This is a genomic window from Streptomyces sp. NPDC111628 (assembly GCF_055635195.1).
The window spans coordinates 59160-174502 of sequence record NZ_JBVKBZ010000006.1; the positions used below are offsets into that span (position 1 = coordinate 59160).

96 protein-coding genes, 5 pseudogenes and 1 riboswitch are annotated in these 115343 nt (G+C 71.5%); of the genes and pseudogenes, 70 read left to right on the forward strand and 31 right to left on the reverse strand.

The annotated features are described in order from the left end of the window. Positions 1 to 495 precede the first annotated feature (495 nt). Positions 496 to 2034, forward strand: a complete 1539-nt coding sequence (locus tag ACZ7MF_RS29765) for a M1 family metallopeptidase (RefSeq protein ID WP_471481315.1) — start codon at positions 496 to 498, stop codon at positions 2032 to 2034. A 145-nt stretch (positions 2035 to 2179) separates the two neighbouring features. Next, positions 2180 to 3673 (forward strand): GTPase HflX, encoded by a 1494-nt coding sequence (gene hflX / locus ACZ7MF_RS29770; protein WP_471481317.1) that lies wholly within the window; start codon positions 2180 to 2182, stop codon positions 3671 to 3673. 99 nt (positions 3674 to 3772) lie between these two features. Here hflX and ACZ7MF_RS29775 read toward each other — a convergent pair whose 3' ends face one another. After that, positions 3773 to 4990 (reverse strand): trypsin-like serine peptidase, encoded by a 1218-nt coding sequence (locus ACZ7MF_RS29775; RefSeq protein ID WP_471481318.1) that lies wholly within the window; start codon positions 4988 to 4990, stop codon positions 3773 to 3775. Between the two features lie 105 nt (positions 4991 to 5095). Then, positions 5096 to 6325, reverse strand: a complete 1230-nt coding sequence (locus ACZ7MF_RS29780) for a trypsin-like serine peptidase (protein ID WP_471481320.1) — start codon at positions 6323 to 6325, stop codon at positions 5096 to 5098. 442 nt (positions 6326 to 6767) lie between these two features. On the opposite strand from ACZ7MF_RS29780, the gene ACZ7MF_RS29785 reads away from it, so the two are divergent. The 4 genes from ACZ7MF_RS29785 (at position 6768) to ACZ7MF_RS29800 (ending at position 12970) form a co-directional block, all read left to right on the forward strand. Then, positions 6768 to 8084 (forward strand): aminotransferase class III-fold pyridoxal phosphate-dependent enzyme, encoded by a 1317-nt coding sequence (locus ACZ7MF_RS29785; RefSeq protein WP_471481322.1) that lies wholly within the window; start codon positions 6768 to 6770, stop codon positions 8082 to 8084. 34 nt (positions 8085 to 8118) lie between these two features. Beyond that, complete coding sequence (locus ACZ7MF_RS29790) at positions 8119 to 10002, forward strand: IucA/IucC family protein (RefSeq protein WP_471481324.1); 1884 nt, start codon at positions 8119 to 8121, stop codon at positions 10000 to 10002. A gap of 29 nt (positions 10003 to 10031) precedes the next feature. Further along, positions 10032 to 10745 carry a GNAT family N-acetyltransferase gene (locus ACZ7MF_RS29795; protein WP_471481326.1) on the forward strand — a complete coding sequence of 238 codons (714 nt, stop codon included), beginning with the start codon at positions 10032 to 10034 and terminating at the stop codon, positions 10743 to 10745. A 230-nt stretch (positions 10746 to 10975) separates the two neighbouring features. Continuing rightward, positions 10976 to 12970 carry an ATP-dependent DNA helicase gene (locus tag ACZ7MF_RS29800; RefSeq protein WP_471481328.1) on the forward strand — a complete coding sequence of 665 codons (1995 nt, stop codon included), beginning with the start codon at positions 10976 to 10978 and terminating at the stop codon, positions 12968 to 12970. 141 nt (positions 12971 to 13111) lie between these two features. On the opposite strand, the gene lexA is transcribed toward ACZ7MF_RS29800, so the two are convergent. Then, positions 13112 to 13891, reverse strand: coding sequence for a transcriptional repressor LexA (lexA, locus tag ACZ7MF_RS29805; protein WP_003973219.1), 780 nt, complete (start codon positions 13889 to 13891; stop codon positions 13112 to 13114). Positions 13892 to 14474: 583 nt separating this feature from the next. On the opposite strand from lexA, the gene nrdR reads away from it, so the two are divergent. Further along, positions 14475 to 15023 carry a transcriptional regulator NrdR gene (gene nrdR / locus ACZ7MF_RS29810; RefSeq protein ID WP_471481330.1) on the forward strand — a complete coding sequence of 183 codons (549 nt, stop codon included), beginning with the start codon at positions 14475 to 14477 and terminating at the stop codon, positions 15021 to 15023. A gap of 168 nt (positions 15024 to 15191) precedes the next feature. After that, on the forward strand, positions 15192 to 18092 hold the full coding sequence (locus ACZ7MF_RS29815; RefSeq protein ID WP_471481332.1) for a vitamin B12-dependent ribonucleotide reductase: 2901 nt from the start codon (positions 15192 to 15194) through the stop codon (positions 18090 to 18092). Positions 18093 to 18168: 76 nt separating this feature from the next. Here ACZ7MF_RS29815 and ACZ7MF_RS29820 read toward each other — a convergent pair whose 3' ends face one another. After that, entirely contained in the window at positions 18169 to 18699 is a 531-nt protein-coding gene (locus ACZ7MF_RS29820; protein WP_471481333.1) for a TerD family protein, read from the reverse strand. Positions 18700 to 18857: 158 nt separating this feature from the next. On the opposite strand from ACZ7MF_RS29820, the gene ACZ7MF_RS29825 reads away from it, so the two are divergent. The 3 genes from ACZ7MF_RS29825 to ACZ7MF_RS29835 all read left to right on the forward strand — a co-directional run bounded on the left by ACZ7MF_RS29825 (position 18858) and on the right by ACZ7MF_RS29835 (position 21162). Then, positions 18858 to 19472: a YdbC family protein gene (locus ACZ7MF_RS29825; protein ID WP_471481335.1), complete on the forward strand. Its 615-nt coding sequence runs from the start codon at positions 18858 to 18860 to the stop codon at positions 19470 to 19472. Between the two features lie 112 nt (positions 19473 to 19584). Beyond that, the gene (locus ACZ7MF_RS29830) at positions 19585 to 20244 is read left to right on the forward strand and encodes a histidine phosphatase family protein (protein WP_361007040.1); all 660 of its coding nucleotides are present in this window, start codon (positions 19585 to 19587) and stop codon (positions 20242 to 20244) included. A 12-nt stretch (positions 20245 to 20256) separates the two neighbouring features. After that, positions 20257 to 21162: an ADP-ribosylglycohydrolase family protein gene (locus ACZ7MF_RS29835; RefSeq protein WP_471481337.1), complete on the forward strand. Its 906-nt coding sequence runs from the start codon at positions 20257 to 20259 to the stop codon at positions 21160 to 21162. Between the two features lie 232 nt (positions 21163 to 21394). Here ACZ7MF_RS29835 and ACZ7MF_RS29840 read toward each other — a convergent pair whose 3' ends face one another. Continuing rightward, positions 21395 to 22942 (reverse strand): MFS transporter, encoded by a 1548-nt coding sequence (locus ACZ7MF_RS29840; protein WP_471481339.1) that lies wholly within the window; start codon positions 22940 to 22942, stop codon positions 21395 to 21397. Positions 22943 to 23129: 187 nt separating this feature from the next. On the opposite strand from ACZ7MF_RS29840, the gene ACZ7MF_RS29845 reads away from it, so the two are divergent. The 3 genes from ACZ7MF_RS29845 (at position 23130) to ACZ7MF_RS29855 (ending at position 25247) form a co-directional block, all read left to right on the forward strand. Then, entirely contained in the window at positions 23130 to 23750 is a 621-nt protein-coding gene (locus ACZ7MF_RS29845; protein ID WP_471481341.1) for a TetR/AcrR family transcriptional regulator, read from the forward strand. An 82-nt stretch (positions 23751 to 23832) separates the two neighbouring features. Beyond that, positions 23833 to 24534 carry a ribonuclease HII gene (locus ACZ7MF_RS29850; protein WP_471481343.1) on the forward strand — a complete coding sequence of 234 codons (702 nt, stop codon included), beginning with the start codon at positions 23833 to 23835 and terminating at the stop codon, positions 24532 to 24534. Between the two features lie 68 nt (positions 24535 to 24602). After that, positions 24603 to 25247, forward strand: a complete 645-nt coding sequence (locus ACZ7MF_RS29855; protein WP_471481345.1) for a hypothetical protein — start codon at positions 24603 to 24605, stop codon at positions 25245 to 25247. Positions 25248 to 25582: 335 nt separating this feature from the next. Here ACZ7MF_RS29855 and ACZ7MF_RS29860 read toward each other — a convergent pair whose 3' ends face one another. Beyond that, on the reverse strand, positions 25583 to 26197 hold the full coding sequence (locus ACZ7MF_RS29860) for a hypothetical protein (protein ID WP_361007028.1): 615 nt from the start codon (positions 26195 to 26197) through the stop codon (positions 25583 to 25585). A gap of 287 nt (positions 26198 to 26484) precedes the next feature. Here ACZ7MF_RS29860 and ACZ7MF_RS29865 point away from each other — a divergent pair, with 287 nt between their 5' ends. The 7 genes from ACZ7MF_RS29865 to ACZ7MF_RS29895 all read left to right on the forward strand — a co-directional run bounded on the left by ACZ7MF_RS29865 (position 26485) and on the right by ACZ7MF_RS29895 (position 37457). Further along, a complete protein-coding gene (locus tag ACZ7MF_RS29865) occupies positions 26485 to 28644 on the forward strand; it encodes a DEAD/DEAH box helicase (RefSeq protein ID WP_471481346.1) in 2160 nt (719 codons plus the stop codon). A gap of 187 nt (positions 28645 to 28831) precedes the next feature. Then, positions 28832 to 30418, forward strand: a complete 1587-nt coding sequence (locus tag ACZ7MF_RS29870; RefSeq protein WP_471481348.1) for a DUF4192 domain-containing protein — start codon at positions 28832 to 28834, stop codon at positions 30416 to 30418. Between the two features lie 132 nt (positions 30419 to 30550). After that, complete coding sequence (locus tag ACZ7MF_RS29875; RefSeq protein ID WP_356862392.1) at positions 30551 to 31309, forward strand: NUDIX hydrolase; 759 nt, start codon at positions 30551 to 30553, stop codon at positions 31307 to 31309. Between the two features lie 55 nt (positions 31310 to 31364). Next, positions 31365 to 33431, forward strand: coding sequence for an ABC transporter ATP-binding protein (locus ACZ7MF_RS29880; protein ID WP_471481350.1), 2067 nt, complete (start codon positions 31365 to 31367; stop codon positions 33429 to 33431). A 164-nt stretch (positions 33432 to 33595) separates the two neighbouring features. After that, a complete protein-coding gene (gene whiH / locus ACZ7MF_RS29885) occupies positions 33596 to 34483 on the forward strand; it encodes a sporulation transcriptional regulator WhiH (protein WP_385360158.1) in 888 nt (295 codons plus the stop codon). A 427-nt stretch (positions 34484 to 34910) separates the two neighbouring features. Then, positions 34911 to 36446, forward strand: a complete 1536-nt coding sequence (locus ACZ7MF_RS29890; protein WP_471481352.1) for an RNA polymerase sigma factor — start codon at positions 34911 to 34913, stop codon at positions 36444 to 36446. 153 nt (positions 36447 to 36599) lie between these two features. After that, on the forward strand, positions 36600 to 37457 hold the full coding sequence (locus tag ACZ7MF_RS29895; protein WP_471481354.1) for a S1 family peptidase: 858 nt from the start codon (positions 36600 to 36602) through the stop codon (positions 37455 to 37457). A gap of 111 nt (positions 37458 to 37568) precedes the next feature. On the opposite strand, the gene ACZ7MF_RS29900 is transcribed toward ACZ7MF_RS29895, so the two are convergent. Beyond that, positions 37569 to 37799, reverse strand: a complete 231-nt coding sequence (locus ACZ7MF_RS29900; protein ID WP_030184453.1) for a DUF7455 domain-containing protein — start codon at positions 37797 to 37799, stop codon at positions 37569 to 37571. 440 nt (positions 37800 to 38239) lie between these two features. Between ACZ7MF_RS29900 and ACZ7MF_RS29905 the strand changes: the two genes are divergently transcribed. The 6 genes from ACZ7MF_RS29905 to ACZ7MF_RS29930 all read left to right on the forward strand — a co-directional run bounded on the left by ACZ7MF_RS29905 (position 38240) and on the right by ACZ7MF_RS29930 (position 45182). Further along, positions 38240 to 40363 carry a DNA gyrase/topoisomerase IV subunit B gene (locus ACZ7MF_RS29905; RefSeq protein ID WP_471481357.1) on the forward strand — a complete coding sequence of 708 codons (2124 nt, stop codon included), beginning with the start codon at positions 38240 to 38242 and terminating at the stop codon, positions 40361 to 40363. 220 nt (positions 40364 to 40583) lie between these two features. Next, positions 40584 to 41108, forward strand: a complete 525-nt coding sequence (locus tag ACZ7MF_RS29910) for a DUF1453 domain-containing protein (protein ID WP_471481359.1) — start codon at positions 40584 to 40586, stop codon at positions 41106 to 41108. Then, complete coding sequence (locus tag ACZ7MF_RS29915) at positions 41105 to 42259, forward strand: sensor histidine kinase (protein ID WP_471481361.1); 1155 nt, start codon at positions 41105 to 41107, stop codon at positions 42257 to 42259. The genes ACZ7MF_RS29910 and ACZ7MF_RS29915 overlap by 4 nt, the downstream gene beginning before the upstream one ends. Beyond that, positions 42256 to 42945, forward strand: coding sequence for a response regulator transcription factor (locus tag ACZ7MF_RS29920; protein ID WP_471481363.1), 690 nt, complete (start codon positions 42256 to 42258; stop codon positions 42943 to 42945). Before ACZ7MF_RS29915 ends, ACZ7MF_RS29920 begins: the two co-directional genes overlap by 4 nt. A gap of 69 nt (positions 42946 to 43014) precedes the next feature. Continuing rightward, positions 43015 to 43593, forward strand: a complete 579-nt coding sequence (locus ACZ7MF_RS29925) for a DUF485 domain-containing protein (RefSeq protein WP_471481365.1) — start codon at positions 43015 to 43017, stop codon at positions 43591 to 43593. Next, positions 43590 to 45182, forward strand: coding sequence for a solute symporter family protein (locus ACZ7MF_RS29930; protein WP_471481366.1), 1593 nt, complete (start codon positions 43590 to 43592; stop codon positions 45180 to 45182). The genes ACZ7MF_RS29925 and ACZ7MF_RS29930 overlap by 4 nt, the downstream gene beginning before the upstream one ends. Positions 45183 to 45219: 37 nt before the next feature. Here ACZ7MF_RS29930 and ACZ7MF_RS29935 read toward each other — a convergent pair whose 3' ends face one another. From ACZ7MF_RS29935 to ACZ7MF_RS29950, 4 genes are all read right to left on the reverse strand, one after another. Beyond that, positions 45220 to 45900 (reverse strand): response regulator, encoded by a 681-nt coding sequence (locus ACZ7MF_RS29935; protein ID WP_471481368.1) that lies wholly within the window; start codon positions 45898 to 45900, stop codon positions 45220 to 45222. Then, complete coding sequence (locus tag ACZ7MF_RS29940) at positions 45897 to 47567, reverse strand: ATP-binding protein (protein ID WP_471481370.1); 1671 nt, start codon at positions 47565 to 47567, stop codon at positions 45897 to 45899. Before ACZ7MF_RS29940 ends, ACZ7MF_RS29935 begins: the two co-directional genes overlap by 4 nt. Positions 47568 to 47652: 85 nt before the next feature. Beyond that, positions 47653 to 48597 carry a sucrase ferredoxin gene (locus ACZ7MF_RS29945; protein WP_471481371.1) on the reverse strand — a complete coding sequence of 315 codons (945 nt, stop codon included), beginning with the start codon at positions 48595 to 48597 and terminating at the stop codon, positions 47653 to 47655. A 54-nt stretch (positions 48598 to 48651) separates the two neighbouring features. Continuing rightward, positions 48652 to 49917, reverse strand: a complete 1266-nt coding sequence (locus tag ACZ7MF_RS29950; protein WP_471481373.1) for a citrate synthase — start codon at positions 49915 to 49917, stop codon at positions 48652 to 48654. 124 nt (positions 49918 to 50041) lie between these two features. On the opposite strand from ACZ7MF_RS29950, the gene ACZ7MF_RS29955 reads away from it, so the two are divergent. Continuing rightward, a complete protein-coding gene (locus ACZ7MF_RS29955) occupies positions 50042 to 51214 on the forward strand; it encodes a citrate synthase/methylcitrate synthase (protein WP_471481375.1) in 1173 nt (390 codons plus the stop codon). Positions 51215 to 51357: 143 nt separating this feature from the next. Here the strand turns inward: ACZ7MF_RS29955 and ACZ7MF_RS29960 are convergent, their stop codons facing one another. After that, complete coding sequence (locus ACZ7MF_RS29960; protein ID WP_383279794.1) at positions 51358 to 51594, reverse strand: hypothetical protein; 237 nt, start codon at positions 51592 to 51594, stop codon at positions 51358 to 51360. A 100-nt stretch (positions 51595 to 51694) separates the two neighbouring features. Beyond that, positions 51695 to 52273 (reverse strand): DUF6082 family protein, encoded by a 579-nt coding sequence (locus ACZ7MF_RS29965; protein ID WP_471481377.1) that lies wholly within the window; start codon positions 52271 to 52273, stop codon positions 51695 to 51697. A gap of 285 nt (positions 52274 to 52558) precedes the next feature. Between ACZ7MF_RS29965 and ACZ7MF_RS29970 the strand changes: the two genes are divergently transcribed. Then, positions 52559 to 53626: a CobW family GTP-binding protein gene (locus ACZ7MF_RS29970; protein WP_471481378.1), complete on the forward strand. Its 1068-nt coding sequence runs from the start codon at positions 52559 to 52561 to the stop codon at positions 53624 to 53626. A 31-nt stretch (positions 53627 to 53657) separates the two neighbouring features. Here ACZ7MF_RS29970 and ACZ7MF_RS29975 read toward each other — a convergent pair whose 3' ends face one another. Beyond that, the gene (locus tag ACZ7MF_RS29975) at positions 53658 to 53906 is read right to left on the reverse strand and encodes a hypothetical protein (RefSeq protein ID WP_471481380.1); all 249 of its coding nucleotides are present in this window, start codon (positions 53904 to 53906) and stop codon (positions 53658 to 53660) included. A 73-nt stretch (positions 53907 to 53979) separates the two neighbouring features. Continuing rightward, on the reverse strand, positions 53980 to 56436 hold the full coding sequence (locus ACZ7MF_RS29980) for a DNA gyrase/topoisomerase IV subunit A (RefSeq protein WP_471481382.1): 2457 nt from the start codon (positions 56434 to 56436) through the stop codon (positions 53980 to 53982). 336 nt (positions 56437 to 56772) lie between these two features. On the opposite strand from ACZ7MF_RS29980, the gene ACZ7MF_RS29985 reads away from it, so the two are divergent. The 4 genes from ACZ7MF_RS29985 to ACZ7MF_RS30000 all read left to right on the forward strand — a co-directional run bounded on the left by ACZ7MF_RS29985 (position 56773) and on the right by ACZ7MF_RS30000 (position 61495). Further along, complete coding sequence (locus tag ACZ7MF_RS29985; protein WP_471481384.1) at positions 56773 to 58161, forward strand: M16 family metallopeptidase; 1389 nt, start codon at positions 56773 to 56775, stop codon at positions 58159 to 58161. Next, positions 58158 to 59546, forward strand: coding sequence for a M16 family metallopeptidase (locus ACZ7MF_RS29990; RefSeq protein WP_471481386.1), 1389 nt, complete (start codon positions 58158 to 58160; stop codon positions 59544 to 59546). The genes ACZ7MF_RS29985 and ACZ7MF_RS29990 overlap by 4 nt, the downstream gene beginning before the upstream one ends. A 191-nt stretch (positions 59547 to 59737) precedes the next feature. Continuing rightward, a riboswitch (cyclic di-AMP (ydaO/yuaA leader) is annotated at positions 59738 to 59902 on the forward strand. A 12-nt stretch (positions 59903 to 59914) separates the two neighbouring features. Then, the gene (locus tag ACZ7MF_RS29995; protein WP_471481388.1) at positions 59915 to 60679 is read left to right on the forward strand and encodes a M23 family metallopeptidase; all 765 of its coding nucleotides are present in this window, start codon (positions 59915 to 59917) and stop codon (positions 60677 to 60679) included. Positions 60680 to 60799: 120 nt separating this feature from the next. After that, on the forward strand, positions 60800 to 61495 hold the full coding sequence (locus tag ACZ7MF_RS30000; protein ID WP_471481389.1) for a GntR family transcriptional regulator: 696 nt from the start codon (positions 60800 to 60802) through the stop codon (positions 61493 to 61495). Positions 61496 to 61632: 137 nt separating this feature from the next. Here ACZ7MF_RS30000 and ACZ7MF_RS30005 read toward each other — a convergent pair whose 3' ends face one another. After that, on the reverse strand, positions 61633 to 61914 hold the full coding sequence (locus ACZ7MF_RS30005) for an HPr family phosphocarrier protein (RefSeq protein ID WP_007445064.1): 282 nt from the start codon (positions 61912 to 61914) through the stop codon (positions 61633 to 61635). A gap of 202 nt (positions 61915 to 62116) precedes the next feature. On the opposite strand from ACZ7MF_RS30005, the gene ACZ7MF_RS30010 reads away from it, so the two are divergent. The 4 genes from ACZ7MF_RS30010 to ACZ7MF_RS30025 all read left to right on the forward strand — a co-directional run bounded on the left by ACZ7MF_RS30010 (position 62117) and on the right by ACZ7MF_RS30025 (position 67710). Beyond that, positions 62117 to 65164 (forward strand): bifunctional acetate--CoA ligase family protein/GNAT family N-acetyltransferase, encoded by a 3048-nt coding sequence (locus ACZ7MF_RS30010; protein WP_471481391.1) that lies wholly within the window; start codon positions 62117 to 62119, stop codon positions 65162 to 65164. Between the two features lie 62 nt (positions 65165 to 65226). Further along, complete coding sequence (locus ACZ7MF_RS30015; RefSeq protein WP_003973177.1) at positions 65227 to 65823, forward strand: DUF5998 family protein; 597 nt, start codon at positions 65227 to 65229, stop codon at positions 65821 to 65823. Then, positions 65823 to 67016: an alkaline phosphatase family protein gene (locus tag ACZ7MF_RS30020; protein WP_471481393.1), complete on the forward strand. Its 1194-nt coding sequence runs from the start codon at positions 65823 to 65825 to the stop codon at positions 67014 to 67016. Before ACZ7MF_RS30015 ends, ACZ7MF_RS30020 begins: the two co-directional genes overlap by 1 nt. Positions 67017 to 67059: 43 nt before the next feature. Beyond that, complete coding sequence (locus ACZ7MF_RS30025; RefSeq protein WP_356862447.1) at positions 67060 to 67710, forward strand: thymidine kinase; 651 nt, start codon at positions 67060 to 67062, stop codon at positions 67708 to 67710. A gap of 29 nt (positions 67711 to 67739) precedes the next feature. Here the strand turns inward: ACZ7MF_RS30025 and ACZ7MF_RS30030 are convergent, their stop codons facing one another. Further along, a complete protein-coding gene (locus ACZ7MF_RS30030) occupies positions 67740 to 69809 on the reverse strand; it encodes a glycoside hydrolase family 36 protein (protein ID WP_471481395.1) in 2070 nt (689 codons plus the stop codon). 244 nt (positions 69810 to 70053) lie between these two features. Here ACZ7MF_RS30030 and ACZ7MF_RS30035 point away from each other — a divergent pair, with 244 nt between their 5' ends. The 6 genes from ACZ7MF_RS30035 (at position 70054) to ACZ7MF_RS30060 (ending at position 76441) form a co-directional block, all read left to right on the forward strand. Continuing rightward, positions 70054 to 70842 carry a GntR family transcriptional regulator gene (locus tag ACZ7MF_RS30035; protein ID WP_471481396.1) on the forward strand — a complete coding sequence of 263 codons (789 nt, stop codon included), beginning with the start codon at positions 70054 to 70056 and terminating at the stop codon, positions 70840 to 70842. Positions 70843 to 71047: 205 nt separating this feature from the next. Beyond that, positions 71048 to 72397 carry a D-tagatose-bisphosphate aldolase, class II, non-catalytic subunit gene (locus ACZ7MF_RS30040; protein ID WP_471481398.1) on the forward strand — a complete coding sequence of 450 codons (1350 nt, stop codon included), beginning with the start codon at positions 71048 to 71050 and terminating at the stop codon, positions 72395 to 72397. Next, positions 72394 to 73563 carry an SIS domain-containing protein gene (locus ACZ7MF_RS30045; RefSeq protein ID WP_471481400.1) on the forward strand — a complete coding sequence of 390 codons (1170 nt, stop codon included), beginning with the start codon at positions 72394 to 72396 and terminating at the stop codon, positions 73561 to 73563. Before ACZ7MF_RS30040 ends, ACZ7MF_RS30045 begins: the two co-directional genes overlap by 4 nt. A gap of 49 nt (positions 73564 to 73612) precedes the next feature. Further along, positions 73613 to 74605 carry a BadF/BadG/BcrA/BcrD ATPase family protein gene (locus ACZ7MF_RS30050; protein ID WP_471481402.1) on the forward strand — a complete coding sequence of 331 codons (993 nt, stop codon included), beginning with the start codon at positions 73613 to 73615 and terminating at the stop codon, positions 74603 to 74605. Further along, positions 74602 to 75540, forward strand: a complete 939-nt coding sequence (locus tag ACZ7MF_RS30055; RefSeq protein ID WP_471481404.1) for a DMT family transporter — start codon at positions 74602 to 74604, stop codon at positions 75538 to 75540. Before ACZ7MF_RS30050 ends, ACZ7MF_RS30055 begins: the two co-directional genes overlap by 4 nt. 52 nt (positions 75541 to 75592) lie before the next feature. Then, a complete protein-coding gene (locus tag ACZ7MF_RS30060) occupies positions 75593 to 76441 on the forward strand; it encodes a class II fructose-bisphosphate aldolase (protein WP_471481406.1) in 849 nt (282 codons plus the stop codon). A 53-nt stretch (positions 76442 to 76494) separates the two neighbouring features. Here ACZ7MF_RS30060 and ACZ7MF_RS30065 read toward each other — a convergent pair whose 3' ends face one another. Beyond that, positions 76495 to 77298 carry a VOC family protein gene (locus ACZ7MF_RS30065; protein WP_471481408.1) on the reverse strand — a complete coding sequence of 268 codons (804 nt, stop codon included), beginning with the start codon at positions 77296 to 77298 and terminating at the stop codon, positions 76495 to 76497. A 235-nt stretch (positions 77299 to 77533) separates the two neighbouring features. On the opposite strand from ACZ7MF_RS30065, the gene ACZ7MF_RS30070 reads away from it, so the two are divergent. Beyond that, positions 77534 to 78385 (forward strand): sulfurtransferase, encoded by an 852-nt coding sequence (locus ACZ7MF_RS30070; protein ID WP_471481409.1) that lies wholly within the window; start codon positions 77534 to 77536, stop codon positions 78383 to 78385. 269 nt (positions 78386 to 78654) lie between these two features. Here ACZ7MF_RS30070 and sepH read toward each other — a convergent pair whose 3' ends face one another. After that, entirely contained in the window at positions 78655 to 79716 is a 1062-nt protein-coding gene (gene sepH, locus ACZ7MF_RS30075; RefSeq protein ID WP_471481411.1) for a septation protein SepH, read from the reverse strand. 472 nt (positions 79717 to 80188) lie between these two features. Between sepH and ACZ7MF_RS30080 the strand changes: the two genes are divergently transcribed. Beyond that, positions 80189 to 81085 (forward strand): hypothetical protein, encoded by an 897-nt coding sequence (locus tag ACZ7MF_RS30080; protein WP_471481413.1) that lies wholly within the window; start codon positions 80189 to 80191, stop codon positions 81083 to 81085. Here the strand turns inward: ACZ7MF_RS30080 and ACZ7MF_RS30085 are convergent. Both ACZ7MF_RS30085 and ACZ7MF_RS30090 read right to left on the reverse strand, forming a co-directional pair. Beyond that, entirely contained in the window at positions 81009 to 82346 is a 1338-nt protein-coding gene (locus ACZ7MF_RS30085; protein WP_471481415.1) for a D-arabinono-1,4-lactone oxidase, read from the reverse strand. The two genes, ACZ7MF_RS30080 and ACZ7MF_RS30085, sit on opposite strands and share 77 nt — an antisense overlap. Then, on the reverse strand, positions 82288 to 83544 hold the full coding sequence (locus tag ACZ7MF_RS30090) for an MFS transporter (protein WP_471481851.1): 1257 nt from the start codon (positions 83542 to 83544) through the stop codon (positions 82288 to 82290). The genes ACZ7MF_RS30085 and ACZ7MF_RS30090 overlap by 59 nt, the downstream gene beginning before the upstream one ends. 163 nt (positions 83545 to 83707) lie before the next feature. Between ACZ7MF_RS30090 and ACZ7MF_RS30095 the strand changes: the two genes are divergently transcribed. Both ACZ7MF_RS30095 and ACZ7MF_RS30100 read left to right on the forward strand, forming a co-directional pair. After that, on the forward strand, positions 83708 to 84835 hold the full coding sequence (locus tag ACZ7MF_RS30095) for a ferrochelatase (protein WP_471481417.1): 1128 nt from the start codon (positions 83708 to 83710) through the stop codon (positions 84833 to 84835). Between the two features lie 8 nt (positions 84836 to 84843). After that, complete coding sequence (locus tag ACZ7MF_RS30100) at positions 84844 to 85662, forward strand: inositol monophosphatase family protein (protein ID WP_471481419.1); 819 nt, start codon at positions 84844 to 84846, stop codon at positions 85660 to 85662. Positions 85663 to 86261: 599 nt separating this feature from the next. Here ACZ7MF_RS30100 and ACZ7MF_RS30105 read toward each other — a convergent pair. Continuing rightward, a complete protein-coding gene (locus ACZ7MF_RS30105; protein ID WP_007387792.1) occupies positions 86262 to 86435 on the reverse strand; it encodes a hypothetical protein in 174 nt (57 codons plus the stop codon). Between the two features lie 426 nt (positions 86436 to 86861). Between ACZ7MF_RS30105 and ACZ7MF_RS30110 the strand changes: the two genes are divergently transcribed. The 4 genes from ACZ7MF_RS30110 to ACZ7MF_RS30125 all read left to right on the forward strand — a co-directional run bounded on the left by ACZ7MF_RS30110 (position 86862) and on the right by ACZ7MF_RS30125 (position 90435). Beyond that, the gene (locus ACZ7MF_RS30110; protein WP_003993508.1) at positions 86862 to 87515 is read left to right on the forward strand and encodes a response regulator transcription factor; all 654 of its coding nucleotides are present in this window, start codon (positions 86862 to 86864) and stop codon (positions 87513 to 87515) included. A gap of 6 nt (positions 87516 to 87521) precedes the next feature. Continuing rightward, the gene (locus ACZ7MF_RS30115) at positions 87522 to 88766 is read left to right on the forward strand and encodes a sensor histidine kinase (RefSeq protein ID WP_471481421.1); all 1245 of its coding nucleotides are present in this window, start codon (positions 87522 to 87524) and stop codon (positions 88764 to 88766) included. Positions 88767 to 89171: 405 nt separating this feature from the next. Beyond that, positions 89172 to 89468, forward strand: a complete 297-nt coding sequence (locus tag ACZ7MF_RS30120) for a DUF4193 domain-containing protein (protein ID WP_003993510.1) — start codon at positions 89172 to 89174, stop codon at positions 89466 to 89468. Between the two features lie 13 nt (positions 89469 to 89481). Beyond that, a complete protein-coding gene (locus tag ACZ7MF_RS30125; RefSeq protein WP_471481423.1) occupies positions 89482 to 90435 on the forward strand; it encodes a hypothetical protein in 954 nt (317 codons plus the stop codon). Positions 90436 to 90448: 13 nt separating this feature from the next. Here ACZ7MF_RS30125 and ACZ7MF_RS30130 read toward each other — a convergent pair whose 3' ends face one another. Beyond that, entirely contained in the window at positions 90449 to 90913 is a 465-nt protein-coding gene (locus tag ACZ7MF_RS30130; RefSeq protein WP_356862485.1) for a DUF3093 domain-containing protein, read from the reverse strand. 57 nt (positions 90914 to 90970) lie between these two features. On the opposite strand from ACZ7MF_RS30130, the gene ACZ7MF_RS30135 reads away from it, so the two are divergent. The 8 genes from ACZ7MF_RS30135 (at position 90971) to ACZ7MF_RS30170 (ending at position 98546) form a co-directional block, all read left to right on the forward strand. Beyond that, a complete protein-coding gene (locus ACZ7MF_RS30135) occupies positions 90971 to 91555 on the forward strand; it encodes a PaaI family thioesterase (protein WP_093457139.1) in 585 nt (194 codons plus the stop codon). Then, positions 91552 to 92103, forward strand: coding sequence for a dUTP diphosphatase (gene dut, locus ACZ7MF_RS30140; protein ID WP_356862489.1), 552 nt, complete (start codon positions 91552 to 91554; stop codon positions 92101 to 92103). The genes ACZ7MF_RS30135 and dut overlap by 4 nt, the downstream gene beginning before the upstream one ends. A 1-nt stretch (position 92104) precedes the next feature. After that, positions 92105 to 92857, forward strand: a complete 753-nt coding sequence (locus ACZ7MF_RS30145) for a DUF3710 domain-containing protein (RefSeq protein ID WP_471481425.1) — start codon at positions 92105 to 92107, stop codon at positions 92855 to 92857. 374 nt (positions 92858 to 93231) lie between these two features. Further along, entirely contained in the window at positions 93232 to 93924 is a 693-nt protein-coding gene (locus ACZ7MF_RS30150) for an ABC transporter ATP-binding protein (protein ID WP_471481427.1), read from the forward strand. A 121-nt stretch (positions 93925 to 94045) separates the two neighbouring features. Next, positions 94046 to 96592, forward strand: coding sequence for a sensor histidine kinase (locus tag ACZ7MF_RS30155; protein ID WP_471481429.1), 2547 nt, complete (start codon positions 94046 to 94048; stop codon positions 96590 to 96592). After that, positions 96589 to 97272: a response regulator gene (locus ACZ7MF_RS30160; protein WP_365618914.1), complete on the forward strand. Its 684-nt coding sequence runs from the start codon at positions 96589 to 96591 to the stop codon at positions 97270 to 97272. Before ACZ7MF_RS30155 ends, ACZ7MF_RS30160 begins: the two co-directional genes overlap by 4 nt. Positions 97273 to 97334: 62 nt before the next feature. After that, the gene (locus ACZ7MF_RS30165) at positions 97335 to 97733 is read left to right on the forward strand and encodes an OB-fold nucleic acid binding domain-containing protein (RefSeq protein ID WP_076976707.1); all 399 of its coding nucleotides are present in this window, start codon (positions 97335 to 97337) and stop codon (positions 97731 to 97733) included. A gap of 3 nt (positions 97734 to 97736) precedes the next feature. Then, the gene (locus ACZ7MF_RS30170) at positions 97737 to 98546 is read left to right on the forward strand and encodes a DUF3159 domain-containing protein (protein WP_471481431.1); all 810 of its coding nucleotides are present in this window, start codon (positions 97737 to 97739) and stop codon (positions 98544 to 98546) included. Positions 98547 to 98626: 80 nt separating this feature from the next. On the opposite strand, the gene ACZ7MF_RS30175 is transcribed toward ACZ7MF_RS30170, so the two are convergent. Both ACZ7MF_RS30175 and ACZ7MF_RS30180 read right to left on the reverse strand, forming a co-directional pair. Continuing rightward, the gene (locus ACZ7MF_RS30175; protein ID WP_087806775.1) at positions 98627 to 99307 is read right to left on the reverse strand and encodes a potassium channel family protein; all 681 of its coding nucleotides are present in this window, start codon (positions 99305 to 99307) and stop codon (positions 98627 to 98629) included. Then, positions 99307 to 99978 carry a potassium channel family protein gene (locus tag ACZ7MF_RS30180; protein WP_061442112.1) on the reverse strand — a complete coding sequence of 224 codons (672 nt, stop codon included), beginning with the start codon at positions 99976 to 99978 and terminating at the stop codon, positions 99307 to 99309. The genes ACZ7MF_RS30175 and ACZ7MF_RS30180 overlap by 1 nt, the downstream gene beginning before the upstream one ends. Before the next feature lie 549 nt (positions 99979 to 100527). On the opposite strand from ACZ7MF_RS30180, the gene ACZ7MF_RS30185 reads away from it, so the two are divergent. The 9 genes and pseudogenes from ACZ7MF_RS30185 (at position 100528) to ACZ7MF_RS30225 (ending at position 107803) form a co-directional block, all read left to right on the forward strand. Next, positions 100528 to 102600, forward strand: coding sequence for an APC family permease (locus tag ACZ7MF_RS30185; protein ID WP_471481434.1), 2073 nt, complete (start codon positions 100528 to 100530; stop codon positions 102598 to 102600). A 60-nt stretch (positions 102601 to 102660) separates the two neighbouring features. After that, positions 102661 to 104025, forward strand: a complete 1365-nt coding sequence (locus tag ACZ7MF_RS30190) for a class I SAM-dependent RNA methyltransferase (RefSeq protein ID WP_356862501.1) — start codon at positions 102661 to 102663, stop codon at positions 104023 to 104025. Between the two features lie 158 nt (positions 104026 to 104183). Then, positions 104184 to 104522: pseudogene (locus ACZ7MF_RS30195) on the forward strand (transposase); the annotation flags it as partial. A 40-nt stretch (positions 104523 to 104562) separates the two neighbouring features. Beyond that, positions 104563 to 104889, forward strand: a pseudogene (locus ACZ7MF_RS30200) (RHS repeat-associated core domain-containing protein); the annotation flags it as partial. Then, on the forward strand, positions 104838 to 105734 hold the full coding sequence (locus ACZ7MF_RS30205) for a hypothetical protein (RefSeq protein ID WP_471481436.1): 897 nt from the start codon (positions 104838 to 104840) through the stop codon (positions 105732 to 105734). The pseudogene ACZ7MF_RS30200 and the gene ACZ7MF_RS30205, both read left to right, overlap by 52 nt. A 14-nt stretch (positions 105735 to 105748) precedes the next feature. After that, positions 105749 to 106234: a hypothetical protein gene (locus ACZ7MF_RS30210; protein ID WP_385931227.1), complete on the forward strand. Its 486-nt coding sequence runs from the start codon at positions 105749 to 105751 to the stop codon at positions 106232 to 106234. After that, positions 106231 to 106695, forward strand: coding sequence for a DUF1877 family protein (locus tag ACZ7MF_RS30215; protein ID WP_471481438.1), 465 nt, complete (start codon positions 106231 to 106233; stop codon positions 106693 to 106695). Before ACZ7MF_RS30210 ends, ACZ7MF_RS30215 begins: the two co-directional genes overlap by 4 nt. Positions 106696 to 107272: 577 nt before the next feature. Further along, a pseudogene (locus ACZ7MF_RS30220) lies at positions 107273 to 107452 on the forward strand (ribbon-helix-helix protein, CopG family); the annotation flags it as partial. Then, positions 107426 to 107803 (forward strand): type II toxin-antitoxin system death-on-curing family toxin, encoded by a 378-nt coding sequence (locus tag ACZ7MF_RS30225; protein WP_471481852.1) that lies wholly within the window; start codon positions 107426 to 107428, stop codon positions 107801 to 107803. The pseudogene ACZ7MF_RS30220 and the gene ACZ7MF_RS30225, both read left to right, overlap by 27 nt. A gap of 160 nt (positions 107804 to 107963) precedes the next feature. On the opposite strand, the gene ACZ7MF_RS30230 is transcribed toward ACZ7MF_RS30225, so the two are convergent. From ACZ7MF_RS30230 to ACZ7MF_RS30245, 4 genes are read right to left on the reverse strand one after another with little or no spacing between them, the layout of a single operon-like run. Beyond that, positions 107964 to 109028, reverse strand: coding sequence for a hypothetical protein (locus tag ACZ7MF_RS30230; protein ID WP_471481440.1), 1065 nt, complete (start codon positions 109026 to 109028; stop codon positions 107964 to 107966). Continuing rightward, positions 109025 to 111013: a hypothetical protein gene (locus tag ACZ7MF_RS30235; protein ID WP_471481442.1), complete on the reverse strand. Its 1989-nt coding sequence runs from the start codon at positions 111011 to 111013 to the stop codon at positions 109025 to 109027. The genes ACZ7MF_RS30230 and ACZ7MF_RS30235 overlap by 4 nt, the downstream gene beginning before the upstream one ends. Beyond that, entirely contained in the window at positions 111010 to 111762 is a 753-nt protein-coding gene (locus ACZ7MF_RS30240; protein ID WP_471481444.1) for a toll/interleukin-1 receptor domain-containing protein, read from the reverse strand. Before ACZ7MF_RS30240 ends, ACZ7MF_RS30235 begins: the two co-directional genes overlap by 4 nt. Then, positions 111759 to 113075, reverse strand: a complete 1317-nt coding sequence (locus ACZ7MF_RS30245; protein ID WP_471481446.1) for a helix-turn-helix domain-containing protein — start codon at positions 113073 to 113075, stop codon at positions 111759 to 111761. The genes ACZ7MF_RS30240 and ACZ7MF_RS30245 overlap by 4 nt, the downstream gene beginning before the upstream one ends. A 276-nt stretch (positions 113076 to 113351) precedes the next feature. Between ACZ7MF_RS30245 and ACZ7MF_RS30250 the strand changes: the two genes are divergently transcribed. Next, complete coding sequence (locus tag ACZ7MF_RS30250; protein WP_471481447.1) at positions 113352 to 113843, forward strand: DUF2975 domain-containing protein; 492 nt, start codon at positions 113352 to 113354, stop codon at positions 113841 to 113843. After that, complete coding sequence (locus ACZ7MF_RS30255) at positions 113843 to 114064, forward strand: helix-turn-helix domain-containing protein (RefSeq protein ID WP_471481449.1); 222 nt, start codon at positions 113843 to 113845, stop codon at positions 114062 to 114064. The genes ACZ7MF_RS30250 and ACZ7MF_RS30255 overlap by 1 nt, the downstream gene beginning before the upstream one ends. A 31-nt stretch (positions 114065 to 114095) precedes the next feature. Here ACZ7MF_RS30255 and ACZ7MF_RS30260 read toward each other — a convergent pair. Both ACZ7MF_RS30260 and ACZ7MF_RS30265 read right to left on the reverse strand, forming a co-directional pair. Further along, a pseudogene (locus tag ACZ7MF_RS30260) lies at positions 114096 to 114896 on the reverse strand (glycosyltransferase); the annotation flags it as partial. A 31-nt stretch (positions 114897 to 114927) separates the two neighbouring features. After that, positions 114928 to 115331: pseudogene (locus ACZ7MF_RS30265) on the reverse strand (SDR family NAD(P)-dependent oxidoreductase); the annotation flags it as partial. Between the last annotated feature and the right edge of the window lie 12 nt (positions 115332 to 115343).

Below are 115343 nucleotides of genomic sequence, written 5' to 3' on the forward strand. Positions count from 1 at the left end.
GGCCGCACCGAACCTGCCGGGCCCACCCGCGGCTGACCGGCGGCGCGCGATCCGGCACACGGCGCTGTAGGCGTCCGGTCCGGCACGGCGTACCCGCGCCTGTTCCGGCACGGCGCCCCGCACCCGTCTGATCCGGTGCGCCGCGCCGAACCTGCCGGGCGTACCCGCGGCTGACCGGCGGCGCGCGATCCGGCACACGGGGGGCGCTGTACGCGGCCGGTCCGGCACGGGGTACCCCCGCCTGTTCCGGCACGGCGTCCCGCACCTGTCCGGTCCGGCAGGCCGCACCGAACCTGCCGGGCCCACCCGCGGCTGACCGGCGGCGCGCGATCCGGCACACGGCGCTGTAGGCGTCCGGTCCGGCACGGCGTACCCCCGCCTGTTCCGGCACGGCGCCCCGCACCCGTCTGATCCGGTGCGCCGCGCCGAACCCGTTCGGGTGCCCCGGGTGCGCGTCGTCGCCGCCGGACACGCGCGCGCTGATAGCCGTGGGGGATGCTGCACACCCCTCACCCCGCGACTCCGCGACTCCGCTCACGCTCCCGGCGCCGGCTCAGGGCCGCGGCGCTGCTCGCCTCCGCCGTCTCCGTCTGCCTGGTCGCCGCGAGCGCCCCGCCGACCCCGCTGGGCGTCGGCGACCGCCTCTTCCCGCAGCTGGGCAACCCCGGGTACGACGTGGCGGCGTACGACCTTTCCTTCACCTACTCCGGCAGCAACAGCGAGCCGCTGAAGGCCGTCACCACCATCGAGGCCCGGACGACCGCCGACCTGGACCGGATCAACCTCGACTTCGCCCACGGGAAGGTCGACTCCGTCGAGGTCGACGGAGAGCCCGCCGGGTTCGCCACCGCGGGCGAGGACCTCGTAGTGACGCCCGAGGACGCACTGGACGAGGGCGACTGGACGCGGATCACCGTGCGGCACAGCAGCGACCCGGTGTATCCCGAGGACCGCCAGGGCGGCTGGGTGCGCACCGCCGACGGTCTCGCCATGGCCAACCAGGCGGACGTCGCCCACCTGGTGTTCCCCTGCAACGACCATCCCTCCGACAAGGCGCGGTTCACCTTCCACATCACCGCCCCCGACGGGCTCACGGCCGTCGCGAACGGACTGCCGACCCGTGTGGACCGCACCGGCGGATCGACCACCTGGACCTACCGGAGCCCGCACCCCATGGCCACCGAGCTGGCCCAGGTGTCCATCGGCCGCTCCACGGTGCTGCACCGCGCCGGGCCGCACGGGCTGCCCATCCGGGACGTGGTGCCGACCGAGCACCGCGCGGCGCTCGAACCGTGGCTGGACAAGACCCCCGGCCAGATCACATGGATGGAGCAGAAGGTCGGGCGCTACCCCTTCGAGACGTACGGCCTGCTCATGGCCGACGCCACCACCGGCTTCGAACTCGAGACCCAGACGCTCACGCTCTTCGAGCGGGAGCTGTTCACCGAGCCGGCCTACCCGAAGTGGTACGTCGAGTCGATCATGGTGCACGAGCTGGCCCACTCGTGGTTCGGCAACAGCGTCAGCCCGGCCACCTGGTCCGACCTGTGGCTCAACGAGGGACACGCCACCTGGTACGAGGCGCTGTACGCGGAGGAGACCGCGGACAAGCCCATGGCGGCCCGTATGAAGGCCGCCTACGGGGCCTCCGACCGCTGGCGTACGGCGGGCGGACCCCCCGCCGCCCCCAAGCCGCCGAAGAACGGCAGCAAGACCGGGATCTTCCGCGCCAACGTCTACGACGGCGCCGCGCTCGTGCTCTACGCCCTGCGCCAGGAGATCGGCCGCCCCGCATTCGAACGCGTCGAGCGCGCGTGGGTCGCAAGGAACCAGGACGGCACGGCGACGACCGCCGACTTCGTCCGGCTCGCCTCCGAGACCTCCGGCCGAGACCTGGGCGGCTTCTTCCAGGCCTGGCTGTACGGCGAGAAGACCCCGCCGATGCCCGGCCACCCGGAATGGAAGCAGAACCCCGTCGAGAAGGCCGCCGGGAAGCAGCCCGCCAAGGCGTCCCATAAGGCACACGGGGAATAAGCCGGTGACGAGACGGCCCGTGCCGTGCGACCATCTTCGGGACGGCGCGGTACGGGCCCCGGGAATCTCCCCGGCGGTTCGCACGTTGTACACCGTGTCGCGGCCCGTGCGCCGCGCCGACCCTTCCCAGCTACGTAAGGATCCAATGACCTCCTCTTCTTCCCCCTCCCAGGACACCAAGCGTCTCGCGCAGACCTATCCCGAGGGCCTCCGGGCCGATGCCCTGATGGAAGAGGACGTCGCCTGGAGCCACGGAAACGACTCGCGGTGGGACGGCGAGCAGTTCGACCGCTCCGACCGCGCGGCCCTGCGCCGCGTAGCGGGCCTCTCCACCGAGCTCGAGGACGTCACCGAGGTCGAGTACCGCCAGCTCCGTCTGGAGCGGGTCGTCCTCGTCGGCGTCTGGACCTCGGGCACCGTGCAGGACGCGGAGAACTCACTGGCCGAGCTGGCCGCCCTCGCCGAGACGGCGGGTGCGCTCGTGCTCGACGGCGTCGTCCAGCGCCGCGACAAGCCCGACGCCGCCACCTACATCGGCTCCGGCAAGGCCGAGGAGCTGCGCGACGTCGTGCTCGACACGGGCGCGGACACCGTCATCTGCGACGGTGAGCTGAGCCCGGGGCAGCTGATCCACCTCGAGGACGTCGTCAAGGTCAAGGTCATCGACCGCACCGCCCTGATCCTGGACATCTTCGCCCAGCACGCCAAGTCCCGAGAGGGCAAGGCGCAGGTCGCGCTCGCGCAGATGCAGTACATGCTGCCGCGGCTGCGCGGCTGGGGCCAGTCGCTGTCCCGGCAGATGGGCGGCGGCAAGGGCGGCGGCCTCGCCACCCGTGGTCCCGGTGAGACCAAGATCGAGACGGACCGGCGCCGGATCCGCGAGAAGATGGCGAAGATGCGCCGGGAGATCGCGGAGATGAAGACCGGCCGAGAGATCAAGCGCCAGGAGCGCAAGCGCCACAAGGTGCCCTCCGTCGCCATCGCGGGCTACACCAACGCCGGCAAGTCCTCGCTGCTCAACCGCCTCACGGGCGCGGGCGTACTGGTCGAGAACGCCCTGTTCGCGACCCTCGACCCGACCGTGCGCCGGGCCGAGACCCCCAGCGGGCGGCTGTACACCCTGGCCGACACCGTCGGCTTCGTCCGGCACCTGCCGCACCACCTGGTCGAGGCGTTCCGCTCCACGATGGAGGAGGTCGGCGACTCCGACCTGATCGTCCACGTGGTCGACGGTTCGCACCCCGTCCCGGAGGAGCAGCTGGCCGCCGTGCGCGAGGTGATCAGGGACGTCGGCGCCACCGACGTACCCGAGATCGTCGTGATCAACAAGGCCGACATGGCCGACCCGCTGGTGCTCCAGCGACTGCTGCGGGTCGAGAAGCGGGCCATCGCCGTCTCGGCGCGCACCGGTCAGAACATCGACCAGCTGCTCGCCCTGATCGACAACGAGCTGCCGCGTCCCTCGGTCGAGATCGAGGCGCTCGTGCCGTACACCCACGGCAAGCTGGTGGCCCGTGCCCACGACGAGGGCGAGGTGATCTCCGAGGAGCACACCCCGGAGGGCACCCTGCTCAAGGTGCGGGTGCACGAGGAGCTGGCGGCGGAGTTCGCGCCGTACGTTCCGGCGCCGCTCGCCTGAGACCGCGCGGCCGGGCGGCAGCCCGACCGACCGACCGAGGGCCCGTCCCCTGCCTCGGCAGGGGACGGGCCCTCGGTCATGCACGGATCCACGTACGGATCACTGACCGCCGTACGTCTTGCTCATGTTCTGGTACATCGCCTCGGCCGACGGGCCGAGCTGCGGGCCCGCCAGCCAGGTGTTCTCCAGCGGGCCGATCGAGGTGTTCGAGACCAGCCTGGTCTCGCCGTCCACCACCCGGAACCAGCCGCCGCCGGACGAGCCGCCGGTCATGGTGCAGCCGATGCGGTACATCGTCGGCAGCGACGGGCTCAGCGACAGCCGGCCCGGCCGGTCGACGCACTTGAACATCTCCAGGCCGTTGTACGGCGCGGCCGCCGGGTAGCCCCAGGCCCCCATGCTGGACACCTCCGTCGCCGACGGGGCGGAGAAGTCCACCTCCAGCGCGGCGCCGACCGTCTCCTCCAGCGACTTGCCGCCCTGCTCCGGCTTCACGTGCAGCACCGAGTAGTCGTACGCGGCCCCGTCGCCGCCGCTCTCCGAACCGCCCTTGATCCACTGGTCCGAGGTCGCCGCCCAGTCGGCCCACCACGTGCCGTACGGGGCCATCTCGGTGGCCGTCGCGTTCGCCAGCTCCGCCTCGGACTTGCCGTAGTCGTTGTACGACGGGACGAAGGCGATGTTGCGGTACCAGCCGCCGCTGCCGCCGGCGTGCACGCAGTGGCCCGCCGTCCAGACCAGGTTGGACTTCCCGGGGTGGTTCACGTCCTTGATCACCGTGCCGGAGCAGACCATCGAGCCCTCGGGGGAGTCGAAGAAGACCTTCCCGACCGGAGCGGCGTTCTCGTGGTACGGCTTCTTCTCGGCCACGGCCTCGACGGGCGCCGGTTCCGGGTCGGTGGCACCCTGGTCGGCGGCCGCGTCCTTGGTGGTGACGGTCTTGTCGGCCTCCTTCGCGGACTTCATCCGGTCCGGCTCCCACAGCCCCTCGATCACCGGGTTGACGAAGTCCTTGGCCTCACTGAGCCACTTGTCCTCGTCCCAGTCCTTCCAGCCGCCGTCCTTCCACTGGTCGACGTCGATGCCGTGCTCCTTGAGCCGGTTCGCGAGGCCGGCCGCCAGCCCGCCCTCGCCGCCACCGGTGTCGCCCGCGTCGGCGGTCTGGGAGGTGCCGCCGCCGGGCTCGGCGTCGGCCTCGTCCTGCTCCGATCCGCCGCAGGCGGTCGCGGTGAGCGTGAGCGCGGCGACCAGACCGGCAGCGGCGAGTGCGGTGCGCCGCCCGCGCCGTGGCGCGGCGGACACAGGTGTGGAACGCATGGTGCGACAACCCCCGTTGAAACGTGTGAATGCGTGAACGCGTGAATGTCTGTCATGAAACGGGCGGCGGGGTGCCGGCCTCGGGCCCGACGCACCCCACCGTCCTCACTGGTCGGCGAACTTGCCGCTCACCGCGTCGAACACGCCCTTGGCCTCGTCGCCCAGGCGCGGACCGGCCAGCCAGCCGGCGGTCACCGGGCCGATGGAGGTGTTGGAGACCAGCGCGGGCTTGCCGTCGGAACCGGCGGCGACCCAGCCACCGCCGGACGAGCCGCCGGTCATGGTGCAGCCGATGCGGTACATCGTCGGGTCGGAGGCGTTGATCGACAGCCGCCCGGGCTTGTCCTGGCACTGGTACAGCTTCTGGCCGTCGTACGGCGGCGCGGCCGGGTAGCCGATCGCCTTCATGCTCTCGATCTCCGGCACGGCGGGCGCGTCGAAGTCGACCGGCAGCGCGTCGCCGACCGTCTCCTCCAGCGACTTGCCGCCGCTGCCCTTCTCCGGCGTCACATGGATCACGGCGAAGTCGTACGAGGCGCCGTCACCGCCGGTCGCCCCGCCCTGCTCGATCCACTGGTCCGAGGTCTGCGCCCAGTCGCCCCACCAGACACCGTAGGGAGCGAGCTCCTCCTTGGTGGCGTTCTGCAGCTCCTCCACCGACTTGTCCGCGTCGTTGTACGAGGGGACGAAGGCGATGTTGCGGTACCAGCCGCCGCTCTTGCCCGCGTGCACGCAGTGACCGGCCGTCCACACCATGTTGGACTTGCCGGGATGGGCCGGGTCCTTCACGACCGTCGCCGAGCACACCATCGAACCCTTGGGGGAGTCGAAGAGGAGCTTGCCGGCCGTGGCGGCGTTGTCGTGGTACTTGGCCGGTACGGCCGCCGCCTCGACGGGCGCGGGCTCCGGGTCGGTGACGCCCTGGTCGCCGGAGATGTCGTTCTCGTCGACCTCCTGGTCCGGCTCCTCGGCGTCCCGCATCCGGTCCGGGTCCCACAGGCCCTCGATGATCGGGTTGACGAAGTCCTGCGCCTCGCGCAGCCAGTCGTCCTTGTTCCAGTTCTTCCAGGCGCCGTTCTTCCAGTCGTCGACGTCGATCCCGTGTTCCTTGAGCTTGTCCTTGATGTCGTCCGGGATCCGGATGCCGCCGTTGCCGTCGTCCGCGGCCGACGCGGAGGCCGAGGCGTCGGCGCCCGCCTCGGGGTCGCCGTCCTCGCACGCGGTGGCGGTGAGCGCGAGCGCCGAGACGAGCGCCACGGCGGCGGCCGCGGAGGAGGTTCCGCGCCGTCCGCGCCTGTTTCCGCGCGTGCTGAACGACGGCCGTATGGATCGCATGGTGTTGACTCCCCCTGCTGTGAACGAACGTGGTGCCGCGGTCGAACCGTCGAACGACGGTGACCGGGAACGGCACCACACACTATGCGGTGGCTGTGGGGGAGTTCCGACGGAACGGCAACGGTTCGGATACAGCGGCCTGACCTGGCACGCGTTGCCCAGTCCCGGAAACGATCTGCAGGCGGGCCGTAACCCGGTGAACGGTCCTCGGTTGGTAGCGGTGGGGGGGCCTGCTGTCCGGACGCGGTCCTCCATGCCGGGAGCGCCCGGCACGTCGGGTCGTGTCCGGACAGCGGGAGGTCGACGAGCCGTGGCGGGATCCCCGTACGGAGGGTGCACGGGCGCGGGCGGGAACGCCGGGCCGGTCGTGACGAGGGAGCCCGCGGTCGGGGCGTTCACGCGGGCGCACGCCGCGCGCGCGGGTGCTGGGCAGGGGAGCGGCATGCCAGGGCCAGGGCCAGAGCCAGGGCCAGGGCCAGGGGACGGCGGGCAAAGGGGCGCTCTGAGGCGCCAGGCGGCGCGGGAACCGGCGGCACGTACCTACGCGCGCGCCCTCCCGGTCGTACCCGTCCGCGCCCGGGGACTCACCATCGAGGCCGCCGACGGCCGCCGTTACCTGGACTGCGTCTCCGGCGCGGGCACCCTGGCCCTCGGCCACAACCACCCCGTCGTCCTCGACGCGATCCGCACGGTCCTCGACTCGGGCGCGCCCTTGCACGTCATGGACCTCACGACACCGGTCGAGGACGCCTTCGTCACCGAGCTGCTGCGCACCCTGCCGCCGGGACTCGCCGACCGTGCGTGCGTGCGGTTCTGCGGTCCGGCCGGCACGGACCCGGTCGCCGCCGCGGTTGCGCTGGCCCGCGCCGCCACCGGACGGACCCGGGTGGTCACCGTCACCGACGTTGACGCCGACGGGACGGTTCTCCACGAGGACGACGCCGACGGGACGGTTCTCGACGACGACGACGGCGAGCCGGGACGGGAGCGGCCCGCAGGACTCCTCCTGGAACCGGTCCGGAGCGAGGCCGGGGTGCGTCCGGTGCCGGACCGCCTGGTGCGGCGCCTGCGGGCCCGCGCGGCCGACCGGGCCGTCCCGTTCATCGTCGACGAGACCGGGACGGGCGTCGGCCGGACCGGCGCGTACTGGGCCTTCGAGCACAGCGGAGTCACGCCCGATGCGGTGGTCCTCGCCAAGGCGATCGGCGGCAGCCTCCCCCTGGCCGCGGTGGTCCACCGCGAGGACCTGGGCGAACCGGACCGTACGGCCGGCGCCTTCCGCGGCAACCAACTGGCCCTGGCCGCCGGAGCCGCCACCCTCGCCCACGTCCGTGAGCACCGGCTCGCCGGACACGCCGCCACGCTGGGCAGCCGGATGCTGACCGGACTGCGCGCGCTGGCCGCGGAGTTCCCGTGCGTCGGCGACGTGCGCGGGCGGGGCCTGATGGCCGGTGTCGAGCTGGTGGCACCGGACACCGCGCCCGACGTCACCGCCCATGGTGCCCGCCACGGTACCGCCGGCCGCCCCGGTACCGCCGCCGACCTCGCCACCGCCGTCCGCCGGGAGTGCCTGCGCCGCGGGCTGATCGTGGACGTCACGGGCCAGCGCGCGAACGTCGTACGGCTGCTGCCGCCGCTCATCGTGACCGAGGAGCAGATGTCGGCCGTCCTCGACCGACTCGCCGACGCCGTACGGGCGGTGGACCGCGATCGCCCCGGCGGCTCCGTCCCGTTACGCGCGAAGCGCGCCCCGAGATGAGACCCCCGGACACGGCCCGCCAGGAGGACCCGCGTTGCACACCGACCCCGCTCCCGAACCGTCTCTCGCGGCCACCTCCGCACCCGGGGCCCCGGCTGCTCCTGGGCCTGTTGCCGCTCCGGACACCGCACCACGGCCTGCCCCGGCGCACGGCGCCCTCCCCGGGCCGCGGCCCGCGCCGCACACCGCCCGGTCCGCGGCCGACCCCCTGGACGGCCTCGATCCCTGCGCCGCCGCCCAGGCCGCGGGCACGGAGAACCTGATCCGCTGCTGGGCCCGCGAGGCCGACGTGTCCGCCCCCGACGACGGCGTACTTCACGTGCCGCTCCCGGCCTCCGGTACGGCGCTCGTCGTCCCCGTCCGCTACTGGTCCCCGACCGGGGCGCACCGCTTCGGCCCCCCGCGGCTTTCCGGTTCCCCCGCGTCGGCGCCGCCCGTGGACGCGGTCACCCTCGCCGCGCTGCTCGTGCGCGAGACGGCCGGTGCCCGGGGGCCGGACGGTCCCGACCTCGTCGTGCGCGTGGCCGACTCCGTCCGCCGCACCGCCGTCTTCCTCCGGGACCGTGCCGGTCCAGGAGAACGCGGCGGACCCGACCTCTTCCTCGCCGCCGAACAGGCGCTGCTCCTCGGGCACCCGCTGCATCCCGCCCCGAAGAGCCGGGAGGGCCTCACCGAGGACGAGGCACGCCGGTACTCACCGGAGCTGCGCGGCTCCTTCCCCCTGCACTGGCTGGCCGTCGCCCCCTCCGTACTCGGCACCGACTCGGCCTGGACCGAGCGCGGCCGCCCGGTCACCGCGCCCGCGCTCACCGCACGCCTCGCGGCGGACGGCCCGGCGGCCCCGGAGGGATACGCCCTCCTGCCTCTGCACCCCTGGCAGTTCCGCGCCGTGCTGCACCGGCCGGACGTCGCCGCCCTCCTGGACACCGGGCAGGTCAGGGACCTCGGCGCCCGGGGCCCGGCCTGGCATCCCACGTCCTCCGTGCGCACCGTCCACCGCGGCGGTGCCCCCGCCATGCTCAAGCTCTCGCTGGGCCTGCACATCACCAACTCCCGCAGGGACAACCTCCGCAAGGAGCTCCACCGCGGCGTCGAGGTGCACCGCCTGCTGCGCCGCGGCCTGTCCCGCCAGTGGCGGGCGGCCCACCCGGACTTCGACATCGTCCGCGACCCGGCCTGGCTCGCCGTCGACGGACCCGACGGCGCGCCCGTGCGCGGTCTCGACGTGGTCGTCCGGCACAACCCCTTCCGGCCCTCGGACGACGTCTGCTGCGTGGCCTCCCTCGTGTCACCGCGGCCGCACACCCGGCTGGCCGAGCTGGTCACCCGGCTCGCCGGGCGGACCGGCCGCCCGCGCGGGGCGGTCGCCGTCGAGTGGTTCCTGCGCTACCTCCACCACGTCGTACGCCCCGTCCTGTGGCTGGACGCCCGCGCGGGGATCGCCCTGGAGGCGCACCAGCAGAACACGCTCGTCCTGCTTGACGCCGACGGCTGGCCCGCGGGCGGCCGCTACCGCGACAACCAGGGCTACTACTTCCGCGAGTCCCGGCGTACGGAACTCGACGCCAGGCTCCCCGGGATCGGCGCACAGAGCGACACGTTCGTGGCCGACGCCGTCACCGACGAGCGCTTCGCCTACTACCTCGCCGTCAACAACGTGTTCGGTCTCATCGGCACCTTCGGCTCAGAGCGTCTCGCCCCGGAGGGCACGCTGCTGGCGGCCTTCCGTCGCTTCCTCGGCGAGCTGGCCTCGGGCCCCGACCCGCAGGGCGGCCCGCTCCCCGCCCACCTCCTCGACTCACCCGTGCTGCGCTGCAAGGCGAACCTGCTGACCCGGCTGCACGGCCTCGACGAACTCGTCGGCCCGGTGGACACCCAGTCCGTCTACGTCACCATCGCCAACCCCCTGCATGCCTGAACGGGCCGCCCTCCCGAAGGAGCGACACTGTGAATTCCACCGACGCGAGCGCCGACGACACCCTGGACCTGCAGCTGCCCGAGGAGTTCGTCGCCCTGTTCCGGACCGCGGCGAACGACCCCGCGGAAGCGGCGACGGCACGCGCGCGTGAGGACCTGCGCGTGCGTGCGGACCTCCTCGACGGCATCGCCGACTGGGGCCCGAGCGACACCCCCGCCGGAGACTTCCACCTGGTCCCCGTGGACCTGGAACGGGACGTCGCGCTCATCGCGCGCTGGATGAACGACCCCGCCGTCTCGGCGTACTGGGAGCTGACCGGACCGCAGAGCGTGACCGCGGACCACCTACGGGCCCAGCTCACCGGCGACGGGCGCAGCGTCCCCTGTGTCGGGACGCTCGACGGGGTGCCGATGAGCTACTGGGAGATCTACCGCGCCGACCTCGATCCGCTGGCCCGGTACTGCCCGGTCCGGCCCCACGACACCGGCGTCCACCTCCTGATCGGCGACGGCGCGCACCGCGGGCGGGGCCTCGGAACCGAGCTGATCAGGGCCGTCGCCGACCTCGTCCTCGCCAAACGCCCCGCCTGCACGCGCGTGCTCGCCGAACCCGACGTCCGCAACAGGCCGTCCGTCGCGGCGTTCCTCGGCGCCGGGTTCCGGCCGACGGGGGAGGTGGACCTGCCCGCGAAACGCGCGGTCCTCATGATCCGGGCACGCGAGGCGCCGGAACAGTCACCGTGAAGCGCCGCGCCCGCCGTCTCCGGCGTCCCACCCGCTGCCGCTGTCGTTCTGCCCGCCGCCCCTCCCGTCCCGCCGGTCGACCGTCCCGTGTCGCCGGTCGCCCCGCCCCGTTTCGCCGGCCAGCCGCCCAGGAGCCACCCCTTGCCCCGCCTGTCCCCACGGTCACTCACGCCGCTCGCCCCCGCCTTGCCGACCCGTTTGTCAGTCCCGGGCCGTAGGGTGGTCGCGCTATGACGAAGCCCTCACTCCCCGAACTCCTGCACGCCGCCGTCACCGCCGTCGGCGGCACGGAGCGTCCCGGCCAGGTGGCCATGGCCGAAGCCGTCGAGGAAGCCATCGACGGCAGCTCCCATCTGCTGGTCCAGGCCGGCACCGGTACCGGAAAGTCGCTGGGCTACCTGGTGCCCGCCCTGGCGCACGGGGAGAGGGTGGTCGTGGCCACGGCGACCCTGGCCCTGCAGCGCCAGCTGGTCGAGCGGGACCTGCCCCGCACGGTGGACGCGCTCCACCCCCAGCTGCGCCGCCGCCCGGAGTTCGCGATGCTCAAGGGCCGGTCGAACTACCTGTGCCTGCACCGGCTGCACGAGGGCGTCCCGCAGGACGAGGAGGAAGGCCTCTTCGACCAGTTCGAGGCCGCCGCCCCCACCAGCAAGTTGGGCCAGGACCTGCTGCGGATGCGCGACTGGGCGGACGAGACCGAGACCGGCGACCGCGACGACCTGACGCCGGGCGTCTCCGACCGTGCCTGGGCGCAGGTGTCGGTGTCCTCCCGGGAGTGCCTGGGCGCCTCGAAGTGCGCCTACGGCGCCGAGTGCTTCGCCGAGACGGCCCGTGAGCGCGCCAAGCTCTCCGACGTCGTCGTCACCAACCACGCGCTGCTCGCGATCGACGCCATCGAGGGCGCGCCCGTCCTGCCGCAGCACGAGGTGCTGATCGTCGACGAGGCGCACGAGCTGGTCTCCCGGGTCACCGGAGTCGCCACCGGCGAGCTGACCCCCGGCCAGGTCAACCGTGCGGTACGCCGCGCCGCGAAGCTGGTGAACGAGAAGGCCGCCGACCAGCTCCAGACCGCCGCGGAGGGCTTCGAGCGGCTGATGGAGCTGGCGCTGCCGGGCCGCCTGGAGGAGATCCCGGAGGACCTCGGCTACGCCCTGATGGCCCTGCGGGACGCCTGTCGCACGGTCATCTCGGCGATCGGGACGACCCGCGACAAGTCCGTGCAGGACGAGGACGCGGTCCGCAAGCAGGCGCTGGCCTCCGTGGAATCCGTGCACGACGTGGCGGAGCGGATCACGAACGGCTCCGAGTGGGACGTCGTCTGGTACGAGCGCCACGACCGCTTCGGTGCCTCGCTGCGGGTGGCTCCGATGTCCGTCTCCGGACTGCTGCGGGAGAAGCTCTTCACCGACCGCTCGGTCGTCCTGACCTCCGCGACCCTGAAGCTGGGCGGCGACTTCAACGGGGTCGGGGCGTCGCTGGGCCTCGCCCCCGAGGGCACCGAGGGCGACGACGTGCCCCAGTGGAAGGGCGTCGACGTGGGCTCGCCCTTCGACTACCGCAAGCAGGGCATCCTCTACGTCGCCAAACACCTGGCCCGCCCCGCCCGGGACGGCGACCGCGGCGACATGCTCGACGAGCTGACCGAGCTGATCCAGGCGGCGGGCGGCCGCACCCTGGGCCTGTTCTCCTCGATGCGCGCGGCCCAGCTGGCCGCCGAGGAGCTGCGCTCGCGGATCCCGGAGTACCCGATCCTCCTCCAGGGCGAGGAGACCCTCGGCGAGCTGATCAAGAACTTCGCGGCCGACCCGCGGACCTGCCTCTTCGGCACCCTGTCCCTGTGGCAGGGCGTGGACGTGCCCGGGCCCAGCTGCCAGCTGGTCGTCATGGACAAGATCCCGTTCCCGCGTCCCGACGACCCTCTGATGAGCGCCCGCCAGAAGGCGGTGGAGGAGGCAGGGGGGAACGGCTTCATGGCCGTCGCCGCCACCCACGCCGCGCTGCTCATGGCCCAGGGCGCGGGCCGGCTGGTCCGCGCGTCGGGCGACCGCGGGGTGGTCGCCGTACTCGACCAGCGGTTGGCGACGGCCCGGTACGGCAGCTATCTGAAGGCGTCCCTGCCCGACTTCTGGTTCACCACGGACCGCAACCAGGTCCGCAAGTCACTCGCCGCCATCGACGCGAAGGCCAGGCAGACCGAGGGCGCCGAGGAGGCGGACGGCGACTGAGCGCGGCCGTCGTGCCGCGCGGCCGTCCCCCCGGCACCACCGGTCCCCGTACAGCGCTGGGCCCCGGAACCGGCGCAGAGGTCCCGGGGCCCGGTCGGGTCGGCGGGGCGCTGTCGCGCGCGTACCCGCCCGCCGTGGCGCTCAGACGCGACGCAGTACGGCCACCACCTTGCCGAGGATGGTCGCGTCGTCACCGGGAATCGGCTCGTACGCCGAGTTGTGCGGGAGGAGCCAGACGTGTCCGTCCTCGCGCTTGAAGCGCTTGACGGTGGCCTCGCCGTCGAGCATCGCGGCCACGATGTCGCCGTTCTCCGCGACCGGCTGGCGGCGGACCGTGACCCAGTCGCCGTCGCAGATCGCGGCCTCGATCATCGAGTCGCCGACGACCTTCAGGACGAACAGCTCGCCGTCGCCGACCAGCTGCCGGGGGAGCGGGAAGACGTCCTCGACGGACTCCTCGGCCAGGATCGGGCCACCGGCGGCGATACGGCCGACCAGCGGGACGTACGAGGCGGCCGGCTTTCCGGCGGTGTCCGTGGGCTGCACGGAGGCGGCCTGGTCGGAGCCGCGCACCTCGTAGGCGCGCGGGCGGTGCGGGTCCCGGCGCAGGAAGCCCTTGCGCTCCAGGGCCATCAGCTGGTGCGCCACGGACGAGGTGCTGGAAAGGCCGACGGCCTGGCCGATCTCCCGCATCGACGGCGGGTACCCGCGCCGCTGCACGGAGTCGCGGATGACCTCGATCACCCGGCGCTGGCGGTCGGTGAGCCCCGAGCTGTCCGCCCGGATGCCGGGAGGTCGTCCTGGCAGGGAGCGCTTGTGCCCCTCGGGATTCGCGGCGTCGCTCATCGCGTGCACCGGCTCAGGTCGGCCCTGGGGGCGTTCCTGGGCAGTGATGGTGGCACTGTCGGCGGTGGTGGTCACGTCGGCCCCTCTCGATGGTCTCCCTGCTGCACAACGGTAGTAGCTTTCGAAAGGTTGCGCCAAACACACGTTCGAGTGAAAAAACGCGAATCGCTCGCTCGTCTTGCATGTCTGGGTGTATGGCTACCGTGGCGCCTGGCGGACAAAAGGGCTCATTGCTGTACTCTTCACCGCCGTGGTGACAACCTCCGGGATGTCGCCCCAGTCTGCCATCCGGCATCCCGTTCGACGGGGCGGGGCTCCCATCTGTTGCGGTAGTCCCACGTCCCCTCCTCGCGGTGCCCACCGTATCTCCGCATGCTCCGGGCGGCACGAGTCCGACACGGCCGCGACACGCCCGGGCGGCGGAGGGGTGCGAGTGACGCGGCGCGGGTGGTCGCGCACGCACAGGCGCGACACGCGTGCAGGGCGTGTATGTATGAGCCAATCCCCACATCTAGTGGTTGGATAGCGTGAGCAGCCCACAAGTTGTGGTCCCCCGGGTCTTCGAGCCCGCCGCGATCGCCTATGCTGGGGGCTGCTTCGAGGGGCCTGAAGGGCCTTTCGAGGCTGTTGAGTCTGCTGTGAGGAGGGTTCGGAGACCATGCACTGCCCCTTCTGCAGGCACCCCGACAGCCGTGTCGTCGACAGTCGTACGACCGACGACGGCACGTCGATCCGCAGGCGCCGCCAGTGCCCTGACTGCTCCCGCCGGTTCACGACCGTGGAGACGTGCTCGCTCATGGTGGTGAAGCGGTCCGGGGTCACCGAACCGTTCAGCCGCACCAAGGTGATCAACGGTGTGCGCAAGGCCTGTCAGGGCCGGCCCGTCACCGAGGACGCGCTCGCGCAGCTCGGCCAGCGGGTCGAGGAGGCGGTGCGGGCCACCGGAAGCGCCGAGCTGACCACCCACGACGTGGGGCTGGCCATTCTCGGACCGTTGCAGGAGCTCGACCTCGTCGCCTATCTGCGCTTCGCCTCGGTCTACCGGGCGTTCGGCTCGCTCGAGGACTTCGAGGCCGCGATCGCGGAACTGAGGGAGACGACGGGGCGCCCCGGCGAGGAAGACGACACCGGCACGGGGAGCCAGGAGAACGACCGCGGGTCCACGGGGGCAGGACAGGTCCCCGAGCCCGCAGGCGCCGCCGACTGATCGGCGGGCCGGACCCGGACTTCGGCGCCCGGGCCCGGCCGGACGGCGGCGAGTGAACAAGACCTGTTGCGGGCGGTGCGAGAGATGCCCGCAACACCAGACAGAACACCGTGCCCACGGGAACAATCGGGGCACTTCAGGGCGTTTTCGCCCGTACAGGGAGGCGGCATGACAGAGACGGCGAGCGGTCCGGCACGGAGTTCCCGCGCCAAGGGCACCAAGGCGGGCAAGGGACTCCGCGTCGAGCGCGTCCACACCACTCCCGGCGTCCACCCCTACGACGAGGTGGCCTGGGAGCGTCGTGACGTCGTCATGACCAACTGGCGCGACGGCTCGGTCAACTTCGAGCAGCGTGGCGTCGAGTTCCCCGAGTTCTGGTCGGTGAACGCGGTCAACATCGTCACCAGCAAGTACTTCCGGGGTGCCGTGGGCACCCCGCAGCGCGAGGTGAGCCTGAAGCAGCTCATCGACCGCATCGTGAAGACGTACCGGAAGGCCGGCGAGGACAACAAGTACTTCGCCTCGCCCGCCGACGCCGAGATCTTCGAGCACGAGCTGGCCTACGCCCTCCTGCACCAGATCTTCAGCTTCAACAGCCCGGTGTGGTTCAACGTCGGTACGCCCCAGCCGCAGCAGGTCTCCGCCTGCTTCATCCTGTCCGTCGACGACTCCATGGAGTCGATCCTCGACTGGTACAAGGAAGAGGGCATGATCTTCAAGGGCGGCTCCGGCGCCGGCCTGAACCTCTCCCGGATCCGCTCCTCCAAGGAACTGCTCTCCTCCGGCGGCAACGCCTCGGGGCCGGTCTCCTTCATGCGCGGCGCCGACGCCTCCGCCGGCACCATCAAGTCCGGTGGCGCCACCCGCCGCGCGGCCAAGATGGTCATCCTCGACGTCGACCACCCCGACATCGAGGACTTCATCCAGACCAAGGTCTCGGAGGAGGAGAAGATCCGCGCCCTGCGCGACGCGGGCTTCGACATGGACCTGGGCGGCGACGACATCACGTCCGTCCAGTACCAGAACGCCAACAACTCGGTCCGCGTGAACGACACGTTCATGAAGGCCGTGCAGGACGGCGGCAAGTTCGGCCTGACGTCCCGCATGACCGGCGAGGTCATCGAGGAGGTCGACGCCAAGGCGCTCTTCCGCAAGATGGCCGAGGCCGCCTGGGCGTGTGCCGACCCGGGCATCCAGTACGACGACACCATCAACGCCTGGCACACCTGCCCGGAGTCCGGCCGCATCAACGGCTCGAACCCGTGCAGCGAGTACATGCACCTGGACAACACGTCCTGCAACCTCGCCTCGCTGAACCTGATGAAGTTCCTGAAGGACGACGGCAAGGGCCACCAGTCCTTCGACGCCGAGCGCTTCTCCAAGGTCGTCGAGCTGGTCATCACCGCGATGGACATCTCCATCTGCTTCGCGGACTTCCCGACCCAGAAGATCGGCGAGAACACCCGCGCCTTCCGCCAGCTCGGCATCGGCTACGCCAACCTCGGCGCCCTGCTGATGGCGACCGGCCACGCCTACGACTCCGACGGCGGCCGCGCCCTGGCCGGCGCCATCACCTCCCTGATGACCGGCACGTCGTACCGGCGCTCCGCCGAACTCGCCGCGATCGTCGGCCCGTACGACGGCTACGCCCGCAACGCCAAGCCGCACCTGCGGGTCATGAAGCAGCACTCCGACGAGAACGCCAAGGCCGTCCGCATGGACGACCTCGACACGCCGATCTGGGCCGCCGCCACCGAGGCCTGGCAGGACGTGCTCCGCCTCGGCGAGAAGAACGGCTTCCGCAACTCCCAGGCGTCCGTCATCGCCCCGACCGGCACCATCGGTCTCGCGATGTCCTGCGACACCACCGGCCTCGAGCCCGACCTCGCCCTGGTCAAGTTCAAGAAGCTGGTCGGCGGCGGCTCGATGCAGATCGTCAACGGCACCGTCCCGCAGGCCCTGCGCCGCCTGGGCTACCAGGAGGAGCAGATCGAGGCGATCGTCGCCCACATCGCCGAGCACGGCAACGTGATCGACGCCCCCGGTCTCAAGCACGAGCACTACGAGGTGTTCGACTGCGCGATGGGCGAGCGCTCCATCTCCGCGATGGGCCACGTCCGCATGATGGCCGCCATCCAGCCGTGGATCTCCGGCGCCCTGTCCAAGACGGTCAACCTGCCGGAGTCGGCGACCGTCGAGGACGTCGAGGAGGTCTACTTCGAGGCCTGGAAGATGGGCGTCAAGGCGCTCGCCATCTACCGCGACAACTGCAAGGTCGGCCAGCCCCTCTCCGCCAAGACCAAGTCCGCCAAGGACGAGAAGGCGGAGATCACGGAGAAGACCGAGGCGGCCATCCGCGAGACGGTCGAGAAGGTCGTCGAGTACCGTCCGGTCCGCAAGCGCCTCCCGAAGGGACGTCCCGGCATCACCACGTCCTTCACCGTCGGCGGCGCCGAGGGCTACATGACCGCCAACTCCTACCCGGACGACGGTCTCGGCGAGGTCTTCCTGAAGATGTCCAAGCAGGGCTCGACCCTCGCGGGCATGATGGACGCCTTCTCCATCGCGGTCTCCGTCGGCCTCCAGTACGGCGTGCCGCTGGAGACGTACGTCTCGAAGTTCACCAACATGCGCTTCGAGCCGGCCGGCATGACGGACGACCCGGACGTGCGGATGGCGCAGTCGATCGTCGACTACATCTTCCGCCGCCTGGCGCTGGACTTCCTGCCCTTCGAGACGCGTTCCGCGCTCGGCATCCACTCCGCCGAGGAGCGCCAGCGCCACCTGGAGACCGGGTCGTACGAGCCGTCCGACGACGAGCTGGACGTCGAGGGCCTGGCCCAGTCCGCGCCCCGCGCCCAGGAGCTGGTGGCCGTCGCCACGCCGAAGGCCGAGGTCGAGGCCGCCAAGCCCGCTCCGCAGCAGGCGCACACCAGCGCCGAGCTGGTGGAGATGCAGCTGGGCATCCAGGCCGACGCCCCGCTCTGCTTCTCCTGCGGCACGAAGATGCAGCGCGCCGGCTCCTGCTACATCTGCGAGGGCTGCGGCTCGACCAGCGGTTGCAGCTGACGCGTAGTCGTGCGTAGTCACCCATGAGTAAGGGGCGCCCCCAAGGTGGGTGCCCCTTACTCATGCACGGGCACCGTCAAGGCCGCGCCGCGCCCATCACCCGGGTGAACGTCGCGGGGTCCCCCTCGAATCCGTGCACGCCGGCCCGGAACTCCCACGCCCCCGTCTCGTCCCGGACGAACTCCGCGACCGTCGCCGCGGTGGCGGCCGGAACGCCGGCGAAGTCCTCCGCGGCCAGGTCCGTGTAGCCCTCACGGATGCGCAGGCCCGGGTTGGCCACGTCGCGGAAGGTCCGGTCCTCGGTGTGCTGCTGGATGGCGACGCCCACCACCACGCGCGCGTAACGCGCGTCGAGCCGCTCCAGCTCCAGCGTCATGACCTCGTCGAAACCGAAGCCCTTGCCGTCCTTGCTGTCCCGGTTGAGGTAGATCGTGCCGTCCGGCGAGCGGCTGTCGAAGTGCACCACGTAGGCGGGGGTGCCGTACGGGTCACCGGCCGGATAGGTTCCGGCGACGAGGTCCAGATCGGCGGGTGGCTGCCCCGCCGGACTCGGGTCCCACCGCAGCGCGACCTCGACCTTGCGCATGCCCTTGCTGAGGCCGTTCACAGACTTCCCCTTCCCAGGTCCCCCGCCCTGCCCGGCCACCAGAACTGCCGGACGGTGACGGCCGGTTGTCCATCCTGCCACGCACCGGGACGGGGGTGCGGGCAAGCGGTCCCGCGGAGAGCGACCGGTGCCGGGTTCCCTGGCCTTACCATGGCGCGGTGCTGGTCAAGTGGATTCGCTGCACCGTGGTGGACCGCCGCGGTTTCGAACGGGGGCAGCGGAAGTGGGCGGGGCTTCCGGGGGAGCCGGGTTTTCGGGGACAGGGGGGTGGCTGGAGCCGGGGGCGGCCGGACGTGGCGCACGTCTTCGCCTTCTGGGAGAGCCGTGCCTTCTACGACTCCTTCATGGCCCGCTCCCACGACCGGCTGGCCTCTGCCCAGGTGGGCACCTTCAAGGACGCCCAGGTCAGGCTCTTCGACCACCGGTTCGACGTGAAGACCGGGTTCGAGCCGCGCTTCACCGACGCCGACCTGCTGCGGGTGGCGCTGTGCCGGGTCCACGAGGAACGGGCCGAGCACTACGTCCTCATGCAGGAGAAGGTCTGGAACCCGGCGATGGCCGGCTCGCCCGGCATGATCCGCGGCCTGTTCGGCGAGGCCCCGGGGCACGGGTACAACGAGTACCTCGTGCTGTCCATGTGGCTGTCGGCCGCCGAGCACGGGAAGTACCGCACCGAGCGGGTGGAGCGGCTCGCCCTGCGCGCCCAGACGGAGGCCGACATCGCGGCGCTGACGGGCGACATCGTGCAACTGGAACCTTCCTGGACCGTTTGAGATCCGAACCCGCACCCGCATACCTTCCCCCAGGTGTGGAAACTGTGTGACGTACGCCGTACGGAGCCCGTACGGGTGCTTGGTTCCGCCCGTCTCGATCTAGGGTTCTGGCATGGCACGACCACGGCGCATCGTTCTTGTCCGGCACGGCGAGTCGACCGGCAACGTCGATGACACCGTGTACGAGCGTGAACCCGACCACGCGCTCGCCCTCACCGACCGGGGCCGGGCGCAGGCCGAGGAGACCGGCAAGGGGCTGCGCGAGGTGTTCGGCGGCGAGCGGATCAGCGTGTACGTCTCCCCGTACCGCCGCACCCACGAGACGCTCCGCGCCTTCCACCTCGACCCGGACCTCATACGGATACGTGAGGAGCCCCGGCTGCGGGAGCAGGACTGGGGCAACTGGCAGGACCGCGACGACGTGCGCCTGCAGAAGGCCTACCGCGACGCCTACGGGCACTTCTTCTACCGCTTCGCCCAGGGCGAGTCCGGCGCCGACGTGTACGACCGGGTCGGCGGCTTCCTGGAGAGCCTGTTCCGCAGCTTCGAGGACCCCGACCATCCCCCGAATGTGCTGCTGGTGACGCACGGGCTCGCCATGCGGCTGTTCTGCATGCGGTGGTTCCACTGGACCGTCGCGGAGTTCGAGTCGCTGTCCAACCCCGGGAACGCCGAGATGCGGATGCTCGTTCTCGGTGAGGACGGCAAGTACACCCTTGACCGGCCCTTCGAACGCTGGCGAGATCCGGAACCGTACGGGATCACCGGATAGAGTGGCGGGGCGATGACCCTTCATTCTTCTTCTGACGGGCGCCTGGACCGCGCCCTTTCCAGCCTGCGCGGACTTTCGGTCGGGGACGCGCTGGGCTCACAGTTCTTCGTTCCCGCGAACTACCCGCTGCTGGGGCGCCGCGAGCTGCCGTCCGGTACCTGGCAGTGGACGGACGACACGGAGATGGCCTGTTCCGTCGTCTCCGTCCTGGCCGCCCATCGCCGCATCGACCAGGATGCCCTGGCGCACTCCTTCGCCCACCACCACGACTTCGACCGGGGATACGGACCCGCGGTCAACCGGCTGCTGCGGCTGGTCCGCGAAGGCGGCGACTGGCGCGAGCTGGCCGCGGCACTGTTCAACGGCCAGGGCTCCTGGGGCAACGGCGCCGCCATGCGCATCGCCCCGCTCGGCGCCTGGTACGCGGACGATCCGGAACAGGCGACCCACCAGGCGGAGATCTCGGCCTACCCGACACACCAGCACCGTGAGGCCGTGGTCGGCGCCATGGCCGTCGCCGCGGCAGCGGCGCTGGCCGCCGATCCGGCCGGCCCGCCCTCCGCGCACACACTCCTCGACGGGGTGATCGGGCTGGTACCGAAGAGCGCGGTGGGCGCGGGACTGCGACGCGCCCGGGACATGCTCGACTACGGCGACGCGGCCACGGTGGCGGCGGTCCTGGGCTGCGGTCGGCGTACGACCGCCCATGACACGGTGCCGTTCGCCCTCTGGTCCGCGGCGCGCGCCCTCCGGGACTACGAGACCGCGTTCTGGACCACCGCCCAGGTGGGCGGTGACGTCGACACCACCTGTGCCATCGTGGGCGGGGTGATCGCGGCCGGCACGGCGGGGGCGCCCCCGGCCGAGTGGGCGGACCGGGTCGAGGCGCTGCCCGCCTGGATGACGACACCGACCTGACCGGATCCCTCAGCGAAAACTCTCCGTGTCCGGAGGGAACTCTGCGTGATCGCATGCGCGTTGTCATGACAACCGCTGCGCGGGGCACGGCCCCGGGCAGACAGGAAGGTCATGGGGGTGGGACGTGGAGGCGCTGTCGGTGTTCGTCGCGCTGCTGTCCGTGGTGCTCCTTGCCGCCCCGCTCGGTCGGCCGAGCGGGGCGGCGACGTCGAGCGCCCGCAGTGCGGGGGTGTCAGCCCATACCCGGCCCGGCCGTGCCGGACAGGGCGTCCAGGTCGCTCTTGCGTACCCGTATGACCAGCCAGGCCGTGGCCAGGGCGAGTACGGCCATGGCCGCGGCCGGGATGAAGGCGGCCGAGATGCCCTGTGCCAGCACGTCGTGCGACCAAGGCGCGGGCAGCTGGTGCGTCTGGGCGAACTCCGCCTTCTGCTCCGGCGAACCGTTGGTGAGGAAGTCGGGCACCTGCTTCTCCGCCTCGTCCTTGCTGGCCGTGCCGAAGACCGTCGTCAGGATGGCCAGACCGATCGATCCGCCCACCTGCTGCATCGCGTTGAGCAGACCCGACGCGGCGCCCGCCTCGTGCTGGGCGACGCCGGAGACCGCGGTCAGCGTCAGCGTGACGAAGTTCAGCCCCATGCCGAAGCCGAAGATCAGCATCGGTCCCAGGATCCCTCCGACATACGAGCTGTCGGAGCTGATGAGGGCCTGCCAGCCGAGCCCGAGCGCGGCGAGCGCCGAGCCCGCGATCATGAACGGCTTGGGGCCGAACACGGGCAGGAAGCGCTGCGACAGACCGGCACCGAGCGCGATCACGACCGTGACCGGCAAGAAGGCCAGACCGGCCTCGATGGGGGTGTAACCGAGCACGTTCTGCACGAACAGCACGATGTAGAAGAACATGCCGAACATTGCCGCGGCCAGGCTCAGCATGATCACGTACGTGCCGGAGCGGTTGCGGTCGCGGAACATCTTCAGCGGGGTGATCGGTTCCTTGGCCCGCTGCTCGATGAGGACGAAGGCCAGCAGCAGGACCGCGGCGGCCGCGAAGGAGCCGATGGTCAGGTTGTCCCGCCAGCCCTCGTCCGCGGCCCGGATGAAGCCGTAGACGAGAGATGCCATGCCCGCCGTCGAGGTGACCGCCCCGGCGATGTCGAAGCGGCCGGAGTGCCGTTCGGACTCGCTGATGTAGAGCGGCGCGAGCACGGCGATCAGTATGCCGATGGGCACGTTGACGAAGAGCACCCAGCGCCAGTCGAGCCACTCGGTGAGCATGCCGCCCGCCAGCAGGCCGATGGCACCGCCACCCGCGGATACGGCGGCGAAGACGCCGAAGGCCCGGTTGCGTTCCGGTCCCTCGGGGAAAGTGGTGGTAATAAGGGCCAGCGATGTGGGCGACGCGATCGCGCCGCCCATGCCCTGCAGGACGCGCGCGGCCAGCAGCTGCCAGGGTTCCTGGGCGAAACCGCCGAGCAGCGAGGCGAAGGTGAACAGCAGGATGCCCGTCATGAAGACCCGGCGCCTGCCGAGGATGTCACCGGCTCGGCCGCCGAGCAGGAGCAGGCCGCCGAAGGTGAGCGTGTAGGCGCTGACGACCCAGGTGAGGTCGGTGGTGCTGAATTCGAGCGCGTTCTGGATGTGCGGGAGCGCGATGTTCACAATCGTCGCGTCGAGTACGACCATGAGTTGGCAGGCCGCGATGACGGCGAGTGCGATGCCGGGATGCCCCTCCCGGCGGGCCGCTCCCGGCTTCTTGTCTTTGATCAGAGAAGAGGTTGTCACTATGTGTCCCCCACGAACGATTTAGTGAACGCTCGCGTTCACTGTTGCTTCAACGTTAGTGACTCGGAGACAGTGAACGCAACCGTTCACTTGTCGTGTCGTCGCGCGTCCGGTCCCCGTCGCGGCCGCGCGATGCGTGCCATATCCCCGAATACCCGTTTTTCACCGCTTTCTGGAGACCTCCGACATGGTTGCTTCGCACTGGGCGTCCGCCTCCGCCCGGACGCCCTCCCGCCGGCGTGGCGCGGTCCTGGAGCGCGCGATCCTCGAGGCCGCGCTGGACCAGCTCGGCACCGTCGGCTGGAAGGGCCTGACGATGGAGGGGGTGGCCGCGGGCGCGCAGACCGGCAAGGCCGCCGTCTACCGACGCTGGCCCTCCAAGGAAGACCTCGTCGCGGACGCGCTGCGGTCCGGGCTGCCGGACTTCGACACGGCCCCCGACCGTGGCAGCGTGCGTGAGGACCTGCTGGAGCTGTGCCGCAGGGCGCGCGACGCGATGTTCTCCCGGCCCGGATTCGCTCTGCGCTCCGTGATTCACGAATGCGACACCACGCAGGCCGAGCGCTTCCATGCGGTGATCATCAAGGGTGTCGTCGAGCCGACCCTCAAGCTGCTCTGCGAGGTCATCGAGCGCGGAATGGAGCGGGGGGAGGTCCGGCGGGACGCGGTCAACGCATACGTCTGCGACGCCATCCCGGCGATGATGATGTACCGCTCCAAGATTTGTGCAAGTGAATGGACGGATCGCGAGCTCGAGGAAATGATCGACCAGTTGATGGTCCCGCTGCTGCGGCCCGACAACCCCTGACCCCGGCCGGCCAGGACGCCGCTCCCGTTTTGGGCGACCGGGGTGTCGCCCGGCGATCGCAGCGGCGTACGCTGGGGGCGCCATGCCGTACGAACCACCTACTCACACCGTCGAGCGCTCCCTTCGCGCCACGACCGGAGCGAAGATCATTGCCGGTGTCGACGAGGTGGGGCGCGGCGCGTGGGCCGGTCCGGTCACCGTCTGTGCCGCGATCACCGGACTGCGCCGACCCCCGGTCGGCCTGACCGACTCCAAGCTGCTCACCATCAAGCGACGCACCGAACTCGAGGTGGAGTTGCGGACCTGGGTCACGTCCTACGCCCTGGGGCACGCCTCCCCGGAGGAGATCGACGCGCTGGGGATGACCGCCGCGCTGCGACTGGCGGCGGTGCGGGCCCTGGAGACTCTGCCCGTCCGCCCCGACGCCGTCATCCTCGACGGCAAGCACGACTATCTCGGGGCCCCTTGGCGGGTTCGCACGGTGATCAAGGGCGATCAGTCCTGCGTCGCCGTCGCGGCGGCCTCGGTGCTCGCCAAGGTCCAGCGCGACAAAATGATGGCCGAACTGGGTGTCGACCATGCAGACTTCGGTTTTGCGGACAACGCCGGGTATCCGTCGCCCGTGCACAAGGCCGCACTGGAGGAGCGGGGCCCCACCCCGCACCACCGGTTGTCGTGGGCGTATCTTGATGCGCTGCCCCAGTGGCAGCACCTCAAGAAGGTCCGCAGTTGGGTGGAGGGAAGCGTTCCGGAAATCGAGGGTCAGCTCGGATTCGATTTCTGACGGTTCCGCTCGCAGGTATGTGCCACCCGCCGACGCGAGCCGCACCAACGTTTGATAAATATCAGCTCATGCCTCTCATTCCCGAGGAGCCTCAGATTCACGAGAAGGCCCAGGGTCCCCGCGCCACTCCGGCCAGTGGCCGCACCGCGCCGACCCCCCGCCCCGTACCCGGCCCCCGTCCCGCGGCTCCGCCGCGCCCCGGCCGTCCCGGCCCGGTGCGGCCGGCGCCGCCGGCGCAACGCGCGTCGCGCGACACGGCCGCGGCTACCCAACCCGGACCTTCGGGTCCGGCCCCTTCGGCCACCCCGGAAGCCACCTCGGCCGCCCCGCAGATCCAGTTGATCCCGGCCACGCCCGACGGCGCGCTCGACGCCGCCGAAGAGGCCGTGGACCTGCTGCTGGACTCGGGTCGTACCCCCGGTGACGTGCTGGTGATCACCACCGGCGAGCTCCACCCGTGGGCGGCCCACGAACTGTCCTTCGGCGATGCCGCCTACTGGGCGCAGCACGACGCGGGCGACGACGTCTTCTACACCGACGCCGCCGTCGCCGACCGTGCCGCGTCGCGGGCCGTGGTCGTGGTCGCGCTCAACGGCGGCCCCGAGGCCGCCGCTGTCACCGCCCTGACCGTGGCTCACCTGAGGGCCGGCGCCCTGCTGATCGTCTGCGGTGATCCGCAGCGGATCAACTCGGTGCTGGGCGCGGGCGTCTGAGCCCGTTCCGCCGAGCGCGGCGGACGCCGGTGCGACACACCCGGCGTCCGGCCGGAGCCCCTGGCACGGTGGCGGCTTCGGCCTGCCCGAGTGCCCAGAGGGTCTCCGGTGCCCGGCCGGTCCGGGCCCGACGCGGGAAGCCGGTGCACCGGCAGGTGCACGTGCCGGTCGCCGGGACTCGGAGGCCGTACGGACGCTGCCGGACGCCCGGCACGGCCGGCGCGCCGACGGGTCTCGCACCGGTCGGGGCATCCCCGAAGGGTGCAACCGCCCGGGCCGCGGTCCGTCGTCGCCTCCGTCGTGGCGGCCTCGCCGAGTCCGCCCGTCCGCGGTGCTCAGCGGGCCGCGGCGCGGCGCAGCACGTCCGAGGCGACACCACCGGTGCGTGGCGGCGGGGGCGGTGACTCCGCCGTGGCGAAGGGCTCCGGCGCCGACGCCGCGTTGGGCCGACGCCCGCCGCGGCCCTCGCCGAGGACCTGCCAGCCGTCCCGGGTCAGCGTGATGTACGCGCCGCAGCGCAGCCCGTGCAGTGTGCACGCGTCCCGCAGCCCCCACATCCACGCGCCGTCCTCCTGCGTCCAGCGGCCGTCGCCCTCACGGCAGTAGAGCAGCACGGCGGTGCGCACCGGAGTGCGGCGCCGCAGGTCGTGCGGGATGACGCGGCGCAGCTGGGAGAGCAGCGCGTTGCGGAACATCCATCCGTCGGCGGGGGAGCGGCGGCTGGTGAACGAGGCGCTGGCGCGCAGCCGTTCGTCCGGGTCGAGTACGGCCACGACCGCCGTCGCCGGTTCGGGCCGGTGCCGTGAGTGCAGCCCGGTGACGACCTCGCGGGGATTGCGCAGCAGCGGGATTCCGGCGGCGGCCCACTCCGCCGGTTCGAGCATGCGAGTGGCGGAAACGGCGGACGACGAAAACGAGGCCGCCGAGGACGGAGCGAATCCGAAGGTCACGTTCCTCCCTTCGGCTACGCGCCCACACTGCGGGCAGGGTCGGATTCGGGGAGCGCGCACCGCAGCGGAGCCCTGCCGGGTCACGGAGGGCCGTGCGGGGAGCGGACTTCAATTCTTCCTGTCGAACTTGGATGCGGCAACGAGCAATTGAGACCGAGGACCCATATCGGCTGATGTGCGTTCTATATCCCTACCCGGAGTGTCACCGGGCGACGCATGGGGCACGGCACACGCCACGGTCCGTTCCGGATTCGCCGATTGTCAGTGCCATCGGGTTGCATGGGGGCATGGACCACGTGGAACTCCGTACCGAAGCCGACGCCGTCCTCGCGGAGCTCGTCGGCGACCGTGAGGGCTCGGCACGGCTGCGGGAGGATCAGTGGCAGGCGGTGGCGGCCCTGGTGGAGGAGCATCGGCGGGCCCTGGTGGTGCAGCGCACCGGCTGGGGCAAGTCGGCCGTGTACTTCGTCGCCACCGCCCTGCTGCGCCGGCGTGGCGCGGGACCCACGGTGATCATCTCGCCGCTGCTGGCGCTGATGCGGAACCAGGTGGAGGCGGCCGCGCGGGCGGGGATCCGGGCGCGCACGATCAACTCGGCGAACCCGGAGGAGTGGGACGCGATCTACGGGGAGGTCGAGCGGGGTGAGACGGATGTCCTCCTGGTGAGCCCGGAGCGCCTCAATTCCGTCGACTTCCGCGATCAAGTACTGCCCAAGCTCGCGGCCACGACCGGCCTGCTCGTGGTGGACGAGGCGCACTGCATCTCCGACTGGGGCCACGACTTCCGCCCCGACTACCGCAGGCTGCGCACGATGCTGGCCGAGCTGCCGGCCGGAGTGCCGGTGCTGGCCACCACGGCGACCGCCAACGCGCGGGTCACGGCCGACGTGGCGGAGCAGTTGGGCACGGGCGGCGGGGACGCTCTGGTTCTGCGGGGGCCGCTCGACCGGGAGAGCCTCCGGCTGGGCGTGCTCGTGCTGCCGGACGCGGCGCACCGGCTGGCGTGGCTGGGGGAGCGGCTGGGGGAGCTGCCCGGTTCCGGGATCATCTACACCCTGACGGTGGCTGCGGCGGAGGAGGTCGCGGCGTTCCTGCGGCAGCGCGGCTATCCGGTGGCGTCCTACACGGGGAAGACGGAGAACGCCGACCGGTTGCAGGCGGAGGAGGATCTGCTGGCGAACCGGGTGAAGGCACTCGTGGCGACGTCGGCGCTGGGCATGGGCTTCGACAAGCCCGACCTGGGCTTCGTCGTGCATGTGGGGTCGCCCTCGTCCCCGATCGCCTATTACCAGCAGGTGGGACGCGCCGGGCGAGGCGTGGACCATGCGGACGTCCTGCTGCTGCCCGGGCGGGAGGACGAGGCGATCTGGGCGTACTTCGCCTCGGTGGGCTTCCCGCCGGAGGAGCAGGTCCGGCGCACACTGGCGGTGCTGGAGGAGGCGGGGCGGCCCATGTCGCTCCCGGCGCTCGAGCCGCTGGTGGACCTTCGCCGATCGCGGCTGGAGACCATGCTCAAGGTCCTGGACGTGGACGGCGCGGTCAAGCGGGTGAAGGGCGGCTGGGCCGCCACGGGACAGGCGTGGGCGTACGACGCGGAGCGGTACGCCTGGGTGGCCCGGCAGCGGCAGGCGGAGCAGCAGGCCATGCGGGACTACGTGTCCACCACGCGGTGCCGGATGGAATTCCTGCAGCGGCAGCTGGACGACGAGAAGGCGGCCCCCTGCGGTCGCTGCGACACCTGCGCCGGCCCCTGGCTCGATCCCGCCGTCTCCTCCGCGGCCCTCGCGGCGGCGACGGGCGAGCTGGACCGCCCGGGCGCGGAGGTCGAGCCGCGCAAGATGTGGCCGACCGGGCTCGCCGCGGTGGGCATGGACCTCAAGGGCCGCATCCCCGCAGGCCAGCAGGCACTTACCGGGCGGGCACTGGGAAGGCTGTCGGACATCGGCTGGGGCAACCGTCTGCGACCGCTCCTGTCGGCGCAGGCGGCGGACGGTCCGGTACCGGACGATGTGCTGCGCGCCGTCGTGACGGTGCTGGCCGACTGGGCCCGCTCACCGGGAGGCTGGGCCACCGGCGCTCCCGACGCGATGGCGAGGCCCGTGGGCGTCGTCGCCGTACCCTCCCGCACCCGCCCCCAGCTGGTCGTCTCACTGGCCGAGGGAGTGGCGCGGGTCGGCAGGCTCCCGCTGCTGGGCAGCCTCGCCCACACCCCCCACGCCGACGACTACGCCGCCCATCGCAGCAACTCCGCCCAGCGGCTGCGTGCCCTGGCCGAGTCGTTCACCGTGCCCGGCGAGCTCGCCACGGCGCTGGCCGCCACGGACGGTCCGGTCCTGCTCGTCGACGACTTCACCGACTCCGGCTGGACCCTGGCCGTGGGCGCACGCCTCTTGCGCCAGGCCGGTGCCGACGAGGTGCTCCCGCTCGTCCTGGCCCTGGCCGGATAAGGGCTTTTGGCCCCCGGCGGCTGTCGCCCGGCAACGCGTCGAGGCCGCGTGGGGCGGCACGTCGATGCGGTTCCGCGAGGGCGGGGTGCGCTTCCCCGATGGCAGGAAACACCCGAGGTGACGTGTCCCTGTCGGGAGTTGTCCACAGGGCAAAGCGGAGTTTCCCGATCCGCGAGATCGTCCAGTCATGACGAACCACAGCGAAACGACTGGATCCGACGAGAACGGCGACATCTCGCGAGCCGCGGAGCGGGAGCGGGCGCGGGAGGAGGCGAGGGCCGACGGCGCCGCGCCCGAGAGCCCCGCTGACGAACACCAGGTCACCCTGCGCACCCCCGCCGAGCTCGCGGACGCCTTGCCGTACCTGCTCGGGTACCGCCCCGAGGACAGCATCGTCCTGGCGGCTCTGCGCGACAGGGACGGTCGGGGCCGGTTCGGCGGCCGCGCGCGGCTCGGCATTCCGGCGAGCCCGGACGACTGGGCGGGCGCGGCCGGACAACTGGTTCACGGCCTGGTGACGGGGAGCGAGCGCCGAGGGGTGCGGCCCGAGCAGATGGTCGCCTACCTCTGCCAGGAACCTCGTCGGGGCGAGAGTGGCCGGGAGGTGATGGAGCGACTGCGGCCGCTGGCCCAGAAGCTCCGTGTCGAGTGCGGTGCCCTCGACATTCCCGTCGTCGAAGCCCTGTGCATCTCGGACGGGCGCTTCTGGTCGTACTGCTGCGACGAAGAGGCCTGCTGCCCCGCCGACGGCCTCCCCGTGGGACTGCCGGGTACGTCGGTGCTGGCCGCGGCGGCCACCTACGCCGGTATCCGGGTGCGCGGCTCGCTCACCGAGCTGCGGGCCAGGATGCTTCCGGGGGAGCACGCGGAGGCGGTCGAGCAGACGGCCGCCCTGGACGCGGCCGCCACGACACTGGTCGCCAGGATCCTGGACGCCGCCGGCCGGGCGGAGGTGGCCGAGGAGACGTTGGAGACGGCGGAGCGGATCATGCGACGCCTCGCCGCGGCCCCGCCCGTGTCCGGCGCGCAGGCCGAGGACGTGCGGGACGATCAACTGCTCGGGCACGACGAGGCGGCGGCTCTGATCCTGGGACTCCAGGACCGTACGACGCGGGACCGTGCCGCCGCGTGGATGGAGGGCGCCGAGGCGGCACCCGCGATGCGCCTCTGGCGGGCCCTGGCCCGACGCTGCGTCGGGCCGTACGGCGAGCACGCGGCCGCGCCCCTCACCCTCGCGGGCTGGGTCGCCTGGTCCACCGGTGACGAACTGGAGGCGCGAGAGGCACTGGCCATGGCCCTCGGCGCGGACCCCGACTACCTCTTCGCCCGGCTCCTGCACCAGGCGTGCAACGAGGGCCTCGACCCCGAGTCGATCCGCCGCTGCCTACGCGAGGGCAGGGAAAGCGGCCAAGGTGCGGGAGCCACCACCGCGCACGACGACGGGCGCGGCGCTGCGGCCGTGGATGGGGAAGAGGAAGAGGAAGGGGAGTCGGCCCGGCCCTCGTCCGCCGCGCGGCCCGGCCGTCGGCGCCGCAGGCGCTCCCTGGCCCCGCCCTCCGGCGTCCGACGCCGGACGAGGGCGGGCGGCCACCGGCCGGGCACCGAGACCACGCCCAGCCGCACCGCCTCCGGAGCCGCTCGCCCCGGCATCCCACGCACGGGCCGGACCCGCCCCCACGCTCCGGCGACGCCGGTCACCGGCCGGGAGGACGCCCGCCCGGAGGGTGCGGGCACGGGAGAGCGCGGGAGCCACGGGGACAGGGAGCGTCCCTGAGGCGGGCGACCGAGGCATGGACGTACGCGGGCGCTGACGGGCTGGGAGCCACAGGTCGGGAGGAAGTGGATCAGCGGCGAAGCGGTGGGCGAAGGGAGTGTTTATCGTCAGGCAGACGACTATGATCGCCGCATGCCCTACGACCCGTCAGCTTTTCCGCCCTTCGCCGTCACTGTGGACCTGGTCGTGCTGACCGTGCGTCGCCACTCACTGTGCGCGCTGGCGGTGCGCAGGGGCGAGCCGCCGTTCCAGGGCCGTTGGGCCCTGCCCGGCGGGTTCGTACGGGCCGACGAGGACCTGGCGCAGGCGGCGGCGCGGGAGCTGGCCGAGGAGACCGGGCTGTGCGTCCACGACCCTGCCGCACCGACCCAGGACAACGGCGCCCACCTGGAGCAGCTCGCGACGTACGGTGATCCCGAGCGCGACCCCCGCATGCGGGTGGTCAGCGTCGCCCACCTCGCGCTCGCCCCCGACCTGCCCGCACCGCGAGCGGGCGGCGACGCCAGCAACGCCCGCTGGGCGCCGGTCGAGGAACTGCTCGAACAGAGCGGCTACGGCCGTGCCGACGAGGTGGTGGCACCGCTCGCCTTCGACCACGCCCAGATCCTGGCGGACGGCGTGGAGCGAGCCCGCTCCAAGATCGAGTACTCGTCCCTGGCCACCGCCTTCTGTCCGCCCGAATTCACGGTGGGCGAGCTTCGCCGTGTCTACGAGGCGGTCTGGAGCGTGGCGCTCGACCCCCGCAACTTCCACCGCAAGGTGACGGGCACCCCGGGCTTCCTCGTCCCCACCGGCGGCACGACCACCCGCCAGGGCGGCCGTCCCGCCCAGCTCTTCCGCGCGGGCGGCGCGACCCTCCTCAACCCGCCGATGCTCCGTCCCGAGGTGTGACGCCGGGCCCGTACGATGCCCGAAAAACCGGATATCACACGCTATCTTGCTACGGGTGATCCAGGCCTTCGGACTGACCAGCAACCCCCGCAAGGAGCTTCCGCCCGCCGTCGACGACGTCTCGTTCGAGGCGCGCGCGGGCCGCGTCACCGCGCTGCTCGGAGCATCGGGCGCCGGCAAGACGACGGCACTCAGACTTATGCTCGACCTTCAGCAGGGCCGTGGTCTCACCTACTTCAGAGGCCGCCCCCTGCACCGCATCGCCCACCCCTCACGCGAGGTCGGCGTGCTGCTGGGGGACGTTCCGGGACACCCCGCCCGTACGGTGCGCGGCCACCTCCGCATGCTGTGCGCCGCCGCCGGCGTTCCCGTCCGCAGGGCCGACGAGGTCCTGGAGTCGGTCGGTCTCCTGAGCCTGCGCGACGAACGCCTCGGCACCCTCTCCCGGGGCATGGACCGGCGCCTCGGACTGGCCTGCGCCCTGGTTCCCGACCCGCACACCCTGGTCTTCGACGATCCCGCCGGCGCACTCTCCGCCCACGACGCCCGACGACTGCACGGAGCCCTGCGCGCGCATGCCGCACAGGGCGGCACGGTCCTGTTCAGCACAGCGGATCCCAAGGAGGCCGCACGCAGCGCCGACCACGTCGTCACGCTCGAGCGGGGCAGGGTCGTCGCCGACCAGGAGGCGGCGGAGTTCTCCCGTACCCGGCTGCGCCCCCGCGTCGCCGTGCGCAGCCCGTACGCCGCCCGCCTCGCGTCGCTGGTGACCAAGGAGGCACGCGCGGCACGCCGTTCCGTCGAGGTGGTGCGAGAGGGCGGCAACCGGCTGGCGGTGTACGGCAGTACGTGCGCCGACGTCGGCGAGACGGCCTTCCGGCACGGCATCCTCGTGCACCAACTCGCCGACGAGGTCGGTGACATGGGCCCCGGGGCCGGCGAGATTCCGGCAGCCCGGCAGCAGGAGCAACGGGAGGGGGACAGTGACCGAGCGCCGGGCACAGGCACGCCGAGCGCAGGGAGGCCGGGCCCCGAGACGCCGAGCGCGCTCCCGTCACCCGCCACGGACGGCGTCACTCGCGGAGACGGAGACGGGCACAGCGTCGGGCACGGAGACGCGGACGGCCCCGCATCCGGGACCGTCCCGAACAGCACTCCCGGCCCCCGCCAGGCCCCCGTCCCCGGCCACCACCCCGAACCCGCTCCCAGTCCCTCCGAGCCCCTTCCCAGTCCCTCCGCACCCGCTCCCCGTCCCTCCGCGCTCGACGCCGCTCCGCTCCGCACCCTCGCCCCGGGCAGCGCGCGGACCCGGGAAGCGGCCGCCACGCTGCCGCCGCCGATCTCCGTCCGCTCCGCGCCCAGCCCCCTCCGTCCCCTGCGCTACGAACTCCGTCGCGCGGTGGGCGTCCGAACCGGGTTCGTCACCGGTGCGGTCGTGCTGCTCGTGTCCGCCGTCACCGCCGTGTTCCTGGCCCGAGTCGGACACACCCCGCAGCCGCGAATCCTGGCCGCCTGGCCGCGAGAGCTCCCGCTGCCGCCCGCCGCGCTCGGCGCCGGGCTGCTCGGCGCCCTCGCCTTCGGCGACGAGTTCCGCCACCCCGCCCTGGCGGCGGACCGCGGCACGGTGCCCCGCCGTATGGGGCTGCTGACCGCCAAACTCCTCGTCTCCGCGGCCACCGCGCTGCTGCTGGCCGCGCTGACGGTGGGTTGCGACGCCGAGCTGCTCCGCCTCTTCTACGGGCCGGAGCTCGCGGAGGCCCCCGCCGACTGGCCCGCGCTGAGTGCGGGCTGGCTCGCACTCGTCGTCGGGTGCGCCTGGTCCGGAGTGCTCGCCGCGGGCGTCTTCCGGTCCACCACCGCCGGGCTGGCGGCGGTGGTCGCCGTTCCGGTCGTCGTCGTACCGCTCGTACAGAAGGTCTGGGAGGGCCCGTCCGTGCGGACGGCCGCCGGATTGCCGATGCGGGTGCGCGAGGTCCTTCTGACCCAGTGGCCGTTCGGAGGCGAGCGGTACGTGGCGGAGGTGCTGCGCCTGATCGCCCAACCGGTGGGCGGCGCAATGACGTTGTCGCTGACCACTCTGCTCTGCGCCTATCTGCTCATGACCCTGCGCAGCAGGGTTTGACGACCCCTGTCCCACCCTTCCGTTCCGACCGTGTGCGCAACTCCCCGGGGAAAGCCCATTTCTTTCCGATAAGGCGTCAATTGCGACGGGGTGAGCGATCACCCTTTCGTGTGCTTTTCACCAAAGACCTCAAGGGAGTTGAGGTCAGCGCCGACAAAGGATGCGTGAGTACCCTTGCGCACACCATGATGACCGCCGCCCGCTCCGCCGACTCCGGCCTCGCGAACCCGGGCGAACTCGACCGCTACCCGTACGCCGAGACGCCCGCCGTCGACCGCGTCGGGGCGCCCTCCTGGGAAGGGGTGGAGCCCGAGCTGGGCCGCGTGGGCCGGCGCACCGCGGGCAACCGTGGCCGCGGACTGCACGGGCAACTCGTCCAGCAGCTGGGCCAGATGATCGTTTCCGGCGACCTGGGTGCCGACCGCCCGCTGGTGCCCGAGGAGATCGGACAGCGTTTCGAGGTCTCCCGCACCGTGGTGCGCGAGTCCCTTCGCGTGCTGGAAGCCAAGGGGCTGGTCAGCGCCCGCCCCAATGTCGGCACCCGCGTGCGTCCCGTCAGTGACTGGAACCTCCTGGATCCGGACATCATCGAATGGCGCGCCTTCGGCCCGCAGCGCGACGACCAGCGCCGCGAGCTGAGCGAGCTGCGCTGGACGATCGAGCCGCTCGCCGCGCGCCTGGCCGCCGGGCACGGGCGCGAGGACGTCCAGCAGAGGCTGTCCGACATGGTCGGGATCATGGGCCACGCCATGGGGCAGGGCGACGCGCTCACCTTCTCGCGCGCCGATGCCGAGTTCCACACCCTGCTCATCCAGATCGCGGGCAACCGGATGCTGGACCACCTCTCCGGGATCGTCTCCGCCGCCCTCCATGTCTCCGGCGGTCCGGTCACGGGCTGTGACCGGCCGAACGACGTGTCGCTCGCGCAGCACGGCAGGATCGTCGACGCCCTTGCCACCGGTGACGGCGCGGCGGCCGAGGCGGCCATGCGTCAACTTCTGACCGTCCACCCCGAGGTGGAACGCGTGGTGCCCGCCCCTCGCGAGCACTGACCGCCTTCCGCCGGAACGGCGCGGTCCGGGCACGCCAAACCCCTCCTGTGGCTGTGGCCGGCCGCCGCCGTCACCTTCGGACCCCGCGGAGCCGCTCGTGGTTCCACGGGGTCCGAAGGTGTGATGAGAGGCTGAGCCTTCTCGGTGCGGTCGCAAGGTAGGAGTTGATGACCTTGTTTATCCGCATCTGACCGATTTTGATCGCTTACGGGGTGTGACTCGGGCCACGCGGATTGGGCGTAACGCTCTTGGGAACAACACGATGACCTAAGAGGTGACAGCCGCGGAGGGAATACGGACGCCGTTCACGGCGCTGTGCATCTCCCCGGCCCGCCCGCACCGTCGGCCCATTCCCAAGCCGGTGGTCGGCCCCTGTCCGCCGTGGACGGGGCCGGAAGCCGTTTTTCAACGTTCCGAGAGGTTGTTCGTGTCGGCCAGCACATCCCGTACGCTCCCGCCGGAGATCGCCGAGTCCGTCTCTGTCATGGCGCTCATTGAGCGGGGAAAGGCTGAGGGGCAGATCGCCGGCGATGACGTGCGTCGGGCCTTCGAAGCTGACCAGATTCCGGCCACTCAGTGGAAGAACGTACTGCGCAGCCTCAACCAGATCCTCGAGGAAGAGGGTGTGACGCTGATGGTCAGTGCCGCAGAGCCCAAGCGCACCCGAAAGAGCGTCGCAGCGAAGAGTCCCGCCAAGCGCACCGCCACGAAGACGGTCGCGGCGAAGCCGGTGACCAGCAGGAAGGCGACCGCTCCCGCCGCCCCGGCGGCGCCCGCGACCGAGCCCGCCGCCGTCGAGGAAGAGGCGCCCGCCAAGAAGGCGGCGGCCAAGAAGACGACCGCCAAGAAGGCGACGGCGAAGAAGACGACCGCCAAGAAGACGGCGGCCAAGAAGACCACCGCCAAGAAGGAAGACGGCGAGCTTCTCGAGGACGAGGCGACCGAGGAGCCGAAGGCCGCGACGGAGGAGCCCGAGGGCACCGAGAACGCGGGCTTCGTGCTGTCGGACGAGGACGAGGACGACGCCCCGGCCCAGCAGGTCGCCGCGGCCGGTGCCACCGCCGACCCGGTCAAGGACTACCTCAAGCAGATCGGCAAGGTCCCGCTGCTCAACGCCGAGCAGGAGGTCGAGCTCGCCAAGCGCATCGAGGCCGGTCTGTTCGCCGAGGACAAGCTGGCGAACTCCGACAAGCTGGCGCCCAAGCTCAAGCGCGAGCTGGAGATCATCGCCGAGGACGGCCGCCGCGCCAAGAACCACCTGCTGGAGGCCAACCTCCGCCTGGTGGTCTCGCTGGCCAAGCGCTACACCGGCCGCGGCATGCTCTTCCTGGACCTCATCCAGGAGGGCAACCTCGGTCTGATCCGCGCCGTGGAGAAGTTCGACTACACCAAGGGCTACAAGTTCTCCACGTACGCCACCTGGTGGATCCGGCAGGCGATCACCCGCGCGATGGCCGACCAGGCCCGCACCATCCGTATCCCGGTGCACATGGTCGAGGTCATCAACAAGCTCGCGCGCGTGCAGCGCCAGATGCTCCAGGACCTGGGCCGCGAGCCCACCCCGGAGGAGCTGGCCAAGGAGCTCGACATGACCCCGGAGAAGGTCATCGAGGTCCAGAAGTACGGTCGCGAGCCCATCTCGCTGCACACCCCGCTCGGCGAGGACGGCGACAGCGAGTTCGGTGACCTCATCGAGGACTCCGAGGCGGTCGTCCCGGCCGACGCGGTCAGCTTCACACTCCTGCAGGAGCAGCTGCACTCCGTTCTCGACACCCTGTCCGAGCGCGAGGCGGGCGTCGTCTCCATGCGCTTCGGCCTCACCGACGGTCAGCCGAAGACCCTCGACGAGATCGGCAAGGTGTACGGCGTCACGCGTGAGCGCATCCGCCAGATCGAGTCGAAGACCATGTCGAAGCTGCGTCACCCCTCGCGCTCCCAGGTGCTGCGCGACTACCTCGACTAGGTCGTAGCCGGCAGTACGAGCACGCAGTACGAGCGACGGAGGCCCGGTCCCGCCAGGTGCGGAACCGGGCCTCCGCGCTGGGCAGCGGGTGCGCGCCACCGCGTACTGGATCACTCTGGGTGTCCCATGACCACCTAGGAGTGAGGAGTCCGCATGCGTCGTCTCTCTGCCCGGACACTGGCCCGGCCGCTGGTGCTGGCGGCCGCGGCGACCGCGATACCGCTGGGGTCCGCCGCCCCCGCGGCCGCCGACAGCATCGTCGTCGGAGGCTTTCCGGTCGAGGTGTCCGACAGTCCGTGGACCGTCGCCCTGTCCAGTCGTGACCGGTTCGGGGGTACGCGGGCGGGACAGTTCTGCGGCGGAGTGGCCGTCGGCCGGACCACCGTGCTCACGGCAGCGCACTGTCTGGGGGAGGAGGTTCTCGGGTCGCCGCCGGAACAGGTGGACGACCTGAGAGTCATCGCGGGCCGGACCGACCTGCTGTCGGACCGGGGTCAGGAGATCCCCGTCCGCTCCGTGTGGGTGAATCCGGAGCACGACGACGGCAGCAACGCCGGCGACTTCGCGGTGCTCACGCTGTCCGAAACCCTCCCCGCCGGCTCGGTCATAGGGATGGCGGCGGAGGGCGACCCCGCGTACACGCCGGACACCGGTGCCCTTGTCTACGGCTGGGGGGACACCTCGGGCGCCGGAGACTACGCGAACGGCCTGCACGCGTCCCGCGTGCGCGTACTGCCCGACGCGTCCTGCGAGCGGGCGTATCCGGGCAATGACGACGGGCACTACCTCCCGAGCACCATGCTCTGTGCCGGGGAGGAGGCCGGTGGCCGTGACGCCTGTCAGGGGGACAGCGGAGGACCGCTGGTCGGTCAGGGCAGGCTCATCGGTCTCGTGTCCTGGGGGAGTGGCTGCGGACGCCCGGGCAGTCCCGGGGTGTACACGCGCGTCTCCTCGATACTGCGGACGCTGGGCTGGGACGGTACGGCCGCGCGGCAGCGCGGTGGCGTCTGACGACCGCTGAGAGCCTTTCGGGTACGAGCACGGGCGGCCGCCTCCGGGTTCCGGAGGCGGCCGCCCGTTCATCGGCCTGTGCCGATTCGGCTCGTCGTCGGGCGCGTTGAGTCAGCGCTCTTCCTCGGCGGAAGATGCCGGAACGGTCGTCAGCCGCTCCGTCTCGTCCTGTATCTCAGCGGCGATCTTCTTGAGTTCCGGCTCGAACTTGCGACCGTGGTGGGCGCAGAAGAGCAGTTCTCCGCCGCTCAGCAGGACGACGCGCAGGTATGCCTGGGCGCCGCAGCGGTCGCAGCGATCGGCGGCCGTCAGCGGGCTTGCGGAAGTCAGAACAGTAGTCACGTCGCCTCTTCTCTAGCTCGACGAGCTGTCGTACCAGGGTCAACATCCAACCAGCCCCAAAACGTTCCCGCTCGTGGCTTTTCCTCGAAAAAAATTTCCGAGGGGCCGGCTGTTGCCGATTGGCGGCGAATGTGCCGTAGTGCGTGTCTTTGTGTCGTACGGGTTCGCGCAGTCGGTCAGTGTCGGTCCCGCCGGCTGGGTTGCCGGTTTGTTCATGAGGACGTGCCCGGAGCCTAAATGGTTCATGCGTCGAAGGGAACGTGATGTGTACTTCACCCCATCGAGGGATCGAACAGGCATGCGACCCTGGACTAGGGTGAGTGCGTGACGAGGGTGGCGTTACACCGGCTCTACCAGGCCTCGGTACCCTCTGACCGGTGAACAGAGCCGCGCCCTTACCCAGCGGGGCCCCATCTGAAATTCAGCGAGGAGCGAACCGCGTGACCGCCGAGACATCCGTGCCGTCCACTGCGCTGCTGGCAGGAGCAGACCGGGACGGATCCAACTACACCGCGCGGCACCTGCTCGTCCTCGAGGGGCTCGAGGCCGTACGCAAGCGTCCGGGCATGTACATCGGATCGACCGACAGCCGTGGCCTGATGCACTGCCTGTGGGAGATCATCGACAACTCCGTCGACGAGGCCCTGGGTGGTCACTGCGACCACATCGAAGTGATCCTCCACGACGACGCCTCGGTGGAGGTCCGGGACAACGGCCGGGGCATCCCGGTCGACGTCGAGCCCAAGACCGGCCTGTCCGGCGTCGAGGTCGTCATGACCAAGCTGCACGCCGGCGGCAAGTTCGGAGGCGGCGCCTACGCCGCCTCCGGCGGTCTGCACGGTGTCGGCGCCTCCGTGGTGAACGCCCTGTCCGCCCGCCTGGACATCGAGGTCGACCTCGGTGGGCACACCCACGCCATCAGTTTCCGGCGCGGGGTTCCGGGGACGTTCGCGAAGGCCGGACCGGACGCGAAGTTCGAGGCCGGGAGCGGGCTGCGCAAGGTGAAGAAGGTCCCCAAGAGCCGCAGCGGCACGCGCGTGCGGTACTGGGCGGACCGCCAGATCTTCCTCAAGGACGCGAAGCTCTCCCTGGACACGCTGCACCAGCGGGCCCGCCAGACCGCGTTCCTGGTGCCCGGACTGACCATCGTGGTCCGTGACGAGTTCGGTCTCGGCGACGGCGGCAGCAAGGGCGAGGAGTCGTTCCGCTTCGACGGGGGCATCAGCGAGTTCTGCGAGTTCCTGGCCGGCGACCGGCCTGTCTGCGATGTCCTGCGCTTCAGCGGGCAGGGCAGCTTCAAGGAGACGGTCCCGGTCCTGGACGAGGACGGCCAGATGACGCCCAGCGAGGTCACCCGGGACCTCGGAGTCGACGTCGCCATGCGCTGGGGCACCGGATACGACACCACGCTCAGGTCGTTCGTCAACATCATCGCCACGCCCAAGGGCGGCACCCACGTCGCCGGTTTCGAGCAGGCCGTGGCCAAGACGATGAACGAGGTGCTGCGCACCAAGAAGATGCTGCGCGTCGCCGAGGACGACATCGTCAAGGACGACGCCCTGGAAGGACTGACGGCGGTCGTCACCGTCCGCCTCGCCGAGCCGCAGTTCGAGGGCCAGACCAAGGAGGTCCTCGGCACCTCGGCGGCCCGCCGGATCGTGAACAGCGTGATCAGCAGGGAACTGAAGGCGTTCCTCACCTCGACCAAGCGTGACGCGGCCCAGCAGGCCCGGGTGGTCATGGAGAAGGCCGTCGCCGCGGCCCGCACCCGTATCGCGGCGCGCCAGCACAAGGACGCCCAGCGCCGCAAGACGGCCCTGGAATCGTCGTCGCTGCCCGCGAAGCTCGCCGACTGCCGAAGCGACGACGTCGACCGCAGCGAGCTGTTCATCGTCGAGGGCGACTCCGCGCTGGGCACCGCCAAGCTCGCCCGCAACTCCGAGTTCCAGGCGCTGCTGCCGATCCGGGGCAAGATCCTCAACGTCCAGAAGTCGTCCGTGACGGACATGCTGAAGAACGCCGAGTGCGGGGCGATCATCCAGGTCATAGGAGCCGGGTCGGGCCGTACCTTCGACATCGACGCGGCCCGCTACGGCAAGATCATCATGATGACCGACGCCGATGTGGACGGCTCCCACATCCGCACCCTGCTGCTGACCCTCTTCCACCGCTACATGCGGCCCATGGTCGAGGCCGGCCGGGTGTTCGCCGCGGTGCCGCCGCTGCACCGCATCGAGCTGGTCCAGCCGAAGAAGGGCCAGGACAAGTACGTCTACACGTACTCGGACCGCGAGCTGCGCGACAAGCTCATGGAGTTCCAGAGCAAGAACATCCGGTACAGGGACTCCATCCAGCGCTACAAGGGCCTCGGCGAGATGGACGCCGACCAGCTGGCGGAGACCACCATGGACCCCCGCCGCCGGACCCTGCGCCGGATCAACCTGACCGACCTGGACTCCGCCGAGCAGGTCTTCGACCTGCTGATGGGCAACGACGTCGCACCCCGCAAGGAGTTCATCTCCAGCTCGGCGGCGACGCTGGACCGGTCGCGCATCGACGCGTGAGGCAGCTCAGCCGTCGGACCGGGCCCGGGAGCGAGAACCGGGCCCGGTCCGGTGTGTGCGGTCCGCCGTCCTCTCCACCTCTGGGTGGAGTGCCGTGCCGGGCAGAGCTCCACCCATGATCCACCCGGGATCCGATCCCGTGAGCTCGCCGTTTCCGTAGCGTCGAAGGCGTCGGCGGGACCGCCGCCGGCATCACCCTTCTTCCGCTCACGGAGGCACGATGTCCGGGCTCGTCGATGCGTTGGCCATCACGGCGGTGGCCGGCCTGGTGATCACTCGGCAGTTCCGCGCCAGCCGGATCGACACCGGCCGACGCCGGTGGGTGCTGCCCGTGGTGCTGGGCATCGTCGCGCTGCGCGAACCGGGCATGATCGACGCCCACCACCAGACGGCAGCCCTGCTGCTGTTCGCCGCCGAGGTGATCGTCGGCCTGCTCACCGGTGCCGGGTGGGCCTGGACCACCCGGATATGGGTCGAGGCCGACGGCGCGGTGTGGAGCAGGGGCACCAGGGCGAGCGTCGCCGTGTGGGCCGTCGGAATCGCGCTGCGCGCGGGCCTCTACGGAATCGGTGCGGTTCTGGGAGTGCGGCAGGACGGCTCGGCCCTGCTGTTCGCCCTGGCGGTGACCCTGCTGGTCCGGTCCGGCGTCCTGGCCTGGCGCGTTCAGGACCCACGCCCGGCCGGAGCACCCGGTTCCGCGTACCGTGACGCCGTGCCCCGGCCCACCCGGAAGGAGCCCGCGTGACGGAGAACATCTGGACGAGGTGGCCTTCCAGGGAGGCACTCCTGCCCGAGAGCGTCTCCCGGCCCCGCCGCCTGCTCTCCGGGGCGGTGCGCCTGGTGGTGTTCGGGATGCTGCTGTGGGGTGCGTTCACGAGCAGCCGTCTGCACGGCTGGGGCTCGGCCGCGGCGGCCGTCGGCCTCGTGGCCGCCGTAGGCGCGGCATGGGCCTTCTTCCGGACCACGCTCGCACACCGGTTGTTGCCGTCGCTGGCACTCGTCGTCGTCCTGCTCGCGATCTCGGTGGCCGCCCGGTCCGTCGGCTTCGGTGCCCCCGCACTGGTCATCTGGTGCGGCTGCGCAGTCGTGGCCCTGGAACGGTTGCCCATCGCCGCCGCGCTGCCCGTGGCCTCGGTCGCGCTGGCCTCCTACGCCGCGGTCAGCGACGACGCATGGCTGACCACGGTGGCGACGGCCGGTGGACTGGTGCTCGCCGGATACGTCCTGCGACTCGACGCCGAGGCACGGGGGACCGCGCAGCGGCTGCTGGACCAGGAGCGGGCCGCCCGGGCGGCCGAGGCGGAGACGGCGGCACTCGCGGAGCGGGCCCGTATCGCCCGGGAGATCCACGACGTGCTGGCGCACAGCCTCTCGGCGCAGATGGTGCACCTGGAGGCGGCCCGATTGCTCATCGAGCGGGACGCGGACCGGCAGCAGATCCTGGACCGGGTGGTGGCGGCACGGGGGATGGCCCGCGACGGACTCGCCGAGACCCGGCAGGCGCTGTCCGCGCTGCGCGGCGACCTGACGCCGCTGGAGGACTTCCTGGCCCAGCTCGTCGAGACGGCAGGGGGCACGGCAGAGGTCACCATTACGGGCGAACGCAGACCGCTGCCGGCCGAGGCGTCACAGGCCGTGCGCAGGGTGGCCCAGGAGGCGCTGACGAACGCCCGCAGGCACGCCCCCGGCGCCGGCGTGCGGGTGCGGCTGGACTACAGCGCCCATGAAGTGGTGCTGGACGTGCGGGATTCGGGAGGTCCGCCCGGCGAACACACCGGCACCGGAGGTGGGTACGGTCTGCTGGGCATGCGGGAGCGTGCCGAGCTGCTGGGCGGCTCGCTGCGGGCAGGGCCGGGCGAGGAGGGGTTCGTGGTGACGTTGAAGGTGCCCGTATGAGTGAGGAGTCCGGGGAGAGGCCCGCGCGGGTGGTGGTCGCGGACGACCAGACCGTGGTGCGCGAGGGGATCGTGATGCTGCTCGGACTGCTGCCGGGCGTCGATGTGGTGGGCGCCGCCGGTGACGGCGAGGAGGCGGTCCGGCTCGTCGCCGAACTCGCTCCGGACGTGGTGCTCATGGACCTGCGCATGCCGAGATGCGACGGGGTGGAGGCCACCCGCCGGATCCGGTCCGAACACCCCGGGACGCAGGTCGTCGTCCTCACGACGTACGCGGACGACGCGTCGGTGTTCCCCGCGTTGCGGGCGGGGGCGCGCGGCTACCTCACCAAGGACGCGGGCGGGGACGAGATCGTCCGGGCGGTGCACGGCGTCCTGTCCGGAGACGCGGGACTCGCGCCGAGCATCCAACGACGCCTGCTGGAACGCCTGTCCGAGTCCGAGTCCGAGCCGCGGCCGACCGGACCGCCCGAGCCCCCGGACGGGCTCACCACCCGGGAGACCGAGGTGCTGGTTCTCATCGCCGAGGGGCTCAGCAACCACCAGATCGCGAGCAGACTGCAGGTCTCCACGGCCACGGTGAAGACCCACATCAACAACCTGTTCGCCAAGACGGGCCTCAAGGACCGCGCACAGGCGGTGCGTTACGCCTACGGGAAGGGGCTGGTGCGGCCACCAGGGGGATGAATCACCTGATGGGGTGAAGCGCGCGGGGAAGAAGAGTCGGGGATCTTCCCGTTCTGTCCATCCTTGGGCATGCAGTCAAGCAACGATCCGCCCCGCGGCGCCGGGGGCGGTCCGGAAAGCGCGGCCGACCACCGCGCCCTGCCGGGCAGGGCCTACGTCGAGACGGCCCAGGGGGCACGGTACGACGGCCCGCGGTACGACGACCCGTGGTACGACGCCCTCGCCTCCGGCTGGGGCGAGTCGGCCGGTCCCGCGGCCTCCGGGCCGGTGGTGCCACCGATGCGTCGGAACGCCCCGGCGGAGCCGCCCCGGGCCGCGGCCGACGTGTACCTGGAGGTCCAGCGCAGCGCGGCCTTCCAGGAGGTCCGCAGCCGGTACCGGAGGTTCGTGGTACCGGCGGTCGCCGGCTTCTTCCTCTGGTACGTCGCCTACGTGGTGGCCGCCACGTCGGCACCCACCCTGATGGCCCGGCCGGTGGCCGGTGCGGTGAACGTGGCGATGGTCGCGGGACTCGGGCAGTTCCTCACCACGTTCCTGCTCACCTGGGCCTACACCCGCCACGCCCGGCTGCGCAGGGACCGGGCCGCGCTCGAACTGCGCTGGGACACCCAGGAGCTGACGCGCGGAGTGCGAGGCGGTGCGTCATGACGGGTGATCACCAGACCCTGGCCCTGCTGCTGTTCAGCACGTTCGTCGCCGTCACGCTGGGGATCACCACCTGGGTGGGCCGCCACCGGCAGGGATCCGCCGAGGAGTTCTACGCGGGCGGGCGCCTCTTCTCACCGATGGAGAATGGTTTTGCCATCTCCGGCGACTACATGTCGGCCGCATCCTTCCTCGGTATCTCGGGGCTCATCGCGCTCAACGGCTACGACGGCATGCTCTACTCGGTGGGCTTCCTGGTGGCCTGGCTCGTGGTCCTGTTCCTCGTCGCCGAACTGGTCCGCAACTGCGGGCGGTTCACCCTCGCCGACGTCGTGGCCGCCCGGATGAGGGAGCGGCCGGTGCGTATCGCGGCGGGGACCTCCTCGGTCACCGTCTCCGTCCTGTACCTGGTGGCACAGATGGTGGGCGCGGGCAGCCTGGTCGCGCTGCTGCTGGGCGGGACGAGCGAGGCGGCGCGGACGTGGACCGTCATCGGCGTCGGTGCCCTCATGGTCATCTACGTGTCGCTGGGCGGGATGCGCGCCACCACCTGGATCCAGATCGTGAAGGCGGTGCTGCTGCTCGGCGGCACCGTGGCGCTGACCGCGCTCGTCCTGGTGCGCTTCCACGGCGACGTCGACCGGCTGCTGCACACGGCCGCCGAGCGCAGCGGCCACGGTGAGGCGTTCCTCGCACCCGGCCTGGCCTACGGCGGGGACTGGGTCTCCCGCTTCGACTTCATCAGCCTGGGGCTCGCCCTGGTGCTGGGCACGGCCGGGCTGCCGCACATCCTGTCCCGCTTCTACACCGTGCCCACCGCACGGGCGGCGAGGCGGTCCGTGGTCTGGTCGATCGGTCTCATCGGCGGCTTCTACCTGATGACGATCGTGCTGGGATTCGGTGCCGCCGCCCTGGTCGGGCCGGACGCCGTGCGCGCGTCCAACGCGGCCGGGAACACGGCGGTGCCGCTGCTCGCCCTCGATCTGGGCGGCGGCGCGCAGTCCACCGGCGGGACGGTCCTGTTCGCCGTCGTCGCCGCCGTCGCGTTCGCCACCATCCTCGCGGTGGTGGCCGGCATCACCCTGGCGTCCTCGGCGTCCGTGGCCCACGACCTGTACGCGTCCTTGCGGCGTCGCCACTCCAAGCCGCGCAGCGAGGTCGCCGTGGCGCGGGTCGCCGCCGTCGGTATCGGCGCCGTCGCGATCGGGCTCGGTCTGCTCGCCCGTGACCTCAACGTCGCGTTCCTGGTGGGCCTCGCCTTCGCCGTGGCCGCCTCCGCCAACCTGCCGGTGCTGCTCTACTCGCTGTTCTGGCGCGGCTTCACCACGCGCGGCGCGGTCTGGGCCGTCTACGGCGGTCTGGTGCCGTCCGTGGTACTCGTGCTGCTGTCCCCGGTGGTCTCCGGCAGCCCGCAGTCGCTCTTCCCGGACCTCGACTTCCAGTACTTCCCGTTGCAGAACCCGGGCCTCGTCTCGATCCCGCTCGGCTTCGTCGCCGGCTGGCTGGGCACGGTGACCTCCACGGAGGTCCCGGACGAGGCCAGGCACGCCGAGACCGAGGTGCGGTCGCTGACCGGGGCCGGGGCCGTATAGGGACGGCCGCGGCGGCCTCAGGCGTCCAGCGGTCGTCTCAGGTCCGGGTCGCCCACGCGTAACGGTGCTCGGGGCGGCCCGCCTCGCCGTACTTGAGCGTCAGTACGGCCCGTCCGGTGCGTTCCAGGAGCTTCAGATAGCGCTGCGCGGTCTGGCGGCTCACACCGGTCCGTTCGGCGATCTCCTGGGCGGAGAGCGGTCCGTCGGCCTTCAGCAGGCACTGGCGTACCAGCTCGGCGGTGGTGGGGGAGTGGCCCTTGGGCAGCCCGGGCTCGGACGGAGCCGACAGCGCGCCGAAGATCCGGTCGACCTGGGCCTGTTCCGCCTCACCGCCGCCGTCGAGGGTGCGGCGCAGGTCGGCGTACGCCTCCAGCTTGCCGCGCAGACCGGCGAAGGCGAACGGCTTCACCAGGTACTGGAGAGCGCCGTGGCGCATCGCCGCCTGCACGGTCGACACGTCCCGGGCCGCCGTCACCATGATCACGTCGGTCTGGAGTCCGCGGCGCCGCATTTCCTGAACGACCTCGAGACCGGTCCGGTCGGGCAGGTAGTGGTCCAGCAGGATCAGGTCCAGGCGGGGCAGCCGCTCCACCGCGTCCAGTGCCTCCAGCGCGTTGTGCGCCTCACCGGCGACGTGGAAGCCGGGCACCTTCTCGACGTATGCGGCGTTGACGCGCGCGACCCGCGTGTCGTCGTCCACGACCAGGACCTCGATCATCGGGACTCCTCCTCGGCAGCGGTGGTCACAGGGGCGGTGAGAGCGGGTTGCGGGGCCGCCTCGGTCAACGCCTCAGGGAGGACGACGACGAACTCCGCGCCCCCGCCGTACGCCTCCCCGACTGTCGCGCTGCCGCCCTGTCGCTCGGCCAGGCGGCGCACCAGCGGCAGCCCGATGCCACGCTCGCGGTGGGCCGGCGGCTCCTTGGTGGACCAGCCCGCGGTGAACACCAGCTCACGGTGGTCCGCCGCGATCCCGGGCCCCGTGTCGCGCACCGTGAGCGTGGCGGCGCGCCCCTCGGCACGCAGTTCGACCTCCACGCGCGCGTGCGGTGTCCCGGCGGCGGCGTCGAGGGCGTTGTCGACCAGGTTGCCGACGATCGTGACGAGACCTCGCGGATCGACGAGACGGTCCGGCAGCCGCGTCCGGTCCGAGACCCACAGGGCGACACCGCGCTCGGCCGCGACGGTGGCCTTGCCGACCAGCAGGGCGGCGAGCAGGGGGTCCTGGATCCGCTCGGTGATCTGTTCCGCGGTGACCCGGTGGTCGCCGACCACCTCGCCGACGAACTCCACGGCGTCGTCGTACATCTCCAGTTCGAGCAGTCCCAGCAGGGTGTGCATGCGGTTGGCGTGCTCGTGGTCCTGGGCGCGCAGCGCGTCGATCAGTCCGCGCGTGGAGTCCAGCTCCCGGCCGAGCTGCTCCAGCTCGGTGCGGTCGCGCAGCGTGGCGACGGCCCCGCCGTCGTCGGTGGGCATCCGGTTGGCGACCAGGACCCGCTGGCCGCGCACGGTCAGCAGGTCGGTGCCGGTCACCCGGCCGGCCAGCACGTCGGCCGTGCGTCCCGCACCGAGCGCCTCGTCGGGGGAGCGGCCGACGGCCTCGCCGCCGATGCCCAGCAGGCGCTGCGCCTCGTCGTTGAGCAGGCGCACCCGGCCGCCCCGGTCGAGGGCGACGACACCCTCCCGGATGCCGTGCAGCATGGCCTCCCGCTCCGCGAGCAGCCCCGCGATGTCCGAGAAGGCCAGGTCCCGGGTCTGCCGCTGCACCCGGCGCGAGATGATCCAGGAGGCCAGGGCGCCGACGGCCAGCGCGCCGCCGGCGTACGCGAACAGGCCCGGAATGGCGTGGATCAGCCGCGCCCGGACGCTGTCGTAGGCGATACCCACCGAGACCGCCCCGACGATCTCGCCGTCGCCGTCGCGCAGGGGCACCTTCCCACGGGCGGAGCGGCCCAGGGTGCCGTCGTCGATCTCCATGACCTCGCGCCCGGCCAGGGCCTGCCCCGGATCGGTCGAGACGACCTCGCCGATGCGCTCCGGGTCCGTGTGCGACCAGCGCACCCCCTGCCGGTCCATCACGACCACGTACTCCGCCTTGGTGGCCTCCCGGACCCGCTCCGCCTCCCGCTGCACCGGGCCGTTCGCCGTCGGCCGGGTGGTCCGCAGGTCCCGCACGACCTGCGGCTGCTGCGCGGTGGTCTGGGCGATCGCCAGCGCCCGGCGCATCGCCTGGTCGTCCAGCTGGTCGCCGAGCGGCGCCAGGAACAGCCCGGTCGCGAGTACCGCGACGCCCGCGGCGATCGCCAGCTGCATCAGCAGCACCTGGGAGAACACCCGCCGCGGCAGGCCCAGGCGCAGTCGGCGTACGGGGGGAGTGGAGCTCATGGCCATGACGGTACGTGGGGCCGGTGGCATGCCGTAGCGGGGTGTGGCGCGTATCTCCCGCGAGGGGCGTGCGTCTCCCGCGGGGTCAGCTCGCCAGTGCCGCCGTCACCGGCTGGGCGCGCACCGCCGTGACCTCCATCCGCGCGGGCGAGCCCAGCACCGACGCCGCGCAGCTCTCCGCTCGCGGTGGCACGGACGCGCCTTGTACGACGGTGACCCGCCAGTGCCGGCCGTCGCGGTGGGCCAGGGTCACCTCCCAGCGCGGTGCGGCGCCGTCCGTCCGTACGACGGTCAGTGCCTGGGCCGTGTCCTCGCCGAGGGCCGATCGCAGGGCCAGCTCGGCCGCCTGGCCGGGGCGCTCCCACGCGGAGTTCCCGCGGCAGCCCTCGATGACGATCCGGCCCTCCCGTGCGCCGTGCAGGATCTCCTTGACGGTGTGGGCCTGGACGCGGCCGTAGACGTATCCGTGGGGCAGGACGAGCACGGTCGGCGAGAAGCGGTGCCCGCCCAGGTGGGTGACTTCCCAGACCCCGTCGGCTCCGGAGGCGGCGAGTTCGGCCGCCAAGGGCCTGCCGAGGAGAGCGCAGCACCGGTCGCGTTTGCCGTTGGTGCAGACGAGGGCGAGCGGATCGCCCGCGTGGGGCCGGCCGTCCAGCACCGAGTCGAAGGCGCTGTGGTCGCCCCTGCCGAGCGCCGCGAAATCAAGGCCGAGCAGCCGACGGGGATCCTTGAGCGTGGTGCCGTGCAGCCACACGTTTCCCGGCACGGTGTGGGCCGCGTACACCCTGCGTGCGGTGGTCGTGCCCCGGTCCGCGTGGCGCCCGGGACGCCGCACGAGCGCGATGCGTACGCCCGTCCCCTTGGCCGCCGCGTCGAGGGCGCGCCCCAGTGCGGGGTCCAGGTGGCTCGAGGTGAGCGCCTTGGCGCCCCACGGGCCGGACTGTTCGAGCAGCAACCAGGTCCTCGCGACGGGTGCGGTGCCCGAAACGGGCTCGTCGAGGTCCCAGGAGACGGTTGAGCACGTACTCACAGAGGTGAGCCTAACCTGACTTGGCTCGCGGTGACTTCCAGCCGCGCCTGAGCACTACTCCGGCAGTGGCCTCGGCGGCCTCGGACCCGAGTACAGACCACTCGGCCGCATCCGCAGCGGGCGCTCCCCGTACTCCTCCAGGGCATGTGCGATCCAGCCCGCCGTACGCGCCACTGCGAAGATCGTCTCGGCCGCGGTGGAGGCCATGCCGGAGGACACGGTGAGCACGGCGAGCGCCAGGTCGACATTGGAGTGCAGCGGGGTGTGGCGGGCGGCGGTGGCCTGGACGTCCCGGGCCGCCGCGAGCGCGGGCGCCGCCCGGGGGACGTCCTCCAGGAGCGCGAACAGGGCACGCGCGCGTGGGTCCTCACCGGGGTAGAGCCGGTGGCCGAGCCCCGGGATGCGTCGGCCGGCCCGCAACTCCTCCGCGACCACCGGCGCCGCGCTGCCCAGATCGAGAACCTCCAGCAGCATCCGGTGCGCGAGGCCCCCGGCGGCGCCGTGCAGCGGCCCCTCGATCACGCCGAGCCCGGCGGACACGGCGGCGTAGGCGTGCGCCCGCGCCGACGCGGCGACGCGCACGGCGAGCGTGGAGGCCGCCAGATCGTGGTCGACGAGGAGTCCGAGCGCCGTGTCCAGCGCCTGCAGCGTCGGCTCGTCGGCCTCCTCCCCGCTGAGCCGGGTCCACAGGCGGTGGGCGATCGGGTCCTGGTCGTGTCCGTCGCGCAGTACGGGGGGAAGTGCGGCGACGAGGGTGGGGATGAGGCTGCGCGCCGTGCCCAGCACCGCGTCCTCGGACAGGTCGAAGCGGAGCGGGTCCGTGACCGCGGCGGCGATCGCCGCGACGCGGAGCCGGTCCGCGGGCCCGGCGTGCTCGGGCAGGGCGTCGACGGCCCGGCGGGCGACGGCCACGGAGGACTCGGGGGCCGAGAACGCGGTGCCGGGGCGCAGCTCCCCGGTCCAGAGCCACTCGGCCACCTCCTCGTAGGTGTGGCGCGCGGCGAGTTCGACCGCGTCGACGCCCCGGTAGGAGAACCGGTCGTTCTCGATGAGCGTGAGGCGGGTGCGCACGGTCAGCTCCTGACCGGTGGCCGAGGCCGGGTTCGTGCCGCCGTCGCGCCGGTTGCGCCGGGCGAGGGCCCGAACCTCGTCGGCGTCGAAGGTGCTGCCCCGGGAGCCGGGCGCGCGTCGGCTGCCGAGCTGGCCGCGACTGACGTACGCGTACACGGTCTCGGGCTTCACCCCGAGCAGTTCGGCCGCCTCCCTGGTGGTCAGGCGCCGCTCGCTGTCTGCGGGGTGGTCGGGCTCGTGATCGCGCATGAGGTCACCGTATCGATCGGAAGCGGGCCATGTTGAGTCGCTGCAAGACTATGCATTGATTCAATCAATATTGACAGAGTATCAGTCAAGTATGGACAGTAGAGTCAAGTTCGAGGAGGCAATCATGTCCGTCAACAGAACCGCAGCCGCGGCCGCACGCGTCGAGGTGCCGCGCGGGCTCGCCGGTGTCGTGGTGGCCGACACCGAGGTCGGCGACGTGCGAGGACTCGAGGGGTTCTACCACTACCGCCAGTACTCGGCCGTCGACCTGGCCCGGAGCCGCGGCTTCGAGGACGTCTGGCATCTCCTGGTCCACGGTGAACTCCCCGACGCGCGAACCGGGGCCGCCTTCGCCGCCGAGACCGCGGCGCTGCGGCGGCTCCCCGACGCGGTGCGCGCCGCCCTGCCCGCCATCGCCGAGGCCGGGGGGCGCTCCGGTCCGCTCGCCGGCATGCGCACCGGCCTGTCCCTGCTGGGCGCGGCCCTGGGCTTCGGGCCGGTGTACGACCTGTCGGTCGACCAGCGCCGGCAGGACACCCTGGTGGCCGCCGCGGCCGTACCGACGCTGCTGACCGCGCTGCACCGGCTGGGGAGGGGACTCGAGCCGGTGGAGCCTCGCGAGGACCTGTCGTACGCCGCGAACTACCTCTACATGGTGACCGGTGAGGAGCCGGACGAGGCGCGCACCCGGGCGGTCGAGCAGTACCTGATCTCCACCATTGACCACGGGTTCAACGCGTCGACCTTCACCGCGCGGGTCATCGCGTCGACCGGCGCGGATGTCGCGGCCTGCCTGGCCGGCGCGGTGTCGGCCTTGTCCGGCCCTCTGCACGGCGGCGCGCCCAGCAGGGCGCTGGACACCCTGGACGCGATCGGCACGCCCGACCGCATCGACGCGTGGATCCGCGAGCGGGTGCTCGCCGGTGACCGCATCATGGGCTTCGGTCACGCGGTCTACCGCACGGAGGACCCGCGCTCACGGATGCTGCGTGAGGTGGCGCAGAGCTTCGGCGGGCCGCGCGTGGAGTTCGCCGTCGAGGTGGAGCGGCAGGTCGAGGCGATCCTCGCGGAGCTGAAGCCGGGACGCGAACTGCACACCAACGTCGAGTTCTACGCGGGCGTGGTCATGGAGCTGTGCGGCCTGCCTCGCGAGATGTTCACTCCCACGTTCGCGGCGGCACGGGTGGTGGGCTGGAGCGCGAACATTCTGGAGCAGGCGTCCGACTCCAAGATCATCCGTCCGGCGGCGCGGTATGTGGGGCCGGGGGCGCCGGTCGGGGTCCCGGCGGTGGCCTGAGAAGCACGAGCGGCCTGGTGCCGTTCGGGCGCCAGGCCTGGTCGGGGGAGAGCGTCGAGCAAGGACGGGGTGCCGGGTTGCTCGCCGGTGGTGGGGGTCCGTGCGCCGTCGGGGCGGGGGTACGGCCGAAGGCGCGGGTGACGTCAGGCGTCGGGGATGTCCGCCTTGGCCCGGATGAGGGTCTCCCGGCTGATGACCACGATGCGTTCGTAGTCGGCCCTGGCGGCATCGGCGGGCAGCTCACGCTCGAGGGCCTCGGTGGCTTCCGTACCGATCACGGCGAAATTGCCGTCGCTCAGTTCGAACAGATCCGGGCAGTTGGCTCCCGACGTACTGCCACGCGAGCTCGGAGGCACACCGATGCGGCGCACGATCTTCAAAGGGTACCGGTCCTTACACAGGTTGGGCACGCTGGTCGGCAGCACCGTACTGTGATCAGTGGGTCGCGTGTGACCGCATGGCCGAAATGAAGCGAGAGGTTCACTCGCCCGAGGACGAGGTGCCCTCCCAGGCGGGTGGAGGCGTGCCGACCACCCACCACTCGTCCGTGTCCGCCTCGTCCAGGTCCATGATCAGGCCGTCCACCATGGCACCGATCCGCGTCTCGTCGGACGACTCGGCCAGCGTCGCGCGCTGCGCCCTCGACGCCTCCCAGTACTCCCGCATCAGCGGCGTCTGGAAGATTTCACGCAGACGCCCGAACAGCTCCTGCTGGTCCAACAGGCCCGCTTCGTAGAGGTAGTACAGGTTGACGTACCAGGCGTTGGCGTAGAAGAACTGACGCCGCTTCTCCGCGGGGATGTCCTTGTCGTAGGTGTCGATCACGGCAGCCAGGGACGCGTCGTCCATCGCCCTCGTGAGCAGCTCCCAGTGCATGCGCTGCTGGTGCGCCAGAGCCCTGCGCCGGGAGGCTGCTTCCTCCAGTTCCAGCCGCCTGAGACCGAGGCGTTCCGCTTCCAGTCGCCGCTGGCGCGTGGCCAGTGTCAACCCCACCGTGGCGACCAGCATCCCGGCCGCGGCGGAGCCGAACCTCCCCGTGACCTTCTTCTGTGTGACCATGTCAACCCCCGAATCAGGCGACCGCCCGCCGGTCGTCGAGTGCGGGTCGGCTGACGGGGACCGGCGAGCGATGTTTGGTGCTGCCACCTCCAGGGTGCCGAGCGGCGCTGATCGACGGGGAGGCGGAGAGGAGGCGCACGGAGGGAAGCGAGGGTCGCACGGTCCGGCGCCTTGGAAAACGTCTGCCCACCAAGTGCTGCTAACAATCGTTCACTCCGCGGGTACTCCGCCGGCTCGTATCCTGAGCAGGCAATTCCGCACGCATGGTGAGAGAGAGGTCGCACGGTGGGGCAGCGCCCGACTCCGCAGCAGATCCCGGTCGTCGTCCTCGCCGGATTCCTCGGCTCCGGGAAGACCACCCTGCTCAACCACCTCCTCCACCGCAGCGGAGGCAGCCGAATCGGCGCCGTCGTCAACGACTTCGGATCGATCGAGATCGACGCGATGGCCGTCGCGGGTGCCCTCGGCGACTCCACCGTGTCCCTGGGCAACGGATGCCTGTGCTGCGCCGTCGACGCGAGTGAACTGGACGGGTACCTGGCGCGGCTCGCCCGGCCCGAGGCCGGTATCGACGTCATCGTCATCGAGGCCAGCGGCCTCGCCGAACCGCAGGAACTGGTGCGCATGCTGCTCGCCAGCGAGCAACCGGGGATCGTCTACGGCGGGCTCGTCGAGGTCGTCGACGCCGCCGAGTTCGACGACACCCGCGCCAAGCACCCCGAGATCGACCGGCACCTGGCCCTCGCCGACCTGGTCGTGGTCAACAAGACCGACCGGGCCGCCGACGCCGAGCGGGTGCTCGGCGTCGTGCACTCGCTCGTCGACGGCGCCGCCGTCGTGCCCGCGACCTACGGCCGTATCGACCCCGAGTTCCTCTACGACTGCCGGCCCAGCGAGGAGCGGGTGGGGCAGCTGTCCTTCGACGACCTGCACGACCACTCCGAGGGCGGCGCACACCCCGGTCACCTGCACGCCGCCTACGACACCGTGTCGTTCGTCTCCGACCTCCCGCTCGACCCGCGCCGGCTCATGCGCTTCCTCGACAGCCGTCCCGAGGGCCTGTACCGGATCAAGGGGTACGTCGACTTCGGCCCGTACGACACGCGGAACCGGTACGCCGTCCACGCCGTCGGACGCTTCCTGCGCTTCTACCCGCAACCCTGGCCACCCGCCGACGTCCGCCGTACCCAGCTCGTCCTCATCGGCTCCGGCATCCACGCGGCGGCCCTCGGCGCGGGACTCGACGCGTGCCGCCGGGACGCCGACGCCCCGCCCGCCGACGACCACGGCATGTGGGGCGTCCTGCGCTATGTACAGGCCCCCGACGGCGAGGAGCCGCCGCCCGAGGCCTAGGGAGCCCGCCGCGACGGATTCGTCCCCGCGGTCAGTGTCCCGCGAGGCAGAGCCTCATGGCGCACTCGTCCTCGGCCTCGACGAACACCTGCTGCCCCCAGTGCGCGCTGAGACGGTGTGCCACATCCACCAGACGGCGGCGTTCCTCCGGCGAGTACGCGGGGAACCGGACCCAACCCCGCTCGGCGATCACGTTGCCGAGGTCGTTGAACAGCACCGCGCGCACGCGCCGTTCCTCCTCCTCGGTCAGTGGCGTGGGCCCGCCTTCCGCAGGCTGCAACCGGACGTTGTACAGGTCTCGGATCACTGGCTACTCACCGTTCGTCGGGACGACGCCACCGGAACGACGGGCCCTAGGCGGGGCCCGCCACCACCGACACCGTCTTGGGCAGCGACACGCCCGAGCCGTCGCGGCGCGGGTCGATGTCCGGGAGCTGGGCCGGCGTGCCGTTCTTCTGCGCGGCGAGGGCCGGCACGGCACCCGCCCAGGCGAAGGCCAGGCAGTCCTCGCCCTTCAGGAACCGCTGGCAGCGCACACCGCCCGTGGCACGGCCCTTGCGCGGGTACTGGTCGAACGGCGTGAGCTTGGCCGTGGTCTGCACGGAGTCGTCCAGTGTGCCGCGCGATCCGGCCACCGTGAAGACCACCGCGTCCGCAGCCGGGTCCACCGCCGTGAAGGAGATGACCTTGGCCCCGTCCGCGAGCTTGACGCCCGCCACTCCACCCGCCGGACGGCCCTGTGGGCGGACCTGCGAGGCCTGGTAGCGCAGCAGCTGTGCGTCGTCCGTGATGAAGACCAGGTCCTCGTCACCGGTGCGCAACTCGACCCCGCCGACGATGCGGTCGCCCTCCTTGAGGGTGATGACCTCCAATTCGTCCTTGTTGGACGGATAGTCGGGCACCACCCGCTTGACGACGCCCTGTTCCGTGCCGAGCGCCAGCCCCGGCGAGGACTCGTCCAGCGTGGTCAGGCAGACGACGTCCTCGTCGTCCTCCAGGGACACGAACTCCGCCAGCGGCGCGCCGCCCGCGAGGTTCGGCGCCGCCATGGCCTCGGGGAGCTGGGGCAGGTCCACGACGTTCACCCGCAGCAGCCGCCCGCCGGACGTCACCACGCCCACCTCGCCGCGCGCCGTGGCCGGCACCGCCGAGACGATCAGGTCGTGCTTGACGCGCTTGGCCCCGGCCTCCGTGACGAGAGGCTCGTCGTTCGCGGTGCGGGCCAGCAGGCCCGTCGAGGACAGCAGCACCCGGCACGGGTCGTCCGCCACCTGGAGCGGCACGGCGGCGACCGGGGCGCCGCTCGACTCCAGCAGCGTCGTACGCCGGTCGGTGCCGAACTTCTTCGCCACCGCCGCCAGTTCGGCCGAGACCAGCTTGCGCAGCTCCGCGTCCGAGTCGAGGATCCGGGTCAGCTCCTCGATCTCCGTGTTCAGCCGGTCCTTCTCGGACTCCAGCTCGATGCGGTCGTACTTGGTGAGCCGGCGCAGCGGCGTGTCCAGGATGTACTGCGTCTGGACGTCGCTCAGCGAGAAGCGCTCCATCAGGCGCTGCTTGGCCTGGGCGGAATTCTCGCTGGAGCGGATGAGGCGGATGACCTCGTCGATGTCGACCAGGGCGGTGAGCAGGCCCTCCACCAGGTGCAGCCGGTCCCGCTTCTTGCTCCGGCGGAACTCGCTGCGGCGCCTGACGACCGTGAAGCGGTGGTCGAGATAGACCTCCAGCAGCTCCTTGAGGCCCAGGGTGAGGGGCTGGCCGTCGACCAGGGCGACGTTGTTGATGCCGAAGGACTCCTCCATGGCCGTCAGCTTGTAGAGCTGCTCCAGGACCGCCTCCGGCACGAAGCCGTTCTTGATCTCGATGACCAGGCGCAGTCCGTGCGCGCGGTCGGTGAGGTCCTTGACGTCCGCGATGCCCTGGATCTTCTTCGAGCCGACCAGGTCCTTGATCTTCGAGATGACCTTCTCCGGGCCGACCGCGAAGGGCAGCTCGGTGACGACGAGACCCTTGCGGCGGGCCGTCACCGTCTCCACGGACACCGTCGCGCGGATCTTGAAGGTGCCGCGGCCCGTCTCGTACGCGTCCCGGATGCCGGGCAGGCCGACGATGCGTCCGCCGGTGGGCAGGTCGGGGCCCGGCACGTGCTTCATCAGCGCGTCCAGGTCGGCGTTCGGGTTCCGGATCAGATGCCGGGCCGCCGCGATCACCTCGCGCAGATTGTGCGGCGGCATGTTCGTGGCCATGCCGACCGCGATGCCCGAGGCGCCGTTGACCAGCAGGTTCGGGAAGGCGGCGGGCAGCGCCACCGGCTCCTGCTCCTGACCGTCGTAGTTCGGGGCGAAGTCGACGGTGTCCTCGTCGATGGACTCCGTCATCAGGCCGGCGGCCTCGGCCATCCGGCACTCGGTGTACCGCATGGCGGCCGGCGGGTCGTCGTTGCCGAGCGAGCCGAAGTTGCCGTGGCCGTCCACCAGGGGCACGCGCATCGAGAACGACTGGGCCATGCGGACCAGGGCGTCGTAGATCGACGCGTCGCCGTGCGGATGCAGCTTGCCCATGACCTCGCCGACGACGCGGGCGCACTTCACGTAGCTGCGCTCGGGCCGCAGGCCCATCTCGTTCATCTGGTAGACGATGCGCCGGTGCACCGGCTTGAGGCCGTCGCGGGCGTCCGGCAGCGCACGGGAGTAGATGACCGAGTACGCGTACTCGAGGAAGGAGCCCTGCATCTCGTCGACGACGTCGATGTCGAGGATCTTCTCCTCGTACGCGTCGTCGGGCGGCGGGGTCTTCGTACTACGGCGGGCCATCGCTGCCGGCTCCTTGCTGAAGCGTGAACGGTGATCTGACGCCGTCCATTGTGGACTGCGGCACTGACAGCCACCGACCAGGACCCGTCACGGGCTGCCGGCCCGGCGCTGCCCGCAGGGTACGCCCTCGTCCGGGGGCGCCGTCCGCGCAGCCGTCCCCGGCGGCCCGTCAACCGCGTTCTCGCTCTCGGCGTACGAGCCCCGGGAACTCCACCGGCCGCCCGCACGCTTGCATACAGTGGCAGGACCGGCGGAATTCCGCAGTTCCGCCCATGGATTCCACCCGGTGGTTCACCCCAGTGACTCCACCAGGATCTCGCGATCGAAGGGACGTACATGCCCATGGGTCACACGGCCACAGCCCAGGCAGGCTCCGGCGGCCTGACAGCGACCGAGCACCGCCTGGCCAACGGCCTGCGCGTGGTGCTCTCCGAGGACCACCTGACCCCGGTCGCGGCGGTGTGCCTCTGGTACGACGTCGGCTCGCGCCACGAGGTCAAGGGGCGTACCGGCCTGGCTCACCTTTTCGAGCACCTCATGTTCCAGGGCTCCGCCCAGGTCAAGGGCAACGGCCACTTCGAGCTGGTGCAGGGCGCCGGCGGCTCGCTCAACGGCACCACCAGCTTCGAGCGGACCAACTACTTCGAGACCATGCCCGCCCACCAGCTGGAGCTCGCCCTCTGGCTGGAGGCCGACCGCATGGGCTCCCTGCTCGCCGCCCTGGACGACGAGTCGATGGAGAACCAGCGGGACGTCGTCAAGAACGAACGCCGCCAGCGCTACGACAACGTCCCCTACGGCACCGCGTTCGAGAAGCTGACCGCCCTCGCCTACCCGGAGGGCCACCCCTACCACCACACGCCGATCGGCTCGATGGCCGACCTGGACGCGGCGACCCTGGAGGACGCGCGCGCGTTCTTCCGCACCTACTACGCGCCGAACAACGCGGTGCTCTCGGTCGTCGGCGACATCGACCCCGAGCGGACGCTCGCGTGGATCGAGAGGTACTTCGGCTCCATCGCCTCGCACGACGGCAAGCAGCCTCCCCGGGACGGCGCGCTGCCCGACGTCATGGGCGGGGAACTGCGGGAGGTCGTCGAGGAGGAGGTCCCGGCCCGCGCCCTGATGGCGGCCTACCGCCTGCCGGAGGACGGCACGCGCGCGTGCGACGCGGCCGACCTGGCCCTGACCGTCCTGGGCGGCGGCGAGTCGTCCCGCCTGTACAACCGCCTCGTCCGCCGCGACCGCACCGCCGTCGCCGCCGGCTTCGGCCTGCTGCGGCTGGCCGGGGCGCCCTCCCTGGGCTGGCTGGACGTGAAGACGTCCGGCGACGTCGAGGTGCCGGTCATCGAGACCGCCATCGGCGAGGAGCTGGCCCGGTTCGCCGAGGAGGGCCCCACGGCCGAGGAGATGGAGCGCGCCCAGGCCCAGCTCGAGCGCGAGTGGCTGGACCGCCTGGGCACGGTCGCCGGCCGCGCCGACGAACTGTGCCGGTACGCCGTCCTGTTCGGCGACCCGCAGCTCGCCCTCACCGCCGTCCAGCGGGTGCTCGAGGTGACCGCGGAGGAGGTCCAGGAGGTCGCCAAGGCCCGCCTGCGGCCCGACAACCGCGCGGTGCTCGTCTACGAGCCCACCGCCCCCGCCGACGAGACCGACGCCGACGGGACGACCGTCACTGTGTCCGTGCCCGACGCCACCGAAGAGAACGAGGAGGCGGCCAAGTGACCGAGCTCGCCACCATGGAATTCCACGCACAGCCGCAGGCCGGCGAGCCCAAGCCGTGGGCGTTCCCCGCCCCCGAGCGCGGCAGCCTCGACAACGGCCTCACCGTGCTGCGCTGCCACCGCCCCGGCCAGCAGGTCGTCGCCGTCGAGGTGAACCTCGACGCGCCCCTGGAAGCCGAGCCCGCCGGTCTCGACGGCGTCGCCACCATCATGGCGCGCGCCTTCTCGGAGGGCACCGACAAGCACTCCGCCGAGGACTTCGCCGCCGAGCTGGAGCGCTGCGGCGCCACCCTGGACGCGCACGCCGACCACCCCGGCGTCCGGCTGAGCCTGGAGGTGCCCGCCTCGCGCCTCGCCAAGGCCCTCGGCCTGCTCGCCGACGCCCTCAGGGCGCCCGCCTTCGCCGACAGCGAGGTCGAACGGCTGGTGCGCAACCGGCTCGACGAGATCCCGCACGAGCTGGCCAACCCCTCCCGGCGTGCCGCCAAGGAACTCTCCAAGGAGCTGTTCCCGGCCGACGCGCGCATGTCGCGCCCGCGCCAGGGCACCGAGGAAACGATCGAGGCCATCGACTCGGCGGCCGTACGCGCCTTCTACGAGCGGCACGTCCGCCCCGCCACGGCCACCGCGGTGGTCGTCGGCGACCTTACCGGCGTCGACCTGGACGCGCTGCTCGGCGACACCCTGGGCGCGTGGACCGGCTCGGCCGCCCAGCCGCGCCCCGTGCCCCCGGTGACCGCCGACGACCGGGGCCGGGTCGTCATCGTGGACCGTCCAGGCGCCGTCCAGACGCAGTTGCTGATCGGCCGCACCGGCGCCGACCGGCACGACCGCGTGTGGCCCGCGCAGGTGCTCGGCACCTACTGCCTGGGCGGCACCCTCACCTCGCGCCTGGACCGCGTCCTGCGCGAGGAGAAGGGCTACACCTACGGTGTGCGGGCGTTCGGCCAGGTCCTGCGCTCCGCGCCGGACGGCACGGGCGCCGCGATGCTCGCCATCAGCGGATCCGTCGACACCCCCAACACCGGTCCCGCCCTTGAGGACCTGTGGACGGTGCTGCGCAAGCTCGCCGCGGAGGGGCTCACCGACGCCGAGCGCGACGTGGCCGTGCAGAACCTGGTGGGCGTGGCGCCCCTGAAGTACGAGACGGCGGCGGCCGTGGCGGGCACGCTGGCCGACCAGGTCGAGCAGCACCTCCCCGACGACTTCCAGGCCACGCTCTACCGCCAACTGGCCGCCACGGGCACCGTGGAGGCTACCGCGGCGGTCGTGAACGCCTTCCCGGTGGACCGTCTCGTGACGGTCCTCGTCGGCGACGCGGCGCAGATCAAGGAGCCCGTCGAGGCCCTCGGCATCGGCGAAGTCACCGTGGTGGCGGCCGAGTAGCGGCACGCGCGTGCCGCGGCCCTGGTGACCGGTGTGTCACCAGGGCCGCCGTTTGTCCGGATTGGGGGAGTGGTTGCCCGTCTGCCCTGTGGCGTGCGCTACAAAAAGCCTGTTGCGTTTGAGGATTGAACGCAGCCGCGTTTAGCGTCGTCCGGGCTGTTCGTCAGGCAGTGCGCCGCACCCGCGGCACCGGACAGTCATCGCCGAGTCCCCGTACGGCGCGAGCCAGGGGAGCCGGGGACCCATCGCAGTCCCTGGGGTGAATCGGACGCCCGCGCGCACCGCGAGGGGGTCCGTAGGAGACCTTCCACCTCCGAACCCGTCAGCTAACCCGGTAGGCGAGAGGGAAGGAAAGGACAAGCCTCTACATGGCGTTCACGCGCGCCACCGGGAAGCACCGCCGTCCCAGCCGGGTGCACCGCACCACCGCCCGCGCGGCGGGGGTCGCGGCCCTCGCCACCACCGGCGTCGTCGGCACCCTCGCGGCTCCGGCGCTCGCCGCCGAGCCCGAGGCGGAACAGACCGGGCTCACCCCGGTCGTCACCATCGGCGACTCCATAGCCGACGAGATCGACGCCCAGGCCCTCGCGCAGAAGCAGGCGGCCGCGGACGCCGCCGCCCGCGAGGCGGCCCAGGAGGCGGCCCGCGAGCGGGCGGCCGAGGCGGCCAAGGAGGCGCGCGAGGCCAAGGAGCGCGCCGCGCGGGAGGCGGAGCGCAAGCGCCTCAACACCTTCGTCGCGCCGATCACCGCCTCGTACGTCTCCACCGCCTACCAGGCGGGCAGTTCCCTGTGGTCCTCCGGCAGCCACACCGGCATCGACTTCCACGCCTCCAGCGGCACGTCCGTGCACTCCGTCGGCGTCGGCACCGTCGTCGAGGCCGGCTGGGGCGGCGCGTACGGCAACCAGGTCGTGATCAGGATGCACGACGGCACGTACACGCAGTACGGGCACCTGTCGTCCATCGGCGTCTCGGTCGGCCAGTCGGTCGAGCCCGGCCAGCAGATCGGCGTCTCGGGTGCCACCGGCAACGTCACCGGACCGCATCTGCACTTCGAGGCCCGTACGAGCCCCGAGTACGGCTCGGACATGGACCCCGTCGCCTATCTCCGCTCCCACGGCGTGAACGTCTGACGAAAAAGCCCCGGCTTCCCGAGTCGGGGCTTTTTGTATTCCATACCGGCTTGCTTGGCCTAGAGTCGCTGAAAGCGCGTCCATCGTCGGCGTTTCAGGGGATCAAGGCGGAGGTCGGTCATGCGTATTCCGGCGCATTCGGTGTGCACGGCGATTCGGGACGACATCGTGGCCGGCGTCCACGGACGCGGGAGCCGGCTCACCGAGGAAATCCTCGCCCGCCGCTACGGCGTCTCCCGGGTCCCCGTCCGCGAGGCCCTGCGCACGCTGGAGGCGGAGGGCTTCGTGGTGACCCGGCGGCACGCGGGCGCGTGCGTCGCGGAACCGACCGCGCGGGAGGCCGCCGACCTGCTGGAGACCCGCACGCTCCTGGAGCCGCTCGGAGCCTCCCGGGCCGCCCGGCGGCGCACCGACGCCCACCTCAAGGTGTTGCGCGGTCTGGTCCGGCTGGGGCAGGAACGGGCCAGGCGGGGCACCGTGGACGAGCTGCGCTCCCTGGGCGGCTGGTTCCACGAGACCCTCGCCCGGGCGGCGGACAGCCCTTCGCTGACCGCGCTGCTGACCCAGCTCCGCCACAAGATCGCCTGGATGTACGTCGTGGAAGCGCCGGTCGGGCCGGTGGAGGACTGGGCGGAGCACGCCGCGATCACCGATGCCGTGGCCCGGGGCGACGGCGAACGCGCGCGGGCGCTCATGACGCTGCACATCGAGCGGTCGGCATCCGGTCACCGGCTCCGATTCGCCTCCGGCGGCGCGGCGACGGAGCGTGTGAGGAATACGCAACATTCCGTAAACACCGCGAGCCCGCTCCGGTAACACAGGTTCCGTATACAAAAGCGGGGGAATTCTGGTCGGCTATTTCTGGCGTCCCGAATGGAGAGAAGCGGCAGCGGAAAAGGCGAAAGGCCCGTCCGGTGGTCCCGGCGGGCCTTTCGGTGCTGCTGTTCCGTCCGTCAGACGGTCTCGGGAAGCTCCTCGAGCCCCTCGGCGACCAGCTTCGCCAGCCGGTCCAGGGCCGCCTCAGCGCCCTCGGCGTCGGAGGCGAGGACGATCTCCTCGCCCCCCTGGGCGCCGAGGCCGAGGACGGCCAGCATGGAGGCCGCGTTGACGGGGGACCCGTCGGCCTTGGCGATCGTCACCGGGACGCCTGTGGCCGTGGCGGCTCGGACGAAGATGGAGGCGGGGCGGGCGTGGAGACCCTCGGCCCAGCCGACGTTGACGCGGCGCTCAGCCATGTGATGCTGCCCTTCAGGTGTTCAGAGGCGTTGAAGTTGTCTAGACCAGTCTTGTCTAGACCAGTTTCCCACATCGTGAAGCAAGCCGGGACGACCACGTGGGCCGCCCCGTACGGGTCCCGGACCGCGGCCTCGGTCCGGGCATCCGTCCCCCACAGACTGCCCCGCGCCGTTGTCGTACGCGAGCCGTACTCTGGGGCCCATGCAGACCTCGTCGGACCGGCACGAGTACCCCGCCCACTGGGAAGCCGACGTGGTGCTGCGCGACGGCGGCACCGCGCGCGTCCGCCCCATCACCGTTGACGACGCCGAGCGCCTGGTCAGCTTCTACGAGCAGGTTTCCGACGAGTCGAAGTACTACCGCTTCTTCGCGCCGTACCCTCGCCTGTCCGCCAAGGACGTCCACCGCTTCACGCACCACGACTTTGTGGACCGGGTGGGACTCGCGGCCACCATCGGCGGCGAGTTCATCGCCACCGTACGCTACGACCGGATCGGGGCCGGCGGAACAGCCGCCACCGCACCGGCCGACGAGGCCGAGGTCGCCTTCCTCGTCCAGGACGCCCACCAGGGGCGCGGCGTCGCCTCCGCCCTCCTGGAGCACATCGCGGCCGTCGCCCGGGAGCGGGGCATCCGCCGCTTCGCCGCCGAGGTGCTGCCCGCCAACAACAAGATGATCAAAGTCTTCATGGACGCCGGGTACACCCAGAAGCGGAGCTTCGAGGACGGGGTGGTCCGCCTGGAGTTCGATCTCGAACCCACCGACCGCTCGCTGGCCGTGCAGTACGCGCGCGAGCACCGCGCGGAGGCCCGTTCCGTCCGGCGGCTGCTGCAGCCCGGCTCGGTCGCGGTCGTCGGCGCCGGCCGCACCCCGGGCGGCGTCGGCCGCAGCATCCTCGGCAACATCCGGGACGCCGGCTACACGGGGCGCCTGTACGCCGTGAACAGGGCCTTCCCCGAGGACATGAAGGAGCTCGACGGGGTTGTGGCGTGCCGTTCCGTGCGCGACATCGACGGGCCCGTCGACCTCGCCGTCGTCACCGTGCCCGCCGAGCACGTCCCGGACGTCGTCACCGCCTGCGGCGAGCACGGGGTGCAGGGACTGGTGGTGATCTCCGCCGGATACGCCGACAGCGGCCCCGAGGGACGCGAACGCCAGCGCGCCCTCGTGCGGCACGCGCGCACGTACGGCATGCGCATCATCGGGCCCAACGCCTTCGGGATCATCAACACCTCCCCGGACGTGCGGCTCAACGCCTCCCTCGCCCCCGAGATGCCGCGCCCCGGGCGGATCGGCCTGTTCGCCCAGTCCGGCGCCATCGGCATCGCCCTGCTCTCCCGGCTGCACCGGCGCGGCGGCGGGGTCACCGGTCACACCGGCGTCTCCACCTTCGTCTCCTCCGGCAACCGCGCCGACGTCTCCGGCAACGACGTCGTCCAGTACTGGTACGACGACCCGGACACCGACGTCGCGCTGATGTACCTGGAGTCCATCGGCAACCCGCGCAAGTTCACCCGCCTGGCCCGGCGTACGGCGGCCGCCAAGCCCCTGGTCGTGGTGCAGGGCGCCCGGCACGGCGGCGTGGCACCCCAGGGGCACGCCGTACGGGCGACGCGGCTGCCCCACGCGACGGTCTCCGCGCTGCTGCGGCAGGCCGGCGTGATCCGGGTCGACACCATCACCGACCTGGTCGACGCGGGGCTGCTCCTCGCCCGCCAGCCGCTGCCCGCCGGACCGAGGGTGGCCATCCTGGGCAACTCGGAGTCCCTGGGCCTGCTCACCTACGACGCGTGCCTCTCCGAGGGACTGCGCCCGCAGCCCCCGCTGGACCTGACCACCGCCGCCTCGGCCGACGACTTCCACGCGGCCCTGGCCAGGGCCCTGGCCGACGACACGTGCGACGCGGTCGTGGTGACCGCCATCCCGACGGTGGGGGAGGGGGCGGCCGGGGACGCCGCGCTCGCGGAGGCGCTGCGCTCGGCGGCGGCCGCGGTCCCCACCAAGCCCGTCCTCGTGGTCCACGTGGAGCTGGGCGGCCTGGCGGAGGCCCTGTCCGCGGCGACGAGCACGGCCCCGCAGACGGCCCAGGGCACCGCCTCCCAGGCCACCACGGGCACCACTTCCCAGGCGGCTCCGGGTACCACTTCCCAGGCCGCTCCGAGCGCGGCCTTCCCGTCCGGCCCGGGTGCCGTGCCGCAGGCCGTCCCGGGCGGCCCGGCCTCCCGAGCCACTCCGGCCACCGCTCCCCACACCCCTCCCGGCACCCCTCCCCACACCGCCGATCAGCCCCCGTCCGGTACCTCCGGTCCGTCCGGTCCGTCCGGCCCGCCCCGCCCGTCCGCCGCCCCGGCTCAGCCGCCCTCCGCCGTCCGGGCCCCGGAGGGAGCCCACCTCATCCCCGCCTACCCCGCCGCCGAGCGTGCCGTCCGCGCCCTCGGCGAGGCGGTCGCCTACGCCCAGTGGCGGCGCGAGGCGGCCGACCCGGGCAAGGTGCCGGAGTACGAGGACATCGACGAGAAGGGTGCCGCCCAGCAGATAGCGGGGCACCTCGCGCGCGGGCAAGGGCTCACCCTCGGCACCCAGGAGACCTGCGACCTGCTGGGCCGGTACGGCGTCCACGTCCATCGCGCCCTGCCCGCCGCCACTCCCGACGACGCCGCGGCCGCCGCGCGGACCATCGGCTACCCGGTCGCCCTCAAGGCCACCGCACCGCACCTGCGCCACCGCGCCGACCTGGGCGGCGTACGCCTCGACCTCGCGGACGAGGAGCAACTGCGGCGGGCCTACGCCGAATTGACCGAGCTGTTCGGGAAGCCCGCGGAGCTGCGCCCGGTGGTGCAGGGCATGGCCCCGCGCGGCGTCGACACCGTCGTACGGGCGGTCATCGACCCGGCGGCCGGGGCGGTGCTCTCCTTCGGCCTCGCCGGCGCCGCCACGCAGCTGCTCGGCGACATGGCGCACCGGCTGATCCCGGTCACCGACCGGGACGCCACCTCGCTCATCCGCTCGGTCCGCACGGCCCCCCTCCTCTTCGGCTGGCGCGGCTCGGCCCCCGTCGACGTCGCAGCCCTGGAGGAGCTGCTGCTGCGGGTCTCCCGGCTGGTCGACGACCACCCGGAGGTCGTCGCGGTCACCCTGGAGCCGGTCGTGGTCGCCCCGCGCGGCCTGAGCGTCCTCGGCGCCTCCGTCCGCCTCGCACCCCCTCCCGCCAGGGACGACCTGGGTCCGCGGACCCTGCCGGCCTACTGACCCGCCACGGCCCTGGACGGGTACCGCAGGAGCGTCCCTCGCAGTCAGTGGGTCCCCGTAGGATGGACGGCATGGCCAAGACCAGTACGACGACCCAGGGGCTGCGAGCGGCGATCGAGCGCAGCGGCTACTACCCGGCCCTCGTGGCCGAGGCGGTGGAGGCCGCCGTGGGCGGCGAGCCCGTGCGGTCGTACCTGGTCCACCAGGAGACGACGTTCGACCAGAACGAGGTGCGCCGGCACGTGACCGTGCTGGTGCTCACCGGCAACCGCTTCATCGTCAGCCACACCGACGAGCAGGCCGCCGACGACACCTCCCCGACGCCGTACGCCACGACGTCCACGGAGTCCGTCAAGCTCGGCCGGATCTCGTCCATCGTCGTCAGCCGCGTCGTCGCCAACCCGGAGCAGTACAAGCCGGGCACGCTGCCCCGCGAGATCGTGCTGACCATCGGCTGGGGCGCCGTCTCCCGCCTCGACCTGGAGCCCGCCGCCTGCGGCGACCCCAACTGCGAGGCCGACCACGGCTACACGGGAAGCTCGACGGCCGACGACCTCAGCCTGCGCGTCAGCGAGGCCGGAGACGGACCCGAGACGGTGCGCCAGGCGCTCACCTTCGCCCAGGCCCTCTCCGAGGCGACCGCGGACTCCGCCCGCTGATGGTGCAGCACACCGCCTGGGACACCCACCCGGAACCGCTCCCCGTCGACTCCGCCCCCGTACCCGAGTACGGCCGGGGCTCCCTCGCCGATCTGCTGCCCACCCTGGCCGCCGGCCTCGGCGTCCCCGGCATGACCGCGGGCATCACCGAACTGACCCCGGCCGACCGCAACTGCGTCTTCCTGATCGACGGCCTCGGCTGGGAGCAGCTGCGCGCGCACCCGGAGGACGCCCCCTTCCTGAGTTCCCTCCTGGACAGCTCGCGCGGGGGCACGGGTCGCCCGATCACCGCCGGCTACCCGGCGACCACGGCGACCTCCCTCGCCTCCGTCGGCACCGGTCTGCCGCCGGGCGCGCACGGCCTGCCCGGGTACACGGTGCGCAATCCCGACACCGGCGCCCTGATGAACCAGCTCCGCTGGCAGCCGTGGACCGCGCCGGGCCCCTGGCAGCCCTACCCCACCGTCTTCGGCCTCGCCCACGAGGCGGGGGTGCACGCCGCCCAGGTCTCCTCGCCCACCTTCGCCAACACCCCGCTGACCAAGGTCGCGCTCAGCGGCGGCGAGTTCCACGGACGCCTGTCCGGCGAGGACCGGATGGACTGCGCCGCCGAGCAACTGGCCCGCGCCGACCGCGCCCTCGTCTACACGTACTACGCCGAGGTCGACGGCGCCGGACACCGCTTCGGCGTCGACTCCGACACCTGGCGCGGGCAGCTCGGCCACGTCGACCGGCTCGTCCAACGCCTCGCCGAGCAGCTGCCGCCGCGCAGCGCCCTGTACGTCACCGCCGACCACGGCATGGTCGACGTGCCCTTCGACGAGGAGCACCGCATCGACTTCGACGAGGACTGGGAGCTGAAGGCGGGCGTCGCCCTCCTCGGCGGCGAGGGCCGCGCCCGCCATGTCTACGCCGTCCCCGGCGCCCACAACGACGTGCTGTTCTGCTGGCGCGAGGTGCTCGGCGAGCAGTTCTGGGTGGCGTCCCGGGACGAGGCGATCGCCGCTGGCTGGTTCGGCCCCCGCATCGACGACCGGGTGTACGACCGCATCGGCGACGTGGTGGCCGCGGCGCGCGACGACGTCCTGCTCATCGCCTCCGAGCGCGAGCCCAAGGAGTCGGCGATGGTCGGCAACCACGGTTCGATGACCCCTGCCGAGCAGCTCGTCCCGCTGCTCGAAGTACGCTCCTGACCTCGCTCACGTCTGCCCGATGCCGAAAGGTGCCCAATCCCTCATGCCCGAGCTGGTGTTCTTCTCCGGAACGATGGACTGCGGGAAGTCGACACTGGCTCTCCAGATCGAGCACAACCGCTCGGCGCGCGGACTGGCCGGCATGATCTTCACCCGCGACGACCGTGCGGGCGAGGGCAAGCTCTCCTCCCGCCTCGGCCTCGTCACCGACGCGGTCGAGGTCGGGGACGGCCAGGACCTCTACGCCCACGTCGTCGACCACCTCTCGCAGGGCGGCCGGGTGGACTACGTGATCGCGGACGAGGCGCAGTTCCTCGCGCCGGACCAGATCGACCAGCTCGCGCGCGTGGTCGACGACCTCGACGTCGACGTGTACGCCTTCGGCATCACCACCGACTTCCGCTCCAAACTCTTCCCGGGCTCCCAGCGGCTGGTGGAGCTCGCCGACCGCGTCGAGGTGCTCCAGGTCGAGGCCCTGTGCTGGTGCGGGGCCCGCGCCACGCACAACGCCCGCACCGTGGGCGGCGTCATGGTCGTCGAGGGCGCCCAGGTGGTCGTCGGGGACGTCGCCCAGTCACCCGACGAGATCGGCTACGAGGTGCTGTGCCGCCGCCACCACCGCAGGCGGATGACGAGCGCGACGGCGCGGGCGGCGGCGCTCTCGCCGGACGTGCTGCCGGTCTCCGCCACGTGAGTGCCGGGACCGGCGCGCGCCGGTCCTGATCAGCCGATGTGCTCGGCCACGATGAGCTGGAACCGCTCGAAGGCCAGCTCCACGGTGTTGTGCCGGGCGTCGACGGTTCCGAGAGAGGTGCCGTTGAACGGGTCGGTCAGGCGGTACCTGCCGCGGCCCAGGCCACGCAGCTCGACCGTCCCGTCCCACCGCCCGGCGTAGAAGGCGTAGTGCAGGGTCGCGCCCTTGGCCACCACATGCGCCTCGGGCTTGTCGAAGCCGATGTCGTACAGCTCGCCCCGGTACTCGCCCGTGGCCGGCATGTTCTCCTCGTACAGGTTCACCCACCGGCGCCAGAGAGCTTCTCTTTCCGGCGTGAGCACGATCTCGTCGTCCGGGCCCGCGGGGTAGGTGAACTTCGTCGACAGGACGGCTCCCACACCGTAGCTGGAGGCGAAGTCGTCGCCGCCGTCGCTCAGTTCGACGTGGTCGCCGGAGTAGCTGCTGCCCGGCCCCATCAGCGCCTTCATCGTCTTGCCCTTCGTACGGACCTGGTACGACGAGAGCGGGTCCGAGCTCGGGTACTGGCCGACGTAGGGGAGGTTGTGGAAGGCGAAGGCGGTGCCGCAGGGGCAGAGTTCGACGACGGCGTCGCGGTTCGCCTCGTGCGCGGCCTCGTACACCGCCTTCCAGAACAGCGCGAGACCCTCGGTCGATTCTTCGGGGCGGGCATGCCCGTGCGCCGGGTTGTAGCAGGGCGCGACGGCGTTGAGGTGCTGGCCGTCGATCTTGAGCCCTTCGTATCCCCAGTCGCCGATGAACTGCCTCACCTGCCCGACGAAGTAGTCCACCGTCGGCCGGTACGCGGGGCACAGCGTCCAGGCGTCCCACCAGCTCACTCGCTGCTTGTTGCCCGCACGGTCCAGCAGGAGCATGTCGGAGTGGTTCCGGTACAGGCTGCTCTCCGGGTCCGCCGCCAGCGGAGCCCACCACAGGCGCGGCCGCAGACCGGCGTCCCGGATCTGCTGGGTGAAGGCGCGCATGTCCCTCGCGCCCCGCGGGAACTTCCGCGGGTCCAGCTCCCAGTCGCCCTCGTTGGTCTGCCAGCCGTCGTCGAGCACCGCCCACTTGAGGCCGACCTCACGCACCTTGGGGAGCGTTCCGACGACCTGCTCGACGGTGAAGTCACGCTCGTAGCCCCAGGCGCACCACATGGGTTCCAGGGCCGGCTCGGGCGTCCTGGGCGCACGCAGGCCGACATCGCTCATGTAGTCGCGATAGCGCTGGAGCGGTGCGAAGTGGTCGCCCGGCAGGGCGGTCAGGAACGTGGTGTCGGTGGTCAGGCGCCGCCCCGGTTGCAGGGTCACGGGGGTGTCACCCTCGACGGCGAGGCTCGCTCCGCGGGCCGTCCTGCGAACCGGCAGGCGCAGCATCCTGGCCACGGGTTCGACGTGCCCGACGGAGAGACCGGCCCCCGGCCGCCACACGGTCGCCACGGGAGTGCCGCCGCCGTAGTCGGAGGCGTCCATCCCCAGCGAGTTCTCCTGGACGAACCCGTCCGTCATCGGCCGCACCCAGTCGCGACGGTCCTCGTACGTGGTTCCCGAGAAGGTGTAGAAGCCACCGGGAGCTTCCAGGAGTTCATGGGCCCCGCTGCGCCATCCGGTGACCGCCAGCGGGGTACCGGTCCCGTTGGTGTAGGTCACCTTCATCACGATCATCCCGGTCAGGCGCTCGAAGGAGGTCAGCTCCACCGTCTTGCGGACGCCGGTCGCGGACTTGCCCCAGACGGTCACTCCGACGCCTGCGCCGTGCCGGGAATGCCGGGTCCTGCGGGTCTCGTGCCCGCCGTACGTGAACTCGTCGATCGCCCCGCCGTCCACCAGCAGGGCCTCACCGGCGTCGAAGCGGGTGACGTCGATGCCCCGCAACGCCACCCGGCTGCGCAGTCGGTCGTCGAACTCCAGAGTGATGGAGGTGTCGCCGACCCCGACGAGGTCGGGGCCGCGGCGCGGTGCGGCGGCCGCGGGTGCGGCGCCCGGAGCCACGGAGGGGAGGGCGGCCAGGCCGGCACCCCCCAGCGCCACCTTCAGTACGCTGCGCCGGTTCACATCCGTCATGTCGGCCTCTCTCTCGGAGCAGGCTCTGGTCTGAAACCGGCTCCTCGAACGGAGTCGGGACACCCGTGAGGGCGAGGACGGTGCCATCGGGCTCCGGGTGGCCTGCATCGAGAACGTAAGTGGTATTTGATTGGCATGTCAATGGTTCAAAGGGCTGTCACGGGCCAGGAGTTCACCTCGTGCGCCGGCACGGAGCGAGGGGTACGGGTGCCTGCGCGGCCAGTCGGACCGGTACGCTTCTGGTATGACCGAAGCGAGTACGCCGATGCCCAGGGGCCTCTTCGCCGACGACGCCCTCCCGCTGTACGAGCGCACGGCCGCGCGGCTCCTCGACGACCTGCGTGCCGCCGCCGCCCGCCCCGGTGACCGGCTGCCCTCCGAGCGGGCCCTGGTCACCCGGTACGCCGTCTCGCGCGTGACACTGCGGGCCGCGCTCGCCCAGCTGGAGGCGCGAGGCGTCGTGCGGCCGTCGTCGTCTCGCGGGTGGTTCGTCGCCGAACCGGGGCTGTTCCCCGAAGCGGTGACCGCGCCGGCCTCGACTGTTCCCCAGGTCCAGGGATTCGCCGACTACGCCGAGGCCAACGGCCTGACGACGGCCAGCAAGGTGCTCTCCGCCAGCGTCCGCCCGGCCACCGTGGCGGAGGCCGAGCAGCTCCGGATCGCCCCGGGCGCCGACCTCTTCGACCTCCACCGGCTGCGTTTCCTGGACGGCCTGCTGGTCGTGCTGGAGCACAACCGGCTGCCGCTGTCGGCCTGCCCGGCCCTGGCCGACGCGGACTTCAGCACCGCCTCGCTGTATGCCACGCTGCGTGCCGCCGACCCGCCGCAGCTGCCCCGGGTCGCCGACTACTCGGTCGAAGCCCGCCACCCGACGGCACGGGAGATGGAGCTGCTGGAGATCGGGGCGACCATGCCGATGCTGGTCGCGACCCAGCTGACCTCCAACCAGGACGCCCGCCCGATCGAACTGACCGTCCAGGTCTACCGGGGGGACCGCTACCGGTTCCGGGCCTCCATCACCAACCAGACCTGAACGAACGGTCCCGTACCGTCCTGCCCGGGCCGGGCGTCGGAGTAGCCGACGTCCGGCCCGGCGTCGTTTCACCAGTCATCCGGGAATACCAGAAGCATACCAATAAGGACTATTGACGGCCGAAAATAAGACCAGTAACGTTCCGCGTGAGCTTCGGGCCATCGCGGCAAACGAGCTCAAATTGCACTTCAGTAAGGGGTTGGCAATGCAGAGCCCGTTGGACGAGGTCGTCCGGCGTCAGAAGGCCGGGCGACCACAGGGCATCACCTCCGTGTGCTCGGCCCATCCGCTGGTCATCGAGGCGGCCGTGACGCAGGCCCGCGAGACCGGTGGCCCGGTGCTGGTAGAGGCGACCTCGAACCAGGTCGACCAGTACGGCGGCTACACGGGCCTGCGGCCCGCGGACTTCCGTGACCTCGTGCACGGCATCGCGACGGAACGCGGTCTGCCACTGGACCGCGTCATCCTCGGCGGCGACCATCTCGGACCGAACCGGTGGCAGTCCCTGCCGCCCGACGAGGCGATGCGGCAGGCCGATGCCCTGGTCGCGGCCTACGCGGAGGCGGGCTTCACCAAGATCCACCTGGACTGCAGCTTCCCCTGCGCCGGTGACCCCGCCCCGCTGACCGACGACGTGGTCGCCGAACGGGCGGCGCGGCTGATCCGGGTGGCCGAGGACACGGTGGGCCCCGAGCGGGCGGAGCGGATCCGGTATGTGATCGGTACCGAGGTGCCGACGCCCGGCGGCGCGCACGAGACGCTCGGCGCTCTGGTGCCCACCACGCCCGAGGCGGCGCGCGCGACCCTGGAGCAGCACCGGAAGGCGTTCGCCCGGCACGGCGTCGAAGGGGTTTGGCCCCGCGTCATGGCCCTGGTGGTGCAGCCGGCCGTGGAGTTCGACCACCTGCGGGTCGTCGACTACCGGCGGGAGTCGACCGAGGAGCTGCGCAAGGTCCTCGACGACGAGCCCACCATGGTCTACGAGGCCCACTCGACCGACTACCAGACCGCCGAGGCGCTCACCGCGCTGGTCGAGGACCACTGGGCGGTCCTCAAGGTGGGCCCCGGTCTGACCTTCGCCCTGCGCGAGGCGCTGTTCGTCCTCGCCGCGATCGAGGACGAGCTGGTGCCGGCCGGCGAGCGGTCACGCCTTCCCGTGGTCGTCGAGCGGCGGATGCTCGCCGAGCCCGCCCAGTGGGAGGGCTACTACCCGGGCGGCGACGCCGAGCAGCGCCTCGCACGCCGCTACAGCTACAGCGACCGGATGCGCTACTACTGGACCGACCCCGAGATCGAAGCGGCCCAGGCCCGTCTGCTGGCCAACCTTTCGGCCGTGGCCGTCCCGTTGCCCCTGCTCAGCGCGCACCTTCCGCTCCAGTACGCCCGCGTCCGCCGCGGCGAGCTCGCCGCCCGCCCGCGTGAACTGGCCGTGGACCACGTCCGCGACGTCCTGCGCGACTACGACCGCGCCGCCGACCAGAACCAGAACCAGAACCAGAACCAGAACCGTAGGCCGAGCCAGAACCAGAAGCCGAGCCAGAGGGAGTACGTGTGAGCACGCCCCCGGGCACGCTGCCCTTCGACGACAGCGCTGTCCACACCGTCCGCGAGATCGCCCAGCAGCCCGCCCTGTGGCGGGAGGTCGACCGAATCGTCGGAGCCTCCCGGGAAGCGCTGGACGCGTTCCTGGGTCCGCTCGTGGCGCGCCGCGACCTGCGCGTGGTGCTCACCGGCGCCGGGACCTCCGCGTTCGCCGGCCAGGTGCTCCAGCCCTCCCTGGCACGGCACTTGGGGCGGCGCGTCGACGCGGTTGCCACCACGGACCTCGTCGCCGACCCCCGCGGGTGCCTCGCCGAGGACCTGCCCACGCTGCTGGTCTCCTTCGCGCGGTCGGGCGACAGCCCCGAGTCCGTCGCCGCCACCGCCCTGGCCGACCAGGTCCTCTCCGAGGTGCACCACCTCGTGATCACCTGCAACGATCAGGGCCGCCTGGCGCGTGAGCACGGGCAGCGGCCGCAGTCGCACGTACTGCTGATGCCGGCCGCGTCCAACGACCGCGGCTTCGCCATGACGTCGAGCTTCACCTGCATGACGCTCGCGGCACTGCTCGCCCTGGGCAAGGACGCCCACGACGGGGTCGCCGAACGCCTGGCACGGGCAGCGGAGTCGATCATCGAGTCCGTCGCCGCCGACCGCACCGCCGGTGCCCTGGTGGACCGCGCACCAGAGCGCATCGTCTTCCTCGGCAGCGGCCCGCTGAAGGGCCTCGCCGAGGAGTCGGCACTGAAGGTGCTGGAGCTCACCGGCGGGACGCTCATGGCCGTCGCGGAGTCCTCACTGGGATTCCGGCACGGTCCCAAGGCGGTGCTCAACGACCGTTCGGTCGCGGTGGTGTACGTGTCGAACGACCCGTACACCCGCCAGTACGACCACGACATCGTCGCGGAGCTGCGCGGAAACCTTCCCCTCGGCAGTGTCGTCGCGGTCTCCGCGGAGACCGGCACGGGAACGGAGGGGCCAACGGAGGGCGCCGATGCCTGGCCGCTCCCGGGCCTCGGCGACGTCGAGGACGCCGCCCTGGCCCTGCCCGCCGTGGTGTACGCCCAGCTCATCGCCCTGCGCGCCTCCCAGGCCCGGGGCCTGCGGCCCGACAACCCGTTCCCCTCGGGTGAGGTCAACCGCGTGGTGCAGGGCGTGACCCTGCACTCCTTGAACGACTGATCGAAGTCAGCAACGGCGCGGATCGAGGGCGCCGGACGGAGGTACGACGATGTTCCTGGGTGTCGACGGCGGCGGTACGAAAACCGCGTTCTGTCTGGTCGACCGGTCCGGACAAGTGGTGGCGCGTGCCCAGGCGGCAAGTTCGTACTACTTCTCCCACGGTATCGAGCTCGTCGAGCGTGTGCTGAGGGAAGGGGTCGACACTGTCTGCGCGGCGGCCGGACTGGCTCCGGCCGACATCGAGTACGCCTTCTTCGGCCTGCCCGGTTACGGGGAGGCGGCCCGCGACCTGCCCGTCCTCGACGCGACACCGCGGGCGGTGCTCGGGCACGACCGCTACGCGTGCGACAACGACATGGTCTGCGGCTGGGCGGGTTCGCTGGGCGCGGCCGACGGCATCAACGTCATCAGCGGCACCGGCTCGATGACCTACGGCGAGCGGCAGGGCCGGGGCGTACGCATCGGCGGCTGGAGCGAGTCGTTCGGCGACGAGGGCTCGGCGTACTGGATCGCGATCCGCGGCCTCAACGCCTTCTCCCGGATGAGCGACGGACGGCTCCCCGAGGGCCCCCTGGCCGGGGTGTTCCGAAGCAGGCTCGGCCTGGAGTCCGACCTCGACGTGATCGACGTCGTGCACAACCGGTGGCAGGGCGACCGGGGCCGGATCGCCGCGCTGAGCCGCTCGGTGGCCGAGGCGGCCGCATCCGGCGACGAGACCGCCGCGGGGATCCTCGCGGAGGCCGGCCGCGAACTCGCCCTGCTCGTGGAAGTCACCCGCGAACGGCTCGGGTTCGGCCCGGACGAGACCGTGCCCGTCTCCTACTCCGGCGGTACCTTCGGCGCCGCCCCGGTCCTGGAGGCGTTCATCACCGGACTGAAGGGCCGCTTCGCGGGCTACGACCTGCGACACCCCCTGTACGAGCCCGTCGTGGGCGCTGCCCTGTACGCGGCGAAACTCGCTGGAACCCCGCTCGACCGGCCGGCGCTCGACGCGCTGCGCAAGGCCTCAGGGTCCCTCGCCCCAGGAGAGGACGAACAATGAAGAACGGCACAAGAGGCTGGATCCTGTACGCGTCGCTGCTGGTCCTGTTCTGGGGTGTGTGGGGCGCCTTCTCCAGCGAGCCGAACAGCAGGTACGGCTACCCCAACGAGATGATCTACATCATCTGGGCCTTCACGATGCTCATCCCCGCGTACTTCGCGATGCGCGGCAAGACGTTCGACCGCAGGCCGGTCGCCGCGATGTACGGACTGATCGCGGGACTGACCGGCGCCGGCGGACAGCTGCTGCTGTTCCAGGCGCTCGCCGACGGCCCGGCGTACCTGATCTTCCCCCTGGTGTCCCTGTCCCCGGTGATCACCGTCCTCATGGCGACGGTGCTGCTGCGGGAGCGGATCACCCGGCTCGCCGTCGTGGGCGTGGTCGCGGCGCTGGTGGCGATCGTGCTGCTCAGCATCCCCAGTGGCGGGGGCGACTCGGACGCGCACGGCCCGTGGCTGCCGATGGCCATCCTGATCTGCGTCGCCTGGGGTGTGCAGGCGTTCTGCATGCGCAAGGCCGCGCTCGTCGGGGTCAACGAAGCGACGACCTTCGGGTGGATGACCATCAGCGGACTGCTGCTGGTTCCGGTGGCGTTCGCGATCATGGGCGGCTTGCCGTCCGGGGCTCCCTGGCAGGCGCCGGCGCTCACCGCGGTGACCCAGGTACTCAACGCCGTCGGTGCGCTGTTCCTGGTCATGGCGTTCAGCCGGGGCAAGGCCACCGTGGTCGCCCCCGTCACCAACGCACTCGCCCCGGTTCTGACCATCGTGCTGTCCCTGGCGGTCTACCAGACGCTGCCCAGCGTCTGGGGAGCCCTCGGCATCGTGCTCGCTCTCGCGGGCTCGACGCTGATGGTCTACAGCGACGAGAAGAGCGGCGAGAGTTCCGTGGCACCGGGTGTGGCGGACGGCGACGTGAGTTCCGTCGGACGCTAGCCCCGAACGCCCACCCACCCGAAGCAACACGAAAGCGAGGGGGAACACCCCCATGCCCCTGGTTCCCACGCGCGAACTCGTCTCGAAGGCCGCCGTCGCCGGCCGGGCCGTCGCGGCGTTCAACGTGATCACGCTGGAGCACGCCGAGGCGATCACCTCCGGTGCCCAGGCCGCGGGCGCCCCCGTGATCCTGCAGATCAGCGAGAACGCCGTGCGGTTCCACGGCGGCCGGGTCGAGCCGATCGCACGGGCCGCGGCCGAGGTCGGCAAGGCCTGTGACGTCGACGTCGCACTGCACCTGGACCACGTGACGGACCCGCGGCTGCTGCGCCGGGCGGCCGACGCCGGGTTCTCCTCCGTGATGTTCGACGCCGGGGCGCAGCCCTACGCCGAGAACCTGGCCGCCACCCGCGCCGCGGCGCAGTGGGCCCACGGCGCGGGCCTGTGGCTGGAGGCCGAACTCGGGTACGTGGGTGGCAAACCCGACGCCCCCGCGAGCGCCCACGCCGCCGGGGTGCGGACCGACCCGCAGGAAGCGGCGCGCTACGTGGCGGACACCGGCGTGGACGCGCTGGCCGTCGCCGTCGGCAGCAGCCACGCCATGACCGAACGCTCCGCGTCCCTGGACCACGCACTGATCGAACGACTCCGGGAGGCCGTGCCCGTACCCCTGGTACTGCACGGTTCGTCGGGAGTCGGGGACGACGAACTGCGGCGGGCCGTCCGGGCGGGCATCCTGAAGGTCAACGTCGGTACCGCGCTCAACATCGCCTTCACGGGCGCGGTCCGCGAGACGTTGGCGGCGCGCCCCGACCTGACGGACCCCCGCCCCTACGTCGCCCACGGACGGGAGACGATGGCGGAGACGGTACGTGCCCTGCTCGCCGTGGTGAGCGGCTGAGCGGGGCCGAGGCCTGCGGGGCCCGCGGACTTACGGCCGCCCGCGTCACCGCGTCACCGCTCCGCGTGCAGCAGCGTGAACCGCGCCCCCTCGGGATCCGCCACCGTCGCCACCCGGCCGTGGGGCGTGTCGTGGGCCGGGGCGAGGACGTGCCCGCCCAGGTCGACGAGGCGCGCCGCGGACTCGTCCGTGTCGGCCACCTCGAAGTACGTCATCCAGTGCGGCCCCCGGTCGCGCGCCAGGGCGTCGCCGACGCCGTGGAGGCCGGCGACGGGACGGCCCTCGATGCGCAGGGTCACGTAGTCGCGGTCGGTGGAGGGGTCCGGGACCAGTTCGAAGCCGAAGACCGTCTCGTAGAACTTGGCGACGCTCGCCGTCTCGTACGTCAGCAGTTCGTTCCAGGCCGGTGTGCCGGGCCGGCCCGTGACGGCCGTGCCCAGGTGTGCGGCCGCCTGCCACATGCCGAAGACGGCACCGGCCGGGTCGGAGCCCAGGGCCATGCGGCCGGCCTCGCCCGCGTCCAGGGGGCCGACGCCGACCGTGCCACCGCACAGGCGCACCGTTTCGGCCGTCCGGTTGACGTCGTCGGAGGCGAAGTACGGCGTCCAGGCGGTGGGCAGCTGCCGGTCCGGGGGCAGCTGCCCGATGCCGGCCACCTCCCGCCCGTCGAGCAGGGCCCGCGCATAGGGGCCCAGTTGCTGGGGGCCCGGCCGGAACTCCCAGCCGAACAGGGCACCGTAGAAGTCGTGGGTGGCGGCCGGTCCGTGCACCATCAGACTCACCCAGCAGGGCGTGCCGGGCGCGCGTCGGGCGTTCGTCTCGCCGATCCGGCTGTCCGATCCCCGTGCGTCGGTCATCGTCACCCTCTTCTCGGCCCTCCGCGGGCCGTGCGTCCGCTTCCGCTCCGACGGGCCTCGGCACCGGCACCGGGTTCCGGTGCGTGCTTCCGGCGTGCTCGCGCTCGTGGGGCAGCCCGCCTGCCCGGGCAGTACAGCATGTGCCCGAACCCGTACGCCTCGTGATCGGTACTGTCCGGCGGGCAGAGTAGCCCGACAACGACGCCTCGGCCACTCGGTACGTCAGGATGGGGCCATGAACGCCATCATCTCCGCAACCGAACTCGTCGACGAACTGGCGGGCGCCCATCCGCCCGTCCTGCTCGACGTCCGCTGGCAGCTGAGCACGGCGAAGGCGGCCGGCGCCCCGCCGTTCGACGGCCGGGCCGAGTACGCGGCCGGGCATCTGCCCGGTGCCGTCTACGTCGACCTGGACCGCGAACTGGCCTCCGCGCCCGGCGTGAACGGCCGGCACCCGTTGCCCGAGGTGGGGGAGTTCGGCGCGGCGATGCGCCGGGCGGGCGTGTCCAGCGGGCGGCCGGTCGTGGTCTACGACGGCGGGCAGGGGTGGGCGGCGGCCCGCGCCTGGTGGCTGCTGCGCTGGACGGGTCACCCGAACGTGCGGGTCCTCGACGGCGGGTTGCCGTCCTGGGAGGCGCCGCTGCCGACGGACGTCCCGGCGCCCGCGGAGGGCGACTTCACGCCGGCGCCGGGCGCGACGGGGCTGCTGGACGCGGACGGGGCGGCCGCGCTGGCCCGGTCCGGCGTGCTGTTCGACGCCCGCGCGGGGGAGCGTTACCGCGGTGAGGTCGAGCCGATCGATCCGGTCGGCGGCCACATTCCGGGCGCCGTGTCCGCGCCGACGACCGGCAACGTGGCCCCGGACGGGCACTTCCTGCCCGCCGAGGAACTCCGGGCACGCTTCAAGACCCTCGGCGCCACGGAAGACGGCGCGGTCGGCGTCTACTGCGGCTCGGGCGTGTCGGCTGCCCACGAGGTGCTCGCCCTCGCGGTGGCGGGGATTCCGGCGGCGCTGTACGTGGGCTCCTGGTCCGAGTGGTCGTCGGACCCGGCCCGGCCGGTCGCGGTGGGACCCGACCCGCAGTAGAGGGGTCCGCTGCGCGTGGGACCCCGGGCTGTGGCGGGGGCCGCGCCCGCCACGGGGCGAGGGCCGGGCCGGGGATGTGAGGGCCGGACCGGGGGCAAGGCCCCGCATCGAGGATGACGCAGCGTCCGCAGCGCGCACGAGGACGGGGCCGCACCCGCAGGCACGTCCGCGGCAAGGCCGTACGCGCGGTGGGCCGTTGGCACGACATCGGGGCCGCACCCACCCGGGTGCGGCCCCGACCTCGGTCAGGTCATTCGGCGAAGACCGGACTACTCCTGCTTCTTGCGCCGCGTGCCGAACACGATCTCGTCCCAGCTCGGCACCGCCGCGCGGCGACCCGGCCGGACGCCGTCGGCCTCGGCCTGGCGGTCGGTGGAGCCGGTGAGGCGGTCGCGGTGGCTGGCCACCGAGCGCGGCATGAGCACGTCGGCGTAGGCGGAACCGGCCGACGCCGCGGGCGCGGGCGGCTCCTCCACCTCGGGTTCCTCGACGGGCTCCTCCACCGGATCGGGAGCGCGCTCGGGCACCACCAGGTCACCGCGGAAGCTCGGTACGGCCTCCAGCAGGCTGGTGAGCGAGTCGCGTTCGCGCTCGGCCGAGGCGGTGGCAGCGGTGTCGTCGGCCGGCTCGGCCGGCGGCGGCGGGGGCAGGCTCGGCCGCTCCCGCTGCTCCCGGTCGAGGGTGCGGTCCAGCGGCCGGTCGCGCGGCAGTCGGGCGATGCGCGGCACGAACGGGAAGCTGGGCTCGGGCGCGGCGAGGTCGTCGGATTCCCCGATCAGCGCGCGTGCCTCCGCGTCGACGGCCTGGACGAGCCGCCGGGGCGGGTCGTACGTCCAGCTCGCCGAGTGGGGTTCGCCCGCGACCAGGTAGACCAGCAGAACCTCCCAGGTGCCGTCGTCGCGGCGCCAGGAGTCCCACTGGACGGTGTCCTTGTCGGCGCCGCGCAGCAGCAGCCGCTCCTGGACGGCCTCGCCGAGGGGCGGCCCGGAGTTCTCGCCGGGACGGCGCACGGGGGTCTTGCGGGCCCGCTCCGCCATGAAGGCGCGCTCGGCCAGCACGGGGCCCTCGAAGCGCCGTACGCGATCGACGGGGATGCCGGCCATCTGGGCGACCTCTTCCGCGGTCGCGCCGGCTCGTATACGTGCCTGGATGTCGCGGGGGCGGAGATGGCTCTCCACCTCGATCTCGATCTGGCCGAGGCGGGGGCGGTCGCCGCGCACGGCGGCGCGGAGCCGCTCGTCGATCGGAAGCGTGTACTCCGTGCTGTCCGCAGCCTTCAGCACCAGCCGTGTGCCGTCATTCGAGACGGCCACGACACGCAGTTCGGGCATGGGGACCTCCCGGGTGGTGCCTGCCGACGTCACGTGCGTCGCTGCTTCCGCTCTGTCGAGTGTGGCCTGCCCGGGTGCAGCCTGCCACAACCTTGCCGAGTTGCCCGGCGTGTCGGGCGCGGGCCCTGGATCGCCGTTATGGCACGGTTACCTGTTCGCAACGCTAAGTGACCAACCTCGTCACCCTGTGCAACTAGCCCCCTCCCGGCGGTCCTTCAAGGTGCCGGACCCCCTGTCGGGAGACCAGCTCCAGGGCTCGCAACAGTACTCCATTCGGACCACGTGCGTGGATTGGCGCGCCGCCCAACTTCTGGCAAGAGGTGACGCTCGGCCGTCCCCGGCGCGATTTCCGCGATCTTGGGCGTGGCGTACTTCACGCAATCACCAGAAACGGAACTAATGGTTTCGGCCGCACGTCCCTTTCTCATGCAGTTGATCGATCCCGTACGGGAAAGGCAGGCAAGGTCCGACGATGCGTGAAAGGTCCGATGACGGTGGGGCGGACGTGCGTTCGAAGGGGGAGTCCAGGCGCATCGACCTGAGTGTCCCCCAGGTCGCGGGCAGCGCCCTGGCGGCGGTGGTGGCCGCCAAACTCGCCTCCTCCTTCGGCGTCTACGGCACGATCGCCGGAGCCGGCCTGATCAGTGTCGTCGCCACCTGCGGGGGCTCGGTGCTCCAGCACTTCTTCAAGCGCACCGGGGAGCAGATCCGGGTGAAGCGCACCGTCGCCGCCGTGCGGATCGACGGGCGGACCGCGCCGGTTGCGGCCGCGGCGCCGGACCCGAACCCGGCTTCGGCTTCGGCTTCGGCTTCGGCTTCGGGAGAGTTCACCGACGGCACCGTCTACCGCGCGCGGACCAAGGGCTGGCGCCGCCCGCTGGTCGCGGCGGCCCTCGTCTTCGGCGTCACCATGGCCGGGATCACGGTGTACGAGGTCGCCTCCGGCCAGGACCTGAGCGGCGGCCACAGCACCACCGTCGGCAGCGCCTTCACCGGACACAACAAGTCCGCCGCCGATTCGGGGGAGTCCGGGGAGTCCGGCGACTCCGGTGACGCCGAAGACCCGCAGGACGGCCGGGACTCAGATGGCTCCGGTGACGCGAAGGACTCCGGTTCCGGGAGCGACGCCCCGGCCCCCACCCCCTCCGGGAGCCCGGACGCAACCGACGGGAACCCGTCGCCCGACGCCGGTTCGACGGAGGGCGGCGGTACGGGGTCCAGCCCCACGCCCACCCCGGACACCGGCGACGACGAGGACGCCGGCACCGGAGCCCCCGACCCGGACGCCTCGGCTACGGCCCCAGAACCCGGCGCAAGTAGTCGTTCTGGAACAGACGGTCAGGGTCAAGACGGTCCCGCAGCGCCGTGAACTCGCCGAAGCGCGGATACACCCGGGAGAAGTACCCGGCGTCCCGGGTGTGCACCTTGCCCCAGTGCGGCCGGCCCTCGTGCGCCGTGAAGATGCGCTCGGCGGCGGTGAAGTACGCCTGGTAGGGCGTGCCCCGGAACATGTGCACGGCGATGTACGCGCTGTCGCGGCCCGACGCGGTGGACAGCGTGATGTCGTCGGCCGGGGCCGTGCGCACCTCGACCGGGAAGCTGACCCGCAGCCGTGACCGCTCGACCATCGCCCTCAGCTCGCGCAGCGCGTCGACGACGGCGTCACGCGGAACGGCGTACTCCATCTCCACGAACCGCACCCGGCGCGGGGATGTGAAGACCTTGTAGGGAGTGTCCGTGTACGTCCGCGCGGAGAGTGCCCGGCTGGAGATCCGGGCGATCGACGGGATGGTGGCGGGCGCCGCGCGGCCGACCCAGTTGACCGCCTGGAAGAGGCCGTTGGAGAGGAACTCGTCGTCCAGCCAGCCCTGGAACCGCCCCACCGGCCGCTCCGGACCGGCGCTGCGGTTGTTGCGCTTGGTGTTGGTGCTGTTGGTGTGCGGGAACCAGTAGAACTCGAAGTGCTCGTTCTCCGACCACAGCGCGTCGAAGTCGGCCAGGACCCGATCGAACGGCATCGGTTCCTCGCGGGCCGTGAGGAGGAAGACCGGCTCCACGGCGAAGGTGATCGCGGTGACGACGCCCAGTGCGCCGAGGCCGATCCGGGCGGCGGCGAACACCTCGGGGTTCTCGTCCGCGGAGCAGGTCAGCACCGAGCCGTCCGCCGTGACCAGTTCCAGGCCCCGGATCTGGGCGGCGATCGAGGCCGAGTCGCGGCCGGTGCCGTGGGTGCCGGTACTGGTGGCTCCGGAGACGGTCTGCTCCATGATGTCGCCCATGTTGGTCAGCGACAGGCCCTCACGCGCGAGCGCCATGTTGAGCCTCTTGAGCGGGGTGCCTGCCTCGACCGTGACCGTCATGGCGTCGCGATCAATGCTGCGGATGCCCGTCAACAGTTGAGGCCGGATCAACACACCGTCCGTCGCGGCTATCGACGTGAAGGAGTGCCCGGTGCCGACCGCCTTGACCCGCTGCCCGTCCTCGGCCGCCCGGCGGACGGCGTCGGCCAGTTCGTCGACGGAGGCGGGAGTGACCTCCCGCGCGGGGCGCGCCGAGACGTTGCCGCCCCAGTTACGCCATGTGCCGTTCCGGCCGCTCGTCCTGCCGCTCGCCGTGCGTGTGCTGCTCAACGGTCCCTCCCCGACGCGGTTCCGGCCGCTTGAGCCGGCGGTACCCGAGGAAACCGACCGCGACCGCGACGGCCCCGGCCACCGCCGGAACCCCGTACCCGGCACGTGCCCCGGAGGCGTCGATCACCCAGCCGCCCGCGGAGGAGCCGAGCGCGACCCCGACCGCGAGTCCGGTGCTCACCCAGGTCATGCCCTCGGTGAGCTGCGTGCGTGGTACGTGCTCTTCGATGAGGGACATGGTCGTGATCATCGTGGGAGCGATGGACAGACCCGCAACGAACAGCGCCGCGGCCAGAAACGGCAAGTTTCCGACCAGTAGGAGGGGGATCATACTCACGGCCATCGCACACACGCCCAGGAGCCAGCGGCGCTCCGGCGGCCCGGCGAAGCGCAGCAGCCCGAAAATCATGGCGGCCGTGCACGACCCCGCCGCGTAGAGGGCGAGGACGAGGCTGGCGGCGGCCTTGTGCCCCTCCTCCTCGGCGAACGCCACGGTGACGACGTCGATGGCGCCGAAGATCGTCCCCGTGGCCGCGAAGGTGCCCACCAGGACCTGGAGCCCCCGGGAGCGCAGCGCCGTGCCGCCGCCCTTGTGCTCGCGCGGGTGCGGTTCCGGCTCGGTGGCGCGCTGCGAGGTCAGCCAGAAGACGCCGGTCGCCAGGAAGCAGGCGGCGAGCAGCGGCCCGGCCTCCGGGAACCAGGCCGTGGACAGGCCGATGGAGATGATCGGGCCGAAGATGAAGCAGACCTCGTCCACCACGGACTCGAAGGAGTACGCGGTGTGCAGCTGCGGCGTGCCGCGGTACAGGGCCGCCCAGCGGGACCGGACCATCGCCCCGAGGCTCGGCACGCAGCCGATGCCGACACAGGCCACGAACAGCACCCAGTCCGGCCACCCGTAGTGCGCGGCGGGCAGCAGGACCGCCGCCGCGGTCAGCGACACCAGCGTTGCCGGGCGCAGCACCCGGCGCTGCCCGTACCGGTCGACCAGGCGGGAGACCTGCGGCCCGGCCACGGCGGCGGCGAGCGCGATGGTGGCCGACAGCGCCCCGGCCAGTCCGTACCGCCCGGTGAGCTGCGAGATCATCGTCACCACGCCGATGCCCATCATCGACAGCGGCATCCGGCCGAGGAAACCCGCGGCGGAGAAGCCCTTGGTGCCCGGGAGGGCGAACAGGGCGCGGTAGGGACTGGCCAACGAGGTCTCCGGAAGCGGCTCGGTCACGAGTTAGTAAGGTGCGAACACAGTCGATACAGCTTACTCGCCCCTCCGTTCGGGAACACCCCCTCGGACCTGGTCAAACGCACGGTCGGTACCCCACCGTTTCCCCGCTGTCAGTGCCGGGTGGCAGGATCGGGGCATGCCAGACGTGCTCGATGCCAGCCCCTACGACGCCCTGCTCCTGCTCTCGTTCGGCGGCCCGGAGGGCCCGGACGACGTGGTCCCGTTCCTGGAGAACGTGACCCGGGGGCGCGGCATCCCCAAGGAACGCCTCAAGGAAGTCGGACAGCACTACTTCCTCTTCGGCGGCGTCAGCCCGATCAACGACCAGAACCGCGCCCTGCTGGACGCCCTGCGCAAGGACTTCGCCGAGCACGGCCTGGACCTGCCGGTCTACTGGGGCAACCGCAACTGGGCGCCGTACCTGACGGACACCCTGCGCGAGATGGTCGGCGACGGCCGCCGCCGCATCCTGGTCCTCGCCACCAGCGCCTACGCCTCGTACTCGGGCTGCCGCCAGTACCGCGAGAACCTGGCGGACGCCCTCGCCGCCCTTGAGGCCGAGGGCCTGGAGCTGCCGAAGATCGACAAGCTCCGGCACTACTTCAACCACCCCGGCTTCGTCGAGCCCATGGTCGACGGGGTCGTCCGCTCCCTCGCCGAGCTGCCCGAGGAGGTCCGGGACGGCGCGCACATCGCGTTCTGCACCCACTCGATCCCCACCTCCGCCGCCGACACGTCCGGCCCGGTCGAGGAGCACGGCGACGGCGGGGCGTACGTGCGCCAGCACCTGGACGTGGCGCAGGTGATCGCCGACGCCGTCCGCGAGCGCACCGGCGCCGACCACCCCTGGCAGCTCGTCTACCAGTCGCGCTCCGGCGCCCCGCACATCCCGTGGCTCGAGCCCGACATCTGCGACCACCTGGAGGAGCGGCAGGCGGCCGGTGCCCCCGCGGTGGTGATGGCCCCCATCGGGTTCGTCTCCGACCACATGGAGGTCCTGTACGACCTCGACACGGAGGCCACCGCCAAGGCCGGGGAGCTGGGGCTGCCGGTGCGCCGCTCGGCCACCGTGGGCGCCGACCCGCGCTTCGCCGCGGCCGTCCGCGACCTGGTCCTGGAGCGGGCGGGCGCCGAGCGCGGGCTGGAGGTCGCGCCCTGCGCCCTCGGCGCGCTCGGCGCGAGCCACAACCTGTGCCCGGTCGGCTGCTGCCCCGCCCGTGCCCCCCGGCCCGCCGCCGCGGGCGCCGACAGCCCCTACGCGTGAGGACCCCCGTGACCGACGTGACGCCCGATCCGCTCCATGCCGACCTGCTGAAGATCGCCCAGGAGGCCGCCCACCGCGCGGGCGAGCTGCTGCGGGACGGCCGCCCGGCCGACCTGGCGGTCGCCGCCACCAAGTCCAGCCCGATCGACGTGGTCACCGAGATGGACATCGCCGCGGAGAAGCTGATCACCGGGCTGATCGCCGACCGCCGCCCCGACGACGGCTTCCTCGGCGAGGAGGGTGCCGCCGCGGAGGGCACCAGTGGCGTCCGCTGGGTCATCGACCCGCTGGACGGCACGGTGAACTACCTCTACGGACTGCCCACCTGGGCGGTCTCCATCGCCGCCGAGCAGGACGGCGAGCGGGTGGCCGGCGTGGTCGTGGCCCCGATGCGGGGCGAGTCCTACCACGCGGTGCTGGGCGGCGGCGCCTGGGCGACGGGTGCCTGGGAGGGCAAACGCAGGCTCGCCTGCCGGTCCGCCGCACCGCTGGACCAGGCGCTGGTCTCCACCGGCTTCAACTACGTCGCCGACGTCCGCGCGGAGCAGGCCGAGATCGCGCGGCGGCTGATCCCGCTGGTGCGGGACATCCGGCGCGGCGGCTCGGCGGCGATCGACCTGTGCGACGTGGCCGCGGGACGCCTCGACGGCTACTACGAGCGCGGGCTGCATCCCTGGGACCTCGCGGCGGGCGACCTGATCGCCCGTGAGGCGGGCGCGGTGACCGGTGGCCGCCCCGGTGAGCGCCCCACCGGCGCCCTGACCATCGCCGCCACCCCGGCCGTCTTCGAACCCCTCCAGCGGCTCCTGACGGACTTCGGAGCGTAAGCCTCCGGCGGTCGGACGGAGGGCGGTGCCGGTCGTCGTGGGGGAGTGTCGTCGCTCGGCGCCGTGCCCGGGGCGCCCTGCGGGGGTGCCGGGTGCTTGAGCGGAGACCCTCCGCGCCCGCGCTGTGCGGGGCCGGGTCGCGCCGCGGCCCGACGGCCGCTGCGCCGGGTGCGGGCGGCAGGCCCGCCCCGCCAGAGCGGGCCGTCGCCGGCATGCTCGCGCGGTCGGTTCCGCGGTCGGTCACCTCGTGTAGGGGGACGGCCGGCCGGTCGGCGGGCTCGTGTGGTCGGCCCGTCGGCCGCACGGCCCGGCACGTGGGCCGGTCCGGACCGCCCCTTCGCGTCGGCACCGCCTCCTTGCGAGGCCGGGTTCGGCCGCGTCCGGCTCGCGTGGTCCCAGACACCGCTCAGGCGTGCCCTCCGCCGGGTCGGATCGGGCAGCCGCTCTGCCCGGCCCCGCTGCCCGGCCTGCCCCGGCCGCCCGACCCGTGCTGCCCGTACTCCGTGGTCGCCGGGGCACACCACGAACCGCGACCCGGGACCGCGCATGACGAGGCCCCGGTGCTGGATCCCACCGGGGCCTCGTTCTTCGCGGGCCGATCAGGCGTTGGTCGCGCTGACCTCCACACCGTGCTCGGCAGCGAGACGGCGCAGATCGTCGAGCTCGCCCAGCTCCACCTCGACAAGGAACTCGTCGCCCTCGTCGCGGGCCCGGGACAGGTCGGACTCGGTCGTCTTTATGCGCTGCAGAAGTCCTGCGGTGAAAGCGTCCATGCTGCGCCCCCTCGTCCTGGGTCGTGGGTCGTTGGCACGGGGGTGTGCCGATCGGAAGGGGCGATCACGCCTCCGGTGGAGTGCCCAGCGCTGCCCTGCCGGGCGGCGACCGTGCCGGACACCCACGCCCGCTCTGCGGAAGCGGACCGCGGCGTACCGCGCGGTAACGCGGTACAGGCAGAGCGTGATCGCGGGGTGTAAAGCCGTCCTCCCCCAGCTCCCCTTCGCGGAAACCTCAACCGCGCGAGAAAATCCCGCATTCCCGCTTCGGCGGCCTTTCCGCGCCGATCTTCGTCACCGGCCTCTCACCCGACTTACAGCCGACTTATGGCCGAAAAGGGCAGGATGGAGGCAACACACCCACCAGCCCCTGCCCTCGTGCGTCCGAGAAGCGCTACGCGGGTGGACACAGGAAGGACAAGCGACGTGCGCGTACTCGTCGTCGAGGACGAGCAGCTGCTCGCCGATGCGGTGGCCACCGGACTGCGCCGGGAGGCCATGGCCGTCGACGTCGTGTACGACGGTGCGGCCGCCCTGGAGCGCATCGGCGTCAACGACTACGACGTGGTCGTCCTCGACCGCGACCTCCCCCTCGTGCACGGCGACGACGTCTGCCGCAAGATCGTCGAGCTGGGCATGCCCACGCGCGTGCTCATGCTCACGGCCTCCGGCGACGTCAGCGACCGGGTCGAGGGCCTGGAGATCGGCGCCGACGACTACCTGCCGAAGCCCTTCGCGTTCAGCGAGCTGATCGCCCGCGTGCGCGCCCTGGGCCGGCGCACCAGTGTGCCGTTGCCGCCCGTCCTGGAGCGGGCCGGAATCAAGCTCGACCCCAACCGCCGGGAGGTCTTCCGCGACGGCAAGGAGGTGCAGCTCGCGCCCAAGGAGTTCGCCGTGCTCGAAGTCCTCATGCGCAGCGAGGGCGCCGTGGTCTCCGCCGAGCAGCTCCTCGAGAAGGCCTGGGACGAGAACACCGACCCGTTCACCAACGTCGTGCGCGTGACCGTCATGACCCTGCGCCGCAAGCTGGGCGAGCCGCCCGTCATCGTCACCGTCCCCGGCTCCGGCTACCGGATCTGACCGGCCGTGGCGACGACACCCGCGCCCCCCGGGGCGCCCCCCAAGCCCACGTGGGACCCGCGCTCGGCCACGCCCCTGCCGTGGCTGCGCCCCACCATCCGGATAAGGCTCACGCTGCTGTACGGCGGCATGTTCCTGATCGCCGGCATCCTGCTGCTGTCGATCATCTACCTGCTCGCCGCCCAGGCGGTGCGCACCGGCAACGAACCGCTGTACAAGATCGTCGACTTCACCGACCTCAAGGTCTCGAGCAGCACCTGTCCCGTGGTCGACAACGGCGGGCTGTCGCTGTCCGACTTCAACGCGGCCATCAGCGACTGCATGGACCACCAGCGCAAGGTCGCCCTGGACAACCTGCTCAGCCGTTCCCTGCTGGCGCTGCTCGGCCTCGCCGTGATCGCCTTCGCCTTCGGCTACGCCATGGCCGGGCGCGTCCTGTCCCCGCTGGGGCGGATCACCCGCACCGCGCGCGCGGTGGCGGGCTCCGACCTCTCCCGCCGGATCGAGCTGGACGGCCCGGACGACGAGCTGAAGGAGCTGGCCGACACCTTCGACGACATGCTGGAGCGGCTGCAGCGGGCCTTCACCGCCCAGCAGCGCTTCGTCGGCAACGCCTCCCACGAGCTGCGCACGCCGCTGGCGATCAACCGCACGCTCCTGGAGGTGCACCTGTCCGATCCGGGCGCCCCGGTGGAGCTCCAGCAGCTCGGCAAGACGCTGCTCGCGACCAACGAACGCAGCGAACTGCTGGTCGAGGGCCTGCTCCTGCTGGCCCGCAGCGACAACCAGATCGTCGAGCGCAAACCGGTCGATCTCGCCGAGGTGGCCGGCCAGGCCGTCGACCAGGTGCACGCCGAGGCCGAGAGCAAGGGCGTGGAGATCCGCGGCACCCGCGACGCCGCAGTGGTCCAGGGCAACGGCGTCCTGCTGGAGCGGATCGCCCTGAACCTCGTCCAGAACGCCGTGCGCTACAACGTGGCCGAACAGGGCTGGACGGAGGTCACCACGGGCGTCGAGAACGGCCAGGCGGTCCTGGTGGTCACCAACACGGGCCCGGTCGTACCGGCGTACGAGGTGGACAACCTCTTCGAGCCGTTCCGGCGGCTGCGCACCGAGCGGACGGGCAGCGACAAGGGCGTGGGCCTCGGGCTGTCCATCGCGCGGTCCGTGGCCCGGGCGCACGGCGGCCACATCTCCGCCCAGCCGCGCGAGGGCGGGGGGCTCGTGATGCGCGTGACGCTTCCCGTCTGAGATCATGACCCCGACATCTCACCGAGACCCGAGGATGTTCGCTTTGAGCGGAATTTCCAGGCCACCGGCCCTGGAGTCGCGTGTGTGATCGATCACAGCGGAGGCTTTCCCGCCCTCTACTCTCCGTGATCATGCACCCTGTCGGAAAGCCGGGAAAATCCCGGTTTTCAGGGCCCCTGATCACGGGAAGTACACGGTGAGACGCCTTTGAAGTGCGGCATTCGGACCGTGTACGGTCCCCATCGCCATCCAAGCCGATCACTCGTGAGGAGTCCGGTTGGGTGTCGATTGAGTAACAGACCTTGATGTGAGGCAAAATCTCCGCCTCAGGTCGGGCACAAGTCCGGCCTCTCACGCGTTACGTGCGCTGAAGACACCGCAGACACCCAGAGGGGGAGAGCGACCATGGCAACCGATTACGACACTCCACGCAAGACCGACGACGACGTTGACTCGGACAGCCTCGAAGAGCTGAAGGCCAGGCGGAACGACAAGTCCGCCTCGGCCGTCGACGTCGACGAGTTCGAGGCCGCGGAAGGCCTCGAGCTTCCCGGCGCCGACCTCTCGAACGAGGAACTGGCCGTCCGTGTACTGCCGAAGCAGCAGGACGAATTCACCTGCATGAGCTGCTTCCTGGTGCACCACCGCAGCCAGCTGGCCCGGGAGAAGAACGGCCAGCCGATCTGCCGCGACTGCGACTGAGGCGGGGTCGGCCGTGACCGGCTCGACCCCACCCTGGAAGCGCCGCTTCTCCCGACGAGGAGCGGACCAAGGGCCGTCCGACGGCCCCTACAGCGCGCGTGACGACGAGCGGGGCCCGACCGATACGGGGAGGGCCCCGCTCGAGCCAGTGGCCGACCGGAGTGACCTCCCGGCGACCGCGCGGCCTCCGGCACCCGCTGCCCGGCGCCGGGCAGCGGCGTTCCGGGACAAGGCCGGACAGGGCGTCCGCAACGGCGGTGCCCGCGCCAGGGCGGCCCTGGCACACCTCGCCGACCGGATCATCGACCTGGCACCGCGCGTGCCCGTAAGGGACCTGGCGGCGCTGCGCAGGCAGTTCCCGGGCCTGGGTCCCGAGGAGATCGCCGACCGGCTCGTGGCCGGCGCGGCCAAGGGCACGGCGACCGTGGGAGCGGGCATCGGAGCGGCGGCGATGCTGCCCGTACCACCCGCGATGCCCACCGAACTGGCCGCCGAGATCACCGGCGTCGCGGCAATCGAGCTCAAGCTGATCGCCGAACTCCACGAGGTCTACGGCGTACGCCCGCCCGGTAGCCTCGCCCAGCGCAGCACCGCGTACCTGAACTCGTGGTCCGACGAACGCGGCGTCGACGTGTCCAAGCCGTCGACCCTCGGCTCGGCGATGAACAGCCACATGAAGCGCCAGCTCCGCCAGCAGATCATGAAGCGGATGGTGCGCGACCTGCCGAACCTGATGCCCTTCATGGTGGGCGCTGCCGTGGGCGCCGTCATGAACCGGCGCGACACCCGGAAACTGGCCGCGAGAATCCGGACCGACCTGCGCAAGAACCAGGTCGCCTGGAGTGCCCTGGGCGACCTCCCGGCCCTGGAACGCCCGCAGGACGCCCTGGACATGGGCGAGATCACCAAGGGGATCGGGCCCGGCCGGCCCGGCCGTGGGGAAAACTTCGGCAAAGACGACCGCTGACCCGCGGGCCCGCCTACGCGGCCGCGGCCTTCGCCGCCTCCAGCGCCTCGATCAGCCGCTCCGGCTCACGCGTCGACAGATACAGGTACGGAGTCGGGTCCTCCGGGTCCGTGACCAGCACCCGCACGGCCCGCGGAATGTAGGCGCGCAGCAGCAGGAACGCCCGGGTGTCGGCCTTGTACGTGCGCCAGGCGCGGGCCTCCTCCGGATCGAGGATCTCCGCCTCTCCCAGCGCCGCGAGCGGCACCTTCGCCTCGCCCGCGATCAGCGAGTCGCCCACGATCCGGATGCGGACCGCGCCGTACGAACTGGCCGCCACCGCCGCCACCGCGGTGCCGCCCGCCAGGCCGCCCAGCATCGGCAGCGTGCCGAACGGCAGCAGGATCAGCGCGAACGCCAGCCCCACCAGGAAGGAGACCAGCCACCAGTAGCGGGGCGCGGTGAGGCGTTCTTCGTACGGGGCCGTGGAGAGCTGCATGAAGCAAGCTTGGCACGGTATCGGTGTTCGGCCGACGCGCGGGTAAGGTCTGCGCCTGTGAGTGGTACTTCCCCAGGTCTTCAGCCCCCCGCCGACGCCGTGAAACCCGTACGGCACCCCGACGCGCCCGCCCCCGGCGAGCTGCTCGGTGCCCACTACGGCCAGTGCTTCGGCTGCGGCGGCGACCAGCCCCACGGACTGCACCTCCAGGCGCGCGCGGGCGAAGGCGTGTCGATCACCGCCGAGTTCACCGTCCGCCCCGCCCATCAGGGCGCTCCCGGTCTGGCGCACGGCGGCGTGCTGGCCACCGCCCTGGACGAGACGCTGGGCTCGCTGAACTGGCTGCTCCGCACGATCGCGGTGACCGGACGGCTCGAGACCGACTTCCGACGGCCGGTGCCCGTGGACACCACGCTGTACCTGGAGGCCGAGGTCACCGCGGTGGCCGGCCGGAAGATCTACTCCACCGCCACCGGCCGGATCGGCGGGCCCGACGGTCCCGTCGCCGTCCGCGCCGACGCCCTCTTCATCGAGGTCAAGGTCGAGCACTTCGTCCAGAACGGCCGCGAGGAGGAGATCCGCGCCGCCATGGACGACCCCGACCAGCTCCGCCGCGCCCGCGCCTTCGAGGTGAACCCGTGAGCCGAGCCGACCTCGAGGTGCTCATCCGCCGCGTCGACCCCGACGTACCGCTTCCGGCGTACGCGCAGCCCGGAGACGCGGGCGCCGACCTGCGCACCACCGTCGACCGCGAGCTGGCGCCCGGCGAGCGCGCCGTTCTGCCCACCGGCGTGTCTGTCGCCCTCCCCGAGGGGTACGCGGCCTTCGTGCACCCACGTTCCGGACTGGCCGCACGCTGCGGCGTCGCCCTGGTGAATGCCCCGGGGACGATTGATGCCGGGTACCGTGGGGAGATCAAGGTGATCGTGGTGAATCTCGACCCGCGCGAGAGCGTGCGGTTCGAGCGCTTCGACCGGATTGCCCAACTGGTCGTCCAGCAGGTCGAGAGGGTCCGCTTCCGTCAGGTCGCGGAACTTCCCGGCTCGGCGCGGGCCGAGGGGGGCTTCGGGTCCACCGGCGGCCACGCCGGGCTGGACCCTGCAAGCGGCACAAGCGGTCAGGTCGCCGAAGGCGGCCCGACGGGTGGGAATCGATACGCTTCGGTCGTATCCGACCGGGAAGGACAGTGACGTGTTCGGACGTCGCAAGAAGAACGACGCCGCCGAGGACGCGGCCGGCGAGACCGAGCAGGTCGTCGACAGCGTCGACACCGAGGCGGACGAAGAGCGCGAACGCGTGCGGCTCGAGCCCGAGCCGCGCCCCGACGGGCCCTGGGACAACACCGAGGTCCGCGACCCGGGCGAGGGCCGGGTCGACCTCGGCGGCCTGTTCATCCCCGGGGTCGACGGCATGGAACTGCGGGTGGAGGTCGCGGGCGACGCCATCGTCGCCGCGACCGTCGTCCTGCGCGACAGCGCCATCCAGCTCCAGGGCTTCGCCGCGCCCAAGCGCGAGGGCATCTGGGGCGAGGTGCGCGAGGAGATCGGCTCCGGCATCACGCAGCAGGGCGGCATCATCGACGAGGTCGAGGGTCCGCTGGGCTGGGAGCTGCGGGCCCAGGTCCCGGTGCAGCTGCCGGACGGCACGGGCGGCTTCCAGGTCGTGCGGTTCGTCGGCGTGGACGGGCCCCGCTGGTTCCTGCGCGGCGTGATCTCCGGCCAGGGCGCGGTGCAGCCGCAGGCCGCCGGTCTGCTGGAGCAGATCTTCCGGGACACGGTCGTCGTCCGCGGCGAGGGCCCGATGGCCCCCAGGGACCCCATCGTCCTGAAGCTGCCGAACGACGCGCAGATGGTCCCCGAGGGCGTGCAGCAGGAGGAGGGCTCCCGCTTCGCCGGCGGCATGGGCCAGCTCCAGCGCGGACCGGAGATCACCGAGGTGCGGTAGGCAAGGCCCCGGTACGGCCGCCGGCCGTACGCGCACCACGAGGGCCGCGTCCCCAGGAGGACGCGGCCCCCAGGGCCTCTCCGGCGGATCATGTCGCAGACGCGGGGTCTGGCACGCCCATCTGCAGCGTTGTCGTCAGTCGCCGACGCTCCGCGTCGACGCCCTCCTCCGCCTTGCAGCTGCACGCACCAGACCCCGCTCACCAGCGCCGATGAGGTACCGCTTCTTTCCTGCGCCCTGATCCGCCGGACAGGCCCTGGCGCTGCCGGTCGGCGGGGTCGTGCGGACCCGATCGGGGCCCGGCCGTTGATCCGTCCGCCGCCGCCGGTGATACTGGCGCCCGGTTCACCGAGTACGACGGGGGAGGGCACGACATGACCCAGGTGGTCACGGAGACCATGGTGCGCGTCGAGGACGTGCGCAAGTCGTACGGCCGGGACAGCGCCGCCGTACATGCCCTGCGCGGCGTCTCCCTCGACGTGCCGCGCGGCGAGCTGGTCGCCCTCAAGGGGCGGTCGGGATCCGGGAAGACCACCCTGCTCAACATCGTCGGCGGTCTCGACACCCCGGACGCCGGGCGGGTCGAGGTCGACGGCCAAAACCTCGCGGAGCTGGACGAGGAAGGACTGCTCGCCCTGCGCCGGGACCGGGTCGGCTTCGTCTTCCAGTCCTTCGGACTCATCCCGATCCTCACCGCCGCCGAGAACGTCGGCGTACCGCTGCGGCTGCGCCGGGCCGCGCCGAAGGAACGCGAGGAACGCGTCGAGCTGCTGCTCTCCCTGGTCGGCCTCGCCGACCACGCCGCCCAGCGCCCCGGCGAGATGTCCGGCGGACAGCAGCAGCGGGTCGCCATCGCCCGCGCCCTCGCCAACAACCCCGCCCTCCTGATCGCCGACGAACCCACCGGCCAGCTGGACGCCGAGACCGGGCACTCCGTGATGGAGCTGCTGCGGGCCGTCGTACGCAGCGAGCAGGTCACCGCCCTGGTCGCCACCCACGACGCCACCCTGCTCGACCTCGCCGACCGGGTGCTGGAGCTGCGCGACGGGGAGATCGTCGAGGAGTGACGCCCCGGCGTCAGAGTTCCGTCAAGGACGAGCGGCATCCCCGCCTCCGCCCCTTTTGCCGCGATTGTGGGTCGTAGGGTCGACGCTGCGCAATCAGCGGTGACCGGAAGACAATGAGGCCATGGGACGCGGCAAGCTTCGGATCTACCTCGGTGCGGCACCGGGCGTCGGCAAGACGTACGCGATGCTCTCCGAGGCGCACCGGCGCGTCGAACGGGGCACCGACTGCGTCGTGGCCTTCGTCGAGCACCACGGCAGGGCGCGCACCGAGGTGATGCTGCGCGGCCTGGAACAGGTACCGCGCCGGGAGGTCGAGTACCGGGGCGCCGCCTTCACCGAGCTGGACCTGGACGCGGTCCTGGCCCGCGCCCCCCGGGTGGCGCTGGTGGACGAGCTGGCCCACACCAACGTCCCCGGCGTGCGCAACGCCAAGCGCTGGCAGGACGTCGAGGCACTCCTCGCCGCCGGCATCGACGTCGTCTCGACCGTCAACATCCAGCACCTGGAGTCACTCGGCGACGTCGTGGAGTCCATCACCGGCGTACGGCAGCGGGAGACCGTGCCGGACGAGGTGGTGCGGCGCGCGGACCAGATCGAACTGGTCGACATGTCGCCCCAGGCGCTGCGCCGCCGCATGGCCCACGGCAACATCTACCAGCCGGACAAGGTCGACGCGGCCCTGTCCAACTACTTCCGCCCCGGCAACCTCACCGCCCTGCGCGAGCTGGCCCTGCTGTGGGTCGCGGACCGGGCCGACGAGTACCTCCAGCAGTACCGCAGCGAGCACCGGGTCTCGAAGATCTGGGGCTCGCGCGAACGCATCGTGGTCGGCCTGACCGGCGGCCCCGAGGGCCGGACGCTGATACGGCGGGCCGCGCGCCTGGCCGAGAAAGGCGCCGGCGGCGAGGTGCTGGCGGTGTACATAGCCCGCAGCGACGGGCTGACCTCGGCCTCCCCGAAGGAGCTGGCGGTCCAGCGCACCCTCGTGGAGGACCTCGGCGGCACCTTCCACCACGTACTTGGCGAGGACATACCGGCCGCCCTGCTCGACTTCGCCCGCGGCGTCAACGCCACCCAGATCGTCCTCGGCTCCTCGCGCCGCAAAACCTGGCAGTACGTCTTCGGGCCGGGCGTCGGCGCGACCGTCGCCCGCGAGTCCGGCTCCGACCTGGACGTCCACATCGTGACCCACGAGGAGGTCGCCAAGGGGCGCGGGCTGCCGGTGGCCAGGGGGGCGCGGCTCGGCCGGTCCCGGATCGTCTGGGGCTGGTTCGCGGGTCTGGGCGGCCCGGTGCTGCTGACGCTGCTGCTCAGCACGGTGCACCTCGGGCTCGCCAACGACGTCCTGCTCTACCTCGCGCTCACCGTCGCCGCCGCCCTGCTCGGCGGGCTGTACCCGGCGCTCGCCTCGGCCGCGGTCGGGTCGCTGCTGCTGAACTGGTTCTTCACGCCCCCCGTCAACCGGATCACCATCGCCGACCCCAGGAACATGCTTGCGCTCGCCATATTCGTGGGCGTCGCGCTCTCCGTCGCCTCGGTCGTCGACGTCGCGGCCCGCCGCACCCACCAGGCCGCCCGGCTGCGTGCCGAGTCGGAGATCCTGTCCTTCCTCGCCGGTGACGTACTGCGCGGCGAGACCAGCCTGGAGACGCTCCTGGAGCGGGTGCGCGAGACCTTCGGCATGGAGTCGGCCGCCCTCCTGGAGCGGGAGGGCGACGTGGCGCCCTGGACCTGTGCGGGCCGCGCCGGGTCGGGACCGCCCGTCGACCGCCCGGAGGACGCGGACGTGGACATGCCCGTCGGCGACCACATGGCCCTCGCGCTGACCGGCCGGGTCCTGCCCGCCGAGGACCGCCGGGTGCTGGCCGCCTTCGCCGTCCAGGCCGCCGTCGTCCTGGACCGGCGCCGCCTGCGCGAGGAGGCCGACCGGGCCCGCGCGCTGGCCGAGGGAAACCGCATCCGCACCGCACTGCTCGCCGCCGTCAGCCACGACCTGCGCACCCCGCTGGCCGGGATCAAGGCGGCGGTGACCAGCCTCAGGTCCGACGACGTGGCCTGGTCGGAGGAGGACCAGGCGGAGCTGCTCGAGGGCATCGAGGAGGGCGCCGACCGCCTCGACCACCTCGTGGGCAACCTGCTCGACATGTCCCGCCTCCAGACCGGCACCGTCACCCCGCTGATCCGCGAGATCGACGTGGACGAGGTGGCGCCGATGGCGCTCGGCGGCGTACCCGAGGGCAGCGCGGAACTGGACATCCCCGAGACGCTGCCCATGGTCGCCGTGGACGCCGGGCTCCTGGAGCGGGCGCTGGCCAACCTGGTGGAGAACGCCGTCAAGTACAGTCCGGACGACCGGACCGTCCTGGTCGCCGCCAGTGCCCTCGCGGACCGCGTCGAGGTACGGGTGGTGGACCGGGGACCGGGAGTGCCGGACGAGGCCAAGGACCGCATCTTCGAGCCGTTCCAGCGCTACGGCGACGCCCCGCGCGGGGCCGGGGTGGGACTCGGTCTGGCCGTGGCCCGCGGCTTCGCCGAGGCGATGGGCGGCACCCTGAACGCCGAGGACACCCCGGGCGGCGGCCTCACCATGGTCCTCACCCTCCGCGCGGTGGGCTCGTCCGCGCCGACCTCCCGTCCCGCGACAGCAGAAAGGCAGGCCGCCCTGTGACCCGGGTGCTCGTGATCGACGACGAACCGCAGATCGTGCGGGCCCTCGTGATCAACCTCAAGGCACGGCACTACGAGGTCGACGCCGCCCACGACGGCGCCACCGCCCTCCAGCTCGCCGCCGCCCGGCACCCCGACGTGGTGGTCCTCGACCTGGGCCTGCCCGACATGGACGGCGTCGAGGTGATCAGGGGGCTGCGCGGCTGGACCCGGGTGCCGATCCTGGTGCTGTCCGCCCGGCACTCCTCCGACGAGAAGGTCGAGGCGCTCGACGCGGGCGCCGACGACTACGTCACCAAACCCTTCGGCATGGACGAGCTGCTGGCCCGGCTGCGGGCCGCCGTCCGCCGGGCCGAGCCCGTCCCCGGCGGCGAGGACGAGGTCGTCGTGGACACCCCGGAGTTCACCGTCGACCTGGCCGCGAAGAAGGTCCACCGGGGCGGCCGGGACGTACGCCTGACGCCCACCGAGTGGCATCTGCTGGAGGTGCTGGTGCGCAACACGGGGCGCCTGGTCAGCCAGAAGCAGCTGCTGCAGGAGGTGTGGGGGCCGTCGTACGGGACGGAGACGAACTACCTGCGGGTCTACATGGCCCAGCTGCGCCGCAAGCTCGAGGCGGACCCCGCGCACCCACGGCACTTCATCACCGAGCCGGGCATGGGATACCGCTTCGAGAAGTGAGCCTCGCCATCCCGTCCCGAGAGGGGTGCATGGCTGTCGGCGTGCCCCGGTACGCTTCAGATATGAGTGCTGCTCCGCGTTCCGACAAGCCGGTGGGCCGGTTCCGGCGCATGTTCGACCGGCTCTCCTCGTCACAGGAGGACCTGGAGTCGGAGGAACTGCGCGAGGACGCCGACACCGCCGGCTGCACGCGTATCGGAGACTGCCAGGACCGGCAGGTCGTGTCGGTTACTGGTACCTTGCGCACGGTCACCCTGCGGCCGCGTGCGGGCGTTCCGGCCCTGGAGGCCGAGCTGTTCGACGGTTCCGCCGCCCTGGACGTGGTGTGGCTGGGCAGACGCTCCATCGTGGGCATAGAGCCGGGGCGCAAGCTCATCGCATCGGGCCGGATCTCCATGAGCCACGGCCGCCGGGTGCTCTTCAACCCGAAATACGAACTGAGACCCCTCGGACGGGAGTAGCCGGTGACGTCGCTCGACAAGCCGACCGAAGAGACGACAGAGGCCGACGACGCCCGGGCGGTGACGGAGGCCGCGCTGTTCGAGGCGTTCGGCGGCGTGCGGGGCATGATCGAGACGGTGCTGCCGGGCCTGCTCTTCGTCACCATCTTCACCCTCAACAACGACCTGCACATGTCGGCGATCGCGGCCCTGGCCGTGTCGGTGGTGCTGGTCGTCGTGCGGCTCGTGATGAAGGACACCGTCAAGCACGCGTTCAGCGGGGTCTTCGGTGTCGCCTTCGGCGTGGTCTTCGCGATGATGACCGACAACGCCAAGAACTTCTATCTGCCGGGCATGCTCTACACCCTGGGTCTGGCGCTGGCGTACATCGTCACCTCGTTGGCCGGGGTGCCGCTGATCGGCCTGATCCTCGGCCCGGTCTTCAAGGAGAACCTCTCCTGGCGCACCCGCAACCCCGGCCGCAAGAAGGCGTACACCAAGGCCAGCTACGCGTGGGGCCTGATCCTGCTCGCCAAGAGCGCGATCCTCTTCCCGCTGTACTGGTGGGCGGACACCGAGCAGCTCGGCTGGGTCCTGGTCACCCTGAAGATCCCGCCCTTCCTGCTCGCCGTCTGGCTGACCTGGGTCTTCCTGGCCAAGGCGCCCGCTCCCATCGACGTGTTCGCGGAGATGGAGGCGGCGGAAGAAGCCGAGAAGGCCGAGCGGGAACGGCGCGACCGCGAGCAGGAGGAGGCCGGCGGCGCCCTGCCGGGGCCGTCCGAGGCCGACGGGGAGGCCGCGGACCTGCGCGGTGGCAGGCACCGCAAGGCCTGACGGACGGGACGAGACAAGACGGCGGTGGGGCGCCCGGGAAATTCCGGGCGCCCCACCGCCGTAGGCCGTCCTGTGCCCCGTCAGACCGCGCCGTCGGGCCGCCGCCGCGCCGACAGCAGGTCCTCCAGCTGCTCCTCCCGGGCCTGCGCGGCGACGAAGAGCAGCTCGTCGCCCGCCTCCAGGGAGTCCTCCCGGGACGGCGTCAGCACCCGGGTGCCGCGGATGATCGTCACCAGCGAGGTGTCCTCGGGCCACTGGACATCGCCGACCTGGGTACCGGCCAGCGCCGACTCCTCCGGCAGCGTCAGCTCGACCAGGTTGGCGTCGCCGTGGCTGAAGCGCAGCAGCCGGACCAGGTCGCCGACGCTCACCGCCTCCTCCACCAGGGCCGACATCAGCCGCGGGGTGGAGACGGCCACGTCCACGCCCCAGGACTCGTTGAAGAGCCACTCGTTCTTCGGGTTGTTCACCCGGGCGACGACGCGCGGAACGCCGTACTCCGTCTTGGCCAGCAGGGAGACGACGAGGTTGACCTTGTCGTCGCCGGTCGCGGCGATGACGACGTTGCAGCGCTGGAGCGCCGCCTCGTCCAGGGACGTGATCTCGCACGCGTCGGCGAGCAGCCACTCCGCCATCGGGACGCGTTCGACCGAGATGGCGGTCGGCGCCTTGTCGATGAGCAGGACCTCGTGGCCGTTCTCCAGCAGTTCGCCCGCGATCGAACGGCCGACCGCGCCGGCTCCGGCAATGGCGACCCTCATCAGTGACCGCCCTCCTCTTCGGGACCCTTGGCGAACGCCGCCTCGACCTTGTGGACCTCGTCGGTGCGCATCATCACGTGCACGAGGTCACCCTCCTGAAGGACGGTCTGCGAGGACGGCAGGATCGCCTCCCCGAGCCGGGTGACGAACGCCACCCGCACGCCCGTCTCCTCCTGGAGCCGGCTGATCTTGTGGCCCACCCAGGCCGAAGAGGTGTGCACCTCGGCCAGCTGGACGCCTCCGGTGGGGTCGCGCCACAGCGGCTCGGCGCCCGAGGGGAGCAGCCGGCGCAGCATCTGGTCGGCCGTCCAGCGGACGGTGGCCACGGTGGGGATGCCCAGGCGCTGGTAGACCTCCGCGCGGCGTGGGTCGTAGATGCGGGCGGCGACGTTCTCCACGCCGAACATCTCGCGGGCCACGCGGGCGGCGATGATGTTGGAGTTGTCGCCGCTGGAGACGGCGGCGAAGGCGCCGGCCTCCTCGATGCCCGCCTCGCGCAGGGTGTCCTGGTCGAAGCCGATGCCGGTGACGCGGCGGCCGCCGAAGGAGGAACCGAGGCGACGGAAGGAGGTGGGGTCCCGGTCGATCACGGCGACCGTGTGCCCCTGCTGCTCCAGGGTCTGGGCGAGCGCGGAGCCCACGCGCCCGCAGCCCATGATGACAATATGCATCGCCTCACACCGCGCTTCCTGCGGGCCCGCCGGCCTTGGTGAATGTCTTGCTCATGTCTCTCTTTCGGCTCGCCTGGCGACACGTCGCGGCCAGTGTGCGGGCCGCAGGGGAACATCATGCCGGTGCGCACCGACGCCGACGCCGCTAGGGCCCCGGGAAGCCGGGTCCCCCGCTGGGCGCCGACGTACCGGCGTCCGGATCCAACGTATCGGCAAGCCCCCGGGGGCCGCAGGAGCCGTCTCATCCCCCGGCCGACGACCCCCGGCGGCAGATGCTGCGGATGCTGGCGACCGTCAGGATTCCGAGGCCTACGAGCGTGGCGGCGCCGCCGATCAGCTCTGCGCTCAGGTGCATGGGACCTCCAGGGGCGGCAATGGGCGGAAAACGGGCAGCGCTTGTCGGGTAAGCAGTCATATAGCCATGCGAATGCCGTCACCTGCGGAATCCGCAGCCGGAGCACTCCCCGAATTCACCCGTAGAGCAGACTGTGTACGGATCGGGGGTGGCGGTGGGGCGGCCGCCCGTTCGAACGCTTACGATCCTCTGTTGTGTCCAAACTGACCGACGTGCCCAAGCGGATCCTCATCGGGCGCGCACTGCGCAGCGACCGGCTGGGCGAAACGCTCCTGCCGAAACGCATCGCGCTTCCCGTGTTCGCGTCCGACCCGCTGTCCTCCGTGGCGTACGCGCCCGGCGAGGTGCTGCTCGTCCTGTCCATCGCGGGCGTGTCGGCGTACCACTTCAGCCCGTGGATCGCGGTCGCGGTCGTGGTCCTGATGTTCACCGTGGTCGCCTCCTACCGGCAGAACGTGCACGCCTACCCGAGCGGCGGCGGCGACTACGAGGTGGCCACCACCAACCTCGGACCCAAGGCCGGTCTGACCGTCGCCAGCGCCCTGCTGGTCGACTACGTCCTGACCGTCGCGGTCTCCATCTCCTCCGGCATCGAGAACCTGGGCTCGGCGGTCCCCTTCGTCGTCGAGCACAAGGTCCTGTGCGCGGTCGCCGTGATCCTGCTGCTCACCCTGATGAACCTGCGCGGGGTCAGGGAGTCGGGCACCCTGTTCGCGATTCCGACGTACGTCTTCGTCGCGGGCGTCTTCATCATGATCGTGTGGGGCGCCTTCCGCGGCCTGGTCCTGGACGACACCATGCGCGCCCCGACCGCGGACTACCAGATCAAGCCGGAACACGGCGGTCTGGCCGGCTTCGCCCTGATCTTCCTCCTCCTGCGGGCCTTCTCCTCCGGCTGTGCCGCGCTCACCGGCGTCGAGGCGATCTCCAACGGCGTCCCGGCCTTCCGCAAGCCGAAGTCCAAGAACGCGGGGAACACCCTCGCGATGATGGGCCTGCTCGCCGTCACCATGTTCTGCGGCATCATCGCGCTGGCCTCCGCGACCGACGTGCGGATGTCGGAGAACCCGGCCACCGAGCTCTTCCACAACGGCGTCGCCGTCGGCGCGGACTACGTCCAGCACCCGGTGATCTCGCAGGTCGCCGAGGCGGTCTTCGGCGAGGGCAGCTTCCTGTTCATCGTGCTGGCCGCCGCCACCGCGCTGGTCCTCTTCCTCGCCGCCAACACCGCGTACAACGGCTTCCCGCTGCTCGGCTCGATCCTCGCCCAGGACCGCTACCTGCCGCGCCAGCTGCACACCCGCGGCGACCGCCTGGCCTTCTCCAACGGCATCGTGCTCCTCGCCGGGGCCGCCATGCTCCTGGTCGTCGTCTACGGCGCCGACTCGACCCGCCTGATCCAGCTCTACATCGTCGGCGTCTTCGTGTCCTTCACGCTCAGCCAGATCGGCATGGTCCGCCACTGGAACCGCAACCTGGCCGGCGAGCGGGACCAGTCCAAGCGCCGCCACATGATGCGCTCCCGCGCGATCAACGCCTTCGGCGCCTTCTTCACCGGCCTCGTCCTGGTCGTGGTCCTGGCGACCAAGTTCACGCACGGCGCCTGGGTCGCGCTGCTCGGCATGTGCATCTTCTTCGCGACCATGACGGCGATCCGCAAGCACTACGACCGGGTCGCCGAGGAGATCGCGGCCCCGGAGGACCCCGAGGAGGCACAGAGCGACGACATGGTGCGCCCCTCCCGCGTCCACTCGGTGGTCCTGATCTCCAAGATCCACCGCCCCACGCTCCGCGCCCTCGCCTACGCCAAGCTCATGCGCTCCGACAGCCTGGAGGCGCTCAGCGTCAACGTCGACCCGGCCGAGACGAAGGCGCTGCGCGAGGAGTGGGAGCGCCGCGGCATCGCCGTACCGCTGAAGGTCCTGGACTCGCCGTACCGCGAGATCACGCGGCCGGTCATCGAGTACGTCAAGGGCCTGCGCAAGGAGTCCCCGCGCGACGCGGTCTCGGTGATCATCCCCGAGTACGTGGTCGGCCACTGGTACGAGCACCTGCTGCACAACCAGAGCGCCCTGCGCCTCAAGGGCCGCCTGCTGTTCACGCCGGGCGTCATGGTCACGTCCGTCCCCTACCAGCTGGAGTCCTCCGAGGCCGCCAGGCGCCGGGCCCGCAAGCGCCAGGACTGGAGCGCGCCCGGCGCGGTCCGGCGCGGGCCGGCCCACCACCAGCACCAGGACCGTACGAAGGACTCCTCCTCGTCCACGTAGACTGGACGGCTGCTGTCCTTTGTCATCCCTGTCGTCCCCGTTCTCTGGAGTCACCCCGCCATGCAGGCAGAACCGAAGAAGTCGCAGGCGGAGAAGCGAGCCGTGTCCGAGGCGGTCTCGCTGGTGGGGGAGGAGTACGAGGTCGAGATCGGCCCCGTCGCCCACGGCGGCCACTGCATCGCCCGTACGTCCGAGGGGCAGGTGCTGTTCGTCCGGCACGCGCTGCCGGGCGAGCGGGTCGTGGCCCGGGTGACGGAGGGCGAGGAGGGCGCCCGCTTCCTGCGCGCGGACGCGGTCGAGATCCTGGACCCCTCCAAGGACCGCATCGAGGCCCCCTGCCCCTTCGCGGGCCCCGGCCGGTGCGGCGGCTGCGACTGGCAGCACGCCAAGCCGGGCGCCCAGCGCCGCCTGAAGGGCGAGGTCGTCGCCGAGCAGCTCGAGCGGCTGGCGGGCCTCACCCCCGAGGAGGCCGGCTGGGACGGCACGGTGATGCCGGCCGAGGGCGACAAGGTGCCGGCCGGCCAGGTCCCGTCGTGGCGCACGCGCGTGCAGTACGCGGTGGACGCGGAGGGCCACGCGGGCCTGCGCAAGCACCGCTCCCACGAGGTCGAGCCGATCGACCACTGCATGATCGCGGCGGAGGGCGTCAGCGAGCTGGGCATCGAGGCGCGGGACTGGACGGGCATGGAGTCCGTCGAGGCGATCGCGGCCACCGGCTCCCAGGACCGCCAGGTCATCCTGACCCCGCGGCCCGGCGCCCGCCTGCCCATCGTCGAACTGGACCGCCCGGTCTCGGTCATGCGCGTCGGCGAGAAGGACGGTGGCGTCCACCGCGTCCACGGCCGCCCCTTCGTCCGCGAGCGCGCCGACGGCCGCACCTACCGGGTCGGCTCCGGCGGCTTCTGGCAGGTCCACCCGAAGGCCGCCGACACCCTGATGACCGCGGTCATGCAGGGCCTGCTGCCCCGCAAGGGCGACATGGCCCTCGACCTCTACTGCGGCGTCGGCCTGTTCGCCGGCGCCCTCGCCGACCGGGTCGGCGACCAGGGCGCGGTCCTCGGCATCGAGTCCGGCAAGCGCGCCGTCGAGGACGCCCGGCACAACCTCGCCGCCTTCGACCGCGTCCGCATCGAGCAGGGCAAGGTCGAGTCCGTCCTGCCCCGCACCGGCATCGACGAGGTCGACCTCATCGTCCTCGACCCGCCCCGCGCGGGCGCCGGCCGCAAGACGGTCCAGCACCTCTCGACCCTGGGCGCCCGCAGGATCGCCTACGTGGCCTGCGACCCGGCCGCGCTGGCCCGTGACCTGGGGTACTTCCGGGACGGGGGGTACCGGGTGCGGATGCTGCGGGTGTTCGATCTGTTCCCGATGACCCACCACGTGGAGTGTGTCGCCATCCTCGAACCGGCCGCGAAGGGCTCCTGACCTGCGGCTTTGCCCGTGCGCATTATGTGCGGTGTGGGCGTTACGGGCGATATCTTGACGCTGAAATGACGCTCGTGACGCTCATTTGACGCTCGTTCTGATGGGCTGTCAGGTGTTCGTTTCTGCAAGTGACGCTGCGCCGGGCGCGGCGGTTCGCCGAGTTCGCCGACGCCTGGGGCAGAAAGTATCCGGCGATCGTGAAGCTGTGGGAGAACGCCTGGGAGGAGTTCACCCCCTTCCTGCGGTTCGACGCCGAGATCCGCAGGATCGTCTGCACCACGAACGCGATCGAGTTGGTGAACGCGCGGATCCGCCGGGCGGACAAGGCCCGCGGACACTTCCCCAACGAGCAGGCCGCCCTGAAGTGCGTCTACATGGCGATCATGTCCCTCGACCCAACCGGCAAGGGCCAGGCCTGCTGGACCATGCGATGGAAGACCGCACCGAACGCCTTCGACATCACCTTCGACTGCCGCCTGTCAGCCGCCCGTCAGTAACCTCAACCACCCCAGTTACACCGAACGTTCGACAGACCCGAACCCCTTCGGGTTCACCGGTCAGCTCAACGGCCAGGTGCTCACCGGAAAGCAGGACCTCCGCGCACGCACCTACGACCCCGCGACCGGTCGCTTCACCGGGCGCGACCCGATCGGCCTGCGCGTGAGGCCGCCCCCACCCGCCTCACCGACCCCAGTGGCGAGGACCCCGCACCCGGCAACGGCTGGTGGATCGGCGCCCGCGGCAGCTACCAGCACAACTTCGCCCTGCGGATGGCCTACGAGCAGGAGGTCGCGCAGCACGGAGCCGAGAACGTGTACGCGGACCTGCCCGGAGCCAACGCCGTCTGGGGTGGGAAGACGATGACCTATCCCACCTACTGGTCCGACATCGCCGAGCCGGACCTCGTCGTGGCAGGGGTTCCCACACCCCAGGGTGCGGGATTCGCCATCTGGGACGTCAAGCCCGCCTCGACCTACGGACGCAGCCGCACGGCATCCGTGAACAAGCTCGCCGGCTACATCCAGGGCTTCCACAACGAGTTCGGCTGGCCCGTGGTGGCCGGTGACCCGATCGTTCCCGAAGCGCGCCCCTACCCGAAGGACCCGAACGGTGACGAAGGGGTCATGCTCATCTTCAATGGCGCTGAGTGGAACCACTTCGGCATCCCGGATGTCGCCCCCAACCACCGCTACCCCGACTTGGACATTGCTCCACTCGGTGAGACCGACGGCCTGATCTACTACAAACTGGACAAACTCCAGCGGGAGAAGGGCCGGGGCCGTTGGGGTGCCGCCCTGAGCGAGTTCCACGCACAGGGTGCCGAAGTGGGCAGCTCCCAGGTCTGGGTGTGCCGACCCACGGGCATCCCGAACTTCGCCAGCAACCCGCTGCAGGTCATCGGCACGACAGGAGGTGCGAACACCTCCAGCCTGGCCAGTCGCACCGCCCTGTCCGGCTATGGCCCCGGGCCCCTGGCGGCCATTGACCCCATGCCGTTCCGTCCCGTCGTACACTCCCACATCGAGAGCCGCGTGACGGGGATGTCCATCGACTTCTCCCTCAGAGGACTCGCCGGAGCAACCGTCTCCACGGTGCTCAACGGCCTGGCCATGGGAAGTCCCGCCGGAATGGTGGGACGTACCGCGGTCGTGGGCGCGGGGCGGATCATTACTCCCGTACTCGAAGAACTGTTTGTACTCGCTGCGTGAAAGGACCACGGCGGGTGGGGATCGCATTCGTGATGCGTCGAGTCGAAGCAGATGTGTACGAAAGGATGACGGCGGAAGGTTTCCTGGACGACTTCAAGAAGGAGGAGCGTGGAGTCGGCGAGACGTGGGACGTTCTTGCCCGGATCCTCGCCCACGGGTTTATCGAATCCCCGCACACGCATGCCCTCGCCATCTTGGGAGGCAGCGCGGTGCCAGGGGTGGAGAAGGCGAGGGCGCGGATTCTTTCGCCGGCTGAAGTCGTAGCAGCGAGCGGGCTTCTCAACGTCTTCATCGACAAGGTGATTGAAAGGCGGCATGAGCAGGTCGACTTCACCGGGGCCCAGGGCGCGGGCGCGGACGGCGCCCCGGTGATCAGCGTCGATGACTGCGTCCGCGCGTTTCGCCGTCTCCGGAAGTTCTACGCCAAGGCAGCAATCCATGGAGAGGGCATGGTCCTTCTGTTCGCCGAGGCCCCCTCCTCCACCGAGGAGGCACGATGAGTGCCGAGTTCACCATGCGGCGCATCTCGCCAGACGTTTACGACCGAATGATGCGTGGCGAGTCGCCCTTCCCGTACAGGTATGTCGCCGAGAGCGGGCAAGTCGCCAAGCGCTGGGAGATCACGGCCGTGATCCTGGCCAACGGGAACCAAGCAGATCCGGGCCCCGCCGTGGCGATTGTCGGTGGGCGCAGGGTCCCCGGCGAATCGGACGATCACGGTGGAACGCGAGCCTTCTCGGCCGCCGAGGTGGTGACAGTCGCTCAGGCGCTGGAGGCGTTCTCGGAGGACGAGTTCCAGCGGCGCTTCGAGTGCTTGGACTTCACGGGTGTTCTCGGCGCCGAATCAGACGGCCGTCCGGGCCACGGCATCGACATCTACCTCGATTGCCTCCACCACCTCCGAGCCTTCTACGGTGCGGCAGCGCGGGCAGGCAACGCGATGATGCTGTGGCTCGCCTGAACGGGCCCTGTTCGAATCGGCGCACCACGGCTCCGGAAGCCGGATATTTCGTTCATGTGCGGGTTCCGGTTCATGCGGTCCTCCCACCCCGGGCACGATACCCGGGGTCATGCCCGGGGCTTCCGCAGGAGTTTCGGGTGTCTTGAGAGAGCTGGACCCTCCGGACTCCGTTGTGTCGTCCTGGTCATCCCTGCAGCGATCACGCCCTGAGCGGGGCGCTAACCGCGCAGAGACCCGACGCCACTGTCTGCACTGGTTCGCCGAACGTTCCGTCGCTTCCCTTGGTGTCTGTGCCTTTTCATGCCGCAAACAGCTACCTCGGTGCTGTGTGTCAGTTTCGCGCACGTAATGCTCACAGCGCCCGTAGTGCACAGGGCCGCTTTGTCCAGACACCGTTCTCGTGAGCGGCTGACCTGCGAAAACTTCCACATGTTTCTGTACCGCATGTTTCGCGATGACGCATCACGTGGAGTGCGTGGCGATCCTGGAGCCGGCGGGCAAGGGTGGCTGACCCGCGGACTCGTATGGGAGTACGACCCGACCGTGCCATTTGATACCTGCTTGGCATCATCTCCGTATGGCGACGACACTCCGGCTCCCCGACGATCTCGACGCGGAGCTCACCGAGCGGGCCCGCCGGGAGGGACGGAGTAAGCAGGAACTCGCCATCGAGACCATCCGTGACGCCCAGAACCGGGCCGAGCTGCAGGTCGACGACATCCTGGCCGAGCTGGTGAACAGCGATGCGGAGATCCTGGCCATCGCCCGAGCAGTCAACGGCGCCGAGCACAGCGTGCGTGACATGGGCCTTCTCGTGTCGGCGATCGAGCGACCCCGGACGAACGTGTTCGGGGCCGAGCTCTGTCCCGCGCTGCACGAGAAGGCGGCGGCGCTGCTGCACTCCGGCGCCCGCAATCACGCGCTGATCGACGGCAACAAGCGCACCGCCTGGCTCGCCATGCGTGTCTTCCTGCGGCCTGGTGGCCCGGCTCCCCGTTTCCTGACTGACTGCCTCAGGGCGGCCAGAAACGGGCGGGCTGACCTGGTCCAGGAACGCGTGGTGCCCTCACTGCGCCGGCACTACTGGAGATCCGCGCGATCGACGTGATCCACGGGGAAGGGCAGCCCAGCACGGTGCCCGACGGGACGACAGGGCCGTGCTGGGACTCCACCGCTGATGCGATTGTCCACCGTGTCGAACGTGTCGAGGTCCGCGTGGTGGCGCCCGGCGCCGCGAGTACGGCAGTTCGCTGTCCATGTGCCTTCTCCTAGGCGAGGGACGAGCCGGAGGCGGACGCCTCGTCGTCCAGAGCGGGGGATGCCGGCGGATCGAAGTGGTGCTGGATCTCCTCGGCGGTCTCGTGGCGGTTCTGCTCCTTGATGAGGCCGGCGATCTGTGCCGCGAGCATCGGGCGGCGTACATCACCATCGGTGAAACCGATGCTGTCGAGGAAGTCGGAGAGACGCATCGTGGCTGTCTCCCGTCCCTGCGGCGCTGAGGGAGGCTGTGCCTCGGGAAAGTCCGACGTCGTCGGCTCGCCGGCTTGCTGAGAGATCAGATGCTGAAGCCGTTCGGGAATGTCGGTGTCATTGGCCGCCGAGGTCAACTGAGCGAGCAGGGCCAGGTCGTTCACCGTATGCTCCACATGCTCGTCGTTCTTGGTGAGCCACCAGACCACCGCGCTGCCGGTGTTCTTGAGGACGTCCTCGCCCAGGTACCGGCGCCTGCTCTGCTCGTACTTGCGCTGGTGGGCCCAGACTTCCTCGTCCTTGCGTACGTCGGCCAGCTTGTCTAGGCGCTCCTGGTCCTGCTGCACCAGGACGAGCCGGATGTTCTCCGCCATCGCCTGGAGGTGCCCGGTGGACTCGGGCGCCATCCGACTGAGGGCGCCGGACAGTTCCTGCTCGACGAGTGAGGACCGGACCGGTTCTCGTTGCTCGGTGATGATGCGGGCCCGCTTCAGGATTGCGTCGACGGCGAGGCCCGCCGGGTTGAGAACGGGAGCACTCGTGGGAGCGTCGACCAGGTACCAGCGCACCGTCGCGGAGAAGACGAAGTCGTAGTCGGGCCACTTGCTGGGCAGCACTACCTGGTTGACACGGTGTTCTGTGCGTTCCACGGGGGCGGCCGTGAGCTGCTCCTCGAAAGCCACCGGCACGGTGCCGCGGCGTATCGAGGCGAGCCGGAAGACGGCCGCGGGGACGACGAGCAGGAGTACTGCCAGCAGTGGCCAAGCCCATGCGGGCCACCGCTGCGTCAGACCGACGATGCTCAGCAGAAGAGCGCTCAGAACGGTGAGGAAGACGGTTGTGGTCTTCCGTGCGGTGGTCATGGTCGAGTCCCCCTGGGTGAGATCGTCGGCGGTGTGGCCGAAGCGATGTTTTGAGCCGCGCTGATCTTGTGCAGCAGCAGACCGGTGGTCTCCGCGGCTCGCGCCGCATCTCCCGGACCGGTGCGCTCGGCGTCGCGGGCGCACGCGTACAGCAGAGCGAAGGCCTCGCCCCGTTTCTCCGTGCACCGCTGTGCTGCGCTGACGAGGAGGTCGAGCAGGAGCCCACTGTGTGGTCCGGTGCCGGCGGCCGCCCGGTGGAGCCAGCGTCGTGCTTCGGCCTGCCACTGCGGAGGCGGCAGTTCGGTCAGTACCGCGTGCCAGCAGGTTGTCAGGGAGCGCTGCGCGCTCTGCTCGTCGATCAGCGCGTGCGAGGTGCCGGAGTGGAGTGTCAACAGTTCGGGGTCGCTGGCCTGGAGGAAGATCCCGAGATGGGCAGGTGAGAAGTCGGAGCGGGCGAGACGGTCGAGCAGCACGCGGTGGAGCCTGCGGCTGCGCGCCACGAGATCGCACAGCGCTTGCCGGGCACGCGTCGTGCCGCGCTCACGCCGGGCCAGGTGGTAGAGCCTGACCAGGGCTTGATCCGGATGACTGGTCGCGAGGACGTCGGCACAGACGCGGACCAGCACCCGCGCGAGTTCCCCGTCGAGGCGCCCGTTGGCGCACCACTGGTAGATCTGCCGGCGAAAGTCCCTGGCATGCACCGGGTCCGCCAGGCCGCGGGTGAGCGCATGCACGGCCGCTTCCAGACGAGGCCGGCTCGTCGTACCGGTACTCCAGCGTTCGACGAGGTCCCCCAGTTCGTCCGCACGTCCGGTCCGAAGGTATTCACCGGCCACCCGTTCCACCAGGCTGTCGCGTACGAGGGTGACGACGTGCGGGTCGTTCAGCTCCACCACCCTCGCGGCCCAGGTGCCCAGGTGGGGGCGGAGATCGGGCATGTGGTCCCAGACATGGGCGCGGACGGCTGAGTCGAAGTCCAATTTCTCGAACCGGACCTGTCCAGTGATGGTGGCAGTGGCCGAGATGTCGAGGAGTCGCTCGGCGAGGTCTCGCTGCTGCAGCGGCGAGACGCCCTCCGACGGGGGCCCGAGGAGGCTCAGCAGTTGCTCGGCCGCGCCGTGAACGACATCGGCATGCGCCCCGTGCAGCATGGACACGGCGATCAGCAGGGCTCGTTGCGGGGCTTCCCGCAACTTGGCGACGAGCGCGGCGGCGTCCCGCCGTCCGTCGTTCCGCGCCCGCCCGGCCGTCTCGCACCACTGAGCGAATCCGTCTCCGGGCTGGCCGGCATCGCGTGCCCGGCGCACCAGGTCGGCGAATTCCGCGATCTCCCGCATCGGCCTGTCAGCCGTGAGGAACCCGGTGACGGTGCCGTCCGGCCGGAGATACTGCTCAGGCGGCACACCGTGCAGGCGCAGATGCCGCCGGAAGACGCCGATACCGGATGGCCGTTCGAGCACCACGCGGCAGTACTGCAGGTCCGGTTCGAGCACGCCTCGATGCGGCATGACCACGACCAGATGGGCCCGCTGCTCGTGGACGGCCTTGCGCAGCGCCGGGAGGTCGGCCTGAGCTGCGGCCCAGCGGCGGTCGTCCGCGGCGGACAGGTCCAGCAGCAACTGGTCACCGGCCCCTACCAGAGCGGGGTCGTGGAGGGAGAGTTCGTCCTCCTCACCGGCCGGAAGTTCGCGGAAGACACCACAGTCCCGGTGGTGTTCGTGGAGCAGTACGCGGGCCACGGCCGACCGGCCGATGCCCGGGACACCGTCCAGGACGACGGTGCCGGAGTCTGCGAGTACGGCACGAGCCTCGCCCATGCGCGGCGGAGCGACCAGTACATAGCGCAGTCGGCGGAGTTGGTCCTCGGCGACTCGACGGAAGGCCTGTTTGTCCGAGTCCCGCAACTGCATGCCGATATAGACGTCGCCGTTGCCCGATACCGTGACGCCCGAGTCCCGGACCCAGGTGCCGGTGCGCTGGATCACCGGTCCTCGTCCTCGTGACCGTCCCGTTCACCGAACCGGTGCTGGATGGCGCCGTGGTGGTCACCCTCGAAGTACGTCATTCCGTCACCCGAGAAGTGACGGTCGCCCGAGACATGACGTGAATGCGAGTAGATGTTGCCGTTCCCGGTGTGGACGGGACCGTGGGCGCCCTTGACGACCGTGCCGACGTCGCCCGTGAAGCCACGGCTCTGTACGGCTGTACCGTTCACAGCCCCGATGGAATTGGTCATACTGCCCGGCGCGGGCGTCCCCGCCTCGGTCCCTGACCCGTCGTCGAGGCCGGGAATCAACTCGGCCATCAGATCACCGATGCGCGCGACACACACGTCTGTGTCACCGGAGTCGAACGCGATGGACTGGAGATCGGCGAGCCGTCGTAACGAGGGCGGGAGATCGGCCCTGCTCAGCCGGCTGGTTTTGCGTCCGTCCAGAACGGGGACCACTGGGACCTCACACCGGAAGGCCTCCTCGATCTCCTTGCGCACCCAGTCCTCGGGATCATCCAGCCGGGTACGGAAGTTCGTCCAGTCCGGTCCGATGATGGCCAGAAGTACGGAACTGCGCCGCACAGCGGTCAGTAACCGTTCGGGCCAGCTCTCGCCGGGGACGATGGACTGTGACGCGTGAAACGCGTGTCCCGGGCCGAAGCGGTGCGACAGCCCCTGGCGGAGCAGGGCTGCTGTCTTCTCTCCGTCCCCGGTACGGTAGTTGATGAAGATCTCGCTCATGACGGTGACTCCTCAAGGGGGGTGGTCGGGCGGGACAAGGTGCCGAGCCGCGGTGCCAGTCGGCGTACCAGAGGGTGGTCCGGGTAGCGGCCCAACACTCGGGCGAGCCGCCGGAGATCGGTCGTGACGGTTGCCGAGCGGACCGCCGTCACGCCGTCGAGCAGTGGCTCCGTCAGCGCGCAGGCGTGGTCGATCTCGCCGGCGGAGGCATAAGCGAGTGCGCGGCGTACGCCGTACCGCACCTGCGTACGCACCGCGCCGCGGCCGACCTGAGTGAGCTGCCGATCCAGTTCCTCGCCCGCTTCGCGCGGCCGCCCGAGATCGACGAGGCACCAGCCGGTGACCATGCCGACCGGATCCGGAAGATGCATGGGGCCGATCACCGGACCGTCGGCTTCGTCGTCCCGGCGGGCGAGCAGAGTACGAGCCCGGTCCAGGGCACGGAGACAGGCGTCGACATCACCGGCGAGCGCATGACCCTGCGCTTCGCGCTGCGCGGCGAGACCGCGAATCCGTGACGGCAGTACGCCGCTCTGCGCCCGGCGGGCCAGCGCGATCGTCTGCTCGGCGTCCTCCCGGTACAGCGTGATCAACGCCCTGCGGACCAGCGCATAACCGGCCAGTGCCTGATCACCGCCGACGGCGGCCAGGTCGACCGCACGCTGCGTCCACCACAGCGCCGCACGCTCGTTCCCGGTCTCCTGCACCAGCCAGCCCACGTACTCGGCGTATCGGGAACCGAGCGCCAGCAGGTGTCGCCTGGTGCCGCTGTCGCTCTGCGCCGACAGTTCCCGGAGTGTGTGTGTCTGCGTGATCAGGACGGGCAGGAGCAGGCCGGGTTCCACGGCCTGACCGAGTCTGCGGTAGTGCGTGAACAATAGGCGTGAGGCTTCCAGCATGCCGGCGCCGGCGCCGGCGGCGGGGGACGCCGGACTCGATCCGTCCGACCTCCAGGTCATCAGCGAGGCGACACCGGCATTCATCACCTCGCGCCGGCCCACGGGCCCGAAGGAGCTCGGGCCGTTCGGTGACAACTGCATCATCCAGTTCTCCTCCTCGACCCGGCCTGGCGCCGACACGGCAGGTGAGTCGACAGCGACGGGAGTGCTCAGGGCGATCAGTGCGCCGTCCGCACCGAGTGCGGCGTCGCACAGCCGCGCGAGATCACGGCTGGGTGCCTTGATGTCCCGTTCGACCTTGCTGAGCTGCGCCTTGCTGTAGTGCACGAGACCGGACAGGTCCGTCAGGCTCAGTCCGGCCTCCAGACGCCGCTTCCTCAGTTCCTCGCCGAACGGGGTGGACAGATGTGGCACGGGAACCTCCCAAACCCGGTCGTCCGGGCCGAGGGGTACTGCACGAACAGTGCGGCACCAACTCCCGGACGGACAAGGCGATCGAAGCCGTTTCCCGTTTCCTTCTCCGACGGCGGGGCGCGGCAAGCCTCGCCGTCGAATTCCGAACGCACTGTCCCTTTGGCGAGGGGCCTCTCGTGCGCACTGGGCGCACCGCCGCGGCTTCCCTGTCTCAGTCCTTGCTCTAGCTATCGAAACTCGATAGATTCACATCGCATCTCGATGGAATGGTGGGTCATGGGAAAGCTGACAGTGCGTGCGCTTCGTGCCGTGCTCGGGGTGACGCTCGTCGGCACCGTCTTCGTGCAGGCAGGGATGGTGTGGGTGTTGGTCAGCGGGAGCGACCCGGAGGACGGGTCGCTCCCGCTGACCCCGCTGCGCGTGATCACGGTCCTGGGCATGGTGTCGGTCCAGGTCGCTGTGGTCTGTGTGTGGCGGCTGGTGACGATGGTGCGGCGCGGAACCGTGTTCTCCCACGCCGCCTTCCGGTACGTGGATGGTGTGATCGGCGCGATCGTGGCGGCCGCCCTGTTGTGGTTGGCGGTCACGGTCCTCAACGCGCCGGGTCAGCGGGACGACCCGGGCGTCACCGTGATCATGGGCGGGGTGGGTATGGCCATCCTGGGGGTCGCGCTCATCGTGCTCGTGCTGCGGACGCTGCTCGCCCAGGCCGTCGCGCGCGACGTGGAAGCCGCACGGATGCAGGCCGAGTTGGCCGAGGTGATCTGATGCCCATCGTCGTCGACATCGACGTGATGCTGGCCAAGCGGAAGATGTCCGTGGGCGACCTCGCGAACTGCGTGGGAATCACGCCCGCCAATCTGGCGGTACTCAAGAACGGCCGCGCCAAGGCGGTGCGCTTCGCGACGCTCGCCGCGCTCTGCGAGGTGCTCGACTGCCAGCCGGGCGACCTGCTGCGTTGGGAGGCCGAGCCTGCCGCGGGCGGATGACGTGTCCCAGCGGGTGCGAGGCGGCTCGGTCTCAGGTGTCGGTCAGTTGATGGATGGTCTTGAGTGTCTCCCGGGCTCCGTTCTCGGTTGCCATGTGTTGTGCCACCCTTGCGGCGGCTCGGCTGTGTGACTGGTGTTTCACCGCCTGGTGGGGATGGTGACGGCGGGTACTCCGGCGCGCAGTGCGGCGGCGGAGGTGCCGGCCCCGCCGTGATGGACCACCGCGGCCAGGCGTAGGAACAGGAGCGTGTGGTACGTCCCCGACAGTGAGTACGTCGTCCCCGTCGGCGGCGAGTCCAGCGCTGCCGGCCTGGAGGATGCCGCGCAGCCCGGCGCGGCGCAGGGCGTGCACCGCGAGCGGTGCTCAGCCGTTCCCCGTGGCCGGAGGCCATGCTGCCGAAGCCGACGAGGACGGGCCGGGGTCCGGCGGCCAGGAAGTCCTCGAGGGCGGCGGCCAGCCGGTCGGCCGGGTCGTGACGGGGCCACCAGTTGCCCACGACGTCCAAGCCGGGGTGCCAGTCGGAGGGGCGGGGCACCAGGACCGTGCTGAAGCCGTGCAGGATGGGCCATTTCGCCTGTTCCTGGCGTCGGCGCACCTCGGAGGGGGAGGCCGGAGGGAGGGCGAGGCGGTGGCGCAGTCGGGCGGCGGCCTGTGTGTAGACCGGTCGGCCATGCGCAGGGCGAAACGTCCGGTTGCCCGGTTGGCGAGCGGGCCCAGTGAACGGGAACCGGTCACGACGGGTGGGAAGTCGCCGGTCGGCGCGGTGGGCTGGAGGTACACGCCGAGGCTCGGTGTGCCGGTGGCCTCGGTGAGGTGCCGGCCGAGGGGGGCGTGGTGGCCGACGCAGGAGGAGAACCGTGACTGCGTAGAAGGCGTCGTGTGCGTCCGAGCGGTGGCGGCCCGGTGTTCCGCATGCGGAGACCATCGTCACGACGTCGGGTGTGTCCGAGTTGAGCAGGAAGGGGAGGAAGCACCTCGTGGTCAGGACCGTGCCAGTGGCTGCCGAGGCGATGGTGTCCACGACGTCGGCGTCGGTTGCCGACAGCAGGTCCGGCCCCGTGAGGTAGCGGGAGCCGTTGTTGACGAGTACGTCGACGTGGTCGGTGTGTTCCGCGACGCCGGAGGCGAAGTCGCGGATCGAGGCGGGATCCGTCAGGTCGCAGGCGAAGGCGTGCACCCGCTGGTGTCCGCGAGGCGGATGGTCAGGGTTCGTCCGAAGTCCCGGCCGGCGGCCGTGATGACGACGCGGTGGTTGTCCCATCTCATGGTGACGTTCCC

Bases quoted from the DNA above. Each gene is read 5' to 3' on its own strand.
- ACZ7MF_RS29765 (WP_471481315.1), top strand. From the start codon at position 496: ATGCTGCACACCCCTCACCCCGCGACTCCGCGACTCCGCTCACGCTCC.
- hflX (WP_471481317.1), top strand. From the start codon at position 2,180: ATGACCTCCTCTTCTTCCCCCTCCCAGGACACCAAGCGTCTCGCGCAG.
- ACZ7MF_RS29775 (WP_471481318.1), bottom strand. From the start codon at position 4,990: ATGCGTTCCACACCTGTGTCCGCCGCGCCACGGCGCGGGCGGCGCACC.
- ACZ7MF_RS29780 (WP_471481320.1), bottom strand. From the start codon at position 6,325: ATGCGATCCATACGGCCGTCGTTCAGCACGCGCGGAAACAGGCGCGGA.
- ACZ7MF_RS29785 (WP_471481322.1), top strand. From the start codon at position 6,768: ATGCCAGGGCCAGGGCCAGAGCCAGGGCCAGGGCCAGGGGACGGCGGG.
- ACZ7MF_RS29800 (WP_471481328.1), top strand. From the start codon at position 10,976: ATGACGAAGCCCTCACTCCCCGAACTCCTGCACGCCGCCGTCACCGCC.
- nrdR (WP_471481330.1), top strand. From the start codon at position 14,475: ATGCACTGCCCCTTCTGCAGGCACCCCGACAGCCGTGTCGTCGACAGT.
- ACZ7MF_RS29815 (WP_471481332.1), top strand. From the start codon at position 15,192: ATGACAGAGACGGCGAGCGGTCCGGCACGGAGTTCCCGCGCCAAGGGC.
- ACZ7MF_RS29830 (WP_361007040.1), top strand. From the start codon at position 19,585: ATGGCACGACCACGGCGCATCGTTCTTGTCCGGCACGGCGAGTCGACC.
- ACZ7MF_RS29835 (WP_471481337.1), top strand. From the start codon at position 20,257: ATGACCCTTCATTCTTCTTCTGACGGGCGCCTGGACCGCGCCCTTTCC.
- ACZ7MF_RS29845 (WP_471481341.1), top strand. From the start codon at position 23,130: ATGGTTGCTTCGCACTGGGCGTCCGCCTCCGCCCGGACGCCCTCCCGC.
- ACZ7MF_RS29850 (WP_471481343.1), top strand. From the start codon at position 23,833: ATGCCGTACGAACCACCTACTCACACCGTCGAGCGCTCCCTTCGCGCC.
- ACZ7MF_RS29855 (WP_471481345.1), top strand. From the start codon at position 24,603: ATGCCTCTCATTCCCGAGGAGCCTCAGATTCACGAGAAGGCCCAGGGT.
- ACZ7MF_RS29865 (WP_471481346.1), top strand. From the start codon at position 26,485: ATGGACCACGTGGAACTCCGTACCGAAGCCGACGCCGTCCTCGCGGAG.
- ACZ7MF_RS29870 (WP_471481348.1), top strand. From the start codon at position 28,832: ATGACGAACCACAGCGAAACGACTGGATCCGACGAGAACGGCGACATC.
- ACZ7MF_RS29875 (WP_356862392.1), top strand. From the start codon at position 30,551: ATGCCCTACGACCCGTCAGCTTTTCCGCCCTTCGCCGTCACTGTGGAC.
- ACZ7MF_RS29895 (WP_471481354.1), top strand. From the start codon at position 36,600: ATGCGTCGTCTCTCTGCCCGGACACTGGCCCGGCCGCTGGTGCTGGCG.
- ACZ7MF_RS29910 (WP_471481359.1), top strand. From the start codon at position 40,584: ATGTCCGGGCTCGTCGATGCGTTGGCCATCACGGCGGTGGCCGGCCTG.
- ACZ7MF_RS29920 (WP_471481363.1), top strand. From the start codon at position 42,256: ATGAGTGAGGAGTCCGGGGAGAGGCCCGCGCGGGTGGTGGTCGCGGAC.
- ACZ7MF_RS29925 (WP_471481365.1), top strand. From the start codon at position 43,015: ATGCAGTCAAGCAACGATCCGCCCCGCGGCGCCGGGGGCGGTCCGGAA.
- ACZ7MF_RS29930 (WP_471481366.1), top strand. From the start codon at position 43,590: ATGACGGGTGATCACCAGACCCTGGCCCTGCTGCTGTTCAGCACGTTC.
- ACZ7MF_RS29935 (WP_471481368.1), bottom strand. From the start codon at position 45,900: ATGATCGAGGTCCTGGTCGTGGACGACGACACGCGGGTCGCGCGCGTC.
- ACZ7MF_RS29940 (WP_471481370.1), bottom strand. From the start codon at position 47,567: ATGAGCTCCACTCCCCCCGTACGCCGACTGCGCCTGGGCCTGCCGCGG.
- ACZ7MF_RS29950 (WP_471481373.1), bottom strand. From the start codon at position 49,917: ATGCGCGATCACGAGCCCGACCACCCCGCAGACAGCGAGCGGCGCCTG.
- ACZ7MF_RS29955 (WP_471481375.1), top strand. From the start codon at position 50,042: ATGTCCGTCAACAGAACCGCAGCCGCGGCCGCACGCGTCGAGGTGCCG.
- ACZ7MF_RS29965 (WP_471481377.1), bottom strand. From the start codon at position 52,273: ATGGTCACACAGAAGAAGGTCACGGGGAGGTTCGGCTCCGCCGCGGCC.
- ACZ7MF_RS29980 (WP_471481382.1), bottom strand. From the start codon at position 56,436: ATGGCCCGCCGTAGTACGAAGACCCCGCCGCCCGACGACGCGTACGAG.
- ACZ7MF_RS29985 (WP_471481384.1), top strand. From the start codon at position 56,773: ATGCCCATGGGTCACACGGCCACAGCCCAGGCAGGCTCCGGCGGCCTG.
- ACZ7MF_RS29995 (WP_471481388.1), top strand. From the start codon at position 59,915: ATGGCGTTCACGCGCGCCACCGGGAAGCACCGCCGTCCCAGCCGGGTG.
- ACZ7MF_RS30000 (WP_471481389.1), top strand. From the start codon at position 60,800: ATGCGTATTCCGGCGCATTCGGTGTGCACGGCGATTCGGGACGACATC.
- ACZ7MF_RS30005 (WP_007445064.1), bottom strand. From the start codon at position 61,914: ATGGCTGAGCGCCGCGTCAACGTCGGCTGGGCCGAGGGTCTCCACGCC.
- ACZ7MF_RS30010 (WP_471481391.1), top strand. From the start codon at position 62,117: ATGCAGACCTCGTCGGACCGGCACGAGTACCCCGCCCACTGGGAAGCC.
- ACZ7MF_RS30015 (WP_003973177.1), top strand. From the start codon at position 65,227: ATGGACGGCATGGCCAAGACCAGTACGACGACCCAGGGGCTGCGAGCG.
- ACZ7MF_RS30020 (WP_471481393.1), top strand. From the start codon at position 65,823: ATGGTGCAGCACACCGCCTGGGACACCCACCCGGAACCGCTCCCCGTC.
- ACZ7MF_RS30025 (WP_356862447.1), top strand. From the start codon at position 67,060: ATGCCCGAGCTGGTGTTCTTCTCCGGAACGATGGACTGCGGGAAGTCG.
- ACZ7MF_RS30030 (WP_471481395.1), bottom strand. From the start codon at position 69,809: ATGACGGATGTGAACCGGCGCAGCGTACTGAAGGTGGCGCTGGGGGGT.
- ACZ7MF_RS30035 (WP_471481396.1), top strand. From the start codon at position 70,054: ATGACCGAAGCGAGTACGCCGATGCCCAGGGGCCTCTTCGCCGACGAC.
- ACZ7MF_RS30040 (WP_471481398.1), top strand. From the start codon at position 71,048: ATGCAGAGCCCGTTGGACGAGGTCGTCCGGCGTCAGAAGGCCGGGCGA.
- ACZ7MF_RS30050 (WP_471481402.1), top strand. From the start codon at position 73,613: ATGTTCCTGGGTGTCGACGGCGGCGGTACGAAAACCGCGTTCTGTCTG.
- ACZ7MF_RS30055 (WP_471481404.1), top strand. From the start codon at position 74,602: ATGAAGAACGGCACAAGAGGCTGGATCCTGTACGCGTCGCTGCTGGTC.
- ACZ7MF_RS30060 (WP_471481406.1), top strand. From the start codon at position 75,593: ATGCCCCTGGTTCCCACGCGCGAACTCGTCTCGAAGGCCGCCGTCGCC.
- ACZ7MF_RS30065 (WP_471481408.1), bottom strand. From the start codon at position 77,298: ATGACCGACGCACGGGGATCGGACAGCCGGATCGGCGAGACGAACGCC.
- ACZ7MF_RS30070 (WP_471481409.1), top strand. From the start codon at position 77,534: ATGAACGCCATCATCTCCGCAACCGAACTCGTCGACGAACTGGCGGGC.
- sepH (WP_471481411.1), bottom strand. From the start codon at position 79,716: ATGCCCGAACTGCGTGTCGTGGCCGTCTCGAATGACGGCACACGGCTG.
- ACZ7MF_RS30080 (WP_471481413.1), top strand. From the start codon at position 80,189: ATGCGTGAAAGGTCCGATGACGGTGGGGCGGACGTGCGTTCGAAGGGG.
- ACZ7MF_RS30095 (WP_471481417.1), top strand. From the start codon at position 83,708: ATGCCAGACGTGCTCGATGCCAGCCCCTACGACGCCCTGCTCCTGCTC.
- ACZ7MF_RS30105 (WP_007387792.1), bottom strand. From the start codon at position 86,435: ATGGACGCTTTCACCGCAGGACTTCTGCAGCGCATAAAGACGACCGAG.
- ACZ7MF_RS30120 (WP_003993510.1), top strand. From the start codon at position 89,172: ATGGCAACCGATTACGACACTCCACGCAAGACCGACGACGACGTTGAC.
- ACZ7MF_RS30130 (WP_356862485.1), bottom strand. From the start codon at position 90,913: ATGCAGCTCTCCACGGCCCCGTACGAAGAACGCCTCACCGCGCCCCGC.
- ACZ7MF_RS30150 (WP_471481427.1), top strand. From the start codon at position 93,232: ATGACCCAGGTGGTCACGGAGACCATGGTGCGCGTCGAGGACGTGCGC.
- ACZ7MF_RS30155 (WP_471481429.1), top strand. From the start codon at position 94,046: ATGGGACGCGGCAAGCTTCGGATCTACCTCGGTGCGGCACCGGGCGTC.
- ACZ7MF_RS30165 (WP_076976707.1), top strand. From the start codon at position 97,335: ATGAGTGCTGCTCCGCGTTCCGACAAGCCGGTGGGCCGGTTCCGGCGC.
- ACZ7MF_RS30175 (WP_087806775.1), bottom strand. From the start codon at position 99,307: ATGAGGGTCGCCATTGCCGGAGCCGGCGCGGTCGGCCGTTCGATCGCG.
- ACZ7MF_RS30180 (WP_061442112.1), bottom strand. From the start codon at position 99,978: ATGCATATTGTCATCATGGGCTGCGGGCGCGTGGGCTCCGCGCTCGCC.
- ACZ7MF_RS30190 (WP_356862501.1), top strand. From the start codon at position 102,661: ATGCAGGCAGAACCGAAGAAGTCGCAGGCGGAGAAGCGAGCCGTGTCC.
- ACZ7MF_RS30215 (WP_471481438.1), top strand. From the start codon at position 106,231: ATGAGTGCCGAGTTCACCATGCGGCGCATCTCGCCAGACGTTTACGAC.
- ACZ7MF_RS30230 (WP_471481440.1), bottom strand. From the start codon at position 109,028: ATGACCACCGCACGGAAGACCACAACCGTCTTCCTCACCGTTCTGAGC.
- ACZ7MF_RS30240 (WP_471481444.1), bottom strand. From the start codon at position 111,762: ATGAGCGAGATCTTCATCAACTACCGTACCGGGGACGGAGAGAAGACA.
- ACZ7MF_RS30250 (WP_471481447.1), top strand. From the start codon at position 113,352: ATGGGAAAGCTGACAGTGCGTGCGCTTCGTGCCGTGCTCGGGGTGACG.
- ACZ7MF_RS30255 (WP_471481449.1), top strand. From the start codon at position 113,843: ATGCCCATCGTCGTCGACATCGACGTGATGCTGGCCAAGCGGAAGATG.